Below are 115,343 nucleotides of genomic sequence, written 5' to 3' on the forward strand. Positions count from 1 at the left end.
CCAGCTCCAAAAAAACAATAGTGCGGGTTAGGGGTGTGCACTTTCTGATTTGCATCAACTGTTAGCTTCATTATATATTGCTCCTATCCGTAGAGCCCCGACCCGCAGTTCTATCATGTTGTGATAATGACTGGTGTACGAGGCTCAAATGTGTATGGTGTCTCTATAATCTCTATAATCTCTATTATTTATCTATTATTTATTTAAGTTTCTACCCGCGAATTTGACCTGTGCCATAGACACGATACTTGCTTGAAGTCAAGGCTGGCAGTCCCATAGGTCCGCGAGCATGCAGCTTCTGTGTGCTGATGCCAATCTCGGCGCCATATCCAAACTCAAATCCATCAGTGAAGCGGGTCGAAGCATTATGGTAAACTGCTGCCGCATCAACTTCTTGAAGGAAGCGGGCGGCGTGATGCTCGTTTTCGGTTACAATGCATTCGGAGTGCATTGTGCTATGTCTCGCAATATGCTGCAGTGCTTCGTCTAAATCGTGAACAAATTTGACGTTAAGCGTGAAATCGCTATATTCCGTGCTGTAACTCTGTTCTGTTGCCTGTTCTGCAAACGGTGCTATTTCATTCGTATAGGAACAGCCGTAAATACGGACACCATTCTCGTGATAACGCGCCAGTAATAACTTTATTTGTTCTAGATCATATTGACGGTGCACAAGCAATGTTTCCATGGAATTACAAACGGAAGGGCGCTGTACTTTGGCATTCCAGGCAATTTCAGTCGCCATATCCGGCTGAGCAGATGCATCTATAAAGGTGTGGCATACACCAGCACCCGTTTCAATAACGGGGACGGTTGCATTTTGCACGACATTCTGGATTAGCGAAGCACCCCCACGCGGAATAACAACATCCAGCAGGCCGTTTAAGGTTAACATTTCATCAACTGACGCCCGATTGGGATCTTCGATGATTTGAAGAGCCTCCACAGGGATGGCAGTGTCTAGAAGTGCTTCATGAAGCACTTCTACAATACGCTTATTTGTAGACAGGGCTGCGGAGCCGCCGCGCAGCAGCACAGCGTTTCCTGTTTTGAGACACAGGCCTGCAGCATCTACGGTAACGTTGGGGCGTGCTTCGTAGATCATGCCGATCACACCAAGAGGTACGCGAATATGCTCTACGTGCAGACCGTTTGGACGATCAAAAGTTGCAAGTACGTCTCCCACCGGGTCAGGCAGTGCTGCAATCTGTCGCAGACCCTCTGCGATATCGTCGATACGGGCTTCTGTTAAGGCGAGTCGATCCAGCAGCGACTCAGATGTGCCTGCTTGACGACCGCGCTCAAGATCCAACATATTCGCGGCAATAATAGACTCCTGTGATACGATCAACTTGTGTGCCATGTGCAGGAGTGCTTCGTTCTTTTGCTCCGTTGTTAATTTGTTCATAACGATCGCAGCTTGTTTAGCCAATTTGGCCTTGCTTCTTACTTCACTCATGTCAGCAGCCTCCTTAAGATGAGCTAATAAATATATAAATTTGACTTGTACTTGAAGTATGGTTACATGGAAGTTATGTCTTGCTTAACGAAGGGTGACCCATTCGTCACGGTGGATGACTTCTATTCTAGCTACTTCTAAAGCCATGAGCACATCAGCAGTTGACCAGCCTGCTACTTTGCGAAGCTGTGCATAGTCGTAATTGACAATGCCGCGCCCAATGAGACGACCATCTACACCGATTACTTCTACGACATCGCCAGGATGGAACTGACCATGTACGTCGGTTATTCCTACTGGGAGCAGGCTCGAGCCTTTAATAAGCAGCGCATGCTCTGCACCTTCGTCCACACGAATACGGCCAAGTGGAGTAGAGTGGAAGCCAAGCCATTGCTTCTTAACAGGAAGTGAATGCAGTTGGGTCTCAAAGTAAGTACCCTTGCCAGAACCATTAACCGCTTGAAGAAGATCACCGGCTTCGTGTACACGTCCTACAAATGCGCTTACACCTCCACGCATAGCGATACGTGCCGCATCGAGCTTGGAACGCATGCCGCCGGTGCCAACAGAAGTGCCAGCCCCACCTGCATAGGCGTAGATTTGCTCCGTAATCTGTTCGATCCGCTCGAATCGACGTGCCTCTGGATTAGATCTAGGGTCTGCAGTATAGAGTCCGTCTGTGTCTGTAATAATAATGACACTTTCAGCGTGTACCAAATTAGCGACAAGCGCAGACAACGTGTCGTTGTCACCGAATTTTAATTCGTCAACTGAGACAGTATCATTTTCATTCACGATCGGAATAATTCCTTGCTTTAAAAGCTCTTCAATTGTCATGTGGGCGTTGTGCCCGCGCTTGCGGTTGGCAAAGTCCTGACGGGTTAGCAAAATTTGCGCAGCCGTGATCCCATAAGGTTGTAAGCTTTCTTGATAAGCTTGCATGAGCAGTGCTTGACCAACGGCTGCTGCGGCTTGCTTCTCATGCAATTGCTTTGGCCGAGTCTCGTAGCCGATTGCGCGGAATCCCGCCGCAACAGCGCCAGAGGTTACCAGCACCACTTGTAATCCCAAATCAGTCAGGGATTTCAATTCTTTTGCATAATATCTAATTTGGTTTTTGTCTAATCCGCCATGCTCCGAGGTGAGAGAACTGCTGCCAATTTTAACTACGATTCGTTGATTCATGGTTACCACCTTTTTCACATCTATCATATCCATAAGAATACAAAAAAGACTTTCGTCCTATAAAGGACGAAAGTCTGGGCTTCCGCGGTACCACCTTCATTGAAGGCATGCTTCAAGCAGCCGATTGAACCGGCAGCTGGGTATGACCTTCCTGCTCATAGCCGATAACGGGGCTTACCGTTCAGGTGACGCCTGTTCCTAAGATGTTGGCGTCAAGACCGTTCAAGGGTAGGGTTCCGCAATTGTACACGTCAGATGCTTGCAGCCCCTGGCATCTGATCTCTGGACGTTACATAACTTGCGTACTGGTCCTGTCATTACGTGTCATACGTATCAAGTTAAAGCAAAACTATTAATCATCAGTTTACACGTGATCCTAACAGTTGTAAAGATTGATGGGAGCGAATTAAAGCCCAATATTTGACGAGTTGCGTTTAAAACAGTTTAAGCTCGCCAATTCGGTATACAGCTTCTTTAAGTCTCTCCTCGCTGGAGAGCAGGCCTACGCGAACGTATCCTTCACCATGTTTACCAAATCCAACACCTGCTGCAACAACAACATTTGCTTCTTCCAGCAATTTGTCAGCAAACGATACTGAATCATAACCGTCAGCGACAGGCAGCCATGCAAAGAAAGAACCGGCGGATGGGTTGGACTTCCATCCAATTTCTTGCAAAGCGCTAAACATGGCATTTCGACGCGACTCGTAAGTGGCACACAACTTATATACAGAATCTTGAGGTCCCGTTAAAGCAGCAGCAGCAGCTTCTTGAACGGCTCCGAACAGGCTGACGTACATATGATCTTGCATCAAGTTGATCAAGCGAACAATATCTTTATTGCCCACAGCAAAAGCAACACGCCATCCTGCCATGTTGTACGTCTTGGACATGGTGTAGAATTCAATGCCGACTTCTTTTGCACCTGGTGTCTCCAGAAAACTAACAGGACGCTTTCCATCAAAGCCGAGCGCACCATAAGCGAAGTCGCTTGCTACTATGATGTTATGCTTAGCTGCAAAGGAAACTGTATCCTGATAAAATTGGCGATTGGCAACTGCTGATGTAGGATTGTTTGGATAGTTCAGAAACATCAACTTGGCGCGTTCCACGTCAGAAGGAGACAAGGCTTCGTATTGAGGCAGATACTGATTGGCCTCAACAAGCGGCATCATGACCATTTCTGCACCGGACAGGACTACACCTGACCAATAGTCAGGGTATCCCGGATCTGGTACCAAGCACACGTCACCTGGATTTAATAAAATCTGGCTTAATTCCACCAGTCCAGTCTTGCCCCCAAACAGAATTGCGACCTCTGTTTCTGGATCAAGTTCAACGTTGTAATCTTCTTTGTAGCGCTTCGCAATCGCTTCTTTTAGATAGAGAAACCCGCTAAATGGCGGATATCGATGGTATGTAGGATTGGCAGCGGCAGATTGCAGGGATTCCACGATATGAGCAGGTGTAGGCAGATCCGGATTGCCTTGGCCAAGATTAATGACATCATGGCCTTCAGCAATCCGTGCGTTCGCTTTCTTGACAAGGTTGGAGAAAAATTGTGTTGGCAGATGCATCATACGATCTGCGGGGACAACTTGAAATTGCGACTTTGCTTGTACCATCTTTATCCACTCCGAGACAAATTTATATGCATGCTTTATTCCAAATAATAACGATAATTTAGCATGTTTTGGAGGGAGTGTACACTTCTTTTTAAGAATAGTCTCGCATTATTCTCTGTTTGCTCCTGGTTGTGACGGCGTGAGCAGTTCCTCCATAAAAGGTTTAACGTCCGCTTTGATCTCCAGCATGTAAGGCTTGCGGTCGGCAGAGAATATGAGAAGCAGTGGCTGCTTTGGTGGACTGTAAATAAGAAAAACATCACTTGTGTCAATCTGCTGATTAGCGAGATGTACAGTAAACGGCTTCTCTAACGGAATTCTGACGATATAGCCTGGACGTTTGCCAATCGTTATTTGCGGTGAGAGTCCAGTGACGGATTGCAGCCATTGTTGAGCGCTCTTTTGGTACTTCGCTTCATTTGATACTGACTTGACAATACGTTCTTGTTCCATGTCAAATACCTGAATGGGCGGCAGCGTCTGAGGATTTTGCGTAAAAGCGCCCACTGGAACAGACTGGAACAGTGTACAGAACAAACAAAAGGCTGCAACAAATAGGATACGTGCAGGTGCAATTGGCAAGAAACGCATGATGATGCTCCCTTCATCTATCTATAAAATAGCTGCCCGCATATTGGGGATGCTTTCTTACTTTGTCCAACTTGACGTAATTCCATGAAGCGTTATGATGGAAGAAAGTGACACAATGAAAGGGTGGGGAACATGGCTGCTCAACAATGGCATATAAGCGTCATTCAAATGGATGTGAAAATTGGCGAACCAGATCGTAACTACGATGAGGTGATTCAGAAGATCGAACAAGCAGTAAGTTCTGATCCTAAGCCTGACGTTATTGTTCTGCCTGAAATGTGGAATACAGGTTATGCATTAGAACGTATTCACGAGATCGCGGATGAGAACGGGGAAAGAACGCGCAAATTGCTGCAGGAATTGTCTGCGATGCATCAAGTGCATATAGTCGGCGGTTCAGTTGCCATAAAAGAGAACGATCGCATTAAAAATGTCGCTTACATTTATAATAAAGAAGGCCAACTGGCTGGCGAATACGCTAAGATTCATTTGTTTAGATTGATGGATGAACATGTCTATTTAGATGCCGGGCAGCAGCTTGGTCGTTTTGAATTAGACGGTGTACAGTGCGCTGTTATTATTTGCTATGATCTCCGTTTTCCTGAATTAAGCCGTTCATTGGCATTGCAAGGGATTGAAGTGCTGTTTGTTCCAGCCCAGTGGCCTCACCCAAGGCTGCATCATTGGCAAACGTTGTTGACTGCACGTGCAATTGAGAATCAAATGTACGTGATTGCCTGTAATCGAATGGGCTCCAGTATTGGTGCTGACGGCAATGTGACTTCTTTCTTTGGTCATTCCACCGTGCTGGATCCATGGGGGGAAACAGTGGCTGCAGCGGGTGAAGAAGACATGATTATAACGGCGGCGCTATCCTTATCGCTTGTACAAGAAGTTCGCGGGCGTATTCCCGTATTTCAAGATCGCAAGGAATCACTCTATCAATTATCGGCAAATGTGCAGCAGGGATGAGGAAACGTGTCTATGAGCCAATCACAGAGCCGCAGGCGCAAGCATAAACGGAATTCTAATCCACTAACAGTCGTGTTAAGTGTACTTTCTTTGCTCTGTATTGTACTACTCATATACGGCGTGTGGGGAGACGGGGTTCAGCGCTTCAAGCAACTAGTAGGGATCGAAACGCGGCAAACCGACTCAGACGATCGGTCATATAACCAAGTGTCAGAGGGGGCATCACCACCAATTAATACAGCGCATCCTGACCTGGCTGGTGGAGCCAATGGATTGTTACCTGAGGATGCACGTGACGCGGATAAGCTTGTATTAGCTAAGCAAAAAGCGGCAGAACTTGCAGCTGATATGTCTTTGGAGGAACAAATCGGACAGCTACTTATGGTTGACGTATCAGCAGTCAAAGCAGAACAACCTGATGCTCCAATTGAACAGGCGTTGGAAACCATTAAGCCAGGCGGTGTGATCTTGTTTCGTGACCAGCTGAGTACGGTGGAAGAGACGGTGGAGCATACAACCATGCTGCAGCATCTCGTTGCAAAAGTGCCTACTTGGATAGGGGTGGATCAAGAAGGTGGATTGGTAACCCGTTTCTCTTTTATGTCAGAGTTTAACGGCAATATGGCGCTTGCAGCGACAGGTAATCCAGAGCTTGCACGTGAAACGGCCAAGAGGATGAATGACAACCTTGTTAAATTAGGATTTACGATGAATTTTGCGCCTGTTGCAGATGTGAATGTTAATCCAGATAATCCGGTCATTGGCATCCGTTCCTTTGGTTCTTCGCCTAAACGAGTTAGTGACTTTGTGCAAGCTTACATAGAAGGTATGCATCAGGCTAATATTCCTGCGGTAGTCAAGCACTTTCCCGGACATGGCGACACAAATATAGACTCGCATTTAGGACTGCCAGAATTGAAGCACACGACTATCAAAATGCAAGAGGTCGACTTTCCTCCTTTTCGCGAAGCAATCAAGGGTGGGGTTGATATTATTATGACGGCACATGTGACCGTGCCCGCTATTGATGCTTCACAAGTTTCATCGAAGAAAGACAACAGCAAGATTCATCTCCCTGCTACATTGTCTAAGCCTATTTTGCAAGGATTGCTGCGGGAGCAATGGAAGTACAATGGGGTTATTATGACGGATGCGTTAAATATGGGTGCTATCGCTCAGCATTTTGGTTCCGAGGAAGCTGCTATTCGGGCGATTGAGGCTGGAGCTGATGTGCTGTTGATGCCAGCTCAGCCAAATAAGCTGACACATACGATTGCAGCAGCAGTTGATAAGGGACGTATAACTAAAGACAGGATTAAGGAAAGTGTCATTCGAATATTAACGGTTAAAGCGAAGTACGGAATGCTTGATCATACAAAACCGATCGGTGTGAAAGAACGCCTGGAAGCAGCCCAACAGTGGTTGAATAGCAACGGCGATCAAATATTTGCTCAACAGGTGGCAGAACAAGCCGTTACGTTTGTTGGTCCAGAAACGAGTCTTCCTTTTATTAAAAAAGAGACAAAGCGGGTGGTGCTCGTTGGTACTGATTCCTATGCGCTGAAGCTGATGAATGCGGCTTTGCTTGATTCCATCTCGCGGCATCCGGCAGCGGGAACCCGAACGTTAAGTAGCGAGACGATTACCATTAAGTCAGGTACGAATATTGAGCAGCTTCGCGCAGTAAAACAGCTTAAATCCCTGCATTCTACCGATGCTGTGCTTGTCGTATCTCGGGATGCACAGCTCAAGCCTGCGCAAAAAAGGACTGTACAAGCATTAATCCAACTGCTTAAGGAGAAAATAGCCACATATGGACTTATTGCTGTAGGGTCGCCATATGACATCAAAAAACTAAAGGACTATCCGTTTGCAGTTGTGACTTATGGTTTGATGGAGGCTAATATGCGGGCTGCTGCGGATCAGCTGTGGAACAGGCAGCATTCCGGTGGAACGCTGCCGATTGAATAGTTATTTTACATGATCTATTCTTCTTCGGGTTCCAGCTTAAGCAGCGCTTGAACTGGAGAAGAAGCAATTACACGGTTGCCGAATTGCGCGGCAACCGTTTCTTTTATGGTCTGCATAAAGGCTTTCGCGGCATTAGACATATATCTGCCTGAGCGATAAGCCAATACTAGCGTACGGGCTGGACGACCTTCTATTGGGATATAAGCCGGCACGAACTCGCTACGTGGAGCAGATGCGATAAAAGAAGGAACCAGTGATATTCCCATCCCGGCAGCGACAAGCGATTGTACAGTCTCCATGTTGCTGCTTTCAAATACAACCCGAGGCTCAAACCCGGCATTGCGGCACATCTCTAATGTGATTTGTCGGAAGCCTTGTCCTTTTTTTAAAAAAATAAAAGGCTCCTGTCTAACTTCCTGCAGCGATATCGGTCTGCGATGACTGGACGTAAGACCCTCTAAAGTAGATGTCGCCAGCGGGTGGTCATGTGGCACCGATATGACGATCTCTTCATCCACGATCGGTTCGTAAGTAAGAGTAGGTTCCTGAATTGGCAGTGACAAGAGGCAAAAGTCATTTTTACCTTGTGCTGTCATCTTAATTAAATTAGAAGTGGAGGGTTCTTCGGTCAGTACGAGTTCAATATCAGGATATCTTCTGTGAAAAGACGGCACTACGTGCGGCAAAATATGTGAACCCGTGATTGGCATCGTGCCGATCACAACTTTACCAGTCTTCGTCTGTGAAATATCAGACATTTCTCGTTTGAGTTGTTCGAGCGAATCAATAATCTTCTGGGCGCGATCGACAAACACTTCTCCTGCATATGTCATTTCTACTGAATTGGTCGTGCGCTGAAACAGCAGTACACCGATTTCCTTCTCCAGCTTGGATAATTGCTGGCTTAATGAGGGCTGGGCAATGTGAAGCTTTTCCGCCGCTCTTGAAAAATTGCGCTCCTCTGCAATCTGCAGTGCGTATTGCAATTGACGTATTTCCATGGCTCCTCCTTATAGTCAAAACCTATTAACCTTATAGATATTATATCTTGGAACAATGAAGAAGGAAATGCTATATTGATGTCAACATAGAGAAGCGAAGGATACGAATACGTCGCGAGAGGTGAGGATTATGTCCAAGAAGAGAACGTTATTTGAAAAGATTTGGGATCAACACGTAATTGTACAAGAAGAGGGTAAGCCTGGCATTTTATACATTGATCTGCATTTAGTTCATGAGGTAACATCCCCGCAAGCATTTGAAGGCCTACGTCTTAGCGGACGCAAAGTGAGACGTCCTGAATTGACTTACGCTACGATGGACCACAACGTACCTACGAAGGATCGTTTTAATATTACAGACCCAATCTCCAAGCAGCAGATTGACACACTGTCGCAGAATTGTGCGGATTTTGGCGTGAAATTATTTGATTTGCATAATCTAGATCAAGGTGTCGTGCACGTCATGGGACCAGAGATTGGCTTGACACATCCAGGCAAGACGATTGTATGCGGTGACAGCCATACATCGACGCACGGTGCGTTTGGCGCATTGGCATTTGGCATCGGTACAAGTGAAGTAGAACATGTCATGGCTACTCAATGTTTGCAGCAGGCGAAGTCCAAGACGATGGAGGTACGCTTTGTTGGCAATCGCAAGCCGGGCGTGACGGCCAAGGATATGATTCTTGGTGTCATTGCGAAGTACGGAACAGACTTTGCGACTGGATATGTAATTGAATATACAGGCGAGGCGATACGTGAATTGTCGATGGAAGAACGCATGACGGTATGTAACATGTCCATCGAAGGCGGCGCACGTGCAGGGCTGATTGCACCTGACGAGACGACATTTAGCTATTTGAAAGGGCGCCAGTATGTGCCGCAAGGCGAAGCATATGATAAGGCTGTGGCACAATGGGCACAGTTCACTACGGATGAAGGCGCCAGTTATGATACAGTAGTGGAATTTGATGTAGAGTCGCTTATCCCGCAAGTAACTTGGGGTACTAGTCCGGGAATGGGTACTGACATTACGGCTTCTGTTCCGAACCCAGCGGACTTTAAGACAGAGAATGAGCGTAAAGCGTCCGAGAAGGCGCTTGAATATATGGATTTGACGCCGGGGACTCCGATGACAGAGATTGAGATTGATTACGTGTTTATCGGTTCATGTACGAATGGTCGAATTGAAGATCTTCGTGCTGCGGCAGTGGTGGCTAGAGGCTACAAAGTGAGTGATCGTGTGACAGCGATTGTAGTGCCAGGCTCCGGCCGTGTGAAGCTGCAGGCGGAAGCGGAGGGCTTGGATAAAGTATTTTCCGAAGCGGGATTCGAATGGCGTGAGGCTGGCTGCAGCATGTGTCTCGCGATGAATCCGGATGTTCTTAAACCCGGACAGCGTTGTGCTTCCACGTCAAACCGCAACTTTGAAGGCCGTCAAGGCCGCGGCGGTCGTACGCACCTAGTGTCGCCAGCCATGGCAGCGGCAGCTGCCATCAAAGGGCGCTTTGTAGATGTACGCGGCTGGGAAATCAAAACGGAAGTTATGAACTAGAAGGAGGACATCGCGATGCAACCATTTACGACATTAAAAGGACTTGTCGCTCCGGTAGACCGGGTCAACGTCGATACAGATGCTATTATTCCGAAGCAATTTTTAAAACGTATAGAGCGCAGTGGATTTGGTCAATTCTTGTTTTTTGAATGGCGCTTTGATGAGCAAGGAAACGTGATTGAATCGTTTCCATTGAACCAACCGGCGTACCAAGGAGCAAGTGTATTGATCTCCCGCGCAAACTTTGGTTGTGGGTCTTCTCGTGAGCATGCGCCATGGGCCATACTGGATTTTGGTTTTAGATGTGTCATTGCTCCATCTTATGCCGACATTTTCTACAATAACTGTTTTAAGAATGGCATTCTGCCTATTCAGTTGTCCGAAGAACAAGTAGAAGAGTTATTCCAGCGTACAGCTCAGTATCCGGATTACCATTTGGAGATTGATCTGGAGAACAAACAGTTGAAGGATGACTATGGTTTAGTTTATACATTTGACCTTGACGAGCACCGTCGCCAATTTTTGCTGCAGGGTTTGGATGATATCGGGTTAACGCTGATGCATGATGATGCTATCTCTGAATATGAAGTTCAACATGCTGATAGAATAGCTTATCCGATCCAAGCCTAATTCATCAGGTTTCATTTCACCTTTATATAGGGTGCTGTGGCGTGAAAACGTTATTCGTTTTCACGCCACAGCACTCTTTTTTATAATTAGCTCATGGGGTATGCTTAGGCACCGAGATCTTATCATTCTTACATTTTGGAGAAGATAGAACCGGCAAATTGCATATGACGTTTGTGAACAATGTCATTATGCTGCTACACCGTCAAATACAACAGCTGCGTGAAGATATTTTCGCGACAGGACTATCGAATTTTGCATGTAAATGGTAGAATTAGTTTATTATCTTTATGTTGAATTAGCGCAACTTTTGTCTGCATTTAACGTCTAAAATAACGTCTGTTTCTTTGAAAGGTTTCTCATAGTTTCAAAGAGTCAGAACAACAAGAAAGGATGTAGAGGTGAAGATGCAGCATAAAAAAATCCATTTACTAGCAAGTATGATGTTGACCATGTTGTTTTGTCTTGTATTTCCCCAGACGGGGGCGGCTGCCACACAGCCCACATTATATCTGAATGGGAGCTCAATCAAGCTTCCCGAACCAGTTATAATGGTTAGCAATTCTGTCATGATACCGATTCGCGTTGTGTCGGAGGAATTAGGCTACAAGGTTGACTGGAATCAGAAGGCGCGAACGATTTCTATAAAGAACGGAACTAGTACCATTTTACTAACCGTTGACAAGAACACAGCGTCCATTAATGGCAAGACGACTCAACTAGATGTGGCTCCTATGGTAAAGAATGGATCAACGCTTGTTCCACTGCGGTTTGTTGGCGAGAGCTTAGGATTAAAGGTAGACTGGGATAACGAATCGAAGTCTGTGTATTTGTTTACATCAGATGAAGGCTCAGTTGTTAATCCTCCTGATACAGGTAATGGCAACTCAGGAGAGACAACACCTCCCTCAACAGGCGATGTATTGGTAAAAGATTTTGATTTTTTCTCGAACACGTTACATATTGCATTAGGTCGTGATGTTGAACCTAAGATCATGTCCATGACAAATCCTGATCGTATCGTTATTGACTTCCCTAACTCGAAGTTCTCTGATGAATTTAATGAGAAGTTTGGTTTTGACAACAATGGGCAAGGTGAGATGCCGATTACGGATTACCCGGATGTTCAGAAAGTTCGCTTTGCTATGTTTAGCACAACGCCGAATACGACGCGGTTTGTCATCGATGCAAACTACAAGCTTGATAGCAAAGTGATAAGAAATGGACAAGGCTTAGTATCAATCGAATTGAGTGCATCAACTGGTGGAACTACCAATCCAACGAATCCGACCAAGCCTACCAAGCCGGACGGGAAATACACTGTTGTGGTTGACGCCGGACACGGTGCGCATGATTCTGGTGCAGTTAGTGTACGCAAACGATATGAGAAAGACTTGAATTTGCAGATTGCTAATAAGGTTGCTGAACTGGCGGTGAAGGAAGAGAAGCTTAATATCGTTCTCACGCGCAGTACAGATGTGTTTCTCGAATTATCTGAACGGGCAAAGATTGCTAACGATCTTCAGGCAGACTTGTTTGTCTCCATTCATGCCAATAGCATTGACAATAAGCCTACAGTAAGCGGGACGGAGACTTACTATTATCGCAGCGAGAGCAAGGCGTTTGCGGAGCTCATGCATAAGTACCTGATTAAAGGGACGCAGTTCAAAGACCGGAACGCTAAGGTTGCTGATCATCATGTAACTCGCAACACAAAGATGCCTGCGATTCTACTCGAGATCGGGTTCTTAACGAATCCTGACGAAGAAGCTGTTATGTTTACTGAAGATTTCCAATATCGTGTTGCGCAGCAGATCGTGAACGGTTTGAAAGCTCAGCTTGGATTGTCATAATCGTTCGCATATTTTGCAACCTGGACAGACGTTGCTGCGTTATAACGACTAAAGGAGGTCATTAATATGAAGAAACGCAATTGGTTAGGTCTTGTAACTTTGGTTCTTGCGGTGGGACTTGTATCCGCCTGTGGTGATAAGAATTTATCCAACGGTGACGGGAAAGGCGTAACAGAACCGCCTACTGCCGGCACCGAACAGCCGACAACTGGAACGGGTACAACTACGCCGGGTACGGAGCAGCCAACTCCAGACAAGGAACCGGTGAAGAAGCCTGAACAGAAAGAACAGCAAATTACAGTATACGCAACGGATGATCAGATTATGGAATTGTTGTCCTACACGACAAAGATTACATTTAAAGATGATCATGAGAAGATCGGGGCGGCGTTGAAGACACTTCAGAAGTCAGAAGATGCTAAGTATGTCCCTTTGTGGGATGGGAATGAATTTAAATCCTACAAGCTTGACGAGAAAGGGATATTGACTGTTGACGTTCACATTTCGGAACACGGGCATTTGGGAGCGGGCGGAGAAGCATTTGCAATCGACGCTTTAACTAAAACGTTGTTCCAATTTGAAGAGATCAAAGCAATCGACATTCTTGTGGATGGAAAGCCTGAAGCAAGTCTGATGGGTCATGTCACTCTTGATCATCCGATTAAACGGCCATAAAATCAGGTCATGGGCAACATAAAAGAAGTAAATTAATTACATTTACGTGTTACATTACCGAACAGGGGCAGGAAATGCCCCTGTTTCTGTCGAATTATAAAGATCTTAACGGATTTTTAATACAAAGGAGAAACGATTATGCATAATAATTCCAGCAAACCTGTACGTGCAGTGACGAGCGCTATTCTGGCTTTATCATTGACGTTATCTGCTGTTCCTGTGGCTTTGGCTGCTGAGGCTGGACAAGCTGGTAGCAATAGTACACAAAATACAGCAAATTCGGGCATTAGTCCGGTATTCAGTGATGTGAAATTAGGCCATTGGGCGGAAAAACATATACATAAATTAGCTGCACAAGGCATTTTGAAAGGCAACAACGGCAAATTCAGACCTGGGGATGACATTACACAGCAAGAAGCAATTGCACTCGCGATTCGGTTTATGAATCTGGAGGGACAGCTGAGCAATGACGAATCTGTAGCATTGCCTGCTGATTTCAAAGTTGGAAATTACTTCAAGCCCTATATTGTACTCGCGTTCCAGAAAGGACTGCTTGACAAGAACGAGGAATTAAAGAATCCAGACCCGAAGAAACCTTGGGGTGATCAGAAAGCTTCACGTGAGTGGATTACGAAAATTTTGGTCCGTGCAGTTGGCAAGCAAAGTGCTGCGCTTGAGGTAAAGAATAAGCCTACTTCTTTTGCAGACAACAGTAAGATCAGTGCCAGTGCGCTTGGCTATGTAAATGTAGCACTTGATCTTCAACTGACTACCGGAATGAGCAATAACAAATTTGAGCCATTAGGCAATGTGAACCGTGCCCAGATTGCAACTTTCTTCAGCCGTGGCGAAGCGGTAGCAAACATTGTTTATGATAGTGTTGTAGCAGGTATCGTCGGTTCTGTCACAGATACGGAGCTCCGATTATATACGGAGGATAACAAGTGGGCGAACTATCGCATCGACAACAAAACGATGTGGTACAAAGCGGACAACGACAAGTCTATTTCGGCAAAAGATATCCCGATGTATACGAAAGTTCGTGTAATTGGCCAATTGGGCAGTGCTTCATACGTCGAGCTTCTTAGTACAGAGCAGCAAGTAGAGTCCGTGCAGACAACACTTAAATACGCGGTTCCTAGTGAGAAGAAGCTGTATGTTAAAAATAGCGGACGTGAAGATCTGGACACCGTTTTATATGAAGGTAACACGTTGATTAAAGACGCTGGAGGGGCTGTGATTTCGGCGGATAAGCTTTCTCCTGATTCGGAGTTGACGATTACGCGCGAGACGTTCTCCAAAGATCGTAAAGTGTTGGAGATTCAAGTGAAGTCGGGTCCTGTCAACAAGAATGGCAAAGGAACGATTACCTCGGTTGATGTGAACAGCCGTATGGTTACGATTAAGCTCGAACAAGGGGATAACGAGACTTACCGGATAGCAGATGACGCTACTGTTAGATATGATAACGTACTAAAAGACATCAAGGACCTAAAAGTGAACGATGTAATCACATTTAGTGTGAAGAACAGTTCTATTTCATCGATTGTCATGTCTACCGCACCAGCAACTAGCGTAGAAGGCCGAGTAGACAGCTTCAGCCCGAATATGACATCCATTACGGTGGTGAAGGACAATAACAAGTTGGAAGCCAAAGTATTAGCAGGCCAAGTTGCAGTTGTTATTCCAGGACTGATTAATCCTTCATTGGGTGAGTTAATTGCGGGTGAGTATGGAGATCGAGTAAAGCTAACGGTTAACGGAGAAGATAAAGTAACTCGTATCGAAGTGCTGAGCCGTAAAGTAGAGAACTTATATGGTGTGTCGGTTATTGGTTACGATGCTGCCAAAAAGCTGCTTACGGTTGTAGACGATAAGAACACACCTTATGTGGTGACGTTAAATGATGGCACGAAATATGAATTTAACGGCAGCGAAGTGCCAGCAACAACCATAACTTCCATGCTCACGAGCAATCGTAAAGTAAATGTAAAGCACATTAACAAGAAAGCTCTTGTTGTACAATATGTGTACAAATATGAAGGCAAACTTATTGTAGCGAGCCCTTCATCTCGAACCATTACGTTGCAGTTGGCCAATGATGACTTTGTGACGCTGCCCTATCAGTCTAATTCGATTGGTATAGAATTGTACGGCAACTCGAGTGCCAAAATTACGGATATTAAGAATGGTGATTTTGTTACCGCGATGCTATCCGGCGATCAAAATTCAGTAATGTCGTTGACGGTCCGCAGCTACCATCAATTTGAAGTTGCATCGATTAATACATCGACTAATCGAATTACGCTGCGTAATGCCGCAAACCGTCAGGTTGAGGAATTCTCACTCAGTTCCACACCGATTTATGGTGTGAACAATGAGAAGCTCACTTTGAGCAATTTGAATCCTAATGACGTACTTAATGCCGTCTTTGATGGACGTTCTTTAGTTGAGCTTCGTAAAGTTGCTGTTACAGCAGGACGTGTTGAGTCTGTTGACACAACAAATGGCATAGTTGTTGTTAAAGATTACAATGGGCAAACAACTTCTCATCCGTCAGCAGGTGGTCTGACGATTATTTTGGATACTACGTCAACAACGGCTGTTGGTGCGCTAAAAGTTGGAGATCGGGTTGAAGTTCGTAAGGATGCTAAGAATGGAACCAACCTGAAAGTATTGACGGGCCTAAAACATGATTTCTGGAAGTATGATGCAAGTGCTAAGCAGCTGTATGTGAAGCGTAGCAGCTTGTCAGATACCGAATATTACTGGACACTGAGCGCAAATGTTGTTATTCGTAATACGACAGGTGACACGTTATCTATCTCTTCGCTGAAGAGTGATGACAAGATCGTCTTGTACTTCTTAAATGGACAAATTATTGAGATTGAGAAGCAGTAGTCGATACGTGTAGCTAGCTAGAATGCCGTTTCGTCCAATAATTGGGAGGAACGGTTTTTTAGTTTCTGTAGGTTTAATGTTAATCCGGTGTTATAATGCTAAAGTAGACTTTATAAGGAGGAATAAAGAGTGGCGACAAGCGCTCGTGTTCGCCGTGTTCTGGATACGCTTGGCGAAATGTTTCCGGATGCGCATTGTGAATTAATTCATTCGAACCCGTTTGAATTGACGATTGCCGTACTGTTGTCTGCTCAGTGCACCGATGAGACAGTCAACAAAGTGACGGTTAACTTATTTCATAAATATAAGACCCCGGAAGACTACTTAGCGGTTCCATTGGAGCAATTAGAGCAGGATATCCGTCGAATTGGCTTGTTCCGCAATAAGGCGAAGAACATTCAAAAGCTATGTCAGATCCTGCTTGACAAATATAACGGTGAAGTGCCTCAGAAACATGAACAATTAACTGAGCTTCCTGGCGTAGGACGGAAGACGGCTAATGTCGTAATGTCTACCGCGTTCGGCGTACCTGCAATTGCCGTGGATACACACGTGGAGCGGGTGTCGAAGCGTCTGGGATTGGCGGATGAGACGGATAGTGTACTGGAAGTGGAAAAGAAGTTGATGCGTAAAGTTCCACGTGTTGAGTGGACCTTGACTCATCATCGCTTCATATTTTTCGGTCGATATCACTGTAAAGCACAATCTCCAAAATGTGAAGTCTGTCTGTTATTGGATATGTGTAAATTTGGGAAAACACGTATGAAAGCGGAGCAGCGGAGAAACAATGGAAAATAAATAAACCTGAATGGGTGGGCGGTTGAATTGAAATGTATTTCGGTATACACAGACAATTTTGAACAATTCTCGGATATTTATGAGAAATTAATGCAGCAAACAGTACAGGACGATGAGGAAATAGTAGTAGATGGTGTGACCGTATATGGCGCGGGTGAAGTACCTGAGCAGTACATAGACCGTATGCGTCAAAAGCGCGATGTGGTTGTAATGCGCGTAAAGAACAAAGACATTACCATTCTACAGCATGGAAAGCAATTCGAAATTATTCTCCCTGTAGAGCAAAATATGGTACACTAGAAACCGAGTTTGCAGGCAAATTGAGGAAGCCGAGCATCTCGGTTTCTTCTTTTTTTATAAGCTTATAAAGTAGGGATGAACAATAACATTGATGTAGGGGGGCGCGATAGGCATTATGCATCAGGATACTAACGAGGGGCAGCAGACAAGCGCATCCAGAACTGCTCTGAGCACAGAGCTGGAAGAAGCCACACCAACGCCGTTAGGTGAAGTGTTAAAGTCTTGGGCTTCACAGATGGCAAACGAAGAAAATGAAGCAGCAGCACGCAAGCTAAGAGAGCTTGTGGATAAAGAACGTGAAAATATGCTGATGATCGCGATGTGCGGTCACTTTTCTGCTGGCAAATCTACAGTTATTAATATGCTATGCGGTAAATCATTGCTGCCATCCAGTCCGATCCCTACCAGTGCGAACGTGGTTACTGTTCGTTACGGCACAAGTCGCGCAGAAATCTACCGCAGAACGGAACATGGTCCAAGTGCAATAGCAGAAGTGGTGCCGCTGGACAGACTTGAAGCCGTATGCAAGGATGGGGAACAAGTCGAACGTGTGAGCTTGTATGATGAAGTCAGTTGGCTTAAAGCGGGCGCTGCATTGTTGGATACGCCAGGTGTTGATTCGACGGATGATAAGCATCGTGCCGCTACAGAAGCTGCAATGCATATGGCTGATGTTGTTGTATACGTGACAGATTATAATCATGTTCAATCTGAGCTCAATTTTTCATTCGCAAAAGAGGTAGTAGAGGCAGGTAAGCCATTAATTTGGATTGTTAACCAGATTGATAAGCATCGGGAACAGGAAATCGAATTTGAACGCTATCGAACTGATGTAGATGATGCATTGGCAGCATGGGGAATCCATCCAGCAGCTATATATTATGTATCTATGCGGGAACCGGATCATCCTCACAATGAATGGAAGCTGGTTACAAGGGCGCTGCACCAGCTTGTTATTAAACGAGAACGGTTGGTTCGTTACGGAATTGAGCAGGCGGCACGAGTCTTGTTAGCTGAGCATACTGCACTGCTAGAGGAACCTGCAGCAGCAGCCTATGAGGAATGGGCAAGCCGGATAGGTGGGGAAGAGCAAGTTGTGCAACTTCGAACCGAGCTGCAACGTTGTGAAGAGGAATATCATCTAACAAGCGAGCGATCGGAGCATGAGCGTGATTCGTTTGTTGACGCATTAAGCCGGTTGCTGCGGGACGCTAATATTACACCTGCTTTATTGCGCGATAGTGCCCAGTCGTACTTGGAAAGTCGCAAACCTGGTTTTAAGGTAGGTTTATTATTTACGGCGGGAAAGACAGAGGCTGAACGAGATCAGCGCTTGCAACGATTAGTGTTGTTGTGGGTACAAGAAATCCAAGCGAATATTACAGCTCATCTCGTGCCGATGCTGCGGCAGCTAGCTGAGCGTGCATCCAGAAGTGGTACAGATGTGGTTAATGAGCTTGAAGCCTCTCTCCCTCACTTTGAGGCTGCTTGGTTTGCGAATGCAGTCCAGACCACGTCTGTCGGCTCCGGCGAATACACGATGAATTATTGCCGCGGCCTCGCAGAAGAAGCGAAATCGCTCATCCGCAAGACTGTACTTAGATTAGCGGATCAATACATCGAGCAGATCCATAAACAAGATAAGCAGAATTTATCGGGCCTAGAGCAGCAAATGCTGGAACTGCAGGCCAATCTCGCGATAGAAGCCAAGACGCGGCAGACGATGTATCGTATTCAAGAACGACACGCTGTCATGTTAAAGCAGCTTGAGAAAGTTTCATGTGAGATCCACTCTGTGAAAACCGCTCAAGAAGCGATGCCGGATTTAAGTCGGATCGGATCTGACTCTGCATCAGTTGTAGATGAGGATCATCCGCCGGAGCAGACAACTGAAGGGACGTTGGCCCATTTAAAAGCGCAAGATTGCCATCCCGCGATTCAACAAGATGATAGACTCCATCTTCATGCTGTAGAGGGCCAAGTTGCAGATGATCCTATGCCAACAACGTCAGAGGAAGTTGACGCATCTTTAATTCCTACGATTGAACAAATGAGTGATAAGCTGCAAGCAGCAGCATTGCATCTCGAATCAGCAGCTGAGGTATTAGAGCCTCTCAAGCTGATGGATGCTTATGTTCCTAACCTGCGGGCAAAGGCGCAGCGACTGCGGGATAATCGGTTCACTGTGGCATTGTTCGGTGCATTTAGCGCGGGTAAGTCATCATTTGCGAATGCGCTTATTGGTGCGAATGTATTGCCTGTTTCGCCTAACCCTACGACAGCTGCAATTAATATGATCGGAGCACCTACTGATCAGTATCCACATCAGACAGCGCTTGTTCGTATGAAGAGCGAGAGCCAGCTCCTCGCAGATATTCAGTATGCCTTAACGTGTATTGGTGAACCGGAGACAGCTCATTGGGGCATGTCTGAGGCGCTGCAAGCAGTAGATCGCTGGCAGCCTTCGATGCTTCATCCCTCAGGAAGGCCTCACTATAGCTTCATACATGCGGTTAAACGCGGCTATACGAGACTCAGTTCCTTATTAGGACAAGAACTTCATGTGGATTACGAGCGATATCGTCAGTTTGTGGCGGATGAGAGCCAATCGGCTTTTGTAGACCATGTCCAGCTTTTTGTCGATAGCCCATGGACGAGGCAGGGCTTCACTTTTGTGGATACGCCAGGTGCAGATTCCATTAATGCGCGCCATACCGGTGTGTCTTTTGAATATATCAAGAATGCTGACATCGTGTTGTTTGTCACCTATTACAATCATGCATTTTCTCAAGCAGACCGTCAGTTCCTAACGCAGTTGGGACGTGTAAAAGATGCGTTTGAGCTGGATAAGATGTTCTTTTTAGTAAATGCCGCTGACTTGGCTTCATCATCACAAGAATTGGATGACGTGATGCGGTATGTCGGTAACCGTCTACTTGAATTCGGCATCCGTTCCCCGCGATTATGTGCCATTTCCAGCTTGAATGCACTGGAAGCAAAGCTTGCTGACGATCAAAAAAAGTTGAACGCAACAGGATTTACACAGTTTGAAACAGAGTTTTTACATTTTGCAAGTGAAGAACTGGCAGCTATGGCGATCAACAGTGCGGTGTCTGATGTTGAGCGTGCAAGCGGACAACTGACGGCAATACTGAACGCGGCCAGATCAGATGAAACGGAGCGAGAACGACGTCTGCAACAGCTGGCAGCAGCAGGAGAAGCCGCCATAAACGGGCTCACAGCATGCTTGGAAGTGGATGAAAGTCGCATGCTGGAGCAAGAAACGGAAGAGCTTTTGTATCACGTACGTCAACGAATTCAGTTTAGATTCAGCGAATCATTTACTTATTCATTCAGTCCTGCGGCATTGCGGAGTGATGATCAGGACGTCGAGCGTACGTTGTTGCAGTGTTATCGAGATTGGCAGCGAGCAAGCGAATTGGAGCTGACAAATGAATTGTTGTCCACTTCACTGCGGCTTGAACAGCTGGCCCAACGTCTCGTAATGGAGCACTACAATAAAGTTGCAGAACAAGCGAGGCAATTGCTGCCGGGCTATGAGCCGGTTGCAGCCGCCATGACAGCCTGGCCAACGCCAAAAATTCAAATCCAGCATGCAGAAACCGAGCTGACAGGCAAGAAATTACGCTCGATCTACAAGAACAATAAACATTTCTTTGAAGGTTCAGGTAGAGATTCTTTAAAACAGCTGATGGAGCAAATAGCTGTGCAAAACATAATGCTCACCAATCAAACATTCCAAGGAGCAGCCGTGGATGCAGCTATTCTAAATTTTAAACAAACTTTAAATACTCAGATTCAATCCGGCATCGAATCTGTTAAACGATACCAGGAAGCAATGGCTTCGGCTATGAGGGAGGACGTCGATACGGAGCAACTGGAAGAAATGGCTGCGAAATTGTTCACTTTAGTACATGAAATGAGCTAAGTTGAGAACGATTTAAACATTTTCTATATCAAAATGATATCAATGTGTATTTACCTGCATCCTCTAAGGGCTGTGGGTTTCTTTTTTCTCTAATGTGCTACGGACGCAAGGAAAAAGGATGATTTAAAAGAATAAAGTGTATTCTTACCCATAAATGTCACTGTATCGGCTTACAATCGTTATTATGCGTAAATGTCCGTTTTGAAGTTGAAATTGCCTGATGATAAACTGCGTTAGATATCGTTTGCAACGGAAGAGAGGGGGAGTAACGATGAACGTATTCAAACAGTTAGCGCCATACTACTGGCCTAAAAAAAAGCTGCTGTTTGCATCCATTGCTTGTTTGATTGTCGCCACGGCGTTGGGACTTGTGTATCCCAACATGCTAAGGATTCTCATTGACGACGTCATCGCAAAGAAGCAATACGAATGGGTGCCTTGGCTAGCATTAACGGTAGTTACCGTTGTTAGCGTCAAAGGCACCCTAACATTTTTACACGGGTTTTTCGGGGGGAGACTAGGTAACTATACTGCATACGAGATGCGTAATGCATGTTACCGCAAATTGCAATCGCTGTCTTTCCGTTATTATGACAAAGCTCGAACTGGGGATCTAATGTCCAGATTAACTGCCGATCTGGAAGGAATTCGCAACTTTGTGGGTTTTGGTTTTGCCCAAATATTAAACATGGTGCTGATGGTCTTGTTCGGCGCAGGTATGATGATCTCGATTAATTGGCAGTTGACGCTTATTACGTTGATCTGTATGCCGCTGCTCGTATTTGTAGCAATCAAGTTCGAAGCGAAGATTCATCCGGCATTCCGCGAGATGCGCAAGACATTCAGTTCATTAAACACAGCTGTGCAGGAGAACATTACAGGGGTACGTACGGTTAAGTCATTTGCCCGTGAAGAACATGAAGTCGATAAGTTCTCAGTACGGAACATTGCGTACAAAGACAATCAGATTCACGTGGCCAACCTATGGGGGAGCTATTTCCCTGTGATGGAAATATTGGCGTCCTTAAGTGTTGTCATTCTGCTGGGCGCGGGTGGAACATTTGTAATTCAGGGAACGTTGACATTAGGTGAACTAGTAGCATTTTTCAGTATGATCTGGTACATTATCGGTCCGATGTGGGGAATCGGATTCCATATTAACAACTATACGCAAGCCAAATCATCGGGTGAACGAGTTCTAGAGCTATTAAACTCCGAGGTAGATGTGGAAAATCACATTGACGCGGTAAAGCTGAATCCCGACGAAGTTAAAGGACACGTACAATTTGATCATGTTTCATTTGGTTATGAAGGCGAACTGCATGCAGTTCGTAATATTAACCTGAATGCTGCCCCAGGTAAGGTGATTGGACTTCTGGGAGGAACAGGAGCCGGGAAATCAACCATCATACAGCTGTTAATGCGTGCTTACGATGTGCAAGAGGGTTCCATTCGTGTGGATGGGCACGATATTCGTGAAATCGATCTCAAAAGCCTCAGACGTCAAATTGCAGCTGTATTTCAAGAAACGTTCCTGTTTTCGTCAACGATCCGCAACAATATATCCTATGGTCGTCACGATGTATCCGAAGAAGATATTATTCGTGTCTCTCAGCTAGCTAAGGCGCATGATTTTATTATGGAGCTGCCTGACGGTTACGATACGATAGTTGGCGAGAGAGGGATGGGACTATCGGGAGGTCAGAAGCAGCGGATTGCGATTGCTAGAGCACTGCTGAATGATCCGAAAATTCTAATCTTGGATGATGCTACAAGTGCAGTTGACATGGAGACTGAGCATGAGATTCAAGCCGGATTTAACGAGGTCATGCGTGGACGCACCGTATTTATTATTGCGCATCGTATCTCGTCACTGCGTCATGCTGACGAAATACTCGTACTGGATAAAGGTAACGTAGTCCAGCGCGGCACGCATCATGAGCTCATCAAGGTACCAGGTACTTATCAGGATGTTTATCAGATCCAATATGCGGACTATCTACAGGTGGGGGAGTCAGCAGAGACAAGAGATGAGGTGAAAGCATGAGTCAAGCGAACACAGCAGATGCGTCCAGACAACAGAGGCCAGATGAAGATATCGATAACCCTATTGTATATGATAAAAAGACACGATTTGTTTACCAAGATGACGAATTAATTGAAAAACCGTTTAACTGGGCACAAATGCGGCGCTTGCTGGTGTATATGAAGCCTTATCGCAAGCAGTTGCTCCCTGTCCTTATCTTGTTAATGATTCTTGGCACGTTGACGAAGTTGGCTGTTCCTTTTCTGATTAGTTATGCGATTGATCATGCCATTAACCCAACGGATGGTGGGCCAGCCTCGCTTCGAATGTTGTATATTATAACTGGCAGCATATTCGGATTGTATTTGATACAATGGGCAACCAACACTTACCGCATCAAGTTTATGAATATGATCGGACAGCGTATTATTTACGACTTACGCGCAGATTTGTTTAAGCACATTCAGTCGCTATCGTTTCGATTCTACGACAAGCGACCCGCAGGGTCTGTATTAGTGCGAGTGACTAATGACATCAACTCGCTGCAGGATTTATTTACGAACGGGGCAATTAATGTACTGATTGATATGCTCCAGCTGATAGGTATTATCATAATATTACTGTTCCTGAACGTTCAGCTTGCCGTTGCCGTCATGATTACGGTGCCGATCATGTTTCTTGTTTCTACCAAGCTGCGGCGCTATATCCGGATGGCATGGCAGGACGTTCGGATTAAGCAGTCCCGCATCAATTCACACTTGAATGAAGCAATCCAAGGGATGCGAGTAACACAGGCCTATACGCAAGAGCAGGAGAATATGACGTTCTTTGACCACATGAATACAATTAATCGTACGTCTTGGAACCGCGCCTCGGCGTTAAACCAGACATTTGGCCCAGTCATTGAGATTACGAGTGCAGTTGGTGCTTTTATTTTGTTTGTATATGGCACACATCTGGTAGAGACTAGTGCGATCACGGTAGGGGTGTTGTTTGCTTTTGCCCAATACGTGGGTAACTTCTGGGAACCAATCAATCGACTTGGGCAGATGTATTCACAAATGCTCATTGCAATGGCATCCTCAGAGCGTATCTTTGAATTCATGGATGAGAAGCCGTCCATTGATGATAGCGAAGAAGCGATGGTACTCCCGCTAATTAAGGGAGATGTAGAGGTAGAGCATGTGTTGTTTGAATATGAAAAGGGACGTCCGGCACTTCAGGGGGTATCCCTTCATGCTCATGCAGGGCAATCAATCGCTTTGGTAGGACATACCGGCTCAGGCAAAAGTACAATTATTAATTTGTTATGCCGATTCTATGATCCGACTGAGGGACGAGTGCTTGTTGATGGTTTTGATATCCGGCACGTAAAGCTCCACAGCTTACGTTCACAGGTCGGAATTGTACTGCAGGATACTTTTATTTTCTCAGGCACAATACGAGATAATATTCGATTCGGGCGGTTGGATGCGACAGATGAGGAAGTCGAAGCAGCTGCAAAGGCTGTTCATGCTCACGAATTTATTAGCGAAATGAAGGATGGGTATGAGACCGAAGTTCAGGAGCGCGGCAACGTGTTGTCGATGGGACAACGGCAATTGATTTCTTTTGCCCGCGCGCTGCTTGCAGATCCGCGTATACTTATCCTGGATGAGGCGACGGCAAGCATTGATACCGAGACGGAACTTAAGATTCAGGAAGCATTAAAGACGCTGCTAAAAGGGCGGACGTCGTTTATTATTGCGCACCGCTTATCGACAATCCGTCATTGTGATAACATTATCGTATTGGATCATGGACGCATTATGGAGCAAGGGAATCACAGTGCATTAATGAATCAACGCGGTATTTATCATGGCTTGGTAGCCGCACAGTATAAATATATGTAAGCTGAAAGGCGCTTCCGTGTAAACGGGAGCGTTCTTTGCTTTATTTGCTTTCTGTCCTATAAATCAGTAATGTAAGTGTAGACAGAAGCGTTGTCAGCATAAGTGATACCTAGTCCCAAAGAAGCTTGGGGCATATCGTAAACTGACCTGTTGGACAACCCCTATACATAACGATGAAGAGAGGGAAACGAGATGAATAAGCGATCTGGCTTATGGGGATTTATCGCTGCTGTAGGAGTGGGTTCGACCTTGTTGTTCCTCGTCGGATTTGGATTCGGTGTAGCCGATATTATATCGCCGGGCAGTGTGCCATTTGCCGAAAAGCCGCAAGTGAAGACTCCGGAAGTAACCCCAGATGAATCAATGAAGGAGATTCGCATCGTGTCACTTGGCGACTCGTTAACAAGAGGTACCGGTGATGCCACAGGTGACGGCTACGTGCGACGTACAGTAACCCAATTACTCAAAGTACAAGAGAAACCGGTAAAGTTGATAAACAATTTGGCAGTAAACGGACTGCGCGCAGATCAGTTAGTAAATAAGCTGAAAGAAGACAGCATCGGTTATTCGTTGAGACAAGCTAATGTTATTTTGTTGACGATTGGGGGCAACGATTTATTTCAAAGCGCTCGTACAGAGCAGATGGGCAATGAGCCTTTAAATGAGGCGTCCTTGCAAGCCAAAGCCAAGGCAGGCGTCACTTCGCTTGAATCGGTACTTATCCGAATACGAAAATGGAACCCGGATGCACTTATTATATACGTCGGATTGTATAATCCGTTTTCTGATGTCAAAGAAATGCGGGTCATTGGCGGTTCAGTCGTTCAAAGCTGGAACAATGCGGCAGCATCTATCATCAATAAGGATCCTAATATGCTGCTTATTCCGACACAGGATCTATTTGAGCGTAATATGGGGATCTATATTTCCTCTGACCATTTTCATCCGAATGCGGAAGGTTATGCAGCAATTGCGGAGCGTATCGTACAGAGTATGAAGTAAAGCAAATGTATGCAGTCCTATTAACAGAACTTAGGCAGCAGTTAGGTTGCGAATACGTATTACATACGTGACATTTTTACCGAAATAAGTCTTATTCATCTAATCTATGCTGCCGAATTAAGGAGGTACCGAGATGGAAACGGAACATGCATTGCCGGATCGTCCTGTTATTTTATCAGTCAAACAAATCAAGAAAAAGATTGGCCGTAAATGGATCATTCATGATGTGAGCTTTGATGTTCGCGCGGGTGAAATATTTGGTTTTCTAGGTCCAAACGGCTCAGGCAAGACAACAACAATTCGTATGCTCGTGGATCTGATCAAGCCTACTTCTGGTCATATTCAAGTATGCGGGTATGATGTGAACCGTCAGCCAGAAAAAGCGTTGAGATTTGTAGGTTCAATTGTCGAGAATCCGGAAATGTATAACTATTTGACCGGTTGGGAGAATCTAGAGCATTTTGCGCGGATGGTACCTGGCATTGATTCCATCCGCATTCATGAAGTCGTTAACGTGGTAGGCTTGACCAAGCGAATCCATGATAAAGTCAAAACCTATTCTCTTGGGATGCGGCAGAGGCTTGGAATTGCCCAGGCTTTGCTTGTTCAGCCAAAGCTGTTGATTCTTGACGAGCCGACGAATGGACTAGATCCACTTGGGATTAAGGAGCTGCGTGGATTTATTCGTTTGCTGGCAGACAGCGGCATGGCTGTATTTGTATCGAGCCATCTGCTCAGCGAAATTCAGTTGATGTGCGACCGGGTAGCTATTATCAGCAATGGTCGTGTACTTGCTGTAGACGATGTTGATCAGTTGCTTACGGGCCGCAGTCAGTATGTCATATGGATGGCAGAGCCGCTGGACAAGGCATTACAAATGCTACAGGCCAGCGAACAAGCCAAAGTGCTGGAAGCGGATAAGGCGGTAATAGATGAGTCTGTACTTATAGGATTGCCTGAGCACTTTATCATTACAGAAACGTCACCGGAACATATTGCTGCATTAAATCAGGCTTTAACGGATGCGGGAGTAGCAGTAGAAGGCATTCAGCGTGTTGTGCCAACGCTTGAACAACTCTTCCTGGAGATGACGGAAGGAGGTCACATTGAATAATATGTTGGCTCTTATCCAAAACGAAACGTTAAAAGTGCTGAAAAAGAAACGATTTTATGTCGTTATGCTTATTCTTGTTATTTTAATTCCGGTATTTACATACGCCCAAATGAAGATTGCCCAAAATAGTCGTGAGAAATTCGATCAGGATTGGCGGCGGGAAATTACACAGCAAATTACGGATTACCAAAATACGCTCGGTAGTGATCGAATTCCTGAGGAGTGGAAGAAATTCCGTCGTATCATGCTGCAGCAGTTGCAATATTATTTGGATCATGACGTGAATCCTAATGAACCTAATGGAGTTACGTTTACGCGTACCTTTATGGATAATTCGGTTAATTTATTTATTCCGCTGCTGGTGATGGCCATCGCAAGTGATATTGTATCATCTGAGCGCTCTACGGGGACGATCAAGATGCTGCTGACGAGACCCGTGCGAAGGTGGAAAATATTAATGAGTAAATGGCTGGTACTCATGCTGTTTACGGGTGTGGTTGTTCTCATGACAGCTTTACTGTCCTACCTCATATCGGGTGCTGTGTTTGGGTATGGAGGATGGAGCTTCCCGTTGTTTACCGGATTTAATGTGTCGGGAACAAATGTTAATGTTGAGGCTGTACATATGCTGCCTTCATGGTTATACTTGTTGATGCAGTGCGGATTAATATGGTTTTCCAGCATTGTGGTCGCAGCGCTTGGATTTATGATATCCGTGCTGGTGCGGAGTACAGCTGCCAGTATCGTTACGCTGATGGCAACATTGATTGCAGGAACGATTCTATATAATATGGCTTCAGCCTGGCCGACAGCCAAGTATTTGTTTATGATTAATTTAAAGCTGACAGACTATTTGGCTGGAACACCAGCACCAATAGAGGGAATGTCACTGTTGTTTTCCTTGGGTGTATTGTCGGTTTGGGGAGCGGTTGCCTTATTCGTTGCATTCCGCGTCTTTACGAAACAGGACATTTTGAATTAAAATAGACAAGAATGCGAAACATCTGTTTGCATCTGAATGGACTGGTGGGATGTGAGGTCATCTCATTAGTACGTTTAGGGCGGCAGATTTTCTTTTGCCGACCGAATTAGAAAGACATAATATGTACAATTGAAGGAGGAGCACGAATGGTCGATCAGATCGATTTGTTCGGTCAGCTTCCGAAGCAGGAAGGAACACCAGAGCACCGCGCTTCGGATTATGGCGCTGACGACATTCAAGTGCTCGAAGGGCTTGTCGCGGTTAGAAAGAGACCAGGGATGTATATTGGAAGCACAAGCTCATCGGGTCTTCACCATCTTGTATGGGAAATCGTCGACAATGCAGTGGACGAGCATCTGGCCAAGTATTGCTCCGTCATTGATGTGACGATACACGCGGATCAATCTATAACGGTTCGCGATAACGGACGAGGAATACCAACAGGATTACATAAGACAGGCATTCCGACACCACAAGTCGTATTTACGATATTGCATGCCGGAGGTAAGTTTGGTGGTTCTGGCTATAAGAAGTCAGGTGGTCTGCATGGTGTAGGCGCATCGGTGACTAATGCATTATCAGAATGGCTGGTCGTTGAGATATACCGTGATGGCAAGATTCACCGTCAACGCTTTGAGTCGTGGACGGAAGACAACGGCATTGAACATGTCGGCGAGCCTGTTGGCGGGTTGGATATTATAGGGAATACCAACCGGACAGGAACTAAAGTTACGTTTAAGCCGGACAAGAAAGTATTTCACGGTAGTATTCATATGAATATTGACACGCTCTCCGAGCGTCTGCAGGAGATTGCTTTCTTGAATTCGGGCCTTACGGTGAATCTGAAGGATGAGCGCTCAGGCAAGCAGGAAACGTTCCGTTATGAAGGCGGAGCAAGTGAGTTTGTTCAATACTTGAATGAGAACAAGAGTGTACTGCACGATGTCATTCATTTTACAGGTGAGAAGGAAGACATTGAGGTAGAGATCGCACTTCAATATAACGATGGTTATACCGAGACGATCGCTTCATTCGTGAACTCGATTCCAACGCGTGGCGGGGGAACACACGAGACAGGTTATAAGACAGCCTATACTCGGGTTATGAACGAGTACGCCCGCAAGAATGCACTGCTTAAAGAGAAAGATAAGAATCTGGACGGCAATGATCTTCGTGAAGGTATGATGTCTGTTATCAATGTGAAGATGTCTGAAGTAGAGTTTGTCGGCCAGACAAAGGACCAGCTTGGGAGTGCGATTGCGAGAAGTGCAGTGGATGCCATCGTGTCCGAGCAGATGCAGATCTTCCTTGAGGAGAATCCTCAGGTGGCGCAGCAGCTGGTTAAGAAGGCCATTCAGGCTTCACGGGCTCGCGAGGCTGCACGCAAAGCTCGCGAGGAAGTGCGCACAGGTAAGAAGCGCAGCGAGAGCTCGAATTTGGGCGGCAAGCTGACGCCGGCCCAATCTAAGGACTTTTCACGTAATGAGCTGTTTATCGTGGAAGGTGATTCTGCGGGAGGTTCTGCAAAGCAGGGCAGAGATTCAAAGGTACAGGCAATCCTGCCGCTAAAAGGGAAACCGATGAATCCAGAGAAAGCCAAGCTTGCTGACATTTTGAAAAATGATGAATACCGCACGATCATTCATGCTATAGGTGCAGGAGTAGGTCCTGAATTCGAAGTTGACGAGAGCAACTATGCCAAGATTATTATTATGACCGATGCCGATACGGATGGGGCGCATATTCAGGTGCTGCTGCTGACGTTCTTCTACCGGTATATGAAGCCTTTAATTGATGCAGGGAAGGTCTATATTGCTCAGCCGCCTCTCTATAAGATTACGCACAAGAAAGGGAAGCTTTCAACAGTTCGATATGCATGGACGGATGAACAGTTAAGCAGTTATTTAAAACAGTTCGGAAACCAGGCGGAAATTCAGCGCTATAAAGGTCTTGGTGAGATGAATCCTGACCAATTGTGGGAAACAACGATGGACCCGGAGACACGAACGCTGCTGCAAGTTCAGATTGAGGATGCAGCCAAGGCGGAACGCCGGGTGTCAACTTTGATGGGAGATAAAGTTGATCCTCGTAAACGCTGGATCGTAGAGAATGTTGACTTCACGGAGTTCGAAGAATAGAAAGGTGATATAGATGAGCGTATCGGAACAGTTCAAGCCTGCGTTTTTGGAAGACGTGGTTGGCGACCGGTTCGGCCGTTATTCCAAATATATAATCCAAGATCGAGCTATTCCTGATATCAGGGATGGTCTCAAGCCGGTTCAAAGGCGAATTTTGTATGCGATGTACGAATCCGGAAATACACCTGACAAGCCATACCGCAAGTCCGCGAAGACAGTAGGGGACGTTATGGGGAATTATCATCCTCATGGAGATTCTTCAATCTATGATGGTATGGTACGTATGGCTCAGCCTTGGAAGATGGGGCATGTGTTAGTTGACGGACATGGCAACTGGGGTTCGATGGACGATGATCCAGCAGCGGCCATGCGATATACGGAAGCACGCTTATCGCCGATTGCGTTGGAGCTGCTGCGGGATATCGAGAAGGACACTGTATTGTTCCGTCCGAATTTTGATAATACAGAAGAGGAGCCGGCTGTACTGCCAGCTCGCTTTCCGAATCTGCTTGTAAACGGTTCAAGCGGGATATCCTCTGGATTTGCAACGGAGATACCGACGCATAACTTGCGTGAGATTATCGATGCTTGTGTGGCTCTCATTGATAAGCCGAGTGCTGGATTGGATGATATTCTGAACATCGTTCAGGGACCAGATTTCCCAACGGGCGGTATCATTATGGGCGAAGAAGGTATCCGTGAAGCATATCGGACAGGCAAAGGTCGTATATATATTCGTTCCAAAACGGAAATTGAGGACATGCGTGGTGGACGCCAGCAGATTGTCATTACGGAAATTCCGTATCAAGTAGTGAAGTCTCGACTGGTCACGGCGATGGAGAATATTCGGTTGGAGAAAAAAGTAGACGGCATAGCAGAAGTTCGCGACGAGAGTGGTCGTGAAGGTTTGCGAATTGTTGTTGAATTAAAGAAGGAAGCGGATGCACAAGGCATTTTGAACTATTTGTTCAAGAAGACCGATCTTCAGACCGCTTATAACTTCAATATGGTGTCAATCGTTAATAAGACACCAATGCAGTTAGGCCTTATGCCAATGTTGACGGCGTATATCAATCACCAGAAAGAAGTCGTGACGGCACGAACCACATACGATCTCAAGAAGGCGGAAGACAGGGGTCATGTACTGGAAGGGCTTGTGAAGGCACTTGATATTCTGGATGAGGTCATCGCAACGATTAAAGCATCGAAGAATCGTCAGGATGCACAGCAGAACTTGGTAGACAAGTTTGGCTTCTCTGAACGACAAGCGGATGCTATTTTAACGCTGCAATTGTATCGACTTACAAATCTTGAACTGTCATCCCTCGATAAGGAGCTTAACGAGATTCGCAAAAAGATCGCCGATTTGCAAGCTATATTGGCCAGCGAACGCAAGCTGTTGTCCGTGATTAAGAAAGAGTTAACAGACATTCAGCAGCGATTCGGCATTGATCGTCGATCTGCCGTGCAAGGTGAGATCGAGGAAATAAAAGTGAATCTCGAAGTGATGGTGAACGCCGAAGATGTAATTGTCACGGTCTCAAATGACGGTTATGTCAAACGGACAAGCATGTTGTCGTTTACTCGCTCTGGAGGGGAATTGCATAGCTCAGGCGTCAAGGAGGGAGACCATATTCGTCATGTGTTAGAAGTAAACACGCTGGATAAGCTGTTGATCTTCACACAGAAGGGACAATATTTCTCGCTTCCCGTCCACTTGGTGCCTGAATTCAAATGGAAGGATAACGGTACAGCAATCGTCAATGTGATTTCAATTGCCAAGGAAGATCAGATTGTCGCGGTGATTCCGGTGAAGTCATTTGACGATGAAGCGTTATCACTAATGTTTGTCTCAAGGCGAGGTCAAGTGAAACGTACACTGTTGAAGGAATACGAAACTAATCGTTCAGCCGGAGTAGTTGCGTGTAAAGTATCAGACGGTGATGAACTGCTGCAAGTCATGCTGTCAGACTCCGCACAAGAACTGTTGTTAATAACGAAGCTGGGCATGTCCATTCGCTTCCATGAAGGTGAGATTAACCCGATGGGAAGAGCGGCGAGCGGTGTTCGTGGCATCCAATTACGCGAAGATGATGAGCTTGCAGCTGTCATGCGGGTAAGTGGGGATGAGGGTGAAGTGACAGTCATTACGGACATAGGTTGGGGCAAACGTTCTTTGCTGCTTGATTATCAACTGCAAGGCCGCGGAGGCAAGGGGATACAGACGTTTGAATTCAAAGAAGGCAAACGTGTCAAGCCTAACGGGTCTAAGTTGATTGGCGCATTTTACAGTAAAGAAGCATACTCCATCATACTGCTTAGCAGCACCCACGCCGCTCATCAGTTGATCACAGAGCATGCTCCTTTAATGGATCGCAAATCGATCGGGAAGTCACTTGTCTCCTTAGAGAAAGAGGAATACCTGGTTAAAGCATTTGTCTTATAAACTGCTTCCCAACGCGTAATACCGCATTTGCTCATTGTTTTCCTTTCTATGATCCGTTAATCAAACGGTTTATGCGGGGGATCAAACATTTCGTTTAATTTCAGGGCAATATCCAACATAACCCACAATGGGGCCGGCTCATCGAGGCGGCTGCACCATTGTGGGTCTTTTATTATTCCAGCCTCCCAAGCTTTCCTGAACAGTTCGTTCTTCCAATTGTCCATCGTCATGCTCCTTTCCTCATTGTGTCACCCCGTACAAATGCCTACATTCCATCTTATGAAAAAGGAGAGTGAAGTGTGCCGAATGTTGTCCGTTTTCGTTTATATTTAAACATCCATCATATCGAATGATGACCAAGGCATGCGGCATGTGGTATAATTTAGTTGTTTTGGAGAAACGGGATGAGATGTAGGAGGGTTATACGATGAACGCGAACGATTTCTCGAAGCTATGGTCGAAATTATCAAAGGATTATAAAGGCGTGATGGATGAAGCGCTTGCACCAAGTTTGACCGAAAGTCAGCTCATCGTGCTGGAGCGTGTCTCCGAATATGAGCGCGTGAAGCCCTCTGATTTACTTCAGCATCTTGCAACAACCCCGGCAGCGGTCACCACTCTGCTGGATCGTATGGAGAAGAACGCTCTTATTATACGTGAGCGTGATATGGGAGATCGCCGTATTGTCTGGGTTAGCTTGACACCGTTTGGGCAACAAGAAATGCGCCGAGGAATCCATATTCGCGAGTCGTATTGGAACGACATTTTGAATCGGATCTCGACGCATAACCAGCAACTGCTTATTTTATTGCTGAATAAGTTAACGAGTGGAGCTCCTCCAGGAGCTTCGTTGCAACCGTCTGGAACAGGCTCAAGAGGGCCAAATTCACAGTAAGATGGTTTATTTATGAGATGAAAGTAATGAGAATATATGAGTGCTATAAGTCCGTCCTTGCTACGCTACTTACGTCAATGCTTTAACGACAGCAGTATGAGGTCGGGATCTGAGATGTTTCATGGCGGAATTCAGCATCCGTTTCATGTCATCTCTTTGTTTTTTGCTCCAAGTCGAGGTTTGCTTCTCGTAAGCAACTGCTTTTAAAGGAACGATTTTGTAGGTCCTTTTTGATTTTGTACCTGCTCTGTATACCCACGTAGGATGGACCTCGGTATCCAGAATTTGAATAGTCCCGTCGGCTCCGCGTTTCTTTATGGTTAGCTGCAGCATGACACCAATATCTTTACCCTCTCCGCGCTGGTTAGATACAAAGTTACCCATTGAATACATAATGATACCATCGCGTTTATGTCCGTCTGCAGCGTGTACAGTTACGCGTTCATAGGGTTGAAGCACGTGTGGGTGTGAACCTAAAATAATATCTGCCCCCGCAGCCACCAGCTTGCGTGCCAGCTTGATTTGCTGTTGATTCGGATCGGGCTCGTACTCATTCCCAAAGTGAAGTGCAATTGCAATAACGTCCGCTCCTGCTTGACGGGCTAAACGGATGTCTTTGATGATCTTGTCTTCATCAATAAGAGCCACCATGTAGGGTTTATCCTTGGGCAGCGATATTCCATTCGTTCCGTAAGTGTAGGCAAGAATGCCAAGCTTGATCCCGTTTTTCTCGATAACGGTAGGCTGTTCGGACTCCCACTTCGAAGCAAAAGTACCCTTCGTAATGAATTGACGCTGTTTAAGTACCTCTAATGTCTTCAAGACTCCTCTTTCGGATCGATCGAGTGAATGGTTGTTAGCATTCGTGACGATATCAAATCCAGCGTAACGTAGTGCATCTGCTAACTCTGCCGGCGCATTAAATCTAGGATAACCAGTGTACTCTCGCTCACCGCCAAGCAGCGGTGTTTCCAGATTGGCCCATGCAAGATCAGCTTGTGTAATATAAGGCTTGACCAGATCGAAATAGCTGTTAAATGAATAGCCTCCGGTCTTTCGATTATAGTAAGCTGGAAATTGGGGACTGTGCATCATAATGTCTCCGACAGCTAATAACTTAAGCTGCTGATCGTGCTGGTTCGCTGATTCGGCACTTGGATAAGTTGAGGTAGATGACTTGTCGCCAGGGGCAGTTGGTGTCGGCAATTGCGCGGTATGGGATTGACTGTCGTTCCCTGACTCCTGCTGGATTGTGTGTGATCCATGCTCTGCTTGCTTTAGTGGACCAACATTCAATTGACACGCTGCAGTTAACATCAGCAGCATAGCAATAGAGACAAGGTACAGCCCTTGCCTCCATTGAGACGATTCCACGTGGCATCGGTCCTTTCGGTCGGGTCTACCATTAAGATAACGTATTTAATTTGGTGTTCATTAAGTCTACTACATCCCAGTTATTCCATGGATAAGTGGGAGGCGGTATAGATCTAAATGCCATTAACTCTTTAGTTGTGGGATGGCAGAAAGAAAGATATGTGGACCAAAGTGCGATTTGTTGGCCTGCTTTGTTAAGAGCTGCTCCGTATCTTTGATCCCCATACAAAGGACAGCCGATTGCCTGCATCTGAACACGGATCTGATGAGGTCTTCCGGTATGTAATTCCACAAGAACCAGAGACAGATTATCATGTTGGCCGATTACTTCATAGTCCAGTCGTGCCTCTTTGGCATCTGGAGTACCCGGGTTGGCAGTCCGTACTGTATTGGTGCGGCTGTCTTTAAGTAAATAATGTCGAAGCGAAGCGCGAGATTGTGCCGGCATTCCGTGAACGACAGCAATATAACGCTTGGCCAATTCCTGTTTCCGTACCGTATCGGAAAGGCGTGACGCTGCTTTGGATGTCTTGGCAAATACCATTGCGCCACCCACAGGGCGATCAAGTCGATGTACAAGCCCCAAGTAAACGTTCCCAGGCTTGTTGTAGCGTACTTTAAGATCATTCTTGAGCAGTGTAAGCATATCTTCATCATGCGTAGAATCAGCCTGTGACAGCACGTTCACAGGCTTCTCTACAACTAGGATATGATTGTCTTCGAACAGGATTGGAATCGTAGGCGCTGTCTCATATCCCATAAGATCTATGCCTCCCAGCGACCAAGTATACCGCACGGAAGGGCAAGCCCCGTTTCAGTAGTCGGCAGTCCAATCTCACCGCACGTTATCGTTCCGCCGTACTGTTTCTTCATAGTTAAATGAAGCATGTTTTCTAACACTGCAGGCGAGAGGCCTGTCGTATAAGAATTAATCAACATAAACAACGGATTGTCAGACATAATAGTCATGCACAATTCAAGGAACGGATAAAGACTTTGCTCAAGCTTCCAAGTCTCGCCGTTTGTCCCGCGTCCATAGGATGGTGGGTCCATAATGATTGCATCATACTTGCTGCCACGGCGCTGTTCTCGTTGTACAAACTTAAATACATCATCTGTAATATAACGCACAGGGCGGTCAGATAAGCCAGATAGCTGAACGTTCTCTTTCGCCCACTGTACCATACCTTTGGCAGCATCGACATGACATACTTCTGCACCAGCATAAGCACATGCAACAGAAGCACCGCCAGTATATCCAAACAAATTTAACACTTTCACAGGGCGCTTGGCTGCTGCAATCTTGTCCATCATCCAGGCCCAGTTCACTGCTTGTTCTGGAAACAGTCCAGTATGCTTAAAGCTTGTTGGACGGATATAAAATTGGAGATCACGGTATCTGATCGTCCAGCGGTCAGGTACAGGCTTCTTCATATCCCATTGTCCGCCGCCTGAGGAACTTCTGTGATAATGTCCATGAACGTTATGCCATCTCTTGGTTTCTTCCGCGATTGGCCATATAATTTGCGGATCAGGTCGACGCAATACAATATCTCCCCAACGTTCCAGCTTTTCTCCGCCACCAGTATCGATGACCTCATAGTCTTTCCAATCTTGAGCCATGTACATCACGATAATTCTACCTTCCTTATCTTCACAAAGTCGCTAACCGCTATTGTACTACAAAATGCGCTGCGAAGCTATGGAAGCAGCTCAAGAGAGTGCATGAAACGCAAGGGGCATGCAGGATCGTTGGTTATGCGTTAGCCGTCAACAAGTAAACTTGTAGCCGACGCCGCGTACGGTCAGAATAAAGCGGGGATTGGCGGGATCGGGTTCTATTTTCTTGCGTAAATTGCTGATATGTACCATTAACGTGCGGGTGTCACCAAAGCTCTCCGAGTTCCAAATCAGTTGATACAGCTGTTCCAGCTTAAACACTTTGTTAGGAGATTGCGCAAGGTGTGTCAACAAGTCAAACTCTTTGGAAGACAATGAGATGACACGTCCGTCAACCTTAACGGTGTGGCTGTTCAAATCAAGTTCCAGACCAGGATAGGAAATAATATCTCCTTCGGAAGCAGAGTTTTCTTGAATCAAACGGCGCCTTAATTGAGCCTTAACCCGGGCTACGAGCTGACTGGGACTAAATGGCTTCGTAATGTAATCATCTCCACCAATCGTCAAGCCTAATATAATATCGACATCGTCACTTTTGCAGCTAATAAATATGATCGGCACAGTGGATGTTTTTCTTATCTGCTTGCATACTTCGATGCCGTCCAATGACTTTAACAGGATATCGAGAACAATTAGATCCGGCTTGACGGTCCTAGCTAATTCTAATGCAGCATGTCCGTTATCTGCTACATAGACTTTAAATCCTTCCCTTTTCAAATACAGTGAGATCAATTCCGTTATTTCAAGTTCATCATCCACAATCAATATTTTGTGTTCAGCCATATGAAGCTATCACCTCCACTATCATCCCCATTATAGCGAATGTTGGTAGAAGATGACAATGATAGGATTGGAAGATCTCGCCAAATGAATTGCGGTGATATACAATGAGAAAAAGCAGGAGGTGCAGAACGATTAGACGCATATCATTTCATATAATTGTAGCCCTAGTAGTGGTTACTATATTGCTAGTTCAACTCATCAGCGATGTATCTCAGCGCAAGCTTGCACCTCAATCCTTATTTGGCGTGATGGATCTTCGCTCCTGGGACTTTGCCAAAGACGGCTCAGTTTCATTAAAAGGCAAGTGGGAGTTTACATGGAAAGAACTAGTGCGGCCGGATCAATTCTCGAATCCAACGAGGGAGCGCCAATATGTGCAAGTACCCACGTCCTGGAATCAAATGATCTTAAACGATTGGCCATTAAGCGGAACAGGATATGCGACTTATCGGATACAGATTCTTAAAGACAAAGAAGCCGGGATGTTGGGAATCTGGCTGCCTGCCATATACACATCATACAAAGTATGGATTAATGGCCACCCCTTTGTCAGTGAAGGGAAAGTGGGGGATGAACCGGAAAAAGCAGTCCCCGGCATGAAACAGCGTCTTGCTATGATGGTGTTTGATGATGAAATATTGGATATTGTTATACAGGTCTCTAATTATTCCTATGTCAAAGGCGGGATGTGGCAAGCACCCGAAATCGGATCAACCGAGCAGATGATTCGCAAAAGTAAAATGGAAACCGTAAGAGATGCGGTCCTCTTCGGATGTCTCTTTATTGTTGGCCTTTATCATCTGGGTATGTTCCTAGAAAGAAGGCAAGATGTATTCACTTTCCATTTTGGACTGCTATGTGTTGCGATCTCACTTCGTATCTTAGCGGTCGGGGATATGCTGTTGTATAACTGGTTTCCATGGATCCCTTGGGACAGCGTGGTCAGGCTTGATTACTGCTTGACGATATGCGCCGTAATGTGCGGTGTTAGTTACGTCAAGACATTGTTTATAAAAGAGTCTCATCGAACGTTGTACCGCTTTATTTTGATTGTGGGCATGGTGCTATTCGGTTTAACACTTGCGTTATCGACGATCGTGTTTACGTCTTGGATGCTTCTTTATCAGGTCTACATTGTCATTGCGATGTTGTTTATGTTGTCTGTTACGATTAAGGCTGTACTGAGACAACGTCTAGGTGCAACGATAGCTTTAATCGGGTTTACCGTGTTCTGTGTGCTCATAATTAATGATTTGCTTTACTATCAGGAACTTGCTCCAATAAGGGATTTGTCTCCTATCGGACTTGTCATTTGTGTATTTATGCAATCGCTGATGATATCGATGCGCTACTCTAATGCTATGGAGGAAGTGGAGTCCGTGTCCAGTGAGCTGCGTGAACTAAATACGGGTCTAGAACAGAGGATTCAAGTCCGCACAGGGGAATTGCTCCATATGAATGAGAATCTGGAACAGAAAAATAAAGAACTGGAGCGAATGGAAAATTCACGCAGGCACTTGCTGACCAATATATCGCACGATCTTAGAACACCGATGACATTGATTCGCGGCTACTTAGAAGCGCTTCATGACGACGTTATTAATGAACCTGCTGAGCAAAAAAAATATGTCAAGCTAATGCTCAACAAAATTAATAGTTTGAATCATCTCATCGGCGATTTGTTCGAACTGTCTAAGCTGGAAGCGAGGGAAGTACAGGTTACGATGGAGGATATGCTGCTAGAGCATTTTATTTCACACATTGAAGAACATTACGAGTTGGAATTACGTAGACGTGGTTTCTTATTTGCCTGTTATAACTTAACCTATCGGGATGCACCGCCGGTAAGCTTACATTTGCGTATAGATATCGATCGGATGACTCAGGTGTTTGACAACCTTATTTATAATGCAGTCAAATTTACACCTGCCGGCGGCACAATTAGTATCCGGGTTCAATATGTTGCGTACAAATCGTGCATTCACTTGGAAGTTACCGATACGGGTATCGGAGTGGACTCAGAAGATTTACCTTACATCTTTGATCGCTTCTACAAAAAGGACAAATCAAGAAATTCATCTTCTGGAGGCAGCGGTCTGGGACTTTCTATTGCGAAAGAAATTGTAGAACTGCATCATGGATCGATCTGGGCTACAAGTATGCAGGGACAGGGATGCACGTTTCATATTGAACTGCCTGCGCGATTGCAGTAGCAATCTGAGGTTGTCCAAAAGATGTTTGTTTGTATTATTTTAACTCGGAATGCTTCATGACATGCTGCATCATACTTAACGTTTGCTCACGTGAATGTTCGTCCATCGATTGCCACATTTGAAGAAGTCGCTGTGTTTCAACAGGCTGTTTATCCTGATTATCCGCATTCACCAAATAATCAATGGATACGTCAAAAAGAACTGCTAGTTTACGAATTGTATCGTAAACAGGCTGACGACTGTTGATCTCGTAATGACTGTATGCGGAACGTGTAACTCCGATATGCCGGGCGACTTCTTCTTGAGACAATTTACGAGACATCCGCAGTCTGCGTAAGCGCTCTCCAATTGTCATTCACTTTACTCCTTTTTTGTTCATGATAATGCTGCAGTAGGAATAGGGCACTATTTGTAATGTATGATACAATATGTATCGTGTCAAGAAAATTATTTTTACTGTGTGCAGAAATAAGGACTTAGCCAGGTAAGGTGAAATATTTACCATATTGTAAGGGCCTTGACTTGGTAATCGTGTGTGACCCAATACAAAAACGGCGTATCTTCCAAAAGAAGATACGCCGAATGTTTGCAAAATAATTTGTACAGTGGTTAAATAAGAGTTGTGTTCATGTATATAGGTTAGCTAAGTAGCATGCTGGGCTATATACGTTCGTAATTTACATTGTGCCTTATCCAACTGCCGAATCAACCTCGATGCGGTCGTGCAGTATACAACCTGATCATGTGTGTACTAGTAGAGCGAGAGGGCTAGTGTGTCGTTTTCTCTGCGAGAATGAAGTATCGCTTCTGACCCTACGATCTCGATACTGATTAATGTCTCCAGGCAAGTCTTAATGGCTCTTTTACCAGAATTGAGCTTCCGATTAAGTGCGTCTTTAAGTAGTGAAAATGTATTTTTGTGGGACACGGTTGTACAGAATACAGGTATTTTACGATCTTGGAAATCAATATATACAGTTTTCATTCATATCGGCCTCCTGTTTCATTCTATTTCTCTTGTTATTATCTTAAGGGGTGAACATTAAATTCACCTTAAAAACTGGCTACAATGTTGTTACAAAACGGCTGTTTTTGAAAAATATTTCGTCATTTTCATAGAGAAAAGGTATTGCTAATAGAAGAAAACGGCTGCTTCCTAGATGATTATGATTCATCTTGGAGCAGCCGTTTTATACGTTGGTATAGTGGACTAGCTCAATTGAACGTCTGCCCACATTTCCTCATCGTTTACCTGGAGCTGAATCTGTGAACGGAAGACACGCTGCCCATGTGTGTTATAAACATATTGTTCTAATGCTTCCAGCATATTAGTCTCAACAATATATTGTTGTCTGCCCTGCACCCATACTTGAGCAGAGAATCCATGTTCTTCATCCCAACACAGTTCAACCTCGATATCAGAAGGCTGAACTTGTCTACGCATCGCCATATTGAGGCAGATTGCATTCACAATTTCATCCATCGTCAAGGTTAAATTCATTAGTTCCACCGTCCGTCATTAGATGCTGGCTTACGGCGCTCACGCCACTTGCGAACAAACATCGAGATGACCATAACTAACACGATCAAAGCGATTACGTTCAGCATTAAGCCTAGAATTTCCCCCATCATTCCCATGTTGCCGAATAGCCCGCCAAATAGAAGCCCAGCAAGACCACCAATCATCAAGCCTTTCATTAAGCTTCCACCACTAAAGAAACCCCGTTTAGCTGTTGTTCCCGTATTTGTGTTTTTATTGGTCGAGTTGTTTACATTCGACTTGTTGTTGGTGGAATTGGAAGTACCTGAGTTGGATTTGCTCGTAGACGGATTATATTTCTTGACTCCTGAGCTGAATCCTCCTCGTTTAGCATCTACAACTCCTGGTGCTGTTACAGCGAACAGAAGTGCGACTACCAAAAAGACCGACATCCATTTGCGCATGATTTGCCTCCTCTAGAAGAATGGTTACCGTTTCGACATGCTTTACGTTTTCAACACACAAATGGTTTCAAAAAGATGATGGGATTTGTTACAATAGTCATAGACGGTAACTGCCAAGGAGGGAAGCACCATGTATGCAGATGGCTATATTCAATATTTGGTGGAATTCCACGTCACACGTGACTGGTTTGAATGCCATGAGATTATGGAAGAGATGTGGAAGCAGGAAACAGATGCTGATCTCCAGCAGACTTGGCTCGTGCTCATACGTTTGGCGGTGGGCTTATATCATGAACGACGAGGGAACTTGCCGGGCGCAGAGAAGATGTATCGTCAAGTTGAGAATAGTATACGGTCGATTGATTGGAAAGGTCTTGGCATAGAGGGGGATAAGTTAACATATATGGTGGGTCAGCGATTGAAGAAAACGGAACACCTTATGATGTCCTCAGAACGTGTCCGCGCTGATCGTGTATTTGAGACGATGAACTTGCCTATTGATGATCCCCATTTGTTGAAGCAGTGCCAGATTTATTGCAATAAGCACGGCTTAGGCTGGAATCTAGCAGACACGGACTTTACGGACGAACTGATCCATCGTCATCGTCTTCGGGATCGTTCCGATGTTATAGCAGCAAGACAGGCTGCGCTTAATCGAAGACTTCCTAACTGCTAACCTACAAGTGGGAAGTGGCTGCAAGAATATCAAATAACCGCAGAGTTCATTACACTCACTCTGCGGTCTTAGGACTCTTATTTAAGATGTTATTCGTCTTCACTAGTTGCTTCTAGCATTGTAACCACCCAGCGGCACCATTTAATCTGAGCTTCCGCTAATGTGATAGCTCGATTCAGTAAGATATAATCGCCGAAATGCAAGGAGCGAGCATGACGCTCGTTCTCAGGGATACGAGAAAGCAGTTTCTCATAATAAGCAATCTTAGTGTCTAGCTGTTTGAGTCGCGTTAAGAACAAAGGGATGGCAATGTTACGATCAGTCATCCATATACATTGTGCCTTCAGACTAAGCTCGTCCCGCGTCGCAGCATCTGCTGGCGCCTCCCCGAGCCAATTCATCACGGCCTTAGTTCCACTCTCAGTAATGGAATATACTTTCTTGTCTGGTTTATCTCTTTGTTCAATGCGTACGAATTGGACGAAGCCTTCGCGCTCAAGCTTGGCAAGAAGCGGATAGATCTGGCTATGCTTGGCCTGCCAGAAAGGCTGAATCCGCAGCATTAAATCATAACCGGAGCAAGACTCCCGGGCCAGTAGTCCAAGCAGTCCATACGATAAAGTGTTTAACATAAATGAATCCCCCCAATTCAACTGTTGGTGCCACTAAAGTTCCCCTGCTAGATAAACAAACATAATATTCATTTTGATTATATGAAAAAAATTACATAAATTCAATGGGTGATTGCTAAAATAGTCTAGATAAGGGTAAAGTGTCTTGCGCTGCCAACGAGGAAGGTTGTATCATGTGATGAGACTTTATTGTACAACATGATGGGGGATAATGATATGATTTCATCCATATCTGATGAGAATGCAGTTAGACAGGATATACCTGTTATTATATTAGCTGGGTTTCTAGGAAGCGGCAAGACGACATTGCTCCAACAGCTTCTGGCTTGGAGCTTGGAAGCTGGACTCACCCCGGCCGTTATTATGAACGAAGTTGGCGATGTCAATTTGGATGGCCAATTGCTGCCAGAACAGGTTCCGATGGAGGAACTGTTAAGCGGATGTATATGCTGCTCTATTCGGGGAGACTTTGGCGTCAAACTGCACGAATTGGTGTCCGAGCAGGCTCCAGATGTTATATATGTAGAGTGTACAGGCATCGCAGAACCGATGGAGCTTGTGGACACATTAACTGAGGTATCGTTATATGCTCCAGTACAATTGACACAGATTGTTACGCTGGCAGATACCGTCCAATTAGCCGATCAAGTATTTCCCCCGTCCGATGCGACGCGAGCCCCATCTAAGAAATTGGAGCGTCTTCTGCGTGAACAGGTGCGTGCAGCTAACGTGCTTGTGTTGAATAAATGTGATCTGCTGTCCGATGAAGAGGCAAATCGTGTCGAAAGCCATGTGTGTGCTTGGAATGAAACTGCCGTTAGGGTGCGAACAAGCAAGGCGATTGTGCCGCGATCAGTGTGGGAGCATGGCTTACTGACATCGCAGCAGCTAAGCAGCGACTTTATGTCAACACGTGTATCACAGGTGTCTTCCGACGAACGCAACGTCTGTACGTGCAACATGCATAAGGACGATGAACAGTATCATTCTGCTATTAGGAAAGAAGCGAGTCCCGAGCATACGTGCTCAATCCATCGTTCTCGTCAATCTTCCCATGCTCATGTGACTGTGTGGACGCACCCAATCGATAAGCCGCTCGACAGTGAACGATTCGAGCAATGGCTGATGGACCTTCCACAAGAAGTGTACCGTGCCAAAGGAATTGTAAGTTTCACCGATACATCTAAACGCTACATGTTCCAATATGCGTATCGTGCTACCGAGTTTATTCCGATTATGCCACAAGGCCAAGTGGATGATGTTATTGTGCTAATTGGGGAACAGATGAATGCGGATCAACTATACAAGCGACTGTCAGCTTGTATGGATGAAGTCTAATTAGTGAGCTGTTTGTGAGGTGTTAATAAGCCGTCCAGAGCTGAGCTTCTTGTTCTGGACGGCTTTTACATTTGCAGAGCTTAATGAGCCTGTAGGCACTGTTATAGGTGAGGTTTCACAACAATAACGGGATGGACGCAAGTGGGGAGGTTGGGTGTAGAATGTTGGGGGAACCGTGGAACTTAATGAGGGTAGAGTCGCTATCTTCTTCTGGATAAAATGGTTATAATTACAATTATAGCACACATAAAAAAGGAGTTGCGTTCAACTCCTTTTTTATGTGTACACGACAGTAATTATCTAGTTGCTGAAGGAGAAGGAGGGATATCTGTTGACGCACCGTTAGAAGACTTCTTCTCTTCCAAATAACGATATCCATCAGCGATCCATTCTAAAGCACCCGTCTCGGGATGAATCAGCATGCCATGTACTGGAATGTCAGAAGGTAGAAGCGGGTGGTTGCGTAAGATACGCACACTGTTCAGCACTCCTTCATGCACGTTATCGAATCCACGCAGCCAATGATGAAGCTTAATGCCAGAGTTTGTCAATGTATCCAGGACAACATCATCAACTCCGCGTTCCTTTGCTTGATCGATAATATGCTGCGAGTTCAAACCCGTCATGCCGCACTCATAATGGCCGACAACCATAACCTCGTTGGCCTCCAACTCGTAGATCGCTACTAAAACGCTGCGCACGACACTACCAAAAGGCTGAGATATAATTGCCCCAGCATTTTTTATGATTTTGGCATCCCCATTTCGCAAATTCATCGCTTTAGGAAGAAGCTCCACAAGTCTTGTATCCATACATGTAAAGATAACCATCTTTTTGTCGGGAAACTTGTTCGTTAAATATTGCTCGTACTCGCGATTACTGACAAACTGTTCGTTATATTCTAAGATTTCAAACATGTTGGACATTGATTTCCCTCCTACGCATTAATTAACTAAGTATGACGTTTGTCTATACAAGCCACATGCACCGAATAAATTTGCTGATTGCTCGACAATTTATAGTATCCGCTTCCTTGCGTATATAATCGCATCTGTTCTTCAAAGAAGACCGTCTGATGTCGATCAATGACGATAGGGAAGGGTGCATTGGTCAGAATCGAAACGTCAAATGCTGACGGTTCAGATACCAGCCATAGGCTTGGCACGCCGTTTACGGCACAGCCGCAGCCATCAGTATCATAAATGAGCTTTAATATTCCTGTTCCGTTCAACTGCTGCTCAATCGCTTCGATAGCGGCTTCCGTCAGCTGTAGATCGATCTTCATACAAGAGTTCAGCTCCTTTATGCAATAGCAATGAAAATTTCATGTGCTTTTGAAAGTTGATTATAAGCCTTACACAGCGTATCATCAAGAGGCAGGTTCAATTTGATACCGAGGTGATCGAAGCATGAGTACAACACAATCAGAGACAATTCAAAAGTTTCGAGATATCGTGACGAAGTTGAAGTCTTACGAAGAAGCGATAGGTCTGATGTATTGGGACTTGCGTACAGGCGCTCCACGCAAAGGTGCGCAGATGCGTTCGGAGACGATTGGAATGTTGTCTACCGATATGTTTAAGCTGGGCATTTCCGAGGAGATGGGACTGTGCTTGGATGCTTTGGAAGCGGATCTAGAGCAGTTGGATGCGACTACACGTAAGCTCGTAATAGAGGCAAGAAAGGAATACAACCGCAACAAGCTCATTCCTCCACAGCTTTATCAAGAATACATCGTGTTAACCTCCAATGCGGAGACCGTGTGGGAAGAAGCAAAGGCCAATCAAGATTTTGAAATGTTTAAACCTTACATAAGAGACATCGTAAAGATGAATCAGAAGTTTATTGACTACTGGGATGCGAAAGAGACGCGGTATGATACGCTGCTTGATATGTACGAGCCGGGAATGACGGTAGCTAAGCTGGATGCGATCTTCGGCAAGCTCCGCGATCAGCTGGTTCCATTGGTACAGGCAGTTCAGCATTCAGACAATAAGCCGGAGCACGGTTTCCTAGATCAATCTTTTGACATAGAAGGTCAGAAACAATTCAGTAACTTTATTCTAAAGCAAATCGGCTTCAACTTTGATGCAGGCCGTCTTGACGAGAGTGTCCATCCATTTGCGACAGGACTCAATCCGGGTGATGTTCGGATTACAACCAATTACTTACCAAATGACGTAGCAAGTGCTGTATTCAGTTCGCTGCATGAAGGTGGACATGCTCTGTATGAGCAAAATATCCGTGAGGATCTGGCGCGCACGCCTCTCTGCACGGGTACCTCGATGGGGATTCATGAGTCACAATCCCGTTTTTGGGAAAATTTAATAGGACGCAGCAGTCTGTTCTGGTCGCGCTACTTTGCAGATCTGCAAAAAGTATTTCCAGAGCAGCTTGGTGCTGTGAAAGTTGAGCAGTTCTATCGGGCAATCAATCGTATCGAACCGTCACTTATTCGCATTGAAGCCGATGAAGTAACTTATAACCTTCATATTATTATCCGCTACGAAATTGAGAAGATGCTGTTTAATGACAATCTGTCCGTAGACGATCTGCCTGACGTGTGGAATGAGAAATATGAAAGCTACCTGGGAGTGAAACCTTCTCACAATGGCGAGGGTGTGCTGCAGGATGTGCATTGGTCCAGCGGTGGTTTTGGATATTTCCCTTCTTATTCACTCGGAAACATGTATGGAGCGCAAATGATGAACAAGCTCCGTCAGGTCATGCCTGATGTGGACGAACGCATTGCTAGGGGAGACCTGCTGCCGATCAAAGAGTGGTTATCAGAGCATGTCTATCAGTATGGAAAATTGCTGACACCATCTGAAATCATTGAACGTATGACAGGTGAAGCGTTAAATCCACAATATCTGGTTGACTATCTTACTGCAAAGACGAAGGATGTATATGGTTTTTAAACGATATGACATCGTTTGACAAAGCAGTCTAGGTTGTTGCTTGTGCGGCACGATTTATATTTATAGCAGTTATAATAAGACTCTGCCTGTCGGATATCAAAGCCGATAAGCAGGGTCTTATTATATTGATGAGCTTAGGGTTTGGCCAAGTCTATCATTTTGATGGTTTACTTTTATAAAAGAAGTTAGGGGAATTCCAGGTGTTGTCATAGCTTTGATGAAAAATGGAAGTTGCAGCCGGAGACATGGGAGGGATAAGCCAAGTCCAGTCCCCAGTTATCGTTCGTCCTTCTGTTTGTTCTCGCTGCTCGAACTGCTTGAACTGGCGAGCAGCAGTATGATGATCAACGATACTTACACCTGCTTGCCTATAAGAATGAAGAACTGCTGCATTTAATTCAACTAGCGCTCGATCTTTCCACAAATTGATGTTGGAATGGGTGGAAAAGCCCATGTATTCAGCAACAACCGGCAGCAAATTATAACGTTCTTCATCTGCCAGATTGCGGGCGCCAATCTCGGTTCCCATATACCAGCCATTAAATGGCGCGGTATCATACCATAATCCACCCATCTCCAACCTCATGTTTGATACGATTGGTACAGCGTACCATTTCCAATTAAACGCACTGAACCATGCATATTCAGGGTGGGTAAGCGGAACTTCAAGTACATCTGGTTCTGGAATGTTTCTCCATACTGGTTCATCTTGCCCCCATTGGATGACAAGCGGCAGCAGATCAAAGGCACCGCCTTGGCCTCGCCAGCCCAATCGTTGGCACTGTGCTGTCAGTTCAACAGAAATAGGATCTCCGATCACACTATCAGCAGTCTTGTATCCAGCATAACGAATAAGCTGATCATTACAAATCTGCCAGCCATCCTCATGATCTTGATGGGATTTAAAGACAGTTATCGTGGGCCGAATTTGGCCACTATTAGTCGCATAACGGATATGTTCAAGCAGGGCATCAAAGTATTCGTCTGCTGTAGCCGCATGTCGCTGATCTATCACATGCAGCGTGTTCCAAAATAGCCTGCCGATACAACGATTGCTGTTGCGCCACGCCATTTTCGCCCCATGAATAAGTTCTTCGCTAGTATGTTCATACGTTCCAGTCTCGGCTATACGGGTTCGAATATCGGCCAGTCGGTGTTCCGTATATTCATCGGCAAGTTGCAATTCCGAATGACATGTTCGAATAAACAGTTCAGCTTGTCTATATAGAGAGGCTGTTTCATTTGGTATTAAAGTCATTAGGTTCCCCTCCCTGCGACAGATAAAATCATAATGACAGATTAACATAAAGTAGTGATTCCAAAACATCAGAAATGACACAAATTAATGACAGGTTGACGTGTTGTACACTGCATGTTACTATACCCATGGGGGTATAAATTACACGCTCAATAATACCCCATAGGGTATTTTATAAAATAACAATGATGTGAAGAGAGGCCAGGTGCTGCACATGTCACAGATGAAGAAAACAACAACTCAAGATGAGCCGGTTGTACAAACGAAAAATTCAAATGAGCAAGGACGTACTATAGTAATTGTTGGAGGAGTAGCAGGGGGAGCTTCTGCCGCAGCAAGGCTCCGCCGAATGAATGAGACCGATCATATTATTATGATTGAGCGCGGCGAGCATATTTCATTTGCCAACTGCGGATTGCCCTATTACATTGGCGGTTCCATAACAGACCGCAACAAGCTATTGGTACAAACGGTAAAAGGTCTTTCTGATCGCTATGCAATTGAAGTGCGCATCTGGAGCGAGGCCGTTTCCATTGATCGAGAGCGTCAAATTTTAAGCATAAAAAATGTTCAGGACGGAACGGCATATGAACAGCCTTATGATATTTTAGTATTATCACCTGGTTCAAAGCCAATACGTCCTAATTTCCCAGGCATTGATGAAGCAGACAACATATTTACGCTCCGGAATATCCCAGATACGGATTTGATAAAGTCACATGTCGATCAGCACGGCACACGGAAGGCAGTCGTAATTGGCGGCGGATTTATTGGTGTGGAAATGGCAGAAAATTTACGAGAACGCGGCATACAAGTGACATTAGTTGAGAAATCGGAACAGGTTATGAATCCGCTGGATCAAGAAATGGCAGCGATAGTGCACCAGCATATGCGAGATCACGGTGTGGAACTGCTGCTTGGCCAAGGGGTACAGGCTTTCGAACAGCAAGGGCATGTTGTTGTGTTGGATAGTGGACTCAAATTGGATACGGACATGACAATACTAGCCATTGGCGTTCAACCTGAGAATCAGCTTGCTGTTACGGCGGGATTGGATACGGGGGTAAGAGGCGCGATCCGTGTGAATGAGCAGCTCCAAACAAGTGATCCTCATATTTATGCGGTTGGTGATGTCATTGAAGTGAAGGATGCGGTTAATGGGCAGCCAACATACGTGCCGCTTGCATGGGGAGCAAACCGTCAAGGTCGTCTCATTGGAGATATTTTAAATGGAAGATCTGTCAGCTACAAAGGCGCATACGGTACGGCGATTGCGAAAGTATTTCAACTAACTGCTGCATCCACAGGCAATAATGAAAAAGTATTGCAGCGATCTGAAATAGCCTATCGTGTTGTGCATACACACCCATTGTCACATGCAGGCTATTACCCTGGGGCAGCCTCTATGTCATTAAAGCTCTTATTTTCTCCTGAGGATGGTCGCATATTGGGTGCGCAAGGTGTCGGCATGGCGGGGGTGGACAAGCGGATTGATGTGATCGCGACGGCAATGCGCGGCGGACTTAGCGTATACGATTTGTCAGACCTTGAACTTAGCTATGCACCGCCTTACTCCTCGGCGAAGGACCCTGTTAATATGTTAGGCTACATCGCCTCCAATATGATGGATGACTTGGTGGATACAGTCCAGTGGAATGAAGTGGATGCCTTAATCAGTCAAGGTGCTACTGTGATAGATGTGCGTGAGCCTATTGAAGTTCAGGCTGGACATATAGAGGGAACGATCAACATCCCGCTTCATCAATTACGAGCACAAGCGGAGAAGCTTCCCAAGAATGAAACTGTTTATGTGTCATGTCAGGTTGGCTTGCGCGGGTATGTTGCTGCACGTATGCTGTCACAACAGGGCATCCAGGTCCGAAACATCGATGGCGGATATAAAACGTATGCAACGATGGTTAAGGAACGGATCAGCCGTGCGTCGGGTGGAGGAACTTCAGGACAGGCAGCCTCGTCAGGTGAACCCGACAATGATCAGGGAGAGAGGCGCGCTGAACATACGGAGAAAATAGCCCCGTCAGATCCTAATCAACTGACTGCACACAAAGTAGTGGATGCGCGGGGACTTCAATGCCCAGGTCCCATTATGCAGCTGTATCAGGCCGTGCAAAGTCTGGAGGCAGGTCAGGTCGTGCATATAATGGCAACCGATCCTGGCTTTCGTTTGGATGCTCAGAAGTGGAGCGAAAAGACCGGGAATACACTACTGCACGCTGAGATGAAGGATGGTCAAGTTCATGTTTATATTCAAAAGGGAGCTCATGCTGCTTCACTGATGGAGCCCCCAGCAGCTGGCAGCTGCAATGCTAGTTCCAAGCTGCCTGCCGAAGTTGCATCGAACCAGCGGTCCGCTGATTCGGCTACGATGGTTGTATTCAGCGGAGAGTTGGACAAAGCGATCGCATCGTTTATTATAGCTTCAGGGGCAGCTGCTATGGGCAAGAAAGTGACGATGTTCTTCACATTCTGGGGCTTATCCATTCTAAAGAGGTCTGACGCGCCGCGGACAGATAAGGATACTTTCGGCAAAATGTTTAGTATGATGCTGCCTGGCAGCGCTAAGCAATTGCCATTATCGAAGATGAACTTTGGCGGCATTGGACCGAAAATGATTGAAACGATGATGGCACGTAAAAATGTCGACAGTCTGGAAACGTTAATGAACAATGCGATGGAGGCGGGTGTCAAGTTTGTCGCTTGTACCATGAGTATGGAGTTGATGGGTTTCACAGCCGATGAATTGCTGCCGGGTGTGCAGCTAGGTGGGGTAGCTACTTATTTAAGCGATGCGGACGATTCGGGCTTAAACTTATTTATATGACCCTCAATCCTAAGGTAAGTGGATGTTGATTGGTAAATGATAGGAACAAGAAAGTGATCAATATTAAATTTATTTTAATCAAAATGGAGTTCATACGATGGAATATAATGATGCTGTAAAAAACAGACTTAAGCGGGTAGAAGGACAAATTCGAGGGATTTTAAATATGATTGAGAAGGGGGAAGACTGCCGTAGTATTGTAACACAGCTTTCGGCGGTACGGACAGCGGTTGATCGTACGATAGGGGTCGTTATCGGCGAGAATCTCGCACATTGTATTCGGGAACAAGTTGAGGCAGGGCAAGATCCGGATGAGGTCATTCAGGAAGCAGTCGAATTAATCGTAAAGAGTCGATAGTGTGCCCAAAAAGGGTAATGTGATGTGAAGGCTGCTCATCACTTCAATAGGTGTAAAAAGAAGCTCCCGTGTATGACACGAGAGCTTCTTTTGTTTGTTCATCTGCGTTGTGCATCTTGAGCTGGCGCTGCAAGCTCTATTAACCAATAGGCGATTATCCGCATACGATGCACTAAGAACGACTTGCAACGAAACGGGAGTTGCAGGTGCAATGAAAGGAATGTGGAGGAGGGGTTCAGAATGCGGGTTTATAAAAGGGCAGGAAACGCTGTAGTTGTTGTTGTCCTCATCATGTCGGTTGTACTGAGCGCATGCAGCAGCAGCTCGGGAGCACGAGAGAAAGTTCGGCTGGGCGAAGTGGCAAGAACTATCTTTTATGCTCCACAATACGTTGCGCTGTCTCAAGGCTTTTTTGCAGATGAAGGTCTGGATGTCGAACTGCAGACAACAGCGGGTGGCGACAAGACGATGACGGCACTTTTATCGGGTGTTATCGACGTTGCTTTGGTTGGTTCAGAGACATCAATCTATGTCTACCAGCAAGGGGCGGATGATCCCGTAATCAACTTCGCACAACTAACCGCGACAGACGGTACTTTTTTGATGGCAAGAAACAAGCAGGATACTTTCGAGTGGAATGATTTGAAAGGTAAGGCATTTCTAGGACAGCGAAAAGGCGGTATGCCGCAAATGGCAGGCGAATTTACGCTGCGGAAGCATCACATTAATCCTCATGAGGATCTGGAATTGATCCAAAACATTGATTTTGCAAATATTGCGTCTGCATATGCTTCTGGAACAGGAGAATATGTACAGCTTTTTGAACCGCAGGCGTCGATCTTTGAACAAGAAGGAAAAGGACATGTGGTGGCTTCGTTCGGGGTGGAAAGCGGAAAACTGCCCTATACCGCTTATATGTCAAAAGGAAGTTTTCTAAAGAAACATCCAAGCACAGCACAAAAATTTACGAACGCGCTCTATAAAGCACAACTTTGGGTTGCTGACAATAGTACCGAGCGAATTGCTGAAGCCATTCTTCCTTACTTCAAAGACGCGGATCGTAACATTGTAATTCGTGCCGTGCAGCGGTATAAAGAGCAAGGTTCTTATGCATCCGATCCTTCTTTTGACCAAGAAGAGTGGAGCAACTTATTAGATGTACTGCGGACAGCAGGCGAGTTAAAGCAAGATGTCGCAATTGATAAGCTCGTGGACAATCAATACGCAGAGCATGCGCAGACTAACGTGAAATGAGAAGTGAGTGGATGATGAAGAAAGGAGGCGGTCTCCGTGCTTCCGACGGTCGAACTGCGTAATGTAACGCATGTATATGTCAATGAGAGAGAAGCTAAGCTCGCTGTCGAGCAGCTTTCAATCTCGATCGCGCCCGGCGAATTTGTCTCTCTTGTTGGACCGAGCGGATGCGGGAAGACGACACTGTTGTCGATTATAGCAGGACTTGTTGATCCGACAGAGGGCGATGTATTAATTAATGGCGATCGCATAAAAGGAACGACACCTTATATAGGCTATATGCTGCAGCAGGATTATTTGTTTCCTTGGCGGACGATTATGGACAATGCATGCATTGGTCTAGAGTTAACAAAGCAGTTAAACGAAGTGACGAAGGAACGTGTACTTAATCTGCTTGACGGTATGGGGTTAGGCGGAACGGAGAAGTTGTACCCCCATCAATTGTCTGGCGGAATGAGACAACGAGTAGCGTTGGTACGGACCCTAGCGACGGAACCAGAGCTGCTGCTGCTAGATGAGCCGTTCTCAGCGCTTGACTATCAGACTAAGTTGCAGCTGGAAGATCTGATTGTGGAGACACTCAAGGCGCGTGAGAAAACGGCAGTGTTGGTGACACATGACCTGTCAGAAGCAATCGCAGTCAGTGACCGCGTCATCGTCTTGAACCGTGACCCTGGCAGTATGAGACGTTCGTTTCAAGTGCCAGAACCGATTCGGTCTGCACAGCCTTTCTATGCTAGAGAACAGCATGGATTCAATGATTTGTTCCACGAGGTATGGAAAGAATTAGAGGCATCAGATCGCAAGGTCAGGGGGAGAAACAATGCCTAACAATCGTGTGCCAGGCGCTCCATTTCGCTCCTCTTCGCTTGTGATGAAGACATATGATGATTTTCGTAAGCAACAGCGCAAGTTTAAACTTCAAGTATCGGCAACACAACTGCTTATCCTCGTTGTTTTTATTGCTCTATGGGAAATAGCAGGGCGACTAAAATGGATTGATCCTCTGCTCTTCAGCTTCCCTAGCAAAGTAGGATATCAGATCTGGAAAGATATGATTGACGGCAGCCTATGGCCCCATCTTGGTATGACGGTTGGCGAGACCATCGTTGGTTTTTTGCTGGGCACCGTGCTTGGAACGCTTCTTGCTATTGTTATATGGTGGTCCCGATTTCTTGCAAAAGTGCTTGATCCCTATATGGTTGTGTTTAACAGTATGCCCAAAGTAGCACTTGGACCGTTGTTTATTGTTGGTTTTGGTCCTGGATTTACTGCTATTGTCGTGACCACACTATCTATCACGGTGATGATTACTACAATTGTTGTATATAACGCTTTCCGTGAAGTTGATCCAAATTATGTAAAGGTTGTTCAAGTATTTGGTGGCCGAAGAGACGTTATTTTTATGAAGGTCATTTTACCTGCGTCGTACCCCGCGATCGTTTCTACGCTAAAGGTCAACGTTGGTTTATCTTGGGTAGGTGTCATCGTTGGTGAATTTCTCGTATCCAAGGTTGGTCTTGGCTACTTAATTATATATGGTTTTCAAGTGTTTAATTTTACATTGGTGTTAGCTTCGCTTGTCCTCATAGCGATAGTGGCGACCTTTATGTATCAGATTGTGGATTATCTGGAACGTCGATGGCTGCAAAAGTAACTTTTGATAGCTGCCCTGCATCCATTTTTATGGAGCTGCGGGGCCTTCGTGCGCTGCCGATTCCAATTATTCGATTCCTGTTATAAAATGTTTAGGTGAGTGTTATTCGCAGTGGAGAACTTAGTACATGAAGGACGTGATCGCACATGTTGGACAACTTATCGATAAGAGACGCACAAAGGGACGATCTGGATGCGATTGTACATATTTATAATTCGACGGTATGGAGTCGATTAGTTACGGCTGATACTAGCCCTGTAACGGTACAGAGCCGCGAAGGGTGGTTCCAAGAGCATACACCAGACTTCAGACCACTGTGGGTTGTGGAACAGGACGGAGAAATATGTGCATGGTTCAGCTTTCAATCTTTCTATGGAAGACCAGCCTACAATGCGACGGCAGAAGTGAGCATTTATATTGACGAGCGCTACCGAGGACATGGTCTTGGAAAATATTTGTTGGAACGTGCGATGGAGGCCTGCCCTGAACTTGGAATCCGATCCCTGTTAGGTTTTATTTTTGGCCATAACGAGCCCAGCCTGGCCTTGTTTCAACGTTACGGTTTTGAGCAGTGGGCTTGCCTGCCCAAAGTAGCGGAGCTTGACGGGATTGAAAGAGATTTGATTATTGTAGGAAAAAGAGTCGGATAATCTTCAAGGAAGCTTAACAACTATCGCGAGGAAACTGATGATTGGACATGTTATAATAGCGACATCTTGTTAAGAAATAATAAGGGAATAATGATAACTGAGCCTATTTGCGAAGGGCAGCATCATGGAGGAGTCAGCAGGATGAAGTTGCAGGTAAACCGAATTGAAATGTTTGAATTGATTCAAAGATCATGGGGTGCCTTTTTTCATAAGTATGAGATGGCGTTGAATGAGCTCCAAAGTGATTTTCAAATTATTGACCTAGAGTGGAAAACCAAGTTCGGTTATTCGCCGATTGAGCATATGAAGGCACGTGTAAAAAATCCGTTGTCGCTTCTTAAGAAAATAGAGAAGAAGAACATAGCGTTTAATCAAGCTGCTGTATGTGAGCAAATACGAGATATAGCGGGAATGCGAATCGTCACCACGTTTATCGATGACGTCTACATGCTAAAGCAGCATATCGAGAATCGTGAGGATATGCGTGTGGTTCAAGTGAAGGATTACATCGAGAACCCGAAGGCAAGTGGCTACAAGAGCTTGCATTTGGTCGTAGAAACGCAGGTAATTTTATCTGAAGAAGTATTGTGGGTACCTGCCGAAATCCAACTACGCACTTCCTCGATGGATTTTTGGGCTTCTACGGAGCACAAATTAAACTATAAGTATCAAGGCGGGGCAGTTCCGCAAGAGGCAAAGGATCAGCTGGTCGAGTTGTCAAAGGCATCCTTCTCTTGGGACCAGCAGATGTCTGAGCTTCGTAATCAATTGCTGAAGTAGCGAGCGCTAAGCTCGCTTTTTCTGCGTTACACCAGGAACTAGAGGAATAAACGTTTAATTGATTTCGCAAGTAAAAGTGCTTATCAACACAATCTTTTACATCATGCTATTGAACGAAGGAGCACTCATCATGTTGTTTGGATTTGTCGGCTTTCGTGTGATCAAGACCGCGATTGCTGCTATTATGGCTATTTTGGTGGCGGAGCAGCTCGGGCTAAACAGCCATTTGGGAGCGGGGACGTTAGCAATATTGGCCGTAGATGTTACCCGAAAAAAGAGCTTGAGCTCAGTATCGTCTCGTTTCTTTGCTTCTATTGTCAGTCTTCTGGTTGCGTGGTTCTTATTTAAAGTGTTCGGTTTTTCACTTTGGGTATTGGCTGCTTATATTTTATTGACATTCCCTATTGTAGCTAAAATGAACTTTAAACAAGGTATTGTAACAAGTGCGGTTGTTGTGTTTCATTTGTATGCTTCGGGCGAGGCGACACTTGCATCCGTCTGGAACGAAGTACTGCTGCTCGTGTGCGGTCTTGGCTCGGCAACTCTTGTGAATATGGCCTATATGCCGAAGGAAGATGAGAAGTTGATTCAGGATCGAACAGATGTAGATAACAGCTTCTCCAGCATTTTTCTCCAAATCAGCTACAATTTGCGGGATACTACGTACGTATGGGACGGACATGAATTAATGGAGGCGGCAGCTAAGATTGATGACGGTATTGAAGTCGCTTCAAAAGCGTTGGAGAATCGTATTATGCCTACAGAGGAAACGAAGATTGAAGAACATTGGCTGCTTTATTTCTATATGAGAAAGTCTCAGCTTGACTCAATCCAAAGCATGCTGCTGCTTCTGGCGCAGATTTACCAGTCCCTACCATACTGCCATCTTGTCGCAGATTTGTTTGAACAGCTGAGCGAGGATGTAAAGAATCCTCGTTACACCGGTAAGACAGAACGACTTCTCAATGAGCTGGAGCCGCAAATTAGAGAGATGGAACTGCCAAAGACTCGTGAAGAATTTGAGGTGCGGGCGGCTATTCTGCAGGTGTTCCGCGAGTTAAGAGACTACTTGAAGATAGCAAAGAAAGATAAAAAGGATACGCTGGATGGCGAAGTACATGAGTAATGTCTGCTGCAAGAATATTTGACGCTTGCAGTTAATATATGAGTAAAGGGACTATGCTCATTGTGAGTATAGTCCCTACTTGAGACAAGATGGGGTGGTGAGGAGCGTGCCTCAACTCAACAACCTGATTCATATCGGGTTTGTCTTTTCTGTTCATCCTGAAAAAGCGGCTGTCCGTGTCGTGTTTAACGATCAGCCGAACCATGTCAGTGGGTATTTGCCAGTGATCGTGCAGCACAGTACCTATTCGTTGCCTGTTGTTAACGATAACGTGCTGTGTTTGTACCTGACCGATGCAGACGAGGGCTTTTGCTTAGGTACGTACCACGTGACAAATGATGAGCTGCCAACGCTATCTGACGCGTTTCGATCAGTATGGTTGAAAAATGCGACGGTAGATCGGAGTCTAAGCATGCGTGAGAGCGGGGACCTGAGCGAGCAGTCGAAATACCATTTTGCGGTTCTAACGGGGATACGCGGTGGGGTAGAGTACACGGAACTCTGGATTTTAGTTAATGCATGGTATGACTACACCACTCAACGTTTTAAGCGGTTTAACGTCAACAATTTTAGCTTTGGTTGGCAGTTTCAGGGGGGAGGAACGTACCCTGGAGAAGAACTCATTGGTGACTCCATGAACCAAGGGATTAGCTTGTGGAAAGCAAATGGCAAGAAAGCGTATGCAGAAGGGGACCCGATGCGTGATCAGACAGGGCTGGATATTGGCGCACCTGATGAGCAGGGAGGCTGGCGCGAGTTCGGCATCACTCTTGGCTGGAACAATGTCTTTATGTGTGACAGTTATGGGGGAATGACGATTGGCGGCAGTGGGCTAGAGATTGACGGCTCAGGGATATCACCTTTTAAAAGGGTGTCGCTAGGGAAGTTTAGTGGCGGCAGCGTTAATCCTGATCGGGCATACAAGGACTATGGTTATGCGTACAATGGAACGATGTGGAATACCCAACATGGTATGTGGAACATGGATGAGAATAAATACAACAGCTATTATTGGGGAATGGTCAGTCCACTTGATTTTTATGACACAGGGACGTACAATCCAGGGTCCAATCGGGCGCTACTTGACAATACCAAATGGGTATGGCGCATGCTGAACAAAAATAAAGAGCCCAAAATAGAGAATTGGATTGACGTGTTCGAAATTTCGCAAACAGGCGATGCTAAGCTGTTGGGTAAACCAGTTGCAGCCATTCAGGTTGTTCGTGCAGACATTGTGAATGTCACTGACTTTAATATGTCGTATCCAGACGCGACGTGGGGCAAACACAATACATTAATTGTAGCTGTTAAAGGTGTGCTCAAGGACGGAACAGTCAAGCAGCTTGGCGCGATCAACGCTACGTATACCGATTATGGGCTGTATGGCTATTTGGGACAGGGATTTGCATCTGCACAAGTGTTTATTTCAAAATACTGATCGATAAGTCGCAGGTGCATAAGTGGAACCATACCTGAAATAACAAGATACATGTAATGAGGACATCTGATCTATTAGCGGGTGTCCTCTTGCTGTAGGTATTAAGGTGACGTCAAGGAGAAGATACACCTCTGTCTTTAAACGATGACATAACGTATTTTTAGCAGAATTTCCGTTAATCCAATCCGGCAATATCAGGCTCATTATTTGACGAACGTCATACGAACATAATGTGAATTCATACGTTTTAACTCATTTTTTATGAATCAGTTCTATAAGCTTTAATAGTAGGAAGGTCAATCCGTGCATCGTGTCATAACAATCAGAGTATAGGTAATGCTCTAAATGATTATCGTGTATCAGGCGACAGGGCTATTATTTTTTCGGATAATTTTGTTGGAGTAGTAACATAAGCCCACATCGCGCATACACTTTAATTGAATGATTGTATGGAGGAGGTCCAAAGGATGGCAATTTCAGATAACAACCATTGCCGGGAGATTATCACGAAAGCGGTTTGCGGCAAAGGTCGTAAGTTCTCCGTCGTCACACATACGGTCACTCCGCCTCACAATCCGACCAGCATATTGGGGGCATGGATTATAAACCATCAATATGAGGCGGTGCGGGCGGGGGATGGGATTGAGGTTATCGGTACTTACGACATTAACATCTGGTATTCGTACAATAACAACTCGCAAACAGATGTTGCCAAAGAAACAGTTTCGTATGTAGACCTCGTTCCTTTATCGTATGTTGATCCGAGACACCGTGCGTCAACAGAGGAAGTATCTGCTGAATCCACACAGGAGCCTAACTGCGTAGAAGCTACGGTTTCGGCAAGCGGAACGAGTGTTGCGATTCGCGTGGAGCGCGAATTCGCAGTGGAAATGGTTGCAGAAACAAAGGTATGCGTTAAAGTTAGTCCGAACGGCTGTCTTGATCTTGATGACAAAACATTTGATTTTAGCGGGGATACCAGCGAATTCGATGATTTGGATCCAGACTTGACGGACGAGGAAGTGTAAGAAGATCGCCGCAAGCCCTTGCGGCGGTTTCTCTTTTCTAAGGCATACTTTAACGTATGCACGAAAGTGCATGACGTAGAGGGCGATAGCCCTCCTTTTTTTTGAAAATGAAGAAATGGGCTTGAGGCAGATGGGAGGGGGCGTCGTGACGGTCCAGACGGTATCGTACATTCAGATCTGGGAGGAGGGTGATTCGATCATGCCTGTCCTTCCAGTATCCGAAGGTGGGGCTCTCTTTCATTGGCTAATTGGAAGTGCAGGCTGGAGGACAAAATTGACGCAGCACTTCGCTAAATTAGAGTTAGAGCAGCAGTCTCGATTGCTGTTATTGAATCGATATAGTTATGAATGGACAGACGAAACGATGCGGCGGCGTCTGAAGTTATTTGGTATACCTGTATCCGAACAGGCGGTATGGCATGGGAAGTATATGCCTGCAGCAACTTCATATGCAAGAACGATAACTTTTTGGGTCAATCAGTTAGAAGTCGCAGCAGCTGGGCATAGCTTGTTTCAGCCAAGCGGCAAATTTATGCATCGACAGCTTGATGACTGGAGCAAGCCTCCATACAAAAGGTTATCTCAGTTGGCCATTCGAGCCGCCTATGCGCTTGGTTGGGATACGTTACAAGTAACGGTCCAATATGTACATAGTGGAACGCAGCATGAACTATATGGAGCGCACACCATTGACGATGTTCAGGCAGGTGATGTTGTCCTCTTGACTAGTCCAGTGTCCCGTCAAGGTGTCCCAGCATGGGTGTGGGATGCTTATGCACACAGCTTGCTTGCAGCCGCGATTTCCATTCTGCGTGAAGAGAGAAGGGCCTATAATGATCTTAAATATGGTCTAGACATGGAATATATATTATACGACTCGTTGAGACGTAAATTTATATCGGCTGCAAGATATTTGCCGCGCAGCGGGATTGCTGGATGTGATGCGGTTCGAGTGAATGGAAACGTAAGTTACCCCATTATGGAATTGCGGCCATTGCCGTCATCAACTCCAGCAGGACTTGTACAAGAATTAGAAGGAGCCATGCGAATTGCTGCGAAAGTGATTGACAGTGCAAATGGATTCCATACGAGCAGGCAAGTGGATACACTGACAAAGGCAGATCAGACTGATAGTGGCAGCTCATTGTTGTGGCATGCCGGTGGACGGCCTCGTGGAAGGTTTCCACTGGGAGGTCATATTCACATGTCTGGAATTACAGTTACAAGTGAGCTTGTACGTGCGTTGGATTCGTATGTAGCACTTCCGATTAGCCTCTTGGAGCAGGAAGAGTCAAGCGCTGCTTTACGACGCAGACCCAAGTACGGGGCACTCGGCGATGTTAGGTCGCAGGAGCATGGCGGAGCCGGTGGATTCGAATATCGCACGCTGCCAAATTTTGCTTGCTGTCCTGTGTTAACGTTAGATGTTCTAGTGCTTACCGATTTGGTTGTGCGTCATTATAAACAGTTGAGCAGACGAAGTGGTGCCTTGCGGAAAGTTTCTGATGCCTTTCAGCGGGGGGCAAGAGATATTTATAGGGACGATGCGGTGGAAGGATTGCTTGATGTATATGTGTTAGCGAACGTGAACGCTCGCATAAGTATTGAACGATTAATAAGAAAAATTGAGCTGAATTGGACTTGGAATGAGAGCGATGATATCCGCTCTGTATGGTTGTGACAGTGATGTTTTGTGTTCTGTCATCATCTGCAGGGTGAGGAATCGCTCTTTTTTTGCTATGATAACAGATAGGACTTTTATGTGCAGTGTGTGCATTCGATACGGAAGCATGTTGTTAAGGATTAAAGAGCATAAAGACGAACAGCAGAATACATCGTTCTTATTATTATCATAAATCAATGATGACTGGGTATGGAGGTATATGATGTCAACTTATACACCAATGATTCAACAATATCTGGCGGTAAAGAAACAGGCAGAGGATGCCTTTTTATTTTTCCGTTTAGGCGACTTTTATGAGTTGTTTTTTGATGATGCTCTGCTAGCATCCAAAGAACTGGAAATTACGCTAACCGGACGAGGAGGGGGCACAGAAGAGAAGATCCCGATGTGTGGTGTCCCCTATCATGCCGCTGAAAATTATATTCAACGTTTGATCGAGAAGGGTTATAAGGTAGCGATCTGCGAGCAAGTAGAAGATCCTGCTGCAGCAAAAGGGGTAGTGCGACGGGAAATCGTACGGATTGTTACACCGGGTACCGTGATGGAAGGTAAATCGATAGATGAGAAATCCAATCGTTATCTGATCGGAATAACCGAACTTAACGGCAAGCATGCATTGGCAGCCTGCGATCTGACTACTGGGGAACTGCTAGTGTCCTCGGCGCCAAAGGGAACTGGATGGCTGATGGACGAGCTAAATGTGTATGCTCCAAATGAGATGATTGGAGACGAGGCCCTGTTGGCAGAAGTCAAGCCGTTGACCAGTGCTTGGAATCGGAATGTTCTGTTCACGGCGTGGCCAGAGCGAGATGATTTATTGGCAAGGCAACAATTTGGTGAATCGGTATGGGGCCGCCTTGAGATTGAGCGGCAGCATGTCATCAGTATGATGATGGCTTATTTAAAAACTACGCAGAAGCGGTCACTCGGCCAATTAACGACAATTCGTGAGTTGGAGCCGGATCAATATCTAGTACTTGATCCATTTACCCGCCGGAATCTGGAGCTAACGGAGACGGTGCGAGAGCGGGCTAAGAAAGGGTCGCTGCTCTGGTTGCTTGACAAAACGGAGACTTCGATGGGTGGAAGACTGCTGCGTCGTTGGATCGACAAGCCGCTGCTGAACCGGACAAGCATCGAAGAACGCCTTGAAGCAGTGAATACATTGTATCACCAGCTCATTTGGCGTGAGGAGCTGCGCGAGCAGCTTTCTGCAATCTACGACTTGGAGCGCCTAGTCGCGCGTATCGCGTTCGGAACGGCGAACGGTCGGGACCTGATCTCGATGAAGCTGTCATTGGAACGCGTGCCACAGCTGAAGGAATTGTGCCTGAACATGTCTTCAACAACGCTGCAGCAACTTGCCAATCAAATGGACGCATGTCAAGATATTGCGCAGTGGATCGAGCACGCTATCATTGAAGAACCTCCAGTATCAACACGTGAAGGCAATTTGATTAAGACGGGTTATGATGCTCATTTGGATAAGCTCCGCGAAGCGAGTGTGAACGGGAAACGCTGGATTGCGGAGTTAGAGCGGAAAGAGCGCGAAGCGACTGGCATCAAGTCGCTCAAGATCGGGTACAACAAAGTGTTTGGTTATTACATCGAAGTAACAAAGTCTAATCTGGCAGCACTGCCTGAAGGACGCTATGAACGCAAGCAGACGCTTGCAAATGCTGAACGATATGTTACACCGGAATTAAAGGAAAAAGAAGCATTAATTCTAGAGGCCGAAGATAAGATGGTTGGGCTTGAATATGAGTTGTTCAGTGAACTGCGTCAACGCATTAATGATCATATCCGGCGCTTGCAAACGTTGGCGGAAGCACTGGCAGAGATGGATGTGTACCAATCGCTTGCGACCGTAAGTGCCAAGCAGCGCTTTGTGAAGCCTACGTTGCATGACGGCTATGACCTGGATGTAACCAATGGGCGGCATCCTGTCGTAGAGGCTGTTATGCAGCAGGGCAGCTTTATGGCTAATGACACTGCACTTCATGAGCAGGAATCTTCCATGCTGCTCATAACCGGGCCCAATATGGCCGGCAAGAGCACCTACATGCGCCAAGTGGCGTTAATCTGTATTATGGCTCAAATAGGTTGTTTTGTTCCAGCAGACGTCGCATCCGTTCCTTTAGTAGACCGTATCTTCACACGGATTGGTGCGGCAGATGATCTGATCGGCGGACAGAGTACGTTTATGGTTGAAATGATGGATATTCAGGTGATGACCGAGAAAGCAACAAGGCGCAGCCTGGTTGTCATTGATGAACTCGGGCGAGGCACTTCCACCAGCGAAGGGATGTCCATCGCACAAGCGGTAATCGAATACGTACATCATCGTATCGGCTGCAAGGCGTTGGTGTCTACGCATTTTCATGAGCTGGCGCACTTAGAGGACAGATTGACACGTTTGACCAACGTCTGCATGGCCGTACAGGAGAACGGCAATGACGTGACTTTCCTGCGTAAACTCATTCCAGGAGCGGCTAGCACAAGTTACGGCATTTACTGTGCTCGGCTAGCAGGACTTCCTGATACGATAATAACAAGAGCATATGATCTGCTCACGAATTATGAAGGAGAAGCGGTACAAGTCTCAGATCCTGATACTACGCATCCATCAAGTGCTGAACGGGAAGGGGAATCAAAGCTGGTTCAACTGTCTTTATTCGGTGAAGAAACTGGAATACAGTCTGCCAGTCCGAACATACATGCTGATAAGAAGGATAAGTCAGAAGATTTGAGTGCGGCAAGATTACAAGCGGCGGCAACCGCTGAAGCAGACAATGCAGTCGGCGACAAGCAGGTACCTTTCACCCCGAATCAAGGGTTTGGGGATGGAGAGCATCCGGTTGCTATGAAGGAAATGAGTATGGAACAAACGGATCCTCGCACCGAGCAAGCATTAAAGTTACTGGAAGCATTGCAGGAGGTCGATGTCATGTCTATGACGCCGCTTGAAGCGATGAATCAACTGCATGAATTGATGCGTTCGGCACGGAAGATGAAGTATTAGTTTGCATTTTAAGAAGAAATATTAAGCAGTTATATTAAGAAGAAAGTACCATAAACGGTAAGTATGATACAATGATCGGCGTTGACATGAATGCTTCATCTGAATGGAATGCTCAAATGGACGGGGTGAGACGATGGCTATTATTCATGTGCTGGATGATCAGCTTGCGAACCAGATTGCTGCTGGAGAAGTAGTGGAGCGTCCAGCATCTGTAGTGAAGGAATTAGTTGAAAATGCAATTGATGCTGGCAGCAGACATATTGATGTGGTCGTCGAAGAGGGAGGTCTCCAGTTAATTCAGGTAAAAGACAATGGATCTGGTATTGCGGAGGATGATGTGGAGACCGCTTTCGAACGCCATGCTACTAGCAAGATTCGTTCGAATCGTGATTTATTTTCGATTCGCAGTCTAGGTTTCCGCGGTGAGGCTCTTCCCAGTATAGCCGCGGTAGCTAAGGTAGAAGTGGTTACTTCTACAGAGTCTACAGGCTTGGGACGCCGGATTGTCATCGAAGGTGGGCATCTGTTGACGCATGAGCCAGCACAGTCGATGCAAGGCACAACATTTACGATAAGAGAACTGTTTTATAATACACCGGCACGATTAAAGTATATGAAGACAATTCAGACAGAGCTCGGACATATATCTGATCTGATGTATCGATTAGCCTTGTCATATCCCGAGATTGGCTTCTCTCTTAAACATAACGAGAATATGCTGCTGCAAACATTGGGTAACGGCGATCTATTACAAGTCATTGCTGCAGTATATGGTGTCCACACCGCTAAGCAGATGATTAAAGTAAAAGCAGAGCATTTGGATTACGATGTAGAAGGTTATATCGGGAAACCTGAACTCACACGCTCTAATCGAAATGCTATGTCTTGGTTTGTAAATGGACGTTATGTCAGGAGCTTTCCGTTAAATCAGGCGGCGCTGCGGGCGTATCATACGTTATTACCAATCAATCGTTATCCTGTCATTGTCATGCAGGTGAAAATGCACCCGACCCTGGTGGATGTTAACGTACATCCGTCCAAGATGGAGGTGCGTTTCAGCAAGGAAACAGAACTGTCTGAGTGCGTGGAACTGGCTTTCCGCCAGGAGCTTGTCGGTCAGACGCTCATTCCGAAGGCGGTTCCCACTCCTAAAGCGAAAGTGAAAACTTATGTCGAGCAAGCTCAAATGGATTGGGCCGCTTCTACAAATGAACAAGGCATACCGATGCAAGCGCGAGGCTCGCTTGTGTTTCACACACCAAAGGAAGGGAATCCCACTAGTAAGAGGGAACTTTTTCCAGATGCAGATCATAGGGGTGCTGCGGAGGCCTATAATAATATAGCTTTGCCTGATGCTAAGGCTGAAGAGTTCAATCGCCCTAATAAAATGGAAATTCCAAATGATGTCCTAGATGCAGCCTCTCCACAGCCTGCTGAAACCGAACATATGGAGGATACTGCTCTACAGGCTGCTGACGTGCAAGCGGAGCAGGCTAAAGCTGCAGAAGATGTACTGCAATCGGCAGCGCCTATTTCAACGGATCAGAAGGAAGCGGGAGATCATGGACTGACAAGCCGTGCACCCGTCAATCCTGATCTACAACGTGAGCATGCGGCTAATTATGAAGTTCATCGTAATACAGGGGCAGTGCCTGATGACAGTGCATTATCGAATAGAGATCAGGGATCGCAAGTGCTCTATCAACCAACAAAGGCGGACTATGTCCACAACCGGCAATCACAGAGAGAAGAACGTACACCTGTTAATCGTACAACTGTCGCTGCATGGAACAAAGTAATGGAGCAGAGCTCGGCATCAGATGCCGCTCTCCCCCCATTTCCGGCCTTGTCCTATCTTGGTTCTTTGCATGGTACTTACTTAATCTGTGGCAATGAAGAAGGATTATATTTAATAGATCAGCATGCAGCACATGAACGTGTCAATTATGAATACTATGTAGACAAGTTCGGTAAACCGATCGATGCTTTTCAAGAACTGCTAATTCCATTAACAATCGAGCTTACACCGAATGAAGCAGGTCGTATTCGAGAACGTATGCCGCTGCTGGAGCATGTGGGGATAGCAGTAGAGCCGTTTGGTGCTCAGACATTCCTGATTCGTTCTCATCCCTACTGGTTTCCGAATGGGGAGGAAGAAGGTCTCATTCAAGAAATGATGGATTGGGTGCTAAATGAAAAAGCTCCAAACATCACTACAATGCGTGAAGCATCGGCCATTATGTGCTCCTGTAAAGCCTCCATCAAAGCCAACCAGCGGATTACACAAGAGGAAGCAGATATGTTAATCGCCAGGCTAGGCGCTTGCAGGCAGCCGTTTACGTGTCCGCATGGCAGGCCGATCATCATCAAGTTCACGAATCATGATCTGGAAAAGATGTTTAAGCGTATTATGTGATAGGCACATATACGATTTAGGGTACATGAGCATTTGTATTTACGTTTCAGTACCGTTTATAATGAGGAGGAACCTATGATTATTACGACAGGTGATTCGACTTCGCCTCATGTCATTGCTCAAGCTCAATCGCTGGCGAAGGAACTGGGTTGCCTGTATACGACTCGGAGAAAGCAATCGTTTCCCCAATTGAGGAAACGTTATGGTGACGACCAATTTCTGATTATGATGGACTCTGGGATTCGTTATACACAGATCGGACAGGCGGATCTTACCTATCATCCAAGCATGGCATTTATTCGATCAAAGCGTATACTGAACGGGGAGTCAGACACGATGATTCGTGCGGCACGTATTAAACCAGGTGCTTCGGTGTTGGACTGCACGGCAGGATTAGGGGGCGATGCCCTTGTTTTTTCCATGGCTGTTGGCGACAAGGGGAGTGTTACAGCTTGCGAAAGTCAACTCCCGTTGTTTGTTTTGGTCAGAGAAGGGCTCCGCGCATATGTGTCAGAGGTGGAAGAGATCAATCGTGCGATGAGACGTATCCGTATGGAGCACAGTCATTACTTGGACATGTTATTACGTCTACCTGATCGATCCGTTGATACGATTTATTTTGATCCGATGTTTCGCACGCCAGTACAAGAATCCGCGGCTATCGATCCGCTGCGTCATCTAGCGAATCACGAACCATTGGCAGCAGAGGCGGTGCATGAAGCGATGCGTGTAGCACGCAAGACGGTTGTTATGAAAGAGCTGCGTGGCAGCGAGGAATTTAATCGATTGGGGTTTACCCGCGTCGAGCGGACAGGTTCTAAATTAGCATATGGAGTGATTGACATTGTCGGCAACGAATAGTCCTAGACATCGACTGCTTGTTTTAGTCGGTCCTACGGCGGTCGGCAAGACAAAATTGAGTTTGCAATTGGCCCATCATTGGAATGCTGAGATCATATCAGGTGATAGTATGCAGGTGTATCGGCATATGGACATTGGGACAGCTAAGCTTCCTTTTGCTGAACGCGATGGGATTCCACATTATATGATGGATATTCATGAGCCCGATGAACCATTTTCGGTTGCTGAATTTCAGGATCGTTGTCGCGAGCTTATACCAGATATAGCATCTCGCCATAAGCTTCCATTTATTGTTGGTGGGACGGGTCTTTATGTGGAGTCTCTATGTTACGGATTTGAGTTCAGCGAACAAGGATCTGATGAGCCATTCCGACTAGAAATGGCCCATCTTGCGGAAGATCAGGGGAACGAAGTTCTGCATGAGCAGCTGCGGCTCGTGGACCCCGAATCTGCTGAAAGATTACACCCGAACGATGTAAGAAGAGTGATTCGCGCTTTGGAAATATTTCGTTTAACAGGTCAAAAAATGTCAGAGCAGTTGGAGGTCCAACAGCGCCAGCCACAATACGATTTGTGTTTTATTGGTTTGACAATGGACAGGCAATTGCTATATAAACGAATAGAGGCCCGAATTGATGAGATGCTTGAAGAAGGGCTTGTCCAAGAAGTTGAGCAATTACTGCAGCGAGGGTATTCCCGATCACTTGTATCGATGCAAGGTCTGGGTTATAAAGAAATAGCCGCTTATTTAGCAGGCGAGACGTCCTATGAGGCTGCTGTCACGCTGCTTAAGCGCGATACCCGTCGATTCGCTAAGCGTCAACTGTCATGGTTCCGTCGCATGAAGGACATTCATTGGGTCGATGTGACTGACAGTACACGATATGATGAACATTTCTCACAAATTTGTGGCATCGTAGCAGGAAAGTTTCGCTAAGAGGTTGAATATATTTCAACACTATATCAAGATTATGGGGGTACGGACGATGAATAAATCCATTAATATCCAAGATACTTTCTTGAACCAGCTACGCAAGGAGAGCATTCCGGTAACTGTATATTTGACGAACGGGTTCCAGATTCGCGGTATCATTCGCGCATTTGACAATTACACAATCGTCATAGACAGTGACGGACGCCAGCAGATGGTATTTAAGCATGCGATCTCCACATTCACGCCGATGCGCAACGTATCCCTGATGCAGGACCATCAGAACGAATCTTAATCCGTTGCTTAAGGTGCTGTCGCAGCTCCTTGAGAATGAAATGAAACTTTTTCAGGCTTTGCAACGTCTACATGTATAGTACGGTCAAGAACAACCCTAAGGGGTTGTTCTTTTCGTTGGAGTGTACAGCAGATATTCTCCACCCTCTTGACTGCATCGTTCCAGTACGATAATGAAGGGCAGCGGCCAGTCGAGTGCGTCGAATCTTAACCGTATATTTTGCGTACAGAGAAAGGTTGGAGCGATGTGCAGCTTGCTGCCGTTTCTAGACGGCCTACGAAAGGGTAATAACACTCATCTTCTCCAGCAGCGCAATAAAGAGAAATCCTCACGGAAAAGGGAGTCGGAAAGAATGTCTACAAATGATAAATTGTCCCGCAGTAACCGAGGACAACGAGCTAGTAGTACCGGTCACACAAGTAATTCCAATAATTCTGGTCAGCGTGGCAATGGTGGTAGTGGTGGCAGCGGCATGTCCAAGCCCAAAAAGAAATGGTCATGGAAGAAGACTTGGTGGCTTATGTTTTTCACTACCGCATTTGCGATATTTTGTGCGGTGGGCGGATATTTGTTTATTTTGCTAAATGGCGAACGATTAATGAAAGAATATAAAGAAGCAGACATGTTCCAAATGGCAGAAGCATCTACCGTGTTTGATCGTAAAGGTATTGAGATTGCAAAGCTTGGCCATGGGGCAAGCAATCGTGAAGTTGTAGAAGCAGGAGAGATTCCTGATATGTTGGAAAACGCGTTTATTGCAACGGAAGATCGCCGCTTTCAGGAGCATCAAGGTGTAGACCTGTGGTCAATTGGACGTGCGATGGTAAAAGACGTCATGCACGGCAGCCTGAAGGAAGGCGGCAGCACGATTACACAGCAGTTGGCAAAAAATATGTTTTTGACGAGTGACAAGACGTTTTTCCGTAAAGCAACGGAAGTATCTATTGCACTAGCTTTGGAGAATCACTATACAAAAGACGAAATTATTACGATGTATTTGAATCGTATTTTCTTTGGCCAAGGTGCTTACGGTGTGAAGGCTGCATCCATTCGATATTTTGGTGAAAGTGATTTGAGTAAATTAAAAGTATGGCAGATGGCGACATTGGCGGCGATGCCGAAGGCGCCTTCTCGATACAATCCGATTTCGAATCCGGAGCTTTCCAAGGAACGTCGTAAAGTTGTCTTGTCCCTCATGTATGAAGAAAAATACATTACGTTGTCGGAAATGGAAGAGGCAGCGGCTGTTGATTACGTGCCGCTTAAGTCAAATGGTGGCAATGATCAGACTGAAAAGGGCGATGCAGCGTATATGGCCTTTGTCGATTATATGGTGCAGGAAGCTGAGGAGCGCACAGGGTTAACGGAGGATGAATTGCTGCGTGGAGGGTTCAGCATCTATACTACGATGGATGGAGATGCACAACGCGCTGTTTTTAAAGAGTTCAGTGAAGATGATAACTTTGAGAAAAGTAAAGATGACATCAAATCCCAAGGTTCAATGGTCATATCCGACCATCGAAATGGAGCACTGATGGCAATGGTTGGCGGACGTGATTATGTAAAAAAAGGTTGGAACCGTGCGAATGTAAAACGCCAACCCGGTTCTGCTTTTAAACCAATCGTATCATTTGGGCCAGCAATAGAGTCAGGTCAGTGGTTCCCATGGTCAACGCTTCGTGATGACAAGCAGTGCTTTGGCAACTATTGCCCGACCGACCTAGGTCGTAACAAGTATGTGGGACCGATTGAGATGACAGAGGCCTTCAAACGTTCCACTAACTTGCCGGCTGTTTGGCTGCTGAACGAGATTGGGATCAAGAGCGGCACTAATTTTGCGAAGCAGCTGGGAATTGAGCTGGACAAGGGCGATTACAACCTGTCTATTGCACTTGGGGGTATGACGAGAGGTACAACACCTATCGAGATGGCGGAGGCATATAATGCGTTTGCCAATGGGGGTTATTATTACCCGGCATATACGATCAAGCAGATCAAAGATCGTAAAAATACTGATGTGTATACCTATACTGTGCCTAAGCCTGAGCGAGTAATGTCAGAGAAGACGGCCTATTATATGACACAGATGATGCAAGAAGTGGTTAACAGCGGAACAGGTAAAGCGGCCAAGATGGATCGCCCTGTTGCAGGTAAGACTGGTTCTACACAGCACTCTGTACCTGGCTATAATGGTCCTGGTAATCGTGATTTGTGGTTTGTCGGCTACACGCCAGAGTGGACAGGATCTGTTTGGATGGGATATGACAAGACGGATAGTAATCATGTTCTTGTTGGCAGCAGTGGTCAGCCTGCCGCCTTATTCAGTAAAGTTATGACTCAAGCGCTCAAGGGGGTTGACAGTCAATCATTCAACAAGCCAGAGGATGTTAAAGAAGATGAAAAGCCGAAACCGCCAGCGGCAGTATCTGGTTTACAGGGTTCCTATTCTGAGAATACCAAGTCTATCTCGTTAACTTGGAAAGCTGTTGAAGGAAAGAACGTCAAGTACAGCTTGTATCGCAAAGCAACTGCTGACCCACAATTTACGAAAATATTAGCCGGCATTCAAGCAAACGAAGCAGAAGATATTGGGGTATTTGCCGGAGAAACGTATACGTATTATGTGACAGCTACGAGTGAGGACAAACCGGAAGAGTCTGCCAAGTCCAACGAAGCTGTAATCAAGATTGAAGCTGAGAATGTCGAGCCGCCGCCAGATCCAGTTGTTCCGCCAGTGACAGATCCTGTGGACCCTAACGTGCCTGGTGGAGAGATTGACAATCCTAACGGCAACAATGGAAATAATGGTGGCGGCAATAACGGCAATGGTAATGAAGGAAATGGCAGCAACAATGGGAATGGAGACAGTGGTAGCGTCGGTCCAGAAACTGGCGGTACAGAAGGGCCAGATAATGGGACTGACAATACTACTTCTGGCCAGTCGGGTAACGGTTCCAGTATCGAGACTGGCGGAAGCACTTCCAATAATACAGGCAAGCATGATAATCAGAACGGTAAGCCTGACAAAAATAAAGAGCGCGGCGGGCAAGGAGCGGATTCCACTTCTTTCCCACCAGCGGCTTAAATAAAGACCTACAATTCGTTTAATAAGGAGCGAGCGTACGTTGAAATCAAATCGACCATCCACGTGGTTAGGGCAGACAGCAAGGAAAGCAGGAGGTCTATTGTTATTAAGCGTCTTATTAATCAGTCTTATTGGCTGCGGACAAAAGAATAAGCCTGCTGCACCAGCGGAAAACAACGCTGCAAGCGGGTCAGCTCCCATCGAGAACAAAGCCAAGTCATGGGCTGAAATGCCTAAAATGTCTATTGATACGAATGCGAACTATGTGGCTGAAGTGAAGACCACGAAAGGAACATTTGAGATCGAGCTGTTCGCCAAAGAAGCGCCGCAGACCGTAAACAACTTTGTGTTTCTCGCGAATGAACATTACTACGACGGCATTACGTTCCATCGTATTATCGAGACGTTTATGGTTCAATCGGGAGATCCGCTCGGCAACGGTATGGGTGGACCAGGATATACGATCCCGGACGAGTTGGACAGTAAGCGATCATATGAGCCTGGAGTAGTAGCGATGGCAAAGTCTAGTCAGCCGAATAGTGCTGGCAGCCAGTTCTTTATTTGTACCGGTGATGATGCCGGGAGCTTGAACATGCAGCCTGTATACCCGATCTTTGGTAAGGTGAAGAGTGGTATGGATGTGGTGACAGCGATAGCCAAAACTCCAGTGGTAGAGAACCCGGATACGATGGAGCAGAGCAAGCCGCAAGAAGTAGTCAAGATTGAAACGGTTACGATTCATAAGTCTTAAAGTTTAGAGATAAGAATGTCATCATTGATCATGAAGAAGCACGCAATAATTGAATTGCGTGCTTCTTTTTTACCTGAGGGAGGACCATAATATGCCAAAAATGTTGGATCATGCAGCAACTCCAATGCGCAGTGCTCGTAAGAATAAATCGAGAAAAACCGTTCTGATACGTAAATTAGTTTTGTTGGTCGGATCCCTGCTCCTGTTAGGTTTATTATGGACAGGGTACGTACTTTGGAAAATAACAAGCTCAAGCGACGCCAACTCGCTTGCAACGAGTGATGTTGGCATTGTGCTGGGAGCATCTCTATGGGGAGATGAGCCAAGCCCAGGGTTAAAGGAGCGCCTTAATCTTGTGGTAAAGCTTTACAATGAAGGTCGCTTCAAGCAAATTATCGTCACTGGAGGCAAAGATACGCCTACGGCTACTTATACAGAGGCGGAAGGCAGCAAGCGGTATTTAATTGCTCATGGAATTCCGGAGTCGGTTATATGGCTAGAGAATTCATCTACAAGCACATTGGAAAATTTAAAATTTGCACAGCCTATTGTTCGCGAACATCAATGGTCATCGGTTACGATTGTCACTCATGATTTTCATGGGAATAGGGCGTATGAAATAGCGGATAAGCTGGGGTATGAGCAGCTGCATGTAGAAACTGTGGCAAGCAAGGTGCTTTCAACCTTCTACCATTTTGGCAGGGAAACCCTTGCCTATACGAAGTGGAAATGGGACGAGCTGTGGCTCTAAATCTGCTAATATCCTCGCTATCGATAGAATATGTTGGATAAGCGGCAGTGATAAGCTTATGAAAGAAAGGCTGTCTTTCTACAACTTGTCGAGAGGATGAATCTAATGCATGATCATTTTCAAGTAGCACATTCGAAGCTGAGTCTGCTCAGGAGACAGCCAACTATCCATTACATTGTGTGTATGTGGTTTTGTGCCTCCTGGGTTATAGGTCATCAATTCGTAGCACTCTGACTAGAATAGGAGATGCGACTCTCAGGGTGCAGCTTTTAATGAAGGAGTGATTTAAAGTGACAAGTGATAATCGCTCTATTACAACTCAAGATCGAAAAATCAGCATAGTCTTCAATAACAATTCGGAACCAATACAACCACCTGAGCCGAATGAATCTATGAACAATTCCATTTCTGAAGAGTTTCCTGAAGCCTTTAATGAACTTGACGATATGATTGGTCTTGATGAGGTAAAACAAATCGTATTTGAAATATACGCAATGCTGCGTGTTCAAAAAATTCGGCAAGCCGAGGGGCTGCAAGCAAATTCTCAAGTTTATCATATGATCTTTTCAGGTAACCCCGGCACAGGAAAAACGACAGTGGCTAGAATTGTAGCTAAGATGTTTCATCAGCTTGGAGTAATTTCTAAAGGTCATCTGCTTGAAGTAGATCGTGCCGATCTTGTTGGGGAGTACATCGGCCATACGGCACAGAAGACGAGAGAAGTAGTTAAAAAGGCAATGGGCGGCGTATTATTTGTGGATGAAGCCTATAGTCTGGCGCGTGGTGGGGAAAAAGATTTTGGGAAAGAAGCAATTGACTGCTTAGTGAAATTAATGGAAGACCGGCGTAATGACTTTATTTTGATTATTGCTGGATATCCCCGAGAAATGAATGATTTATTGGAATTAAACACAGGGTTACCTTCTCGATTTGCCATGCACGTAGATTTTCCTGACTATTCCATCGATGAATTGATAAAGATTTTACTTAAGATGGCTTTTGAAAAAGAGTATGTTATCCAACCTTCTGCAATTGATAAGATTAAAGAGTACATTGTGAAAGAAAAGGAAATAAAGCAAAATTTCAGTAACGCTCGTTTTATTAGAAATATGTTGGAAAAAGCGATCCGAAACCACGCAGTGAGAATAACTAGGAAATTATCTTCAGTGAAAATAAATAAATCAAATTTGATTAATTTAACGAACGAGGATTTTCATTACTTTGAAAAGAATGACACAGCTCCCAGCCAAACGGTTGATCCGTTTGATCGTTATATCAATTTGCTTACGAAGGATTCGAGATATTAATTCTGGCGATTACAGGGTACGATGCTCAGAGAAGAGCATCCATATAATTTAATGATATACCATTTGTCGGCATGATTATTGAATTTAAACCCCGTGTAATGCCTAGCTAGCTGGGACTTATGACGTTAAGAGCACTGTATTTAAAATGCAAGCGGAAATGAGGTATACTGTATATCGTATTGCATTGCATTTACAGGTCAGTTGTATTGATACTGTTAGACGAAGGAGCTTACGCTGTTACATGCGAACGACTACATACGACACAACCGAGGCGATTCCGGATCGAGCTGTCTTGGTAACCCTTATCACGGACGAAGTAAAACGAAGCGGTATCGATGCCCAATACTCATTGGATGAGCTTGTGCAATTGGCAGAGACAGCAGGTGTGGAAGTCGTCTCCACGATGTCACAAGCTCGTGATACTCGTGACCCGAAGTGGTTTATTGGCAAGGGCAAGGTACAGGAGCTAAAGGCGGTTATGGATGAATTAGCAGCCAATACTGCTATATTCGATCAAGAATTGTCAGGCGCGCAAGTACGCAATCTGGAACAAGTGTTAGATGCTAAAATTATAGATCGGACTCAGCTTATTCTTGACATTTTTGCGCAGCGTGCCAAAACGAGAGAAGGAATCATTCAAGTAGAGCTGGCACAGCACTCTTATTTGCTGCCGCGTCTTTCGGGACATGGGAAGAATTTGTCCAGATTAGGAGGAGGCATTGGCACTAGAGGTCCAGGCGAATCCAAACTGGAGACAGATCGGCGCCACATCCGTAACCGTATTGCGGAGCTTAAGCGTCAACTGGAGGAAGTTGTAAAGCATCGCCATCTTCATCGGGAACGCAGAAAGAAGAGCGGTGTAATTCAGATAGCTCTTGTAGGCTACACGAATGCAGGCAAATCAACACTTCTTCAACAATTGACTGACGCGGACGTCTATATCGAAAACCAATTGTTTGCTACCTTAGATCCGACGACTCGTACATGGGAACTGCCGAACGGCAAAGAAGTGGTATTAACAGATACGGTAGGGTTTATTCAGAATTTGCCTCATGATTTAATAGCGTCTTTTCGGGCGACGTTGGAGGAAGTAAATGAGGCAGACCTGATACTGCACGTCGTTGATGCTTCGTCACCGATGCGGGACGATCAAATGCGTGTAGTCGCTAATATTTTGCAGGAGCTGGGGGCAGGAGCAAAGCCGGAGATTGTGTTATACAATAAGAAGGATCTGTGCTCTAAAGAACAACTGCAATTACTTCATCAAGACGGTACGCACTTCCTCATTAGTGCCTATGAAAAGCAGGATATGGAACGGGTACGCACGGTGGTCCAAGAGCATCTGATTGGACAGACAGTTACGTACTCGATTCCAGCTTCACGTGGGGATCTAGCTGCGCTTGCTTATCGGATGGGCGAAGTAGTAGACCAACAGACAGAAGACGAACAATTGCTGCTGCGTGTACGGTTGGACCGCGCGGCGGCTGAAGTTCATGGACATAAGTTGAAAGAGTACGAGAAGCAGAGCTAATCCATGTTAGGATTAGTCATTAGTGTTATTAATAACATGATCAGCAAGGGGAAACGAGCATACATGAATTTTTCATCCGCTTTACAGCAGCTTGAACAACAAGTAGAAATTAAAATAGCAGGTAGTGTACGCGACATTGAACGTATTGCAGAACGAAACCAATGGAAAGTTATTGATGCCTTTCAAACCCACCGTGTGAGTGATTATCATTTTGCCAGCTCCACAGGCTATGGCTACAATGATAGAGGCCGTGAAGTGCTGGACGAGGTGTATGCGACTGTGTTTGGCGCAGAAGCAGCATTAGTTCGTCCACACTTCGTATCGGGTACGCATACAATTGCGACGGCATTATTTGCTGTACTACGTCCTGGTGATGCATTGTTGTACATTACGGGAACACCATACGATACCCTGCACAAAGTAATCGGTAAAGATGGTGATGGAACAGGTTCATTACGCGACTTTGGTATATCGTATAATGAAGTACCATTAACAACTCAAGACGCAGTGGACTGGGAGGCAGTTGCTGCTGCCATAACGAAGGATACTAAAGTTATCGGAATACAACGTTCACGTGGCTATGACTGGCGGGCATCATTTACCGTTGACCAAATAGGGGAGATGGTAAAGCGTATCCGAGAGATTCGCTCTGATCTGATCGTATTTGTCGATAATTGTTATGGCGAGTTTACGGAATTGTTAGAACCGACCGAAGTCGGTGTTGATCTGATAGCGGGCTCATTGATCAAAAACCCTGGTGGTGGAATAGCCTCTACGGGCGGATACATTGCTGGCCGCCAAGCCTATGTGGAACTTGCTGCACAACGCTTGACAGCGCCAGGGATTGGAGGAGAAGTTGGAGCTATGCTTGGAATGACACGTGCCATGTACCAAGGCTTGTTCTTGGCTCCAACGACTGTCGGACAGGCTGTGCGAGGGAGTGTGTTCGCAGCGGCACTATTTGAAGAACTAGGCTTTGAGACCTCACCGCACTGGTCTAAGCCAAGAACGGATCTGATTCAGGCGATACGTTTCCATGCAGCAGAGCATTTGATTGCCTTTGTGCAGGGAGTGCAGCAAGCATCTGCGGTGGATGCCCACGTTGTACCAGAACCGTGGGACATGCCGGGATATGAGCATCCCGTTATTATGGCTGCCGGGACCTTTATTCAAGGCGGGAGCCTAGAACTGTCTGCTGATGCACCGATACGTGAGCCCTACACGGCTTACATGCAGGGTGGGCTTACGTACGCGCATGCTAAGCTGGGAGCGTTAAAAGCATTACAAACGATGATCGATCGCGGCTTACTGAGCGTATAATCTCAGCTCAAATGTCCTTGTGAAATAGTTTGTTATATGACCGTATAATTCAATAAGAATAGAATAGCTAAAAGCGCAGGTTAGTTATGATGAGGACTATTTCATCAACCTGCGTTTTTTTGTTGTTAGTTTAGCTCACACGGGTTGACACCTTTGCTTCCGAAGGTTAGAATAAACCTAATTCGGTATTACGATGAGGAAGGTTGATGAACGATGGGTGATGACATTCGCAGAAATATGGCGTTGTTTCCAATCGGCATCGTAATGAAGTTAACGGATTTGACTGCTCGTCAAATTCGGTACTATGAGCAACATGAACTCATTATGCCGGCTCGTACCTCGGGAAACCAGCGTTTATTTTCATTTAACGATGTTGAACGACTGCTTGAGATTAAAGCTCTCATAGAGAAGGGCGTCAACATTGCAGGGATTAAGCAAGTTCTGAATCCCATGTCCAAGGAATCTAGCGAAGCAACCGTGTTAAGCGCTGACTCGGAGTCGAAGCGCAAAGAAATGTCCGATGCTCAATTGCACCGTATGCTTAAGCAGCAGTTAATGGCCGGCAAGAGACCCGGGCAAGTCTCGTTGATTCAAGGAGAATTGTCCCGTTTCTTTACGAAATAAGTATCATAAATGAACATAAAGGAGAGGTTCCACGTGGGTTACACAAGAGAAGATATTATCCGTATCGCTAAAGAGCAAAATGTTCGTTTCATTCGTCTACAGTTTACTGACTTGCTTGGAACAATCAAGAACGTAGAAATTCCAACGAGCCAATTGCAGAAGGCATTGGACAACAAGATGATGTTTGACGGCTCCTCAATCGAAGGATATGTACGTATCGAGGAATCGGATATGTATCTTGTTCCTGATCTTGACACTTGGGTAATATTCCCATGGGTGGCTGAAGATCGTGTAGCGCGTATGATCTGTGATGTGTACATGCCAGACGGCACACCGTTCGCTGGCTGCCCGCGCGGTATTTTGAAGCGTGCGCTGAAAGAGGCGGAAGAGCTTGGATTCACAGCAATGAATGTTGGTCCTGAACCTGAATTCTTCTTGTTTAAGACAGACGAGAAGGGCAATCCTACAATGGAACTGAATGATCAGGGGGGATATTTCGATCTTGCCCCTACTGACTTGGGTGAGAATTGCCGCCGTGAAATCGTATTGAAGTTGGAAGAAATGGGCTTTGAAATCGAAGCTTCGCATCATGAAGTTGCGCCAGGCCAGCATGAAATTGATTTCAAATATGCAAATGCAATTAAAGCGGCTGACCAAATTCAGACGTTTAAGCTGGTCGTGAAGACGATAGCTCGTCAACATGGGCTGCATGCTACATTTATGGCGAAACCATTGTTCGGCGTAAATGGCTCCGGTATGCACTGTAATATCTCTTTATTTAACGGCTCCGATAATGCATTTGTAGATGAGCAGGATTCAAGTGGCCTTAGTGCAGATGCCCGTTCCTTTATGGCAGGCGTATTGAACCATGCGCGCGGGTTTGCGGCAATTACGAATCCTACGGTTAACTCTTACAAGCGCCTTGTACCTGGATATGAAGCTCCATGTTATGTAGCTTGGTCAGCGAGCAACCGCAGTCCGATGATCCGTATCCCAGCTTCCCGCGGCTTGAGCACACGTGTTGAAGTACGGAACCCGGATCCATCTGCTAACCCTTACTTGGCATTGGCTGTTATTCTTAAAGCAGGTCTGGATGGAATTAAGAACCGTACGGCTCTTCCAGCTCCAACAGATCGTAACATCTATGTTATGACAGAAGAAGAGCGCGTATCCGAAGGCATTCCGAGCTTGCCATCCAGTTTGAAGGAATCGCTTGAAGCGTTGCTGAGCGATGAGACGATGTGCGAAGCATTGGGCGAGCACGCGTTGCAGCACTTCCTTGAGCTGAAAGAGATCGAATGGGACATGTATCGCACACAAGTTCACCAATGGGAACGCGATCAATATATGACGTTGTACTAGTACCTGAAACCCTAGGAGCCATAAGGCTTCTGGGGTTTTTCTTTGTGGGGGCATTACTGTAATTTTTTTATGTTTTTTCAATCCGCCCCCAAATCGCCCCCGAATATCTTATCTGTATAAGCCTCGATCTTCTGAGTATTTCTCTGTTCTAATTTTTTGGATATGTGTGAGTATACATCTGAGGTTATTTTAATGCTGCCGTGTCCTAGATATTCTTGAACGTATTTCATATCAGCCCCAGCCTCTAGCATTACAACAGCACACGTATGTCTTGTAGAATGTATCGGCAGAGACGGAAGGTCTGAACGCTTGAGAATTCTTGAAAAAGCATTAAATAAAGTTGATTTAGGCATGAAATTTCCATCTTTTCGACATAACACTAAATTGAGTTCGTACTTGTATAGTGAGCCAAGGTTTAATTTGTTCTGATTCTGCCAATTCATTTGAAACCTTAGATCGTTCACTATGTTCTGACTTATTTTAATTTTTCGTTCGGACTTACCAGTTTTAGTTTCTCCGAATAATTCCTCATCATTTGAGGCCTGAAAATCCAAGGTTTCATCAATTGTAATAGTGCAATTTTTGAAATCAATATCACTCCATTTAAGAGCAGCAGCTTCCCCCTTGCGCATCCCTGTTGCAATTAACACTTTGAAGAATATCCAATAGATGTATCCATACCTATGTGCTTGCTGAAGAAATCTAGGTATGTCATCAGAATCGATAAATTTGACCTGCCTTTTAGACTTTTCTTTTTTTATGATTGATCCATAACTTGGATTTCTTTCTATTTTACCCTGAATAGTAGCACGTTCCAGTGCTGCATACATTGTGCTGTTTACAATTTCAATTGATCGTCTACTCATGTTGCTATCGACGCAATAGTCAAGAAATGCTTGATACATATCTGGTTTTAAGTCTGAAAGATATAATTTTTTGAAGTATGGTTCAATATGATTTTTAATATTGTTTAAATGTGAACGAATTGTGTTCTTACGGACTGTGTCTTTTTTATATTTTTCAACCCAATTGTATAGATAATCAACTAGTGGTATATCTGATTGTTCATAACCCTGTAGTACTTTACGTTCAAACTCCGCAGCAGCTAATTGAGCTTCTTTTTTTGTTTCAAACCCCCGCTGAGACTTCTCCTTAAATTTTTGAGTAAAAGGATCTTTATATTTAAGCCTGAACTCCCAACCTGTAGAATGTTTTTTGAAATTGGCCATGTCTATTTCCCTTTCTCTTTTTTTGTATTGGGGTTATTTCTGTCTTTTCTTTTTTCTTCCCAGAAGAGGCCAGTTAATACATCTAAAACTCTTTGGCGTGCTTCCCCTTCGATTGGCACCCCGTCAAAAAGTACTGGTGAGTCATTTTCTAACATTGTTTTGAAATCCAAAATATCTTTCTCAGAAGCCCAATCAGGATATTCCGATGCATCTTCTTCGAAATGCCCAGCTTTAGTCAACATCTCCTTGTAATCCGCACCAAGAGCCTCTGATAACTTTTTTATTGTTTCAGGCTTGGGTGGTTTTCTGATCCCATTTTCAATTCTTGATATTTGAGCGTTACTTATTCCTGATTCCTCAGAAAGTTGCTTAATGGTCATTTCTTTTTTTTCTCTGAGCATCTTTAGATAAGATCCGAAACTATTTACTGACACTATGTATCCCTCCACTGCACTCTTGTTACCTCTTGGTAATAAATATATAGAAAAATGACCAAAAGGTAAAGTAATATTTAGATAATATGATACCAAAAGGTAAACAGCGTGAGATTTGTCAAAATACAGCCGTAAATCGACAAATTCAGCCAAATTTGGCGTTTTACCAAAAGGTAATTTATGATTTATTATAAGTACCATAAGGTAACGAAACGAGGTGATATAAATGAAACTTGTTTTAAATGTTAAGAAGTTAGAGAGGCACATGTATGAGGCGGGGTGGGATGAAAAGGAACTCGCTAAGCGGATTGGTGTCACCTCAACACAAGTTTATCGAGTAATCAGAGGACAGAGATTCCCAGGTAACGATTTTCTTGCTGGACTTAAAACGGCGGGGATATCACTTGATGAATTTACAGATGTTTGTTAAGGGGTGGTGGTATCGTGTTATCTGTAAATATTGATTCTGAAGAAGTAAGGAAGATGTGCTTAGAACAAATAAACATTAAACTAGCTGAAATTGATGTGGATCTTGTTTTTTGGGATACCAAGGATTTAATCAGAGTCACACGACTTTCGTGGCCCACGATTCAAAATACATTTTTCTACGATCCCAGATTTCCGAAAAGAAGACAAGGAACAAAATGGCTTTTTCCGGCAAAGGATGCACGAGCGTTTCTTATTAAATGGCTTATGGAGCAGCCGAAGACCTGAAGGGAGAACAATCTATATGAACCAACAACTGGTATTTATACAGAACGGACGAGCAGTAACAGATAGTTTATTAGTAGCTGAAAAATTCGGGAAGGAACACAAACATGTAATGAGGGACATTCGTGAGCTGGAATGCAGCGAAGAATTTAGACAGTCCAATTTTGGACTCTCCACTTATGTTAGTGGACAGAACAAAGGACTACCTAAAGTTGAGATGACACGAGATGGATTTACATTCTTGGTCATGGGTTATACCGGTTCGGAGGCAGCCCGATTCAAGGAAGATTACATTAAGGCCTTTAACATGATGGAACAGCAAATTATGGGTTCTATCAATTTGAGTCAGCTTAGCCCTCAACTTCAACACTATATTTACTTGGAGCAACGGGCAAACAATATTGAGAATGATGTATCTCAATTAAAACAGGTTGTAGACAATGAGGTCTGGATCACAGAGGCTCAACGAGGACAGTTGCGTACAGCAGTTAACAATCGTGCTGGACAACTCCTGAATACAGGATACGGCAATGCCCATTTCCAAGGTATCTACAGTACGTTGAAAACTCATTTCGGTGTGGCTAAGTACGACAAGATACCACGTAAGGATTTTGAATTAGCACTTGATATAGTGCGAGGCTGGTATCCAAAGATAAGGGAAGCTAATTAAGAAAGGGGAATGTATATGGAACAACGCGTTATTGATCTTGAGATGAAAGTAGTAGAGCTTGAAACAGCATTGTTTCAATTGGAGGAGAAGACTGCTCAAGCCCTACTAGTTATTAGTGAACGCTTAATGGTTGAGGTAGAACAACTGATTAATGAATATAAAGATGGCTATATGCAAGCTACGATTGCTGTACTGGAGAAGAAGTTTACAAACAACAAGCAGTGAAATTATTACCAAAAGCAGTGAAACTCCAGCAACCCTTTTGAATATCAAAATGTAAAAAATTATCTGGGAGTGCTTCTACTTTTGTTCTATCTTGTATCGATATATATAACGGATGCTCAAGTAATTTTGTATACCTTTCATTAGCAACGTATGATCTATTGTAAGTAATATCAATTAAACCTAATCTAATGAGATTTGTTATTGAAGCTTGATAATCTTTATAATTATCCACTGTCAAATTAGGAAGAGGAAAAAAGTGTTCTACAATGCTAGCTGCACTCGTCTTAAGACCATTAGTGCTGTTAGGTTTAGAATAAATTCCTTGAATATTACCTACGCCAAACGATTTTTCGTTTTCAAACAAAAAAGTACAGACGATTGCATCCAATGGGGACATTTGCTTAATAATCTCAACAAAAGAAGGATGGATTTTTTGGTTATTAGTATTATTTGCGGAAGAGGCAATTAGGTTAGAAAACATTGCGCGTATCTCATCTGATTCTATGTAATATTTTGATGCTTCAAGAGCAGGTCCAACAATATTCAAAGGGGGCTCAACAAGATTTTCTGATGGAATAGAGTTAACTTTCTCAGCAATTTCCTTCTTGTAAACATCAATTGAATGTTCATTGGCTACTTTTGATTTAAGAAGTGGAGTAAACACAAACAATAAAGCTGCATCTAACACTTCGCCGATCCGTTTTGCTGGAGGTAAGAAAGTAGCATTAACAACCTCGGTAGAAGCCAAAAGAACATCAGCCAATTTAGTTGGTTGAGTCATTCAAAGTCACCTCATGTTTTTATCTCTATTGTAACGAGAGTGACAGGCTGTAACAACCAGAATCTAGTCAAGGAGTGTGAACATGAACCGCCAAGCTGCAAAGCAGTTAAAGCGAGCAAACAGGATAATAGGAGCAATTATACGGATGTTGCCGTTTGGATCTGAGGCAGCAATGACACTTGGGATGATAGTAGAGCGATTGGATGAGGTACAAATCAAATTGATGAGGGAGGATGAGTTTAAATGATCATCAAAGCAGGAACTTGGCAAGCGCTTACAAGTGGAGAGAGAATGTCAGCATTATCTTATCTACATGAGCAGACACAATGCAAATGGGAGCGTAGAGCAGTATGACGGCGGAGCAACTTGCAACTATAGACCTTGTTATTGCAGAGTACATGACCTTATACAATGAATATTTGGACGAGCCAGACGCAGATACAAGAGCGTATCTCAAGACGGAAATGGAAGTGCTGGAACAGAAGTATGGCTTTTAGGAGGATGGTTTTATGGTCCCGAAATGCGGATGTGGTCGACTTGCTGAATATCAAATCTATGAGGACGAGCAGCCGCACTGCGAACAGTGTATGAAAGATGCAATTGAATGTTCGGAATTTGTAATGGTCCGTAAACCAATCGATTGGAGTGACTATAAATGTTCATCTTAGGACTTATTATTGGGGCTTGCGTAGGATTTTTGGGAACAGCAATGTTGGCAGTGGGTAAGGGAGGAGATGTGTCTTGAGGATGGCTGTTCGAATAAAAGCTGAAGAGGGTATGGCAGCCCAACGATGTCTGGAAGCAGTTGGTGGCTGGATTGTTCTTCCTAAAGGAAAACGGCCCCAGTTTCATTTTCCAAACGAGATGTTATACAACGAATACTGCAAACTGCTTCGGATCGCTAGGGGACAAAAGTAAATTAGCCGCGATGTAGGAGTCGCAGCTAAGAAAGTACTTGAACAAAATAAGTTACGGTCACAATAACACATTTTCTAGGAGGTTGTAAAGGTGACATCTGAAAAAATGAACATATATCAAAAATTGTTGGAGGTAAGGAAGTCGGTTACTTATCTCAAAAAAGAAGCTACATCCAATCAATACAAATATACAGGTAGTGCTCAGGTATTGGCGTCAGTTAGGGACAAAATCAATGAGATGGGCTTGATATTAGTCCCAAAAATTTTGGATAAGAACCTGTTAACTGAAACTATAGAGTTTGTTGAAAAGGAGAAGCCGAAGAAGACAACTACCTATTTCACTGAGTTAACACTTTCAATGACGTGGGTAAATGCGGACAACCCTTCTGAGACAGTTGAATGTTCTTGGTACTCACAAGGTGTGGATATTGCAGGAGAAAAGGGGGTTGGGAAGGCATTAACTTATGGTGAAAAGTATTTCATTCTGAAATTCTTCAATATACCGACTGATAATGACGATCCAGACGCTTTCCAAAAGAAGTTCGAACAAAAGGCATCTAAAGAAATTCAAACAAAAATTAGAGAGACATGGATAAAAAGTGGGCAAAAAATTAATTTATTAGAGCGTCAATGCCAGATCATGTATGGATCAGGTGTAGCTCAGTTAAGTGAAGACAATGCAGAAGCATTTTTGACACTGTTAGAAGATAAATTAGGTGATCCAGATGGAACTAACTAAGGAGAATTACTACAGTCTTGAAGCTAACCGTCATTACATGTCTGTGAGCCAGTTTAAGAGCTTCCTGCCCTCATATGGGGGCTGTGAGGCACAGGCAATGGCAAAGATCAGCGGAGAGTATGTAGAGCCCCCAAAAAACGCATTTGATGAAGGGCACTATGTACACGCCTGGAACGAGGGTACTTTGGAAGAGTTTAAAGTTAATAACCCTCAAATATACGCTAGTACTGGCAAGACAGCAGGGCAGCTTAAGGCGAATTTTCAACATTGCAACAATATGATTGCAGTCCTACAGAACGATCCATTAGTTATGAAGGCGTTGGCAGGGCAAAAGGAAATCATTATGAGTGCGGAACTGTTTGGTATCCCATGGAAGGCTATGCTTGATAGTTATCAACCTGAGGTGGGGATATTCACAGACCTAAAGGCGCTCAAAGAAATAGACGGTAAGTGGTGGAACAAGGACGCTCAAGCGTATGAGAACTTCCTAGATCATTATGGCTACACAATTCAAATGGCCGTGTATGCGGAGATAGAACGCTTATTTACAGGGGGCAATGAGTGGCTGCTGCCGCAAATGGTTGTAGTCACTAAACAGGACCCTCCAGACCATGAAATTATCTACTTCGATTACGAGATCATAGAGCAAAGCCTAAATATAGTACAAAACAATATTGAGAGAGTGAAGGCCGTTAAGAGTGGATTGGCAGCACCTGTACGTTGCGAGAAATGCGAATTCTGTCGGCAGACGAAGTTAATAAAACGAATCAAGCATTTCTCAGAATTAAATTTATATTGAGGTGATGCAACATGACATTACCATTTAACCCTCAACCCAAGACAAAGACACGGCGTTTTAAACCCACTACTAAAATGCGAGGGAGAATATCCCCCGAAGTATATCAGGCGGCGTATGAGCGATCTGGGGGCTGCTGTGAGCTATGTGGAAAAGCAGGAAGCCCAGAGTATGGAACACTGCAATGTGCTCACCTTGTGAGGCGCTGGAAGCTTGACGAGACTACAGTAAATGATGTTGCTATGTTGTGTGGTCCATCAGTCAATACAGGCACATGTCATAACTGGATTGACTATACACGCGATGGACGGGAATGGGCGGAAGATTACAGGAAGCATTTATATAATTCCTCAGAGTTCCCGGAAATTCCCGGAACATCTAAGAAAGTATGAGAACGGAAAGGAGTGTTCTGGATGGCAGAAAAGCGCATGATTTCGAAAGTAATCTCAATTTCGGAAAAAGTGAACATGTTACCAGATATTTTCGACATGCTGCTTTTCACATGGATGATACCACACACTGATGACTTTGGTCGCATGGCTGGATCGGCTGCTAAGGTAAAGGCGTTGGTTGTGCCAATGTTAGATAAATCAATGCGTGATGTAGAGGCGGCATTAGGCCGATTAGCCGCGTCAGGACTGATATTGTGGTATGAATCCGATGGTGAAAAGGTCTTGCAAATATTGAATTTTGAGAAGCATCAACAGGGTTTACACAAGCGAACTAAGTCCAAATTTCCTGACCATATTCCTAATGATTCCGGGAATTTCCCGGGGATTCCCTCTGAACTGAAGAGAACAGAACTGAAGAGAACTGAAGAGAACAGAACTGAAGAGAAGGGAACAGAACAAGAACTAGAACAGATTTTTGGTAATGGTTGTGATTCTGAATTATCTGAAATTCAAAATGCTTTCCGAATGTTCGAACAAGAAGGCTTCGGCACATTAAGTCCAATAACATCTGAGCGATTAGGAGACATCGTAGACACATATGGAGAACGGTGGGTCCATGAAGCTATGAAAAAAGCTGTTGTTCGAGGCAAGCGCAATCTGGGCTATGTTGAAGGTATTTTGAAAAACTGGAGAAGTGATGGAATAGACGAGCCTTGGAAGGAGGAGCAAGATGGAAAGTCTCAAGCAGGCAATGGGCAAATTCGATCTGGAAAAGATACGCCGCAAAGCAGAAGCAATGAAAGCGAATTCTCCTTCCTTGACAAGCCTGGACGAAGTTAACTACGAATGCCCGAAGTGTAAGGACATGGAGGGATTCTTTACAAAGCAAACTCAATATTATCAAGACCGAGAATACCAAGTTGATGCTTGGATTGATTGTGAATGTGTAAAGAAAAAGGCGCTTGAGAGGCTGATGAAGGCATCGGCCATCACTGAAGAGTTTTCAAAGATGACATTTGGAAAATTCGATCTCTCATCGGTAAAAGAGATAGTGCAGGAAGCATATACGGTTGCTTATGAATACGTTCGAGAGTTTCCAGACATCCGCAAACTCAGACAAAACAGCATTGCCTTCTTGGGACGTCCTGGCTGTGGAAAGACACATTTGTTAACAGCAGCTGCCAATAACTTCTTGGCTAAAGGGATAGGTGTAATATATTTCCCTTGGATTGAAGGCTTCAACGAATTAAGGAATGATCTCAGCCAACTGGATGAACGTATACGGCGTTTACAGCAAGCAGAAGTCCTATTTATCGACGATATGTGGAAGGGCACAGACAAGCCCACAGCATTTGAAATAAAGCAGGCATTTGCAATGGTCAACTACCGTTATCTAAATAACTTGCCCATCATGCTCAGTTCTGAACGCACCTTTGCGGAAATGTGCGGCTACGACGAAGCAGTAGGCAGCCGGCTTAAAGAAATGTGTAAGGGCCATACAGTAACGATCAAGGGCGGAATCGAACTCAATTATCGATTAAGGGAGGATTAAACCTATGAGTTGTCAATGCGGAGGCAGTGGAGTCGTGATTAAAAAGGTTGGATCAATAACTAGTTTTGTCAAATGTGACTGCTGCAAAGGAGGCAAGCCTCCTGTCGGCGTGAGAAAGTGGAGATGAATTGGACGGACGCCACGCTATACGAATTATGCATTGTGGTCCTGGATGATTATGCAATGGATACTGATAGATTATCGGCATCAACGGAGATAGAAAATCGATTGGGGGAAAAGAGAAGATGATATGCAAAGTCAAAGAGTGTGTTAACAAAGCAGATGTGACTTGGGCGTTGGTCCCAGTATGTGAGGCACATAAACAGAAAATCATCGAAGAGCAGCGTCGGTATTACAGCAAAAGGATTAACGAGGGAGACCGTACAACGCTTAATACAATCAAACACCTAATTCCATGGTCAAACCGATGAGCAAGACACTAGACGACATTTGGGAGAGTTGGGATTATCACATAAAGGATGATTTGGCTCGGGTGGACAGAAAGTTTTATCTAGCAATAAGTGAGGCTATGCAATTTAACATAAAACCAGCAACAGCGATTAGATATTTCCGCGAAAAGCTAGATGAAACCATCCAAGAGATTGCAGTTGAGCGACAGGCAAAGACTAAGGGGCCAAAGAGGCATCGTTTGGATGAATAGAGTGTCATAAGTCATCTGAGTTTTAAAGTGTCTCAGAATCAATTCTAGGAGGTTGTGAAGAGATGATAAATTTTACGATATATGGCGATCCTGTTGCTCAAGGGCGACCAAAGTTTTCAACTGCAGGCGGTTCCGCTAAAGCATATGATCCAAAAAAGTCACGAGATTTTAAGGATTACGTCAAGTTGGCTGCAAGCGAGTACGCACCGAAAGAGTTACTGACTGATCCGTTACGACTGGAAATTGTGTTTTATCGGATAACACCAAAGAGTCTAAGCAAAAAGAAGGCGTCAGATGCAGAAAACGGGCTCCTGCTGCCAACAACAAAGCCAGACATAGACAACTATCTCAAAGGCGTAAAAGATGCCTTAAACGGAGTCATATGGCGAGATGATAGTTGTATCACAGATGTGGTTATGAGCAAGCGATACAGCAGTCGACCGCGGATAGTAATTTCTATCAGTAAAGCCATCTAAATATGTAGAATAGTGCAAACTTATATCATGCAGATAAACGGTATGATCGCGGCCCTTTATGGCACAAAAACCGAACATATGATCTTATTTTAATGGATATCAACCCCTAAGGGAGAGGTAAGAGAGAGGTGAGACAACATTGCGTAAGCTGAGATTATTTAGTGGCATCGGCGGAATTGACCTAGCAGCTCATTGGGCGGGCATGGAGACGGTAGCATTTTGCGAGCGAGAGCCGTTTCCGCAGCAGGTGCTACGCAAACACTGGCCTGACGTCCCAATTTACGACGATGTATGTACATTAACAGCCGAAAGGCTACAGGAGGATGAAATCATTGGCTCAGGTAGAGCAATTGACATTATTTCAGCAGGATACCCTTGCCAGCCTTTCAGTAACGCCGGGAAGCGAAGAGGCAAAGAGGATGACCGTCACCTCTGGCCAGAAGTTGCTAGGCTCTTATCGGAAATCAGGCCCCGTTGGTTCATTGGCGAGAATGTTGCTGGGCACGTCACTATGGGGCTCGACGATGTGCTTATTGACTTGGAAAGCCTCGGTTACAAAGCGCAAGCATTTGTTATTCCTGCTGCGGCCATCGGTGCCCCGCATAGAAGAGACAGAGTCTTTGTTGTGGCCCACTCCGACTGCTGCGACGAATGGACCGGGGAAGAACCCAAACAACCCAAGAGGAATGCACCAAGGGAATCCATTAGCAACAGCAGTGACGATGTGGCCAACTCCGCAAGCATCGGAAAATCGGGATCGAGGGAACCTTTCGAATCCATCGATCAAACGTCGAGTAGAGATGGGCAAGCAAGTAAATCTATCAATGTGCGCTTCGGAGAAGAGCGGTCAGCTGAATCCAGAATGGGTAGAGTGCTTGATGGGCTTTCCAATCGGGTGGACGGACATAGATGGCCTGCAACACTAGGCCAGCCACAACATGACTGGGAGCCTCCGCGAGTAGCAACCGGAGTAAAGGATCGAACTGGACGACTAAAAGCACTAGGTAACGCAGTAAATCCATATCAGGTATATCCGATACTAGCAGCTATTAAGTTGATACATGATGAGGTGAGACAGTGAGCACACCAAGGATACTACACTATCCAGGCAGCAAGTGGAGTATGACAGATTGGATCATAAACAACATGCCACAGCATGCAACATACCTGGAACCATTCTTCGGATCCGGAGCGATATTTTTTAACAAGGAACCTTCACTGTTAGAGACGATAAACGACTTGGACGGAGATGTAGTAAACCTTTTCCGAATCATTCGAGATCGGTCGGAAGAGTTATCTCATTTGATCCAGTGGACGCCATACAGTCGCGAGGAATATTACACAGCTTATGAAGCCATTGAAGACGAACTAGAACGTGCACGCCGTTTCTTGGTTCGCTGTTGGATGGCACGAGGCGCTAAAACATCAGACAGAACCGGATGGCGTCATATCATCGACCACAATGGACCGCGACCAGTGAAGCAGTGGAATGAGATGCCAGATAAGCTTCTGGCTGTAACCGATCGTTTAAAAGGTGTCCAGCTCGAGCAACAACCGGCAGTCAAATTGATTGAAAGACATAACAGAGAAGACGTGCTTATATATGCTGATCCACCATACATCCTATCAACCCGAAATAATCGGATGTATCGACACGAGATGACCGAAGATGATCACCTCGAGCTGCTTGAAGCTTTAGACACACATTCCGGACCTGTCTTGTTAAGCGGATACGATCACCCAATGTATAACGACATCCTAAAGCATTGGAAACGAGAGACTCGCACTGCTCAGGCTGAGGGTGGGCGCATCAGAACAGAGGTCCTATGGATCAATCCAGTTGCAGCACAGCAAGCAGGTCAGTTAAGCATGACATTTTAGGGCTACAGCCAAGGGAGAGATAAGCATGAATCCTGATATTCAGTTTCTGAAAGAATTGCAGACTGAATTAAACAATCAAGATAACGACTGTCAAGCTGCTCCACGTTTTTGGGTGATTAGAGATTATCGTACCGTACCTACTCACGAGGATTATGATTTCGACCGGACAATGTATTACCACAATGATGGGGATCATACGGAGTTTAAAACGGTAGAAGAACTTAAAGAGTATCTAAATGAATATTACTGTGAAGATACTGATATCGAAGGTTTAGAAGATGTTCTAAATAATCCAGAAATAACATTCGATGCTGCTTGGGATTTCGTAGAAGAGAATTTAAATGATGATGGATTTTACAGTAGTGTCCCAGTTAAAGAAGAAGCATTCATAGTCGAAAATACAATGTTCATAACAAAAGAAGAAGCAAAACGCCATCTTGAACTTAATCACTATCACTACACAAATAAAGCTCACACATACGCCATGACAGCATGGAGAGCGCCAAAAGTAGAGAGAGTGCTAAAGATTTTATCAACACACAATTGGGATTAAGAGGAGAGATAACAATGACAACTATCAATGAGTCAGTACAAACAGCTCAGCAAAGGATAGTAATCTAATGATTATGACCCTCAAAAGCTGTACTAAACTATTCCGACAACCCAACAAAGTAGGAGATGTCATTGAAAGCAATGGGGGAACGTATCTAGTACTTGGTATAGAACGTTATGAGCTATATGGCGATCAAATAACAATATGGTACACCATACAGGATCTGAAGCAGAAGGATTACGTTTCACCATATAAACCATATACTGCTGTACTGCAAGAGCAGTTCGTGTATGAAGATAAATATAACAGTGAAAAGTTCAAGAAAATTCAATTAGGGGAGATTCATTTTTATAAGAACGAGTACTACAAGATATTGGAGTTCACTGGAATCAAGTTCAATGGAACGGACATGGAAATATCATTCTTAGCGCGTCCTGTATACCCATTGGACCAAAAGCAAGCAAAAGCAAAACTACTGAATGAGCGGCGCAAGAAACTCAAACTGGAAGTATTTTAGGGCCAGATGGCCCTCTAAGGGGGATAACTAAGACGCAACTATTTTAAAATCTCAGTGACTTTTTTAACCTTGCTAGCAATGTCCACATTCTGCTGCATCTTGGTATATTCACAGAATGCTTCTTGCAAGAGAACGCCTTTATCTTTACCACTTACAAACGACCAAGCATCCAGTAAATCTATAAAGTCTGTATCAAATCTAAAGCTGGTTGTGGTTTTTGATTTAGTCATAAGCGCCTCACTCAATAAAATTATTTGTTGTTTAGCATACCACATAACCACATAAGGGGGATAACAGAAAATGGCATTGCTGAGTAAAGAGGAAGTTAAAAAATATTACGAGGAAACAAAAGTAAAAGCAGAGGCATGTGGGTATTGCTGCAAATGTAGTGGTTGCGCCGAACATATGTTAGCGACGGAACTTTATATTTGGGAAATTGATGGCGGCGGCCCGATGTTCTCAAGGGAGAGTGAACCTAATGAATAAGCGGAATCTGGTAGAAGACCTTGTGATATGTGATGCAGCAACTCCGGGGCCTTGGATATGGTGGGGATACGGTGAGTCCATTGGAGATGGGATCAGAAGCATTAATCAAAAAATATTAATGGCTGACGATAATAAACTCGTTATAGTCAATAAAGAAAATATTAACTTGATGGTAGAAGCGCGCCAAGGCTGGCCTGAAGCTATTAAAAGAGCAATCTCTGCTGAGGAAGAAGTAGAACGGCTGAAAGGGCAGCTCCAAGACGCACTAAACACTCTTGATTGGTATGCAACGGCATGTCATTGGTTTGCAGGCGAATTTGATGGCGAGGGTAAGTTTAAGACAATGGTATCAAGTGATGTTGGTAAACGAGCGAGAGATGCCATACAACGCATACAAGGGGATAAAGGGGAGGTAACAGAGTCATGAAAGCAATAACGATCATACAGCCTTGGGCGACACTGATCGCCATCGGAGAAAAGAAATTCGAAACACGCAGTTGGGCTACTAAGCATAGGGGGCCACTGGCGATCCATGCAGGCAAGAAGATAGACCAGGAAGTATGCATGATGGAACCGATCAAGTCTACCCTAGCAAAGCATGGATATACAGCAGACAACCTGCCGACAGGTGCAGTTGTGGCGGTAGCACAGCTTACAGGTAGTTATATGATCTACGACACAATCGATAATGGAGTGCATATTGTCAGATGCCCTGATAATCAATACGACTTTGATAAGGTCGAGTTCATCCGTAAACCTGAGAGCGATTTTGGATACTACTCCGAAGGGCGTTATGCGTGGGAAATGTCGGATGTAAAGAAAATGAAACCTGTTGCAGCAAAGGGGCAGCAAGGCCTGTGGAACTGGGAGGAAGAGTCATGACACAGTATACAAGAGAGCAGATATTGAGTATGCCAGTTGGAAGAGAACTTAATAAGCTTGCAGCAACAGAGGTAATGGGATGGCTGATGTACCACTATGACAAGGATGTAGCAGAAAATTGCTATTACGTCTTAGTGGATGAAGAGTTTGAATCAGTATCGAATGCACTCGATCCAGAATGCGAGACAGAAGAAGAGGCTTGGAATCACTGCCCTGACTTTTCAGGTGACATTGCAGCAGCTTGGGAATTAGTGAAGATTCTAAGCAAAAAATACGGAGTTGAAGTCTATGAAAATGCTGGTCCATCTAGTGAATGTAAACTTTATCCACGAGGAAAAACGCCTATACATGTTATTTCTGCAACAACGACTGAAGCCATCACCAAAGCAGCTATATTAGCCATGATGGAGAAGTCAGGAGGTACTGACTCATGAGATACAGAGGCAGATATCTAATATCATGGTCACACGCAGGGTATGTAGGGCGCGAAACTTGGGTGATGGAGCGTTACGGTAATTTATCATCAGCAGACATAAAAAAACTAGAGATAGATTTAGGAGATAAATGGGGATTAAACAGTCCGGTTGTGATTACTAACTTTGTAAAAATAAATTAACAGGGAGTCAGGAGGTACAGAGGAATGATTGAGTGGATAAAGTATGACGAGCAAAGCCGAGAGATAGAAAGCCACGTTAACCATATAGTTACAGACGGGCGAGTAGTATTGATTGCCCAGCATATGCACCTTGGGTCTGACATTGGATACGGTTGGAAGTGTCACGAATCCATACTAGGTTGGGTAACTCATTGGGCAAAGATAAATCTACCAGTAGGAGGTACAGGGGAATGAAGAATGATTACAAAATCGTAGGAGATACCGTTGTTATCTACATTTTCTATAAGGGAACACGGATGGAAACAATCATTGACCTAGCGGATTTGGAAAAAGCTAATTCTTTCAGAGGAACATGGTATGCGAAACTTGATCACAATAATCATTATGTTTATGGCGGTGTTAGTAAAAACGGTAAACAAAGAACGATTTTACTTCATAGATTATTATGCAATGATCCTGTTGGGATGGTTATTGATCATATAAATCATAATACGCTTGACAATCGAAAAAGTGTGAACTTGCGTGTAGTAACACAAGCGCAAAACTTACAAAATTACAAGCTTCGAGAAAATACCACTTCTAAATTTAGAGGTGTTACGTGGAACAAAAAGAAAGGGAAATGGATTGCGACAATGCGGAAAGATAAAAAGCTTATATATCTCGGTTCATTTCATTGTGAACTAGACGCTGCCAAAGCTGCACAGAAATATAGGTTAGAACATATGCCATATACAATAGAATCGGAAATGATTATTTAATAGGGAGGATTTGAGGTATGAGTAGACCAATCAAGTTTAGAGGCCAGCCAATTGATGGAAGCGGTTGGGTATACGGGTACTACGTTTATACGTTTGAGATCGGATACTACTCCCAAGGACACACTGATGTCCCACCAAGATTACACTATATTTTTGGTGACAGCGGTGATTATTGCGAGGTAAAGGCCGAAACAGTAGGACAATACACAGGACTAAACGATCGTAATGGCAAGGAGATATATGATCGACACAAAGTTAAGTTTAAGAGATTCACGAATGAATACATTGGAGTTGTACATTTCGAAAAAGGCTGCTTCGTGGTCAAATGGGAGAGTGTTGTTGGATCTTACAATGAAAAAGCAAGTCACTCAGTATACCTCAAAGATTGTGAGAACATTGAAATCATTGGGGATGAGTTCCACTTCCTGAAAGGAGAAGATAACAATGCCTAACACATTCTATATAGAAGACATAGACGGCTGTGAATTTGTAGTAAGCAAGATAGTAGGAAGGATGCTCATATCATTCCATCGAAACGCAGATGGATATGAAACCGGTCTAATACATTGTGTCTATCCTGATGGCTCTCAATGCACAAAAACAGAAGAAGAGGCACAAGGGAAGTTAGATAGTGGTGAATGGACAGTAATCCGTGGCTGAAAGGAGAAGATACAGATGCAACATAAACCATTCTTTAAGGGATACAAACCTGAGTTTCAGTTTAAACGTGATTGGAAAGAAGACTGGGATAACAACCAACTTAGGCATGAGACATTGAAACTATGTAATAACCCGATTCCAACCGATCCTTTTAAGTTTGGAGACCTAGAAATACATCATGTATCACATGTGTTGGATTCTGACAAACTTGAGTATTGGTTGCTGGAAGTAAAGCGTCTCACAGAACGCGCCGTAAGCCTTGAAATCGATGCGCGGTACTGGAAAGGTAAATATCTAGCAGTCTGTGAAGAGACAGCCAGAGAGAAGCAGAGAGCAGATAATATTAAAGAAAAGTACGACTCATTAATGTTGATGCTAAAAGAAGCTACTGAGGTAATGACATGGAGAAATACAGGCGATGGAGTAGATCAAGGAATTAAGATGATATACAGGTGGTTGTTAGAGAGAAGTCCTGAAAGCAAGTCAGATAAGATATGAGGTGGTATACATGTTACAAGAAGTAAGACAAGCGTTAGAACAGGACCACACAGCATTTCTCGCAGCTCTAAGAGAGATTGTAACCGGCAAGCGGTATTCCTCAGTAAGCACTAACCTCACATACTCACAGATAAAACAACTATGGCTAGCAACAGATGAGCAAAAACAGCAAGCAGCTCATGTAGCTCTTAACATACATCAAGTAACAGACACAAACCAAATGGACTTATACGACATATTAGGGAGGGGATAGTATGGGGCAGCTCTCAATCTTCAAACTTGACGAGAAAGAGACATGGAGACGTGTAGAGGAAAGGTTGGAGTCAGCCAGGCTTTATAAGCGATTCGGATTCATTCGACGGGAGATAAAAAATACTCCATCATATGAGCCTAAAGAATTTGGCAACACAAACGCTATATCAAAGCCCTGTGAAGATGTGGCCATATGGAACGTGGATCGAGAAGAACAACTGCAGCGTGATTATAGTCAAGTGATGAGTGCCGTAGGTAAACTCTCCCGGATTCAAAAGCACATTATAGACGAGAGATACTTAAACGACGAGGATGTAACAGACATAAACGTTTATGTAGAAATGCACATGTCGGAGCGCTCATATTATTACGCAAAGTCAAAAGCAATGAATCGACTAGCATTTGCGCTGCGCCTGGAAGTGTTCAGCGAGGATACTGCTTAAAAAGATTGCAGACTTTTTGCAGATATTTTGCAGAATCTTTGCAGGTCATTAGGGAAAAAAGGCATTAAGATAGTAATATAGACGCAAAGGCAAACGAGCCAGCACAGCCAACAACCTAAGGGAGCAACTGTGCAGCGTCTAAACTATGGTTTCTCCTCTTTCCTATATTGCCGCCTCTTAAAAGGAGCGGTATTTTACATTGCAGGGAAATATAACCTGATGTAAGATGTGGATGAGGGGGAGGTGATTTATATGGATTGGAAATGTAATTTTGCTGATGCTACAGAGATAGAAGAATTTTGTAAGATGGAAAATAACATCATGGAAATCTATTCATTATGCAGATCGCTTTATCTAACAGCATATGATGGACTTAAAAGGGATGAAGATGGATATGGAATGTATATCTCTGATGAAAAAATACTTATTCTTGGAAAAAGTGTTAAGAGAATATCCAAAGATGTTTCTGAAGTGTGCAGGATCGAGGAAAGTAAAGCTTATGAGCAATTGTTGATTGTATTAAAGAATAATTATGTAGGTACTGCAACTCGTAAAGAGATAGAGTCTCGTAGTTATGTAGAACGTGATTATTCTGATTCATTTCGTTATGGAACACATTACAATTTCAATGAAATCCCAAACTGGGGTGATTTCCTAAATCGAATGAACCAACTTATTAGTTCAGAGCACCTTTCATAGGGTGCTTTTTATTTCACTTGTAAAAAATAAATGTTGAAACCTCCCAGATATGATGGTCCTTAGCTTGCTATAATTAAAACTATTAAGCGTAGGAGGACGATTTTAATGCAGAAGAATAAAGAGAACATAGAATACATGTTGAAGACTGACGGCGATAGAGAAAGTGGAGAATATACTGGTCAGCTAATGCGATTCGGGGTGCTAGAAGAGGAATTCCCAGACGTGACTGACAATCATTATTGTGGGATTAAAGTCATGAGACAAGCATGTTATGACTATCTAAAGGGCAAAGGATACAGTGATGATTATGTAATAGTTCATTATTGTGTAAAGCCAGGAAGATCAGAAAAGGGAAATCCAAAAGAAGTGTGGACTTTAGGGGAGTTACAAAAGAACGAAAGAGATTAGAATCATTGTCGCCACTAGGCGGCTTTTTTTCTTTCCAAAACAACACTAACCAAAATATGGAGGTGGTGAGATGTGTAAATGATGGACAAGCACATATTAGCAGAGCAAGATTACATGCAGGGCCTGAAATACAAAGAGATTGCAGACAAATATGATGTTACACTCAACACAGTCAAGTCGTGGAAGCAAAGACATGGCTGGCAACGTAATAAGGGTGCACCCGATGAAAAAGGTGTGCACACAAACAGAAGGGGTGCACCCGAAGGTAACCAAAATGCTCTCGGGAACGATGGGGGTGCCCCTAAAGGAAACAGCAACGCCGTAACGCATGGATTTTTTCGTAAGTATCTGCCTAACGATACAGCCGAGATCATGGAGCAGATTGCTGAGCGATTACCAATTGACATGCTTTGGGATCAGATCATGATTCAGTATGCAGCTATACTAAGGGCGCAACAGATAATGTTCGTTGAAAGTAAATCCGAAATGATCAAAGAACTAAAGAAGGCTAAATACAAGTATATTGAGTGTGCCGAAGAAGATGGAGACGGTTATGAAAAAGTGGCTACTGAGGAAGAGTATGAGTTTCAGTTTGCTTGGGATAGACATGCTACCTATCTAAGCGCACAGAGTAGAGCCATGAGTGAGCTGCGGTCTTTGATTAGGCAGTATGAAGATATGTGCCGCCAAGGGAATGCAGATAAGGAACAGCAGCTTAGAATCAAGAAGTTGAAAGGCGAAGTCGCCGTACTTGAACAGAAGGCAACTAAAGATAACAGCAAGCCTATTGAGATCACGATCAAGCGAGCTGCGAAGAGTGATACCGATGGTTGAAAAAGAGGTTAACCCACACTTCGAGGATTTCCTGTTTGATTGGGCACTTAAATTTTACTTCCTTGTTGGTGGTTATGGTAGCAGTAAGAGTTACCATGTTGGCTTAAAGTTAATTCTCAAGTTGCTGAGTGAGAAACGGACGGCGCTAGTTGTTCGTGAGGTTTATGACACCCATCGAGACTCTACTTATTCGCTGCTTGAAGAAATTATTGTTGATTTAGGGTTAGATGGCATCGTAAAGCCAATGTCGTCACCTATGCATATCAGATTCCCTAACGGCTCCAAAATCATTTTTAAGGGTATGGACAAGCCCGCAAAACTGAAATCTATTCATAATGTGTCGATTATTTGGATAGAAGAGTGCTCAGAGGTTAAATATGAGGGTTTCAAGGAGCTTATTGGACGATTACGCCATCCTACCCTGAAGCTACACATGATCTTATCAACAAACCCTGTTAGTACAGGCAACTGGTGCTATAAATACTTCTTTAAAGACACCAAGAACAAAGTTCATGTGCTTGATGATCAGATTCTGTACAAAGAGCGAATTATAGTAATCAAAGACACCTATTATCACCATTCACTAGCTGATGACAATCTGTTCTTGCCACAGAGCTATATCGAACAACTGGAGGAATTAAAACTACATGATCCAGACTTACACAGAATAGCTCGGCGCGGTAGGTTTGGGGTTAATGGAACCAGAGTTCTGCCACAATTTGAGGAATGGGAACACAATAGGGTCATTGCAGCAATTGAGCGTATTAACGGACCTATTAAGCGAGTAGGCATGGACTTTGGTTTTGAAACGTCATATAACGCATTGGTAAGGCTTGCAGTGGATCATAAAGAAAAGATCCTTTATATCTACTATGAGTATTATAAAAACAAGATGACGGATGATAAGACGTCCCTAGAGCTTGCTGAGTTTAAGAAGACTGGGGAACTGATCAGAGCAGATAGCGCCGAACCTAAGACAATTACCTTCTTTAAACAGAACGGTTTTAACATAAGAGGGGCGAAGAAGTTCCAAGGCTCCAGGGCGCAGTATACAAAGAAGGTCAAACGATTCAAAAAGATTGTATGCTCAAGTAATTGCCCTAACGTCATAGAAGAATTGAAGGACTTAACATTCGCAGTCGATAAGCAAGGGGAAATCATCGAAGATGAGTTCAGTATTGACCCTCATACGCTATCGGCTATTTGGTATGCTCTGGATGATTATGAAGTAGCTGATCTTAAAGGTCACACAATTAATGTGAGTAGCAAAGTGGCATTGGGGGTGAGGTAAACATATGGCCATTATTCGAGATCGGGATCTCATACCGGATTTAAATGACATCCCTGTTGAAATGCTAGTCAGTTGCATAAATGAGCATCAGCAGGGCTTAGAGCGTCTTAATAAGCTGGACAAGTATTATAAGGGGAATCATGACATTTTAAACCGCAAGGACAGCATGACAGGTCTGCCAAATAACAAGCTTGTCGCTAACCATGCAAAGTACATTACTGACATAGCTACAGGATATGTATTAGGGAATCCGGTTAAATATGATGGATCGCAGATCGAGCCAATTACAAATGCATTCAAACTGAATGACATCGTAAGTCATGATAGCGAGTTGGGGAAAGACCTTTCTATGTTTGGTGTTGGTCGCGAGTTGTATTACATGTCCAGCGACGATGTGCCGGTTCCCAAAGTCACTGTTATTGATCCAAGACAGTTGTTCCTTGTAGTTGACGACACCGTAGAGTATAAGAGTATGTTTGCTCTTCATTACTATGAGCGTAAGGACATAAACAACAAGGTAATTGGCTACAAGGTTAATGTGTATACTTCAGAATTGATTGTGATTTATCATAGTACGAATCTAAAGGATTTTGAAATGGTAGACATTAAGGATCACTTCTTTGGTTCAGTTCCAGTAGTGGAATTTTGGAACAACGAAGAGCAGCAAGGGGATTATGAACAGCAGATAAGTCTACTTGACGCTTATAATGCACTCCAGTCGGATCGAGTAAATGATAAAGAACAATTGGTCGATGCACTGCTTAAGATTAAAGGGGTATCGCTAGGGGATGATACCGCCGAGGCATCCAAAACAATAAAGCTTCTAAAGGAGCTTAAAGTACTAGAGCTGCCTGAGGATGGAGAGGCTGACTGGTTAACAAAGCAACTTACGGAATCGGAAGTAGAAGTGCTTCGTCAAGCTATCAAGTCAGATATTCACGAGTTCTCGATGGTTCCTGATCTAACGGATGAGAACTTTGCATCCAATGTATCCGGTGTTGCTATGAAATACAAGCTCTTTGGATTGGAACAACTTGCTGTTACTAAACAGCGCTACTTTGTTCAGGGATTACGTGAGAGATTGGCAATGTTTGCACGCATCTTGTCTGTAAAGGGAAAGGCTGTAGATACGTCAGATGTCACTATAACGATGACTCGCAATTTGCCTGCAAACGATCTTGAGACAGCGCAAATAATTGCAACACTTGCTGGCTCAGTGAGTAATGAGACTTTGATTAAACTGTTGTCATTTGTGCAGAATGCCAAGGAAGAAATCGAAAGGTTGAATGCACAGAAAGACCAAGAAGTAAAGCGGAATCAACAAGCTTTTGGTATGCCGATGGATGGTGATCCTAACGAGGATGAAGCAGACGATGAAGCAGCAGCCTAATAGCTATTGGGACAAACGATCATCAGAACGCATGGCATCATACCAAAGGAATGCCGATAGGGTTATGGAGATTGTTGGGCATGCTTATGACAAAGCGCAGCGTGACATTCAGGACGAGATTGACCGTATTTTTAGTAAGTATGCTTTAGATGGCGGTCTAAGCCCAATTGAGGCAGCAGAGATGCTTAATGGATCGATTAGCCGTACCGAATGGCTGCGGATTAAAGATAAGATCAAACATGTTAAAGATCCTAAGATTAAGCGCAAACTGCTTAATCAACTTAATGCACCTGCATACAGCGCCAGAATTACTCGTTTAGAGGCTTTAAAGGCCAACACCTATATACAGTCCAAAATAATTGCAGACACTGAATTCAGGGCATCCAAGCGCGGTTACATCCATACAATTGACGAGGCGTATTACCGAACGATGTACGACATACAGCAGGGGCTTGGAGCAGGTTTTGAGTTTGCTTCTATGTCGACTACAACAGTCGAGACTATTTTAATGCGTCCGTGGAGTGGCAAACACTTTAGCAGCAGGATATGGGGTAACACTGACGCACTGGCCGTGCAGCTGAATGAGATAATCACAGCAGGCTTTATGAGTGGTGCCAGTACAAATAAGATGGTTGCAGAGTTGATGCAGCGAATGGGTATAGGAAAGTACGAGGCTAACCGGTTGATACGCACAGAAACAACCTATATGGCAAATGCGGCCGAGATGCAAAGTTATGAAGAAGCTGAGATCGACAAATATATGTTCCTTGCTACGCTTGACTCTAGGACATCTGAGCGCTGTCGTAAACATGACCTCAAGGTGTATAAAGTGTCAGAAGCAGTACCAGGCAAGAATATGCCGCCTTTGCATACCTTCTGCCGATCAACAACACGGGCTTATTTCGGTAAAGCACACCTTGCGCGTATTCAGCGACGTGCCGAAGATCCAAAGACAAGCAGGCCTAGTCTCGTACAAGGTGATATGACATATAACAAATGGCGTAAAAGCCTTGAAGCAGCGTGAAGCACTTTCAAATGAGAGTGCTTTTTATTATGTCTTTAAACGGTGGAGGTAATCGAGTGGATTTATTTAGGCTTTCTCTGAAGCTACTATGTGTGTTCTTTATAGCAGTTAATCATAGGCGCATTAAAAAAGAAATCGATAACAAAGAGTACGGAAGCGCAGTTCAGACGGGACTATTAGTAATACTTTGGATTTTTATTCTAATGGATTAAGTCACAATCGTCCAAAACGTGCTTATGACGTTAAAAGATGCATGGTAGATCAGCCGATGGGCGTTAAACAGGAGGATTATCATGTTAAAAACGAATCGTTATAGATTTCCGCTTAACATTCAGCTTTTTGCGGATGGTGAAGGAACTGGCGAAGGTGCAGCACTAGGCACAACAGAAGGTGCGGGACAAGATGGAGGGCAGGCAGGTCAAGGCGGCAAGGAACCTGATGGAGACAAGTCATTTACTCAAGCTGACGTAGACCGAATCATTCAGGATCGACTAGGCAAAGCACAGTCAAAGTGGGAAAAAGAATATCAGGCCAAGTTGGATGAAGCCAAGACAGAGGCAGAGAAGTTGGCAAAAATGAATACCGATCAGAAAGCTGAGTACGATCGACAGAAGCGTGAAGACGAACTTGCGACCCGGGAAGCTGAAATAACGAAACGTGAGCTTCGGGCAACTGCATTGGAGTCTCTTGCCGATAAGGGTTTGCCTAAACAGCTTGCCGATATCTTAGTTTATTCTGACGCAGACAGTACGAATAAAAGCCTGGAAGCTGTAGAAACGGCATTTCGCGCAGCTGTAGAATCAGGTGTTAATGAACGTTTGAAAGGTGATCCGCCAAAAGGTGGCGGCAGTAGCCAGCAGCCTAAAGGGTATGAAGCTGGGAAGTCAGTTGCGGAACAGCGAAATCAGAAAGGAAGTGGGAAGTAATGAACTTGAATCCACGGGTGAAGGAATACAGCTCTCAAGTTGAGATTTTATATTCAACAAAAGGAGCGATTGAAAAAGTTGGTGGAATCACAATGGATGGTACCAGGTTTACAGTTAACACACGTGTACCAGCAGGGACGGCAGTTAGTATCCAAGCAAATGGTCTTGCTAAACCTTGGGCTGATGCTGATACAGGGACGCCTTATCTGACAAATCATGATGTGGTAACAGCAGATGTTACTACATCAAATGTTGTTGTGGGCGCATGGGCAGAGGCTTTGGTTGTTGGAAGCAAACTTAATGGTGTAACACCAGCATTTAAAACGGCTGCAGGTGGCCGATACCGATATTACTAATTTCGCTCAAATGAAGAAAGGGTGTAGTCAATGGGGATCTTATCTCTTGATCAATTTAAACAACCAACATTTTTAGGTTACATCGAAAATCGCATTCTTCCGAAAAAATACTTGTTAAAAGAAATAAGTGACTTTGATACAACATACGATTTGTCCTTTGATTATGATGTTTTTACTCAGACATATGCTCCGAGTGCTGCAATTACTGGCTGGAACGCTGGTGCACCGTTGCGGGACAAGCAAGGACTTAAAACGTTGACTCAGGAAGTTGCAAAGATCCAGCATGGGTTCCGTTTGGATGAACGGGAGCAATTGAAATTTACAAATCCCCGTGTTGAAGCTGAGCGAGAACGGGCAATTCAGAAGGTTTATGACCAAACGGATAGACTTATCGAAGGCGTGAATGATACGGAAGAGTGGATTCGCGCACAAGCAATTTACCTCGGCACTATAACATATAATGCAAACGGAGTTAAACTTGATGTCAACTTTAACTTGCCAAGTGTAACTAACGTAGCTAATGCTTGGAGTAATCGCGCAACGTCCACACCTTTGGATGATATCCGAGGTGCAATTCAAGCATACAAAGATACTAATGCGGGACAGGCACCTCGTTATATTGATTTATCCGGCAGCGTACTACTTGATCTTGCACTCAGTCAGCAAGTTCGCGGTGCCATCTTTGGCGTTAATAATGCAATGCTTCCAACTCGCGAGCAGGTAGAAGGTTTGATTGGACAAGTTGCAGATGCTGCAATTTCAATTCGTGTTAATGATGATCAGATTTCCTTCGAAGGGACAGTCACACGGTTACTCCCAGTTCGTACGGTCGCTCTGCTTGGCGAAAAACCAATTATTACTGTCCATGGACCTACAGTAGAAAAGAACTTTGAGCCAGGTGTTTATGTGCTTCCGAAAATCGAACAGGGACCGCCACCACAAGAGGAAGTATACGTAGGTGAATCGGCATTTGTTGGTATTCAAAAACCATCTCAAATCTATCGTTTATCAGTTTAGTGGAGGTATAATATATGGCTATTTATAAAGTTGTTAGCCCCGTCATACAAGGCGGGGTTGTTTTGTTATCTGGGATTATTGAGCTAAATGACGAACAAGCTGAACGTCTTGTACAAGCAGGTGCCATTGAAGTTGAACTCGTTCAGGAAGATAAAGAGTTGAATGATATGTCATTGCCAGAGCTAAAAGAATTTGCGAAATTGAATGACATTGACCTAGATGGCGCGACTAAGAAGGAAAACATCTTATTGAAGATTAAATCTATCCAATTATAGAGTGGTGAGATTATGACTCAAATCGAGAAGCTGAAGCTTATGCTTGATATTACTAACAACTCTCAAGATGGCAAACTTCAGTTGCTTTTGGATGATGTTGCATCAGACATACTTACTTGGACTAACCGTAAGATACTGCCTGTTGCACTGGAATCGACGCAGCGGCAGCTTGCTATTATCCGTTTCAACATGCAGGGCGTGGAAGGCCAAACATCTCACAACGAAGGCGGCGTCAGCCGGTCGTTTGACGATCTGCCACCGTCTATCAAACAGCCAATCATCCAACATCGACTAGCAAAGGTGGTGGGCATGGGTGCGACTTAGGCAGCGAGATTTAAAACCGTATGCGGTTAGAGAACGCATAGCGATGAAAGAGCCTGACGGCACAACGTATGAAGGCTGGGACCCGACAACAATCACTATTAAGGCCAATAAGCAGCCAGCAGGCGGTAAAGTGATGGCTGAGATATACAGCGAACGTTTATCCTCAATGCTAACTCTGTATGTAGAGGCTCGATCTCCTGTTATTGAAGAGATCGATGTTGGCATAAATACAGGTAGGGCCTTTGGAATATGCGTTTACCCGACTCCTGATTCATCGCCCGATTACAAGGTTATTGCCGTACGTCCTTGGGGCGCCCATAAGGTTATTGACTTGGAAAAGGTGAAGCCATGACTAGCTTGAGCAATCTTGGCCACCTAGTAGCGAAATTAGATGCATTAGGCGGCAACAGTCAGCGAGCGCTTAAATTGGGCATACAGCAGGCTGCGGCGCAGGTGCAAGGTGATGCTAAGATGCTGGCCCCTTCAAGGGATGGACGCCTGCGGGGGAGTATTCAGGCAAAAGTAAAAGAGCGAGGGGATACAGTGGTGGGTGAGGTATCAACCAACGTTGAGTATGCCGTTTACGTTGAGTTTGGCACAGGACAGCGTGGTGAGGCGTCTCCTTCCCCTCCTAAATCACCGGAGGATGTGCGGTATAGACAAGACTGGGCTGGTATGCAAGCTCAACCGTATCTGTACCCAGCGCTTAAGCAAAATGATACAGTAGTTAAACGACTGATAGGCAAACAGTTACGGAAACAAATACGAGAGTTGGGAGGCCGACGCTAATGTATGACATTAAAGCAAATGTTAATACCTTATTGTCATCTATAACAGGTATTACAGTGTCTGATGCCTACCCAAAAGATTTTAATAAGCTTCCGCACATCTCATTTTACGAGATAGCAAATAGCGATCCCTTGACTATAGCAAACAGTCCGTTGACTGATATAAATATACAAATTGATATTTGGCACAATCGATCGACCGGCCAGCTTGCGAGTGATGTTGATATGAAGATGAATAGCATTGGGTTTCGACGTTCGTTTGCTTCGGATGTACCCGACCCTTCAGGAGTAAAGCATAAAACGATGAGATACAAAGGTGTAGTTGATGCTAGGAATGGTATGGTTTATCAAAAATAAGGGGTGATAGTATGGCAGGTGTATTGTCTAAAGATACTACGTTAAGCTATAAAACAGGTTCTTCTACTTTTAAAGAGCTTGAGCATTTGATGGAAGTACCGGAGTTGGGCGGCGAACCTGAAAAGGTAGAGGTTACTACCTTGAAAGACGGCACGAAAAAGTATATTCCAGGCGTAAGAGATTTGGGGGACCTATCTTTTAAATTTCTGTATGATAACTCTACTGCAGCAAGTAACTACAGGGTGTTACACGGACTCCAGGTAGACGGTAAGGCAGCAACATTCAAGGTGGATTATCCAGACGGCACAGGGCATCAATTCGAGGCATATGTAAACGTCAAGATGGATTCGGCTGCGGTTAATGCAGCAATGACTTTCACGGCGAGTATGAGCCTTCAAAGCGACATCACAGTCACGCATCCAACCACAACGCCATAGCCCTTTTATATCCCCTGTGGTAGTATGTTGGTGTATATTACCACAGGAGGGAAGGACATGAAAAAACTGTCGTTATCGTTACTAGCTTTAGTTTTAGTGCTTTGTTTATCAACTAGTGCATTTGCAGCAGGCAAGCCAAGTCCTATGAAAGTTACCAAAGACGGCATCACTGTTGAGGTTCTAAGTGCGACACTTGAAGAGATCATGGGTGATCGCACAAAGGATAATTTTTCCGACAAGAACGGCGAGTACTTTGCAATAGGAAGTAATATCGTGAAGGCTTCTGATTACCGGAAACTGGCATTAAAGGTTCGTTATTTTAACGACAGAAAGACAGCTATTAGTTTTCCGAGTATGTCGGTTGTTGCATGGACATTAACTTTGCCAAATGGAGTAAAAACAAAACAATTTGATAAATTTGAAAAATTAGTAGGGACAGTCGATTCAAAAAGCAAAGTTGAAGAAACAATATCTATCGTTGTGAAAAAACCAAGTGATAAAGAAAAGCAAAAATACGTTCTAACATATGGGTTACTGAACTACACAGAAGAGTTTAACAAAGTACTAAAGGATTACATGCTTGGAGCAATAACACCCAAAGACTGGGCTAAAAAGTATGAAAAGAAATTCACACCCATTGACATGGTAATTAAGCTACAAATTAAATAATCAGAAAAGCACTCTCATATCGAGGGTGCTTTTCTTTTATCCAAACAACTAAGGAGCTGATTTTTATGTTATACACAACACTTAAAGCTGGGAATCAAGAATATAAATTGCGCTTGACTGCAAAAGCATCTGTTGACATTGAACGTAAACTTGGCAAGTCTGTGCTTGGAGTGTTCGGAGATGGCAACCTGGAGGACATGCCGACTATGGAGACATTAGTTTTAGTCCTGCATGGTTCACTACAAGCCTATGAACATGGGATTTCATTGGATGATGCATATGCCATTTATGATAAATACATCGAAAGTGACGGCTCCTATGCAGGCATGCTCACTGAGCTGGTTGAGGTGCTTAAGGTAAGCGGTTTTTTCAAGGAAGCCAAGGGGATGGAACTGGAAGCTCCAGTGAAGAGAACCAAGGTGAGCAAGTAACAAGCCTGACAGAGTTGTACGAAAAACTGTATCTGCCCGCGATTGAAAACGGGGTGGGTGCAGTTTTTTATTGGGACATGACCTATAAGGAGATCATTGCAGCGATTCAAGGGAATCAGCGCCGAATGAAGTCAGAGTTTCAGATTCATGCCAGCCTTGTACATCGACTTGGAAACCTCTTAGGGCGCGCAGTGAATGATCCTAAAAACTATCCCGATATCAGCAAAGCATTTCCTGGCTTATTTGAAGACGATACAAGCTTGGCAAAGAACACACCTTCTGAGAAGGTACAAAGCCAACAACAAGACTGGCGTCGAATGAAAGCAAATATCGAAGCCTACGCTGCTGAACGCAGAAAGCGAGGTGAGGGAAATAACAATAGAGGAACTTCGAGTCCTGATAACAGGGGAGACGACAAGCTTACGTAGAGAGCTTCGTATCTTACGCAGGCAGCTAAATGATACAGAACGCGACGTCAGAAACTCAACTGCTGCAATAGCGGGAGCATTTCGGAAATTAGCAGGTGTTATCGCTGCGATTGGTTTAGGTGCTGCGTTTGTATCAGCAACTAAAGACGCTATGTCATTTGAAGCGGCGCTACAACAGGTCAACCGAATCATGGGGGCATATGCCAATGAATTTAGGCGATGGTCTAACGAAAGTGCAATTGCTTTCGGGGTTTCGCGCTCTGAAGCTATACGTTATGGAGCGGTATTTGGTAACTTAATCAGCACATTTACAGCAGGTAGCCAAGACATCATGAGATATACCCGCGACCTGATTAAGGCCAGTGCCGTTATATCGGCAGCTACAGGGCGTACCATGGAAGACGTCATGTTTCGTATCCGGTCCGGTTTGCTTGGTAACACCGAAGCAATCGAGGACTTAGGCGTAAACGTTAACGTAGCGATGTTGGAATCGACCGAAGCGTTCAGGCGGTTTGCAAACGGGAAGTCTTGGGCGCAGCTCAGCTTCCAGACTCAGCAGCAAATTCGCTTGTTCGGGGTTATGGAACAGACCGCAAAAAAATACGGTACTGAAGTGGCTAAGAACACAGCATCGGATTTGGGTACTCTCATTGCCTACTTAAAAAACGTCAAACTCTCTCTTGGACAAGCCTTCTTGCCAATTATTAATGTCATACTGCCAACCTTAACATGGTTAGCAGCAGCGTTATCGCAGGTCATGGCTGTCGTAGCTCAATTTTCTGCCGCGCTATTTGGGTATGCTCCAAACCTAAAAGCAACAGTGAATCAAACGGCTGCTGTGACAAATTTGGGTAACGCCTACGACAAAACGGGTAAAAAGGCCAAGGCAGCACAACGGGGCGTTGCAGGGTTTGACGAGATTAATCAATTGGCCGACCCTGCTGCAGGAGGTGGCGATGCTGAAGCGCCAGCAGCGGCTACCCCAGCTATTCCAGAAATACTCGTGCCACAAGTAGACTTAGACACGATCCCGAAGGAAATTCAGGAAATGGCCGAAAAGGTAAAGAGGATACTCGAAAAAATATTCGAACCGTTCCGGAAGTCTTGGGATAAATACGGTCCAGGAGTGACTTCTGAATTTAATAAAGCGGTTGATGGAACTAAAAGAGTCTTGGAGTCTTTAGGTTCAATATTTTCAGGCGTGTGGGATAATGGCGGCGCAAAGTTTTTAGAGAATATCACAAGCTTAGGACTTGAAATAAGCCGGCTGGCGCTTCGTATTTATAATGAGTTTATTTTGCCTGTCGTTGGCTGGTACGTGGATTACCTAAACCCTCAAACCAATTCAGTAACAAAAGCTATGTTGGATGGTATCAACTGGCTACTTGAAAAAATGATCGAGTTTGTATCCTATCTTGCAGGAGATGGATTTGGAGCTGCGCAAATTGCCATAGGTGGTTTGGCTGGAGCATTAATTGGCTTGTCAGTGTATAAAACAATTACGGGTGTAATTGATTTTGTTCATGGGTTATCCAAGTCAATGGGGGCATTTTTGAAGGTCTTAGTTGCCAATCCTATTTTACTAGTTGTTGTAGCTATTGGGGCGCTGATTGGTGCTCTAGTTACAGCATATATGACCAATGAGGATTTTCGTAATACGGTTGATGGGCTCTTTAAGAAATTAAAGGATTTCCTCATTCCTGTGTTTGAGGGTGTTAAGAAGATAGCGCTGGACGTCTGGAATAACGTGTTAGTTCCGTTTGGTGGGTTTCTAGAAAAAGTCTTTGTCGCATCATGGGAAGCCATTGTAAAAGTGGCCAAGTTTCTATGGAAAGAAATATTGGTTCCGTTAGGCGAAGACTTAAAATGGCTGTGGCAGAAGGTAATAGAACCACTAGCGGGTATTTTAGTAGATTCACTGTCCATTGCCTTTAAGACCGTTGCTGATGTAGCAAAAATATTCTGGAATGATGTGCTGGTTCCGCTAGGCGATTTCTTTGTGACTATCTTTTACAAGGCAATTGAGGGCTTGATTGAAATATTAAGTCATTGGTGGAACAAGATTTTTCAGCCGTTTGGTAATTTTCTAAAAGGGATATTCCAGCCAATCATTGAGGGACTAGTTAAAGTTTTTCAGTTTCTTTGGAAAGAAGTCTTCTCGCCAATTGCTAATTATCTGTCAAGTGTGTTTGTTAAAGTATTCGAATCTATGGGTTCTAGTATTAAGACTATTATTGGTGGTCTTAAGAGTATATTTAGTGGACTCATCGACTTTATTACAGGCGTGTTTACAGGCAACTGGTCTAAAGCGTGGGATGGTGTTAAACAGATATTTAAAGGTGTATTTGACAGCCTTTGGGGAATTGTTAAGTTTCCGCTCAACTTGATCATAGACGGCATTAATACAGTTATATCAGGCTTGAATAGAATCAGTTTTAATATGCCTGATGTACTGGGTGGTGCGCACATTGGTATTGAAATACCACACATACCGAAGCTTGCCCGAGGTGGTATTGTTGATTCACCAACATTAGCTATGGTCGGTGAGGCTGGTAAAGAGGCTGTCGTACCGCTTGAAAACACTAGCTTTGTAGATAAGCTTGCTGGTGCTCTTGGATCGGCAGTATTAGCAGCCATGCAAGTTGGCGGCAGCAACCGGAGCAATCAAAACATGGGTGATGTTGTTTTGCAGGTTGACGGTACAACAATTGCGCGTGTCCTTCGACCGTATATGCAGCAGGAGGATCAACGCATAGGTAATACAATCATTCAGACTTACTAAGAGGTGAGCGACATGCTCAAGATTGATGGCGTGGGAATCCCCACGCCTTCTGATTTTCAGGTGGGTATTCAGGATATCAGTAAGGCAGAGCGAAACGCACGAGGCAGCATGATTATTGAGCGTATAGCCACGAAACGTAAGCTTGAAATAGGGTGGCGCTACTTAACGGACCAGCAGCTTAAGCAGTTACTTAATGCCGTGTCACCGGTGTTCTTCCAAGTTGACTATCCCGACCCACAAACCGGAGGGCAGCGACAAGGCACTTTTTACGCTGGTGATCGCACAGTCGGCGCTATGGACTACATCGACAGTAAAATCCGGTGGAAAGAAATTAAGTTTAACGTAATAGAGAGGTGAGCGGATGATACAAACAAGCCAAGCCTATCGCGAGTCTGTATACGCTCCTATACGGCAGACCACGGCGCGTGTCACATTTGATATATCTGACGTCACCGCCGCATCGGATAACGCTGTCACGGTAACGTCGGAGGCTGAGATAAGCCGTAAGGATCAACTTACAGACCAGATGTGGTTACGTCCAGCTTATGCGACATTTGAACCTGACTATTGGCGGCTTGATGGATCAATTGCAATCCCTCCAAAGGCCAGTGAACCAGGCTATGAAACAGGTTGGTATTCGGGCGGCATGAGTGGCGAGGCGGGATTATTTACACCTAATCAGGTAATGGATTTTTCCTTTAGTGAGGACCATTCCAGTATGGGGATTACAATAAGTTTCGACCTGCCGACGAATGAGTGGGCAGAGGAATTTGACATAGATGTGTATGACCGTACTGGAGTTGTAATTAGGCATGTTGAAGCACGGGGCAATGAGCAGGCACGGTATGTAGTAGAAGATCAATTTGCTAATTATCGCAGGATAAGGATTACGTTGCGGAAATGGTGCAAGCCCAATCGCCGCGCCAAGGTTATTGAAGTGTCCTTTGGTGTCATTCGGGTGTACAAGGATGACAAGTTAGTCAAGGCGAACATGGTGGAAGAGCTTAATGCACTTGCAGACGTAGTGCCTGCTAATGAGATCAAATTTACCGTTGATAATAGCAGCAAGGAATTCAACATCTTGAATCCAAAAGGTTTCTACGCATTTCTACAGGAGCAGCAAGTTGTGGCTGCTGAGATCGGCGTTTACACCGCTGATAATGTGGTCGAGTGGATTAACATGGGCATCTACTATTTGACTGACTGGCAGAGCGATGAAGGGGCGCTAACGACGACCTTTACTGCGCGCAATGTCTTTAATCTGTTAGATAAAGGCGATTACATGTCATCTGGAGTAACGTGGACTCTATATGGCCTCGCGGAGAACGTGTTGCAGCGAGCTGGCATTGAGAAATACAGCATCGACAACAGGCTACGTAACATCCCGACAAGCGGGTTCCCAGGAAAAGTATCTTATCGCAAAGCGCTGCAGCTCATTGGTATTGCAGCCAAAGCCGTAGTGTATCAAGATCGAACAGGAGTAATTAACATTAAGGTGTTGGAGCAAGTCAGCCCGATTGACAACGTGACTAGCGACAACATGTATAAGGACCCTCAAATTAAACTGGACAAGTTGGTAAGCAGTGTAGACATTACAACAAGCGTATACAGTGCAGGCAATGAACAGGAAGTATTAAGCACATCTATGACGATCATTGGCACATATGACATTTTTGTCGATTATACCAGCTCAATCTTTGGAGATCCCGATATCGTTGTTAGTGAAAATGCGCAGTTTGTGCTTCTGGAGAGCTATCCAGCAGGAGCCAAGCTGCGTCTGACAGCAAACGGTACTGTAACTATTAGGATCACTGGTACACTGCTTGTGACAGCTAAGACAACTTACAACCTACGTGACGAGTTGTTAGACGGGGGAACTATAAAGGTTGATAACCCATTGATCAACAACCCTGAACAAGCACATAGCGTTGGTTTATGGCTACTGAACGAGTATAAGATGCGGGCATTGTACACGGTTAACTGGCGTCAAAATCCCGCGCTGGAATGCGGGGATATCATACAAATTGAGGATAGCTTTAAAGGGCAGAAACAGAGCCGCATTTCCAAGCAGGAGTTTGAGTACGTGGGATACCTTCAAGGTAAGACAGAGGCAAAAGGAGGGCATTAGATGTCGGTTAGTTTTGGGGTGAAGTCAACAACAAAAGAAGGGGATACACCTAAAGGTCCTTTGCGGGCAGAGGGATCATTAGCCATGTTTCCGGTCGGATCCCAGGACAGGCACTCTCCTTATAATTTTGCTGTCGTAACCGGCCAGCGTGGAGAAGTTCCTGTCACTGAAATATGGATACTCATTAACGCCTGGTACGATTACAAGTCAAAACGATTCAAACGAGTCAATGTTGATAATTTTAGCTTCGGTTGGCAGCTTCAGGGTGGAGGGACCTATCCAGGTGAGGAAGGAATAGGGGACCTGACCAACCAAGGTGTTAACTTGTGGAAGGCTAACGGAAAGGGTGCATATGGTAAGGACGATCCTATGCGGGATCAGACAGGCGAGGATATCGGCGCTCCAGACGGCCAAGGAGGTTGGAGGGAGTACGGCATAATGCTAGGCTGGAATAATGTCTTTATGTGTGACAGCTACGGTGGTATGACGATAGGTGGCAGCGGATTTGAAATTGATGGATCTGGTACATCGCCGTTTTGTCGTTTGTCGCTAGGCAAATTCAGCGGTGGCAGCTCAAACCCAAGCCGGCCAGTCGAAGATTACATGTTCGCTTATAACGGAACTTGTTGGAACACTCAGCACGGCATCTGGAATAAAGACGTAGACAACATCAGCGGGTTTTTCTTCGGGATGCAGGCACCAATAAATTATTACGATCAAGGACCAGTAATGAATCCGTGGTCCAATCGTGCTGACATGAACAACACTAAACTGGTGTGGAAGCACATTCCACCAAGCACACCGCATCATATCGAAAACATTGAAGATATCCTTGAGCTTGACAAGCAGGGCCGCATGAAGCTTAAAGGGCTTGATGTACCTCGCTCCAAAGCCATTACTGTGAAACTTAATGCGGATAATGCAGCTAACGTATTCTTTCCTGACTCTTCATGGAACAAGGAAAATAGCTTTGTCATTAGCGTAAAGGGTATTACTGCCGATGGGACTGTGCAGACAGTGACATCATATGGCGCAACATATCAAGACTTTGGGATGTATCTGGGCATGCCTGCTGGTTATGATCAGGCGGTTGTGCTTCTATCAAAAGTTGGTTAGGAGGCGTATACGTTGGAATTTAAGACATGGACGCCAACCGGCTATTACAACTATCAAGACCTAAACCGTATCGAAGCCAACACCAAGGAAATTGCTGAAGCTTTGCTAAAGTGGGGATACCCTACAGAAATGCAAGGCCACATAATTAACAGAGATAGCAGGCGCATTGAGTTTGCGGACAGTCTCAACCGGCTGGAAAGCAACATTGCTGCGCTTGCGGCTGCGATCTACGTACCGACAGGATGGGAGCCGCCAAAGACTACATGGGCAGCAGGTCACAAGTTTGATTACAAGGATGCCAACCGGCTGGAACGCAACCTTGAACGTCTCGATACATTAACAAATGCAACGATCGGCAGCCTGATATATTGCGGCACCTTTTCGTGTGGAGAGGAAGTGATTTAATGCCTTATGTACCAACAACTTGGAAAGATAGGGTTGTAGACAATCCACGAACGTATGACACAGTTAACAACCCTGATGGCTCCACCACACTTACACCAAAGCCTGGGGCCATTCACGAGGCAGGTACGCCAGTTCATGCGGCAAACATGAATAAAATTGAAAAGGGCATACAACAAGCTCAGTCAGATGTGGAAGATCTAGTAGCAAGGCGTGATAACCCACACGGTGTAACAAAGGCGCAAGTGGGATTAAGCAACGTACCGGATTATGGTCCAGCTTC

Annotated in this window: 123 protein-coding genes (2 of these 123 cut by a window edge); 100 read left to right on the plus strand and 23 right to left on the minus strand. The window is 44.7% G+C overall.

The genetic code is table 11. From position 1 onward, the window contains the following. From proC to MH117_RS04520, 5 genes are all read right to left on the minus strand, one after another. Nucleotides 1–71, minus strand: the 5' portion of a protein-coding gene (proC, locus tag MH117_RS04500) for a pyrroline-5-carboxylate reductase (RefSeq protein ID WP_239327435.1). It extends 805 nt beyond the left edge of the window; 71 of the gene's 876 nt are visible here — the first part of the coding sequence; the start codon lies at nt 69–71; the stop codon falls past the left edge of the window. Nucleotides 72–211: 140 nt separating this feature from the next. Continuing rightward, complete coding sequence (locus MH117_RS04505; protein ID WP_239327436.1) at nt 212–1,459, minus strand: glutamate-5-semialdehyde dehydrogenase; 1,248 nt, start codon at nt 1,457–1,459, stop codon at nt 212–214. Between the two features lie 84 nt (nt 1,460–1,543). Further along, nucleotides 1,544–2,644 (minus strand): glutamate 5-kinase, encoded by a 1,101-nt coding sequence (proB, locus tag MH117_RS04510; protein WP_239327437.1) that lies wholly within the window; start codon nt 2,642–2,644, stop codon nt 1,544–1,546. A gap of 434 nt (nt 2,645–3,078) precedes the next feature. Then, nucleotides 3,079–4,269 (minus strand): pyridoxal phosphate-dependent aminotransferase, encoded by a 1,191-nt coding sequence (locus MH117_RS04515; RefSeq protein WP_239327438.1) that lies wholly within the window; start codon nt 4,267–4,269, stop codon nt 3,079–3,081. Between the two features lie 108 nt (nt 4,270–4,377). Next, the gene (locus MH117_RS04520; RefSeq protein ID WP_239327439.1) at nt 4,378–4,860 is read right to left on the minus strand and encodes a type IV secretion system protein VirB6; all 483 of its coding nucleotides are present in this window, start codon (nt 4,858–4,860) and stop codon (nt 4,378–4,380) included. 132 nt (nt 4,861–4,992) lie between these two features. Here MH117_RS04520 and MH117_RS04525 point away from each other — a divergent pair, with 132 nt between their 5' ends. Next, nucleotides 4,993–5,832, plus strand: coding sequence for a carbon-nitrogen family hydrolase (locus MH117_RS04525; RefSeq protein WP_239327440.1), 840 nt, complete (start codon nt 4,993–4,995; stop codon nt 5,830–5,832). A gap of 12 nt (nt 5,833–5,844) precedes the next feature. Then, nucleotides 5,845–7,803, plus strand: a complete 1,959-nt coding sequence (locus tag MH117_RS04530; protein ID WP_239327441.1) for a glycoside hydrolase family 3 protein — start codon at nt 5,845–5,847, stop codon at nt 7,801–7,803. A gap of 14 nt (nt 7,804–7,817) precedes the next feature. Here the strand turns inward: MH117_RS04530 and MH117_RS04535 are convergent, their stop codons facing one another. Continuing rightward, on the minus strand, nt 7,818–8,804 hold the full coding sequence (locus MH117_RS04535; RefSeq protein ID WP_239327442.1) for a LysR family transcriptional regulator: 987 nt from the start codon (nt 8,802–8,804) through the stop codon (nt 7,818–7,820). A 130-nt stretch (nt 8,805–8,934) separates the two neighbouring features. On the opposite strand from MH117_RS04535, the gene leuC reads away from it, so the two are divergent. The 15 genes from leuC (at nt 8,935) to parC (ending at nt 33,062) form a co-directional block, all read left to right on the plus strand. Then, nucleotides 8,935–10,359, plus strand: a complete 1,425-nt coding sequence (gene leuC, locus MH117_RS04540; RefSeq protein ID WP_239327443.1) for a 3-isopropylmalate dehydratase large subunit — start codon at nt 8,935–8,937, stop codon at nt 10,357–10,359. 15 nt (nt 10,360–10,374) lie between these two features. Then, complete coding sequence (leuD, locus tag MH117_RS04545; RefSeq protein WP_239327444.1) at nt 10,375–10,989, plus strand: 3-isopropylmalate dehydratase small subunit; 615 nt, start codon at nt 10,375–10,377, stop codon at nt 10,987–10,989. Between the two features lie 404 nt (nt 10,990–11,393). Continuing rightward, nucleotides 11,394–12,839, plus strand: a complete 1,446-nt coding sequence (locus MH117_RS04550) for an N-acetylmuramoyl-L-alanine amidase family protein (protein WP_239327445.1) — start codon at nt 11,394–11,396, stop codon at nt 12,837–12,839. Nucleotides 12,840–12,905: 66 nt separating this feature from the next. Further along, entirely contained in the window at nt 12,906–13,514 is a 609-nt protein-coding gene (locus MH117_RS04555; protein WP_239327446.1) for a GerMN domain-containing protein, read from the plus strand. Between the two features lie 138 nt (nt 13,515–13,652). Then, nucleotides 13,653–16,415, plus strand: coding sequence for an S-layer homology domain-containing protein (locus MH117_RS04560; protein ID WP_239327447.1), 2,763 nt, complete (start codon nt 13,653–13,655; stop codon nt 16,413–16,415). 129 nt (nt 16,416–16,544) lie between these two features. After that, nucleotides 16,545–17,213 (plus strand): endonuclease III, encoded by a 669-nt coding sequence (nth, locus tag MH117_RS04565; protein ID WP_285103317.1) that lies wholly within the window; start codon nt 16,545–16,547, stop codon nt 17,211–17,213. 27 nt (nt 17,214–17,240) lie between these two features. After that, a complete protein-coding gene (locus tag MH117_RS04570; RefSeq protein ID WP_028546722.1) occupies nt 17,241–17,513 on the plus strand; it encodes a hypothetical protein in 273 nt (90 codons plus the stop codon). 115 nt (nt 17,514–17,628) lie between these two features. Beyond that, complete coding sequence (locus MH117_RS04575) at nt 17,629–21,462, plus strand: dynamin family protein (RefSeq protein WP_239327448.1); 3,834 nt, start codon at nt 17,629–17,631, stop codon at nt 21,460–21,462. 271 nt (nt 21,463–21,733) lie between these two features. Then, nucleotides 21,734–23,509 (plus strand): ABC transporter ATP-binding protein, encoded by a 1,776-nt coding sequence (locus MH117_RS04580; RefSeq protein ID WP_239327449.1) that lies wholly within the window; start codon nt 21,734–21,736, stop codon nt 23,507–23,509. Then, nucleotides 23,506–25,380, plus strand: a complete 1,875-nt coding sequence (locus MH117_RS04585; RefSeq protein ID WP_239327450.1) for an ABC transporter ATP-binding protein — start codon at nt 23,506–23,508, stop codon at nt 25,378–25,380. Before MH117_RS04580 ends, MH117_RS04585 begins: the two co-directional genes overlap by 4 nt. Nucleotides 25,381–25,572: 192 nt before the next feature. Beyond that, nucleotides 25,573–26,382 carry a GDSL-type esterase/lipase family protein gene (locus MH117_RS04590; RefSeq protein WP_239327451.1) on the plus strand — a complete coding sequence of 270 codons (810 nt, stop codon included), beginning with the start codon at nt 25,573–25,575 and terminating at the stop codon, nt 26,380–26,382. A gap of 133 nt (nt 26,383–26,515) precedes the next feature. Continuing rightward, complete coding sequence (locus MH117_RS04595) at nt 26,516–27,496, plus strand: ABC transporter ATP-binding protein (RefSeq protein ID WP_239327452.1); 981 nt, start codon at nt 26,516–26,518, stop codon at nt 27,494–27,496. Further along, nucleotides 27,489–28,478, plus strand: coding sequence for an ABC transporter permease (locus tag MH117_RS04600; RefSeq protein ID WP_239327453.1), 990 nt, complete (start codon nt 27,489–27,491; stop codon nt 28,476–28,478). The genes MH117_RS04595 and MH117_RS04600 overlap by 8 nt, the downstream gene beginning before the upstream one ends. 146 nt (nt 28,479–28,624) lie before the next feature. Continuing rightward, nucleotides 28,625–30,616, plus strand: coding sequence for a DNA topoisomerase IV subunit B (parE, locus tag MH117_RS04605; RefSeq protein ID WP_239327454.1), 1,992 nt, complete (start codon nt 28,625–28,627; stop codon nt 30,614–30,616). Nucleotides 30,617–30,629: 13 nt separating this feature from the next. Then, entirely contained in the window at nt 30,630–33,062 is a 2,433-nt protein-coding gene (parC, locus tag MH117_RS04610) for a DNA topoisomerase IV subunit A (protein ID WP_239327455.1), read from the plus strand. A 56-nt stretch (nt 33,063–33,118) separates the two neighbouring features. Here parC and MH117_RS04615 read toward each other — a convergent pair whose 3' ends face one another. Further along, complete coding sequence (locus MH117_RS04615) at nt 33,119–33,286, minus strand: hypothetical protein (protein WP_239327456.1); 168 nt, start codon at nt 33,284–33,286, stop codon at nt 33,119–33,121. Between the two features lie 203 nt (nt 33,287–33,489). Here MH117_RS04615 and MH117_RS04620 point away from each other — a divergent pair, with 203 nt between their 5' ends. Then, the gene (locus MH117_RS04620; RefSeq protein WP_239327457.1) at nt 33,490–33,957 is read left to right on the plus strand and encodes a MarR family winged helix-turn-helix transcriptional regulator; all 468 of its coding nucleotides are present in this window, start codon (nt 33,490–33,492) and stop codon (nt 33,955–33,957) included. Between the two features lie 69 nt (nt 33,958–34,026). On the opposite strand, the gene MH117_RS04625 is transcribed toward MH117_RS04620, so the two are convergent. The 4 genes from MH117_RS04625 to MH117_RS04640 form a co-directional block, all read right to left on the minus strand. Further along, nucleotides 34,027–35,331, minus strand: a complete 1,305-nt coding sequence (locus tag MH117_RS04625) for a CapA family protein (RefSeq protein ID WP_239327458.1) — start codon at nt 35,329–35,331, stop codon at nt 34,027–34,029. Nucleotides 35,332–35,362: 31 nt separating this feature from the next. After that, nucleotides 35,363–36,091, minus strand: a complete 729-nt coding sequence (locus tag MH117_RS04630; protein ID WP_239327459.1) for an RluA family pseudouridine synthase — start codon at nt 36,089–36,091, stop codon at nt 35,363–35,365. A 5-nt stretch (nt 36,092–36,096) separates the two neighbouring features. Further along, on the minus strand, nt 36,097–36,960 hold the full coding sequence (locus MH117_RS04635) for a class I SAM-dependent methyltransferase (protein ID WP_239327460.1): 864 nt from the start codon (nt 36,958–36,960) through the stop codon (nt 36,097–36,099). 141 nt (nt 36,961–37,101) lie between these two features. Continuing rightward, the gene (locus MH117_RS04640) at nt 37,102–37,794 is read right to left on the minus strand and encodes a response regulator transcription factor (protein ID WP_239327461.1); all 693 of its coding nucleotides are present in this window, start codon (nt 37,792–37,794) and stop codon (nt 37,102–37,104) included. Between the two features lie 170 nt (nt 37,795–37,964). Here MH117_RS04640 and MH117_RS04645 point away from each other — a divergent pair, with 170 nt between their 5' ends. Continuing rightward, nucleotides 37,965–40,007, plus strand: a complete 2,043-nt coding sequence (locus MH117_RS04645; RefSeq protein WP_239327462.1) for a sensor histidine kinase — start codon at nt 37,965–37,967, stop codon at nt 40,005–40,007. Nucleotides 40,008–40,041: 34 nt separating this feature from the next. Here the strand turns inward: MH117_RS04645 and MH117_RS04650 are convergent, their stop codons facing one another. From MH117_RS04650 to MH117_RS04665, 4 genes are all read right to left on the minus strand, one after another. Further along, nucleotides 40,042–40,362, minus strand: a complete 321-nt coding sequence (locus MH117_RS04650; protein WP_239327463.1) for a helix-turn-helix domain-containing protein — start codon at nt 40,360–40,362, stop codon at nt 40,042–40,044. Nucleotides 40,363–40,758: 396 nt separating this feature from the next. Next, on the minus strand, nt 40,759–40,992 hold the full coding sequence (locus tag MH117_RS04655) for a 3-dehydroquinate dehydratase (protein ID WP_239327464.1): 234 nt from the start codon (nt 40,990–40,992) through the stop codon (nt 40,759–40,761). Between the two features lie 225 nt (nt 40,993–41,217). Then, nucleotides 41,218–41,508: a YxcD family protein gene (locus MH117_RS04660; protein WP_239327757.1), complete on the minus strand. Its 291-nt coding sequence runs from the start codon at nt 41,506–41,508 to the stop codon at nt 41,218–41,220. Next, nucleotides 41,508–41,951, minus strand: coding sequence for a hypothetical protein (locus tag MH117_RS04665; protein WP_239327465.1), 444 nt, complete (start codon nt 41,949–41,951; stop codon nt 41,508–41,510). Before MH117_RS04665 ends, MH117_RS04660 begins: the two co-directional genes overlap by 1 nt. A gap of 130 nt (nt 41,952–42,081) precedes the next feature. Between MH117_RS04665 and MH117_RS04670 the strand changes: the two genes are divergently transcribed. Then, on the plus strand, nt 42,082–42,627 hold the full coding sequence (locus tag MH117_RS04670) for a DUF309 domain-containing protein (RefSeq protein WP_239327466.1): 546 nt from the start codon (nt 42,082–42,084) through the stop codon (nt 42,625–42,627). An 89-nt stretch (nt 42,628–42,716) separates the two neighbouring features. On the opposite strand, the gene MH117_RS04675 is transcribed toward MH117_RS04670, so the two are convergent. Continuing rightward, nucleotides 42,717–43,259 (minus strand): PadR family transcriptional regulator, encoded by a 543-nt coding sequence (locus MH117_RS04675; RefSeq protein ID WP_239327467.1) that lies wholly within the window; start codon nt 43,257–43,259, stop codon nt 42,717–42,719. A gap of 216 nt (nt 43,260–43,475) precedes the next feature. Between MH117_RS04675 and MH117_RS04680 the strand changes: the two genes are divergently transcribed. Further along, entirely contained in the window at nt 43,476–44,597 is a 1,122-nt protein-coding gene (locus MH117_RS04680; protein ID WP_239327468.1) for a CobW family GTP-binding protein, read from the plus strand. A gap of 296 nt (nt 44,598–44,893) precedes the next feature. Here the strand turns inward: MH117_RS04680 and MH117_RS04685 are convergent, their stop codons facing one another. Next, the gene (locus MH117_RS04685) at nt 44,894–45,523 is read right to left on the minus strand and encodes a beta-class carbonic anhydrase (protein ID WP_239327469.1); all 630 of its coding nucleotides are present in this window, start codon (nt 45,521–45,523) and stop codon (nt 44,894–44,896) included. Nucleotides 45,524–45,549: 26 nt separating this feature from the next. Then, nucleotides 45,550–45,882 carry an iron-sulfur cluster biosynthesis family protein gene (locus tag MH117_RS04690; RefSeq protein WP_239327470.1) on the minus strand — a complete coding sequence of 111 codons (333 nt, stop codon included), beginning with the start codon at nt 45,880–45,882 and terminating at the stop codon, nt 45,550–45,552. Nucleotides 45,883–46,006: 124 nt separating this feature from the next. On the opposite strand from MH117_RS04690, the gene MH117_RS04695 reads away from it, so the two are divergent. Continuing rightward, complete coding sequence (locus tag MH117_RS04695; protein WP_239327471.1) at nt 46,007–47,518, plus strand: carboxypeptidase M32; 1,512 nt, start codon at nt 46,007–46,009, stop codon at nt 47,516–47,518. 154 nt (nt 47,519–47,672) lie between these two features. On the opposite strand, the gene MH117_RS04700 is transcribed toward MH117_RS04695, so the two are convergent. Further along, nucleotides 47,673–48,776 carry a nitric oxide synthase oxygenase gene (locus MH117_RS04700; RefSeq protein ID WP_239327472.1) on the minus strand — a complete coding sequence of 368 codons (1,104 nt, stop codon included), beginning with the start codon at nt 48,774–48,776 and terminating at the stop codon, nt 47,673–47,675. A 223-nt stretch (nt 48,777–48,999) separates the two neighbouring features. On the opposite strand from MH117_RS04700, the gene MH117_RS04705 reads away from it, so the two are divergent. The 24 genes from MH117_RS04705 (at nt 49,000) to glnA (ending at nt 79,849) form a co-directional block, all read left to right on the plus strand. Further along, complete coding sequence (locus MH117_RS04705; RefSeq protein WP_239327473.1) at nt 49,000–51,618, plus strand: FAD-dependent oxidoreductase; 2,619 nt, start codon at nt 49,000–49,002, stop codon at nt 51,616–51,618. 97 nt (nt 51,619–51,715) lie between these two features. Beyond that, nucleotides 51,716–51,976 (plus strand): metal-sensitive transcriptional regulator, encoded by a 261-nt coding sequence (locus tag MH117_RS04710; protein ID WP_239327474.1) that lies wholly within the window; start codon nt 51,716–51,718, stop codon nt 51,974–51,976. 240 nt (nt 51,977–52,216) lie between these two features. Further along, the gene (locus tag MH117_RS04715; RefSeq protein ID WP_239327475.1) at nt 52,217–53,230 is read left to right on the plus strand and encodes an ABC transporter substrate-binding protein; all 1,014 of its coding nucleotides are present in this window, start codon (nt 52,217–52,219) and stop codon (nt 53,228–53,230) included. Nucleotides 53,231–53,266: 36 nt separating this feature from the next. Further along, nucleotides 53,267–54,061 (plus strand): ABC transporter ATP-binding protein, encoded by a 795-nt coding sequence (locus MH117_RS04720; protein WP_239327476.1) that lies wholly within the window; start codon nt 53,267–53,269, stop codon nt 54,059–54,061. A 43-nt stretch (nt 54,062–54,104) separates the two neighbouring features. Continuing rightward, complete coding sequence (locus MH117_RS04725; protein WP_481857244.1) at nt 54,105–54,887, plus strand: ABC transporter permease; 783 nt, start codon at nt 54,105–54,107, stop codon at nt 54,885–54,887. Nucleotides 54,888–55,033: 146 nt separating this feature from the next. Further along, a complete protein-coding gene (locus tag MH117_RS04730) occupies nt 55,034–55,537 on the plus strand; it encodes a GNAT family N-acetyltransferase (RefSeq protein WP_239327478.1) in 504 nt (167 codons plus the stop codon). Nucleotides 55,538–55,678: 141 nt separating this feature from the next. After that, the gene (locus tag MH117_RS04735; protein WP_239327479.1) at nt 55,679–56,317 is read left to right on the plus strand and encodes a GTP pyrophosphokinase; all 639 of its coding nucleotides are present in this window, start codon (nt 55,679–55,681) and stop codon (nt 56,315–56,317) included. Nucleotides 56,318–56,447: 130 nt separating this feature from the next. Then, a complete protein-coding gene (locus MH117_RS04740; RefSeq protein ID WP_239327480.1) occupies nt 56,448–57,443 on the plus strand; it encodes an aromatic acid exporter family protein in 996 nt (331 codons plus the stop codon). A gap of 106 nt (nt 57,444–57,549) precedes the next feature. Then, complete coding sequence (locus MH117_RS04745; protein WP_239327481.1) at nt 57,550–58,881, plus strand: hypothetical protein; 1,332 nt, start codon at nt 57,550–57,552, stop codon at nt 58,879–58,881. A 467-nt stretch (nt 58,882–59,348) separates the two neighbouring features. After that, nucleotides 59,349–59,909, plus strand: coding sequence for an outer spore coat protein CotE (locus tag MH117_RS04750; protein ID WP_239327482.1), 561 nt, complete (start codon nt 59,349–59,351; stop codon nt 59,907–59,909). 145 nt (nt 59,910–60,054) lie between these two features. Next, complete coding sequence (locus MH117_RS26670; RefSeq protein ID WP_239327483.1) at nt 60,055–61,590, plus strand: putative amidoligase domain-containing protein; 1,536 nt, start codon at nt 60,055–60,057, stop codon at nt 61,588–61,590. Between the two features lie 205 nt (nt 61,591–61,795). Continuing rightward, on the plus strand, nt 61,796–64,615 hold the full coding sequence (mutS, locus tag MH117_RS04760) for a DNA mismatch repair protein MutS (protein ID WP_239327484.1): 2,820 nt from the start codon (nt 61,796–61,798) through the stop codon (nt 64,613–64,615). A 133-nt stretch (nt 64,616–64,748) separates the two neighbouring features. Further along, the gene (gene mutL, locus MH117_RS04765; protein WP_239327485.1) at nt 64,749–67,031 is read left to right on the plus strand and encodes a DNA mismatch repair endonuclease MutL; all 2,283 of its coding nucleotides are present in this window, start codon (nt 64,749–64,751) and stop codon (nt 67,029–67,031) included. Between the two features lie 75 nt (nt 67,032–67,106). Next, entirely contained in the window at nt 67,107–67,892 is a 786-nt protein-coding gene (locus MH117_RS04770) for a class I SAM-dependent methyltransferase (protein ID WP_239327486.1), read from the plus strand. Beyond that, nucleotides 67,876–68,829, plus strand: coding sequence for a tRNA (adenosine(37)-N6)-dimethylallyltransferase MiaA (gene miaA / locus MH117_RS04775; RefSeq protein ID WP_239327487.1), 954 nt, complete (start codon nt 67,876–67,878; stop codon nt 68,827–68,829). The genes MH117_RS04770 and miaA overlap by 17 nt, the downstream gene beginning before the upstream one ends. A 49-nt stretch (nt 68,830–68,878) precedes the next feature. Next, nucleotides 68,879–69,118: an RNA chaperone Hfq gene (gene hfq, locus MH117_RS04780; protein WP_028546686.1), complete on the plus strand. Its 240-nt coding sequence runs from the start codon at nt 68,879–68,881 to the stop codon at nt 69,116–69,118. A gap of 472 nt (nt 69,119–69,590) precedes the next feature. After that, nucleotides 69,591–72,203 carry a transglycosylase domain-containing protein gene (locus MH117_RS04785; protein ID WP_481857245.1) on the plus strand — a complete coding sequence of 871 codons (2,613 nt, stop codon included), beginning with the start codon at nt 69,591–69,593 and terminating at the stop codon, nt 72,201–72,203. Nucleotides 72,204–72,243: 40 nt separating this feature from the next. Further along, nucleotides 72,244–72,954, plus strand: coding sequence for a peptidylprolyl isomerase (locus tag MH117_RS04790; RefSeq protein WP_239327489.1), 711 nt, complete (start codon nt 72,244–72,246; stop codon nt 72,952–72,954). A gap of 91 nt (nt 72,955–73,045) precedes the next feature. Then, nucleotides 73,046–73,705 (plus strand): YdcF family protein, encoded by a 660-nt coding sequence (locus MH117_RS04795; RefSeq protein WP_239327490.1) that lies wholly within the window; start codon nt 73,046–73,048, stop codon nt 73,703–73,705. Between the two features lie 290 nt (nt 73,706–73,995). Next, the gene (locus tag MH117_RS04800) at nt 73,996–75,012 is read left to right on the plus strand and encodes an AAA family ATPase (protein ID WP_239327491.1); all 1,017 of its coding nucleotides are present in this window, start codon (nt 73,996–73,998) and stop codon (nt 75,010–75,012) included. Nucleotides 75,013–75,253: 241 nt separating this feature from the next. After that, the gene (gene hflX, locus MH117_RS04805; protein WP_239327492.1) at nt 75,254–76,543 is read left to right on the plus strand and encodes a GTPase HflX; all 1,290 of its coding nucleotides are present in this window, start codon (nt 75,254–75,256) and stop codon (nt 76,541–76,543) included. A gap of 63 nt (nt 76,544–76,606) precedes the next feature. Then, entirely contained in the window at nt 76,607–77,863 is a 1,257-nt protein-coding gene (locus MH117_RS04810) for a methionine gamma-lyase family protein (RefSeq protein WP_239327493.1), read from the plus strand. Nucleotides 77,864–78,076: 213 nt separating this feature from the next. Then, complete coding sequence (locus MH117_RS04815; protein WP_028546681.1) at nt 78,077–78,487, plus strand: MerR family transcriptional regulator; 411 nt, start codon at nt 78,077–78,079, stop codon at nt 78,485–78,487. 33 nt (nt 78,488–78,520) lie between these two features. Then, a complete protein-coding gene (glnA, locus tag MH117_RS04820) occupies nt 78,521–79,849 on the plus strand; it encodes a type I glutamate--ammonia ligase (protein ID WP_239327494.1) in 1,329 nt (442 codons plus the stop codon). 77 nt (nt 79,850–79,926) lie between these two features. On the opposite strand, the gene MH117_RS04825 is transcribed toward glnA, so the two are convergent. Continuing rightward, the gene (locus tag MH117_RS04825) at nt 79,927–81,078 is read right to left on the minus strand and encodes a site-specific integrase (RefSeq protein ID WP_239327495.1); all 1,152 of its coding nucleotides are present in this window, start codon (nt 81,076–81,078) and stop codon (nt 79,927–79,929) included. Nucleotides 81,079–81,080: 2 nt separating this feature from the next. Next, the gene (locus tag MH117_RS04830; RefSeq protein WP_239327496.1) at nt 81,081–81,512 is read right to left on the minus strand and encodes a helix-turn-helix domain-containing protein; all 432 of its coding nucleotides are present in this window, start codon (nt 81,510–81,512) and stop codon (nt 81,081–81,083) included. A gap of 226 nt (nt 81,513–81,738) precedes the next feature. On the opposite strand from MH117_RS04830, the gene MH117_RS04835 reads away from it, so the two are divergent. From MH117_RS04835 to MH117_RS04850, 4 genes are read left to right on the plus strand one after another with little or no spacing between them, the layout of a single operon-like run. Beyond that, a complete protein-coding gene (locus tag MH117_RS04835) occupies nt 81,739–81,942 on the plus strand; it encodes a helix-turn-helix domain-containing protein (protein ID WP_239327497.1) in 204 nt (67 codons plus the stop codon). A gap of 14 nt (nt 81,943–81,956) precedes the next feature. Then, nucleotides 81,957–82,226 (plus strand): group-specific protein, encoded by a 270-nt coding sequence (locus MH117_RS04840; protein WP_239327498.1) that lies wholly within the window; start codon nt 81,957–81,959, stop codon nt 82,224–82,226. Nucleotides 82,227–82,242: 16 nt separating this feature from the next. After that, nucleotides 82,243–82,893 (plus strand): Rha family transcriptional regulator, encoded by a 651-nt coding sequence (locus tag MH117_RS04845; protein ID WP_239327499.1) that lies wholly within the window; start codon nt 82,243–82,245, stop codon nt 82,891–82,893. A 15-nt stretch (nt 82,894–82,908) separates the two neighbouring features. Beyond that, nucleotides 82,909–83,118, plus strand: coding sequence for an acetylornithine deacetylase (locus MH117_RS04850; RefSeq protein ID WP_239327500.1), 210 nt, complete (start codon nt 82,909–82,911; stop codon nt 83,116–83,118). Here the strand turns inward: MH117_RS04850 and MH117_RS04855 are convergent. Next, nucleotides 83,099–83,899: a DUF4393 domain-containing protein gene (locus tag MH117_RS04855; protein ID WP_239327501.1), complete on the minus strand. Its 801-nt coding sequence runs from the start codon at nt 83,897–83,899 to the stop codon at nt 83,099–83,101. The two genes, MH117_RS04850 and MH117_RS04855, sit on opposite strands and share 20 nt — an antisense overlap. Nucleotides 83,900–83,981: 82 nt before the next feature. Between MH117_RS04855 and MH117_RS04860 the strand changes: the two genes are divergently transcribed. From MH117_RS04860 to MH117_RS04930, 15 genes are all read left to right on the plus strand, one after another. Next, nucleotides 83,982–84,146 (plus strand): hypothetical protein, encoded by a 165-nt coding sequence (locus MH117_RS04860; RefSeq protein WP_239327502.1) that lies wholly within the window; start codon nt 83,982–83,984, stop codon nt 84,144–84,146. A gap of 103 nt (nt 84,147–84,249) precedes the next feature. Further along, nucleotides 84,250–84,396: a hypothetical protein gene (locus MH117_RS04865; RefSeq protein ID WP_239327503.1), complete on the plus strand. Its 147-nt coding sequence runs from the start codon at nt 84,250–84,252 to the stop codon at nt 84,394–84,396. A 12-nt stretch (nt 84,397–84,408) separates the two neighbouring features. Beyond that, nucleotides 84,409–84,567, plus strand: coding sequence for a hypothetical protein (locus tag MH117_RS04870; protein WP_239327504.1), 159 nt, complete (start codon nt 84,409–84,411; stop codon nt 84,565–84,567). Between the two features lie 79 nt (nt 84,568–84,646). Beyond that, entirely contained in the window at nt 84,647–84,817 is a 171-nt protein-coding gene (locus tag MH117_RS04875) for a hypothetical protein (RefSeq protein ID WP_239327505.1), read from the plus strand. Nucleotides 84,818–84,907: 90 nt separating this feature from the next. Continuing rightward, nucleotides 84,908–85,555 carry an ERF family protein gene (locus tag MH117_RS04880; protein WP_239327506.1) on the plus strand — a complete coding sequence of 216 codons (648 nt, stop codon included), beginning with the start codon at nt 84,908–84,910 and terminating at the stop codon, nt 85,553–85,555. Beyond that, nucleotides 85,542–86,354 (plus strand): PD-(D/E)XK nuclease-like domain-containing protein, encoded by an 813-nt coding sequence (locus tag MH117_RS04885; RefSeq protein WP_239327507.1) that lies wholly within the window; start codon nt 85,542–85,544, stop codon nt 86,352–86,354. Before MH117_RS04880 ends, MH117_RS04885 begins: the two co-directional genes overlap by 14 nt. Before the next feature lie 11 nt (nt 86,355–86,365). After that, nucleotides 86,366–86,743 carry a hypothetical protein gene (locus tag MH117_RS04890; protein ID WP_239327508.1) on the plus strand — a complete coding sequence of 126 codons (378 nt, stop codon included), beginning with the start codon at nt 86,366–86,368 and terminating at the stop codon, nt 86,741–86,743. A 21-nt stretch (nt 86,744–86,764) separates the two neighbouring features. Then, the gene (locus MH117_RS04895) at nt 86,765–87,583 is read left to right on the plus strand and encodes a DnaD domain-containing protein (RefSeq protein ID WP_239327509.1); all 819 of its coding nucleotides are present in this window, start codon (nt 86,765–86,767) and stop codon (nt 87,581–87,583) included. Continuing rightward, nucleotides 87,474–88,295 carry a DnaA ATPase domain-containing protein gene (locus MH117_RS04900; RefSeq protein ID WP_239327510.1) on the plus strand — a complete coding sequence of 274 codons (822 nt, stop codon included), beginning with the start codon at nt 87,474–87,476 and terminating at the stop codon, nt 88,293–88,295. The genes MH117_RS04895 and MH117_RS04900 overlap by 110 nt, the downstream gene beginning before the upstream one ends. 427 nt (nt 88,296–88,722) lie before the next feature. Then, nucleotides 88,723–88,956, plus strand: coding sequence for a hypothetical protein (locus tag MH117_RS04905; protein WP_239327511.1), 234 nt, complete (start codon nt 88,723–88,725; stop codon nt 88,954–88,956). 62 nt (nt 88,957–89,018) lie between these two features. Beyond that, nucleotides 89,019–89,432, plus strand: coding sequence for a RusA family crossover junction endodeoxyribonuclease (locus MH117_RS04910; RefSeq protein WP_239327512.1), 414 nt, complete (start codon nt 89,019–89,021; stop codon nt 89,430–89,432). Nucleotides 89,433–89,571: 139 nt separating this feature from the next. Beyond that, nucleotides 89,572–90,513 (plus strand): DNA cytosine methyltransferase, encoded by a 942-nt coding sequence (locus MH117_RS04915; RefSeq protein WP_239327513.1) that lies wholly within the window; start codon nt 89,572–89,574, stop codon nt 90,511–90,513. Beyond that, entirely contained in the window at nt 90,510–91,313 is an 804-nt protein-coding gene (locus MH117_RS04920; protein ID WP_239327514.1) for a DNA adenine methylase, read from the plus strand. The genes MH117_RS04915 and MH117_RS04920 overlap by 4 nt, the downstream gene beginning before the upstream one ends. 25 nt (nt 91,314–91,338) lie before the next feature. Beyond that, nucleotides 91,339–91,866, plus strand: coding sequence for a hypothetical protein (locus MH117_RS04925; RefSeq protein ID WP_239327515.1), 528 nt, complete (start codon nt 91,339–91,341; stop codon nt 91,864–91,866). A 67-nt stretch (nt 91,867–91,933) separates the two neighbouring features. Next, nucleotides 91,934–92,383 carry a hypothetical protein gene (locus MH117_RS04930; RefSeq protein WP_239327516.1) on the plus strand — a complete coding sequence of 150 codons (450 nt, stop codon included), beginning with the start codon at nt 91,934–91,936 and terminating at the stop codon, nt 92,381–92,383. Between the two features lie 38 nt (nt 92,384–92,421). Here the strand turns inward: MH117_RS04930 and MH117_RS04935 are convergent, their stop codons facing one another. Then, on the minus strand, nt 92,422–92,613 hold the full coding sequence (locus tag MH117_RS04935) for a hypothetical protein (RefSeq protein WP_239327517.1): 192 nt from the start codon (nt 92,611–92,613) through the stop codon (nt 92,422–92,424). Nucleotides 92,614–92,683: 70 nt separating this feature from the next. On the opposite strand from MH117_RS04935, the gene MH117_RS04940 reads away from it, so the two are divergent. The 35 genes from MH117_RS04940 to MH117_RS05110 form a co-directional block, all read left to right on the plus strand. Further along, nucleotides 92,684–92,869 (plus strand): hypothetical protein, encoded by a 186-nt coding sequence (locus MH117_RS04940; protein WP_239327518.1) that lies wholly within the window; start codon nt 92,684–92,686, stop codon nt 92,867–92,869. Next, nucleotides 92,862–93,296 (plus strand): hypothetical protein, encoded by a 435-nt coding sequence (locus MH117_RS04945; protein WP_239327519.1) that lies wholly within the window; start codon nt 92,862–92,864, stop codon nt 93,294–93,296. The genes MH117_RS04940 and MH117_RS04945 overlap by 8 nt, the downstream gene beginning before the upstream one ends. Continuing rightward, nucleotides 93,293–93,751, plus strand: coding sequence for an ASCH domain-containing protein (locus tag MH117_RS04950; protein ID WP_239327520.1), 459 nt, complete (start codon nt 93,293–93,295; stop codon nt 93,749–93,751). The genes MH117_RS04945 and MH117_RS04950 overlap by 4 nt, the downstream gene beginning before the upstream one ends. After that, on the plus strand, nt 93,748–94,185 hold the full coding sequence (locus MH117_RS04955; RefSeq protein WP_239327521.1) for a BC1872 family protein: 438 nt from the start codon (nt 93,748–93,750) through the stop codon (nt 94,183–94,185). The genes MH117_RS04950 and MH117_RS04955 overlap by 4 nt, the downstream gene beginning before the upstream one ends. Then, the gene (locus MH117_RS04960) at nt 94,182–94,367 is read left to right on the plus strand and encodes a hypothetical protein (RefSeq protein ID WP_239327522.1); all 186 of its coding nucleotides are present in this window, start codon (nt 94,182–94,184) and stop codon (nt 94,365–94,367) included. Before MH117_RS04955 ends, MH117_RS04960 begins: the two co-directional genes overlap by 4 nt. Before the next feature lie 24 nt (nt 94,368–94,391). Then, complete coding sequence (locus MH117_RS04965) at nt 94,392–94,601, plus strand: hypothetical protein (RefSeq protein ID WP_239327523.1); 210 nt, start codon at nt 94,392–94,394, stop codon at nt 94,599–94,601. Beyond that, on the plus strand, nt 94,598–95,125 hold the full coding sequence (locus MH117_RS04970; RefSeq protein ID WP_239327524.1) for an AP2 domain-containing protein: 528 nt from the start codon (nt 94,598–94,600) through the stop codon (nt 95,123–95,125). The genes MH117_RS04965 and MH117_RS04970 overlap by 4 nt, the downstream gene beginning before the upstream one ends. Before the next feature lie 17 nt (nt 95,126–95,142). Then, nucleotides 95,143–95,577, plus strand: coding sequence for a YopX family protein (locus tag MH117_RS04975; protein WP_239327525.1), 435 nt, complete (start codon nt 95,143–95,145; stop codon nt 95,575–95,577). Nucleotides 95,578–95,800: 223 nt separating this feature from the next. Continuing rightward, complete coding sequence (locus MH117_RS04980) at nt 95,801–96,283, plus strand: hypothetical protein (RefSeq protein WP_239327526.1); 483 nt, start codon at nt 95,801–95,803, stop codon at nt 96,281–96,283. A 10-nt stretch (nt 96,284–96,293) separates the two neighbouring features. After that, the gene (locus MH117_RS04985; protein ID WP_239327527.1) at nt 96,294–96,536 is read left to right on the plus strand and encodes a hypothetical protein; all 243 of its coding nucleotides are present in this window, start codon (nt 96,294–96,296) and stop codon (nt 96,534–96,536) included. A 1-nt stretch (nt 96,537) separates the two neighbouring features. Beyond that, nucleotides 96,538–96,978: an ArpU family phage packaging/lysis transcriptional regulator gene (locus MH117_RS04990; RefSeq protein ID WP_239327528.1), complete on the plus strand. Its 441-nt coding sequence runs from the start codon at nt 96,538–96,540 to the stop codon at nt 96,976–96,978. 252 nt (nt 96,979–97,230) lie between these two features. After that, nucleotides 97,231–97,677 carry a hypothetical protein gene (locus MH117_RS04995; protein WP_239327529.1) on the plus strand — a complete coding sequence of 149 codons (447 nt, stop codon included), beginning with the start codon at nt 97,231–97,233 and terminating at the stop codon, nt 97,675–97,677. A gap of 105 nt (nt 97,678–97,782) precedes the next feature. Continuing rightward, the gene (locus tag MH117_RS05000) at nt 97,783–98,085 is read left to right on the plus strand and encodes a hypothetical protein (RefSeq protein WP_239327530.1); all 303 of its coding nucleotides are present in this window, start codon (nt 97,783–97,785) and stop codon (nt 98,083–98,085) included. 78 nt (nt 98,086–98,163) lie between these two features. Next, nucleotides 98,164–98,919: a phage terminase small subunit gene (gene terS, locus MH117_RS05005; protein WP_239327531.1), complete on the plus strand. Its 756-nt coding sequence runs from the start codon at nt 98,164–98,166 to the stop codon at nt 98,917–98,919. Continuing rightward, on the plus strand, nt 98,912–100,210 hold the full coding sequence (locus MH117_RS05010; protein ID WP_239327532.1) for a PBSX family phage terminase large subunit: 1,299 nt from the start codon (nt 98,912–98,914) through the stop codon (nt 100,208–100,210). Before terS ends, MH117_RS05010 begins: the two co-directional genes overlap by 8 nt. A gap of 4 nt (nt 100,211–100,214) precedes the next feature. After that, on the plus strand, nt 100,215–101,600 hold the full coding sequence (locus tag MH117_RS05015) for a phage portal protein (RefSeq protein WP_239327533.1): 1,386 nt from the start codon (nt 100,215–100,217) through the stop codon (nt 101,598–101,600). Continuing rightward, the gene (locus tag MH117_RS05020) at nt 101,572–102,624 is read left to right on the plus strand and encodes a minor capsid protein (RefSeq protein ID WP_239327534.1); all 1,053 of its coding nucleotides are present in this window, start codon (nt 101,572–101,574) and stop codon (nt 102,622–102,624) included. The genes MH117_RS05015 and MH117_RS05020 overlap by 29 nt, the downstream gene beginning before the upstream one ends. Before the next feature lie 293 nt (nt 102,625–102,917). Beyond that, entirely contained in the window at nt 102,918–103,550 is a 633-nt protein-coding gene (locus MH117_RS05025; RefSeq protein ID WP_239327535.1) for a DUF4355 domain-containing protein, read from the plus strand. Then, entirely contained in the window at nt 103,550–103,906 is a 357-nt protein-coding gene (locus tag MH117_RS05030; protein WP_239327536.1) for a hypothetical protein, read from the plus strand. Before MH117_RS05025 ends, MH117_RS05030 begins: the two co-directional genes overlap by 1 nt. Before the next feature lie 30 nt (nt 103,907–103,936). After that, on the plus strand, nt 103,937–104,923 hold the full coding sequence (locus MH117_RS05035) for a major capsid protein (protein WP_239327537.1): 987 nt from the start codon (nt 103,937–103,939) through the stop codon (nt 104,921–104,923). A 14-nt stretch (nt 104,924–104,937) separates the two neighbouring features. Continuing rightward, the gene (locus MH117_RS05040) at nt 104,938–105,198 is read left to right on the plus strand and encodes a hypothetical protein (protein ID WP_239327538.1); all 261 of its coding nucleotides are present in this window, start codon (nt 104,938–104,940) and stop codon (nt 105,196–105,198) included. Between the two features lie 12 nt (nt 105,199–105,210). Then, nucleotides 105,211–105,522, plus strand: a complete 312-nt coding sequence (locus MH117_RS05045) for a phage head-tail connector protein (RefSeq protein ID WP_239327539.1) — start codon at nt 105,211–105,213, stop codon at nt 105,520–105,522. Next, a complete protein-coding gene (locus MH117_RS05050) occupies nt 105,512–105,874 on the plus strand; it encodes a hypothetical protein (RefSeq protein ID WP_239327540.1) in 363 nt (120 codons plus the stop codon). The genes MH117_RS05045 and MH117_RS05050 overlap by 11 nt, the downstream gene beginning before the upstream one ends. Next, nucleotides 105,871–106,311: an HK97-gp10 family putative phage morphogenesis protein gene (locus tag MH117_RS05055; RefSeq protein WP_239327541.1), complete on the plus strand. Its 441-nt coding sequence runs from the start codon at nt 105,871–105,873 to the stop codon at nt 106,309–106,311. The genes MH117_RS05050 and MH117_RS05055 overlap by 4 nt, the downstream gene beginning before the upstream one ends. Further along, nucleotides 106,311–106,667 carry a hypothetical protein gene (locus MH117_RS05060; RefSeq protein ID WP_239327542.1) on the plus strand — a complete coding sequence of 119 codons (357 nt, stop codon included), beginning with the start codon at nt 106,311–106,313 and terminating at the stop codon, nt 106,665–106,667. The genes MH117_RS05055 and MH117_RS05060 overlap by 1 nt, the downstream gene beginning before the upstream one ends. A gap of 11 nt (nt 106,668–106,678) precedes the next feature. Continuing rightward, nucleotides 106,679–107,104 carry a phage tail tube protein gene (locus tag MH117_RS05065; protein ID WP_239327543.1) on the plus strand — a complete coding sequence of 142 codons (426 nt, stop codon included), beginning with the start codon at nt 106,679–106,681 and terminating at the stop codon, nt 107,102–107,104. A 57-nt stretch (nt 107,105–107,161) separates the two neighbouring features. After that, complete coding sequence (locus MH117_RS05070; protein WP_239327544.1) at nt 107,162–107,773, plus strand: hypothetical protein; 612 nt, start codon at nt 107,162–107,164, stop codon at nt 107,771–107,773. Nucleotides 107,774–107,838: 65 nt separating this feature from the next. After that, nucleotides 107,839–108,204, plus strand: a complete 366-nt coding sequence (locus MH117_RS05075) for a DUF6096 family protein (RefSeq protein WP_239327545.1) — start codon at nt 107,839–107,841, stop codon at nt 108,202–108,204. Nucleotides 108,205–108,218: 14 nt separating this feature from the next. Further along, nucleotides 108,219–108,632, plus strand: coding sequence for a hypothetical protein (locus tag MH117_RS05080; RefSeq protein ID WP_239327546.1), 414 nt, complete (start codon nt 108,219–108,221; stop codon nt 108,630–108,632). Then, on the plus strand, nt 108,568–111,414 hold the full coding sequence (locus MH117_RS05085) for a hypothetical protein (RefSeq protein ID WP_239327547.1): 2,847 nt from the start codon (nt 108,568–108,570) through the stop codon (nt 111,412–111,414). Before MH117_RS05080 ends, MH117_RS05085 begins: the two co-directional genes overlap by 65 nt. A gap of 12 nt (nt 111,415–111,426) precedes the next feature. Then, the gene (locus tag MH117_RS05090; protein ID WP_239327548.1) at nt 111,427–111,771 is read left to right on the plus strand and encodes a DUF6711 family protein; all 345 of its coding nucleotides are present in this window, start codon (nt 111,427–111,429) and stop codon (nt 111,769–111,771) included. Between the two features lie 4 nt (nt 111,772–111,775). After that, nucleotides 111,776–113,542 (plus strand): hypothetical protein, encoded by a 1,767-nt coding sequence (locus MH117_RS05095; protein ID WP_239327549.1) that lies wholly within the window; start codon nt 111,776–111,778, stop codon nt 113,540–113,542. Then, the gene (locus MH117_RS05100; RefSeq protein WP_239327550.1) at nt 113,543–114,658 is read left to right on the plus strand and encodes a hypothetical protein; all 1,116 of its coding nucleotides are present in this window, start codon (nt 113,543–113,545) and stop codon (nt 114,656–114,658) included. It abuts the gene before it with no gap. 12 nt (nt 114,659–114,670) lie between these two features. Then, nucleotides 114,671–115,063 (plus strand): hypothetical protein, encoded by a 393-nt coding sequence (locus MH117_RS05105; protein ID WP_239327551.1) that lies wholly within the window; start codon nt 114,671–114,673, stop codon nt 115,061–115,063. Next, nucleotides 115,063–115,343, plus strand: partial view of a hypothetical protein gene (locus MH117_RS05110; RefSeq protein ID WP_239327552.1) — the beginning only. Its footprint extends 658 nt past the window's final position; only the first 281 of its 939 coding nucleotides appear in the window; its start codon is at nt 115,063–115,065; its stop codon lies off the right edge, out of view. The genes MH117_RS05105 and MH117_RS05110 overlap by 1 nt, the downstream gene beginning before the upstream one ends.

Source organism: Paenibacillus sp. ACRRX, assembly GCF_022346885.1.
Taxonomy (GTDB): domain Bacteria; phylum Bacillota; class Bacilli; order Paenibacillales; family Paenibacillaceae; genus Paenibacillus_B.

Excerpts from the sequence above, each read along its gene's own strand:
- MH117_RS05095 (WP_239327549.1), top strand. The coding sequence starts at position 111,776 with ATGATACAAACAAGCCAAGCCTATCGCGAGTCTGTATACGCTCCTATA.
- MH117_RS04935 (WP_239327517.1), bottom strand. The coding sequence starts at position 92,613 with ATGACTAAATCAAAAACCACAACCAGCTTTAGATTTGATACAGACTTT.
- MH117_RS04575 (WP_239327448.1), top strand. The coding sequence starts at position 17,629 with ATGCATCAGGATACTAACGAGGGGCAGCAGACAAGCGCATCCAGAACT.
- terS (WP_239327531.1), top strand. The coding sequence starts at position 98,164 with ATGATGGACAAGCACATATTAGCAGAGCAAGATTACATGCAGGGCCTG.
- MH117_RS04985 (WP_239327527.1), top strand. The coding sequence starts at position 96,294 with ATGTTACAAGAAGTAAGACAAGCGTTAGAACAGGACCACACAGCATTT.
- hfq (WP_028546686.1), top strand. The coding sequence starts at position 68,879 with ATGAATAAATCCATTAATATCCAAGATACTTTCTTGAACCAGCTACGC.
- MH117_RS04910 (WP_239327512.1), top strand. The coding sequence starts at position 89,019 with ATGATAAATTTTACGATATATGGCGATCCTGTTGCTCAAGGGCGACCA.
- MH117_RS04595 (WP_239327452.1), top strand. The coding sequence starts at position 26,516 with ATGGAAACGGAACATGCATTGCCGGATCGTCCTGTTATTTTATCAGTC.
- MH117_RS04505 (WP_239327436.1), bottom strand. The coding sequence starts at position 1,459 with ATGAGTGAAGTAAGAAGCAAGGCCAAATTGGCTAAACAAGCTGCGATC.
- MH117_RS04585 (WP_239327450.1), top strand. The coding sequence starts at position 23,506 with ATGAGTCAAGCGAACACAGCAGATGCGTCCAGACAACAGAGGCCAGAT.
- MH117_RS04875 (WP_239327505.1), top strand. The coding sequence starts at position 84,647 with ATGGCTGTTCGAATAAAAGCTGAAGAGGGTATGGCAGCCCAACGATGT.
- MH117_RS04900 (WP_239327510.1), top strand. The coding sequence starts at position 87,474 with ATGGAAAGTCTCAAGCAGGCAATGGGCAAATTCGATCTGGAAAAGATA.
- MH117_RS05000 (WP_239327530.1), top strand. The coding sequence starts at position 97,783 with ATGCAGAAGAATAAAGAGAACATAGAATACATGTTGAAGACTGACGGC.
- MH117_RS04950 (WP_239327520.1), top strand. The coding sequence starts at position 93,293 with ATGAAAGCAATAACGATCATACAGCCTTGGGCGACACTGATCGCCATC.
- MH117_RS04885 (WP_239327507.1), top strand. The coding sequence starts at position 85,542 with ATGGAACTAACTAAGGAGAATTACTACAGTCTTGAAGCTAACCGTCAT.
- MH117_RS04620 (WP_239327457.1), top strand. The coding sequence starts at position 33,490 with ATGAACGCGAACGATTTCTCGAAGCTATGGTCGAAATTATCAAAGGAT.
- MH117_RS04550 (WP_239327445.1), top strand. The coding sequence starts at position 11,394 with ATGCAGCATAAAAAAATCCATTTACTAGCAAGTATGATGTTGACCATG.
- MH117_RS04580 (WP_239327449.1), top strand. The coding sequence starts at position 21,734 with ATGAACGTATTCAAACAGTTAGCGCCATACTACTGGCCTAAAAAAAAG.
- MH117_RS05090 (WP_239327548.1), top strand. The coding sequence starts at position 111,427 with ATGCTCAAGATTGATGGCGTGGGAATCCCCACGCCTTCTGATTTTCAG.
- MH117_RS04665 (WP_239327465.1), bottom strand. The coding sequence starts at position 41,951 with ATGCGCAAATGGATGTCGGTCTTTTTGGTAGTCGCACTTCTGTTCGCT.
- MH117_RS04785 (WP_481857245.1), top strand. The coding sequence starts at position 69,591 with ATGTCCAAGCCCAAAAAGAAATGGTCATGGAAGAAGACTTGGTGGCTT.
- MH117_RS04750 (WP_239327482.1), top strand. The coding sequence starts at position 59,349 with ATGGCAATTTCAGATAACAACCATTGCCGGGAGATTATCACGAAAGCG.
- MH117_RS05025 (WP_239327535.1), top strand. The coding sequence starts at position 102,918 with ATGTTAAAAACGAATCGTTATAGATTTCCGCTTAACATTCAGCTTTTT.
- leuC (WP_239327443.1), top strand. The coding sequence starts at position 8,935 with ATGTCCAAGAAGAGAACGTTATTTGAAAAGATTTGGGATCAACACGTA.
- MH117_RS04845 (WP_239327499.1), top strand. The coding sequence starts at position 82,243 with ATGAACCAACAACTGGTATTTATACAGAACGGACGAGCAGTAACAGAT.
- MH117_RS04945 (WP_239327519.1), top strand. The coding sequence starts at position 92,862 with ATGAATAAGCGGAATCTGGTAGAAGACCTTGTGATATGTGATGCAGCA.
- MH117_RS04650 (WP_239327463.1), bottom strand. The coding sequence starts at position 40,362 with ATGACAATTGGAGAGCGCTTACGCAGACTGCGGATGTCTCGTAAATTG.
- MH117_RS04905 (WP_239327511.1), top strand. The coding sequence starts at position 88,723 with ATGAGCAAGACACTAGACGACATTTGGGAGAGTTGGGATTATCACATA.
- MH117_RS04980 (WP_239327526.1), top strand. The coding sequence starts at position 95,801 with ATGCAACATAAACCATTCTTTAAGGGATACAAACCTGAGTTTCAGTTT.
- MH117_RS04640 (WP_239327461.1), bottom strand. The coding sequence starts at position 37,794 with ATGGCTGAACACAAAATATTGATTGTGGATGATGAACTTGAAATAACG.
- MH117_RS04685 (WP_239327469.1), bottom strand. The coding sequence starts at position 45,523 with ATGTCCAACATGTTTGAAATCTTAGAATATAACGAACAGTTTGTCAGT.
- MH117_RS04690 (WP_239327470.1), bottom strand. The coding sequence starts at position 45,882 with ATGAAGATCGATCTACAGCTGACGGAAGCCGCTATCGAAGCGATTGAG.
- mutS (WP_239327484.1), top strand. The coding sequence starts at position 61,796 with ATGTCAACTTATACACCAATGATTCAACAATATCTGGCGGTAAAGAAA.
- MH117_RS04940 (WP_239327518.1), top strand. The coding sequence starts at position 92,684 with ATGGCATTGCTGAGTAAAGAGGAAGTTAAAAAATATTACGAGGAAACA.
- MH117_RS04725 (WP_481857244.1), top strand. The coding sequence starts at position 54,105 with ATGAAGACATATGATGATTTTCGTAAGCAACAGCGCAAGTTTAAACTT.
- MH117_RS05030 (WP_239327536.1), top strand. The coding sequence starts at position 103,550 with ATGAACTTGAATCCACGGGTGAAGGAATACAGCTCTCAAGTTGAGATT.
- MH117_RS04975 (WP_239327525.1), top strand. The coding sequence starts at position 95,143 with ATGAGTAGACCAATCAAGTTTAGAGGCCAGCCAATTGATGGAAGCGGT.
- MH117_RS05070 (WP_239327544.1), top strand. The coding sequence starts at position 107,162 with ATGAAAAAACTGTCGTTATCGTTACTAGCTTTAGTTTTAGTGCTTTGT.
- MH117_RS04930 (WP_239327516.1), top strand. The coding sequence starts at position 91,934 with ATGATTATGACCCTCAAAAGCTGTACTAAACTATTCCGACAACCCAAC.
- MH117_RS04710 (WP_239327474.1), top strand. The coding sequence starts at position 51,716 with ATGGAATATAATGATGCTGTAAAAAACAGACTTAAGCGGGTAGAAGGA.
- MH117_RS04865 (WP_239327503.1), top strand. The coding sequence starts at position 84,250 with ATGACGGCGGAGCAACTTGCAACTATAGACCTTGTTATTGCAGAGTAC.
- MH117_RS04700 (WP_239327472.1), bottom strand. The coding sequence starts at position 48,776 with ATGACTTTAATACCAAATGAAACAGCCTCTCTATATAGACAAGCTGAA.
- MH117_RS04855 (WP_239327501.1), bottom strand. The coding sequence starts at position 83,899 with ATGACTCAACCAACTAAATTGGCTGATGTTCTTTTGGCTTCTACCGAG.
- hflX (WP_239327492.1), top strand. The coding sequence starts at position 75,254 with ATGCGAACGACTACATACGACACAACCGAGGCGATTCCGGATCGAGCT.
- MH117_RS04850 (WP_239327500.1), top strand. The coding sequence starts at position 82,909 with ATGGAACAACGCGTTATTGATCTTGAGATGAAAGTAGTAGAGCTTGAA.
- MH117_RS04815 (WP_028546681.1), top strand. The coding sequence starts at position 78,077 with ATGGGTGATGACATTCGCAGAAATATGGCGTTGTTTCCAATCGGCATC.
- MH117_RS04970 (WP_239327524.1), top strand. The coding sequence starts at position 94,598 with ATGAAGAATGATTACAAAATCGTAGGAGATACCGTTGTTATCTACATT.
- MH117_RS04810 (WP_239327493.1), top strand. The coding sequence starts at position 76,607 with ATGAATTTTTCATCCGCTTTACAGCAGCTTGAACAACAAGTAGAAATT.
- MH117_RS04925 (WP_239327515.1), top strand. The coding sequence starts at position 91,339 with ATGAATCCTGATATTCAGTTTCTGAAAGAATTGCAGACTGAATTAAAC.
- MH117_RS04740 (WP_239327480.1), top strand. The coding sequence starts at position 56,448 with ATGTTGTTTGGATTTGTCGGCTTTCGTGTGATCAAGACCGCGATTGCT.
- MH117_RS04870 (WP_239327504.1), top strand. The coding sequence starts at position 84,409 with ATGGTCCCGAAATGCGGATGTGGTCGACTTGCTGAATATCAAATCTAT.
- MH117_RS04715 (WP_239327475.1), top strand. The coding sequence starts at position 52,217 with ATGCGGGTTTATAAAAGGGCAGGAAACGCTGTAGTTGTTGTTGTCCTC.
- MH117_RS05060 (WP_239327542.1), top strand. The coding sequence starts at position 106,311 with ATGTATGACATTAAAGCAAATGTTAATACCTTATTGTCATCTATAACA.
- MH117_RS04590 (WP_239327451.1), top strand. The coding sequence starts at position 25,573 with ATGAATAAGCGATCTGGCTTATGGGGATTTATCGCTGCTGTAGGAGTG.
- MH117_RS05035 (WP_239327537.1), top strand. The coding sequence starts at position 103,937 with ATGGGGATCTTATCTCTTGATCAATTTAAACAACCAACATTTTTAGGT.
- MH117_RS05020 (WP_239327534.1), top strand. The coding sequence starts at position 101,572 with ATGAAGCAGACGATGAAGCAGCAGCCTAATAGCTATTGGGACAAACGA.
- MH117_RS04835 (WP_239327497.1), top strand. The coding sequence starts at position 81,739 with ATGAAACTTGTTTTAAATGTTAAGAAGTTAGAGAGGCACATGTATGAG.
- MH117_RS04960 (WP_239327522.1), top strand. The coding sequence starts at position 94,182 with ATGAGATACAGAGGCAGATATCTAATATCATGGTCACACGCAGGGTAT.
- MH117_RS04965 (WP_239327523.1), top strand. The coding sequence starts at position 94,392 with ATGATTGAGTGGATAAAGTATGACGAGCAAAGCCGAGAGATAGAAAGC.
- MH117_RS04525 (WP_239327440.1), top strand. The coding sequence starts at position 4,993 with ATGGCTGCTCAACAATGGCATATAAGCGTCATTCAAATGGATGTGAAA.
- MH117_RS04770 (WP_239327486.1), top strand. The coding sequence starts at position 67,107 with ATGATTATTACGACAGGTGATTCGACTTCGCCTCATGTCATTGCTCAA.
- MH117_RS04995 (WP_239327529.1), top strand. The coding sequence starts at position 97,231 with ATGGATTGGAAATGTAATTTTGCTGATGCTACAGAGATAGAAGAATTT.
- MH117_RS04895 (WP_239327509.1), top strand. The coding sequence starts at position 86,765 with ATGGCAGAAAAGCGCATGATTTCGAAAGTAATCTCAATTTCGGAAAAA.
- MH117_RS04515 (WP_239327438.1), bottom strand. The coding sequence starts at position 4,269 with ATGGTACAAGCAAAGTCGCAATTTCAAGTTGTCCCCGCAGATCGTATG.
- leuD (WP_239327444.1), top strand. The coding sequence starts at position 10,375 with ATGCAACCATTTACGACATTAAAAGGACTTGTCGCTCCGGTAGACCGG.
- MH117_RS04615 (WP_239327456.1), bottom strand. The coding sequence starts at position 33,286 with ATGGACAATTGGAAGAACGAACTGTTCAGGAAAGCTTGGGAGGCTGGA.
- MH117_RS04535 (WP_239327442.1), bottom strand. The coding sequence starts at position 8,804 with ATGGAAATACGTCAATTGCAATACGCACTGCAGATTGCAGAGGAGCGC.
- MH117_RS04795 (WP_239327490.1), top strand. The coding sequence starts at position 73,046 with ATGCCAAAAATGTTGGATCATGCAGCAACTCCAATGCGCAGTGCTCGT.
- MH117_RS04630 (WP_239327459.1), bottom strand. The coding sequence starts at position 36,091 with ATGGGATATGAGACAGCGCCTACGATTCCAATCCTGTTCGAAGACAAT.
- MH117_RS05010 (WP_239327532.1), top strand. The coding sequence starts at position 98,912 with ATGGTTGAAAAAGAGGTTAACCCACACTTCGAGGATTTCCTGTTTGAT.
- MH117_RS04705 (WP_239327473.1), top strand. The coding sequence starts at position 49,000 with ATGAAGAAAACAACAACTCAAGATGAGCCGGTTGTACAAACGAAAAAT.
- MH117_RS04990 (WP_239327528.1), top strand. The coding sequence starts at position 96,538 with ATGGGGCAGCTCTCAATCTTCAAACTTGACGAGAAAGAGACATGGAGA.
- MH117_RS04520 (WP_239327439.1), bottom strand. The coding sequence starts at position 4,860 with ATGCGTTTCTTGCCAATTGCACCTGCACGTATCCTATTTGTTGCAGCC.
- MH117_RS05045 (WP_239327539.1), top strand. The coding sequence starts at position 105,211 with ATGACTCAAATCGAGAAGCTGAAGCTTATGCTTGATATTACTAACAAC.
- MH117_RS04670 (WP_239327466.1), top strand. The coding sequence starts at position 42,082 with ATGTATGCAGATGGCTATATTCAATATTTGGTGGAATTCCACGTCACA.
- MH117_RS04860 (WP_239327502.1), top strand. The coding sequence starts at position 83,982 with ATGAACCGCCAAGCTGCAAAGCAGTTAAAGCGAGCAAACAGGATAATA.
- MH117_RS04730 (WP_239327478.1), top strand. The coding sequence starts at position 55,034 with ATGTTGGACAACTTATCGATAAGAGACGCACAAAGGGACGATCTGGAT.
- MH117_RS05040 (WP_239327538.1), top strand. The coding sequence starts at position 104,938 with ATGGCTATTTATAAAGTTGTTAGCCCCGTCATACAAGGCGGGGTTGTT.
- MH117_RS04530 (WP_239327441.1), top strand. The coding sequence starts at position 5,845 with ATGAGCCAATCACAGAGCCGCAGGCGCAAGCATAAACGGAATTCTAAT.
- proB (WP_239327437.1), bottom strand. The coding sequence starts at position 2,644 with ATGAATCAACGAATCGTAGTTAAAATTGGCAGCAGTTCTCTCACCTCG.
- MH117_RS04655 (WP_239327464.1), bottom strand. The coding sequence starts at position 40,992 with ATGAAAACTGTATATATTGATTTCCAAGATCGTAAAATACCTGTATTC.
- MH117_RS04955 (WP_239327521.1), top strand. The coding sequence starts at position 93,748 with ATGACACAGTATACAAGAGAGCAGATATTGAGTATGCCAGTTGGAAGA.
- parC (WP_239327455.1), top strand. The coding sequence starts at position 30,630 with ATGAGCGTATCGGAACAGTTCAAGCCTGCGTTTTTGGAAGACGTGGTT.
- MH117_RS05065 (WP_239327543.1), top strand. The coding sequence starts at position 106,679 with ATGGCAGGTGTATTGTCTAAAGATACTACGTTAAGCTATAAAACAGGT.
- MH117_RS04695 (WP_239327471.1), top strand. The coding sequence starts at position 46,007 with ATGAGTACAACACAATCAGAGACAATTCAAAAGTTTCGAGATATCGTG.
- MH117_RS04890 (WP_239327508.1), top strand. The coding sequence starts at position 86,366 with ATGACATTACCATTTAACCCTCAACCCAAGACAAAGACACGGCGTTTT.
- MH117_RS05075 (WP_239327545.1), top strand. The coding sequence starts at position 107,839 with ATGTTATACACAACACTTAAAGCTGGGAATCAAGAATATAAATTGCGC.
- MH117_RS05055 (WP_239327541.1), top strand. The coding sequence starts at position 105,871 with ATGACTAGCTTGAGCAATCTTGGCCACCTAGTAGCGAAATTAGATGCA.
- MH117_RS04675 (WP_239327467.1), bottom strand. The coding sequence starts at position 43,259 with ATGTTAAACACTTTATCGTATGGACTGCTTGGACTACTGGCCCGGGAG.
- MH117_RS04555 (WP_239327446.1), top strand. The coding sequence starts at position 12,906 with ATGAAGAAACGCAATTGGTTAGGTCTTGTAACTTTGGTTCTTGCGGTG.
- mutL (WP_239327485.1), top strand. The coding sequence starts at position 64,749 with ATGGCTATTATTCATGTGCTGGATGATCAGCTTGCGAACCAGATTGCT.
- MH117_RS04660 (WP_239327757.1), bottom strand. The coding sequence starts at position 41,508 with ATGAATTTAACCTTGACGATGGATGAAATTGTGAATGCAATCTGCCTC.
- MH117_RS04735 (WP_239327479.1), top strand. The coding sequence starts at position 55,679 with ATGAAGTTGCAGGTAAACCGAATTGAAATGTTTGAATTGATTCAAAGA.
- MH117_RS04825 (WP_239327495.1), bottom strand. The coding sequence starts at position 81,078 with ATGGCCAATTTCAAAAAACATTCTACAGGTTGGGAGTTCAGGCTTAAA.
- MH117_RS04635 (WP_239327460.1), bottom strand. The coding sequence starts at position 36,960 with ATGTACATGGCTCAAGATTGGAAAGACTATGAGGTCATCGATACTGGT.
- parE (WP_239327454.1), top strand. The coding sequence starts at position 28,625 with ATGGTCGATCAGATCGATTTGTTCGGTCAGCTTCCGAAGCAGGAAGGA.
- MH117_RS05100 (WP_239327550.1), top strand. The coding sequence starts at position 113,543 with ATGTCGGTTAGTTTTGGGGTGAAGTCAACAACAAAAGAAGGGGATACA.
- MH117_RS04560 (WP_239327447.1), top strand. The coding sequence starts at position 13,653 with ATGCATAATAATTCCAGCAAACCTGTACGTGCAGTGACGAGCGCTATT.
- MH117_RS05015 (WP_239327533.1), top strand. The coding sequence starts at position 100,215 with ATGGCCATTATTCGAGATCGGGATCTCATACCGGATTTAAATGACATC.
- MH117_RS04680 (WP_239327468.1), top strand. The coding sequence starts at position 43,476 with ATGATTTCATCCATATCTGATGAGAATGCAGTTAGACAGGATATACCT.